Annotated in this window: 106 protein-coding genes, 4 tRNA genes and 1 pseudogene (2 of these 111 only partly in view); 51 read left to right on the top strand and 60 right to left on the bottom strand. The window is 71.7% G+C overall.

The genetic code is table 11. The features are described from left to right. From QQZ14_RS00875 to QQZ14_RS00920, 10 genes are all read left to right on the top strand, one after another. Positions 1-53: the 3' end of a flagellar basal body-associated FliL family protein gene (locus QQZ14_RS00875; RefSeq protein WP_284532265.1), read on the top strand. It extends 439 nt beyond the left edge of the window; 53 of the gene's 492 nt are visible here — the last part of the coding sequence; its start codon lies off the left edge, out of view; the stop codon is at positions 51-53. Positions 54-157: 104 nt separating this feature from the next. Further along, the gene (locus QQZ14_RS00880; RefSeq protein ID WP_284532266.1) at positions 158-1,117 is read left to right on the top strand and encodes a flagellar motor switch protein FliM; all 960 of its coding nucleotides are present in this window, start codon (positions 158-160) and stop codon (positions 1,115-1,117) included. After that, positions 1,114-1,863, top strand: a complete 750-nt coding sequence (gene fliN, locus QQZ14_RS00885; RefSeq protein WP_284532267.1) for a flagellar motor switch protein FliN — start codon at positions 1,114-1,116, stop codon at positions 1,861-1,863. The genes QQZ14_RS00880 and fliN overlap by 4 nt, the downstream gene beginning before the upstream one ends. A 1-nt stretch (position 1,864) precedes the next feature. Next, positions 1,865-2,299, top strand: a complete 435-nt coding sequence (locus QQZ14_RS00890) for a flagellar biosynthetic protein FliO (RefSeq protein WP_284532268.1) — start codon at positions 1,865-1,867, stop codon at positions 2,297-2,299. 8 nt (positions 2,300-2,307) lie between these two features. Then, entirely contained in the window at positions 2,308-3,099 is a 792-nt protein-coding gene (gene fliP / locus QQZ14_RS00895) for a flagellar type III secretion system pore protein FliP (protein WP_284532269.1), read from the top strand. 10 nt (positions 3,100-3,109) lie between these two features. Beyond that, positions 3,110-3,379 carry a flagellar biosynthesis protein FliQ gene (gene fliQ, locus QQZ14_RS00900; protein ID WP_284532270.1) on the top strand — a complete coding sequence of 90 codons (270 nt, stop codon included), beginning with the start codon at positions 3,110-3,112 and terminating at the stop codon, positions 3,377-3,379. A gap of 9 nt (positions 3,380-3,388) precedes the next feature. Beyond that, a complete protein-coding gene (locus QQZ14_RS00905; protein WP_284532271.1) occupies positions 3,389-4,150 on the top strand; it encodes a flagellar biosynthetic protein FliR in 762 nt (253 codons plus the stop codon). Between the two features lie 19 nt (positions 4,151-4,169). Further along, positions 4,170-5,315, top strand: a complete 1,146-nt coding sequence (locus QQZ14_RS00910) for an EscU/YscU/HrcU family type III secretion system export apparatus switch protein (RefSeq protein WP_284532272.1) — start codon at positions 4,170-4,172, stop codon at positions 5,313-5,315. 84 nt (positions 5,316-5,399) lie between these two features. Beyond that, positions 5,400-7,451 (top strand): flagellar biosynthesis protein FlhA, encoded by a 2,052-nt coding sequence (gene flhA, locus QQZ14_RS00915; RefSeq protein ID WP_284532273.1) that lies wholly within the window; start codon positions 5,400-5,402, stop codon positions 7,449-7,451. Beyond that, positions 7,448-7,750 carry a hypothetical protein gene (locus QQZ14_RS00920; RefSeq protein WP_284532274.1) on the top strand — a complete coding sequence of 101 codons (303 nt, stop codon included), beginning with the start codon at positions 7,448-7,450 and terminating at the stop codon, positions 7,748-7,750. The genes flhA and QQZ14_RS00920 overlap by 4 nt, the downstream gene beginning before the upstream one ends. 316 nt (positions 7,751-8,066) lie before the next feature. Here the strand turns inward: QQZ14_RS00920 and QQZ14_RS00925 are convergent, their stop codons facing one another. The 4 genes from QQZ14_RS00925 to pdxH form a co-directional block, all read right to left on the bottom strand. After that, entirely contained in the window at positions 8,067-9,926 is a 1,860-nt protein-coding gene (locus QQZ14_RS00925; protein WP_284533062.1) for an ABC transporter ATP-binding protein, read from the bottom strand. Positions 9,927-10,006: 80 nt separating this feature from the next. After that, positions 10,007-11,743 carry an ABC transporter ATP-binding protein gene (locus tag QQZ14_RS00930; protein WP_284532275.1) on the bottom strand — a complete coding sequence of 579 codons (1,737 nt, stop codon included), beginning with the start codon at positions 11,741-11,743 and terminating at the stop codon, positions 10,007-10,009. Next, positions 11,740-12,330: a TetR/AcrR family transcriptional regulator gene (locus tag QQZ14_RS00935; RefSeq protein ID WP_284532276.1), complete on the bottom strand. Its 591-nt coding sequence runs from the start codon at positions 12,328-12,330 to the stop codon at positions 11,740-11,742. Before QQZ14_RS00935 ends, QQZ14_RS00930 begins: the two co-directional genes overlap by 4 nt. Positions 12,331-12,450: 120 nt before the next feature. Beyond that, positions 12,451-13,098, bottom strand: coding sequence for a pyridoxamine 5'-phosphate oxidase (pdxH, locus tag QQZ14_RS00940; RefSeq protein WP_284532277.1), 648 nt, complete (start codon positions 13,096-13,098; stop codon positions 12,451-12,453). Positions 13,099-13,174: 76 nt separating this feature from the next. Between pdxH and QQZ14_RS00945 the strand changes: the two genes are divergently transcribed. The 3 genes from QQZ14_RS00945 to QQZ14_RS00955 are packed head-to-tail and all read left to right on the top strand — an operon-like array spanning position 13,175 to position 15,639. Further along, positions 13,175-14,281, top strand: coding sequence for a citrate synthase 2 (locus QQZ14_RS00945; protein ID WP_284532278.1), 1,107 nt, complete (start codon positions 13,175-13,177; stop codon positions 14,279-14,281). Continuing rightward, positions 14,266-15,126, top strand: a complete 861-nt coding sequence (locus QQZ14_RS00950; RefSeq protein WP_284532279.1) for an SDR family NAD(P)-dependent oxidoreductase — start codon at positions 14,266-14,268, stop codon at positions 15,124-15,126. Before QQZ14_RS00945 ends, QQZ14_RS00950 begins: the two co-directional genes overlap by 16 nt. Positions 15,127-15,132: 6 nt before the next feature. Then, a complete protein-coding gene (locus tag QQZ14_RS00955; RefSeq protein WP_284532280.1) occupies positions 15,133-15,639 on the top strand; it encodes a YciI family protein in 507 nt (168 codons plus the stop codon). An 8-nt stretch (positions 15,640-15,647) separates the two neighbouring features. Here QQZ14_RS00955 and QQZ14_RS00960 read toward each other — a convergent pair whose 3' ends face one another. After that, positions 15,648-16,205, bottom strand: coding sequence for a hypothetical protein (locus QQZ14_RS00960; protein WP_284532281.1), 558 nt, complete (start codon positions 16,203-16,205; stop codon positions 15,648-15,650). 17 nt (positions 16,206-16,222) lie between these two features. Then, positions 16,223-16,816 (bottom strand): hypothetical protein, encoded by a 594-nt coding sequence (locus QQZ14_RS00965; protein WP_284532282.1) that lies wholly within the window; start codon positions 16,814-16,816, stop codon positions 16,223-16,225. Between the two features lie 22 nt (positions 16,817-16,838). On the opposite strand from QQZ14_RS00965, the gene QQZ14_RS00970 reads away from it, so the two are divergent. Beyond that, positions 16,839-17,432: a class I SAM-dependent methyltransferase gene (locus tag QQZ14_RS00970; protein WP_284532283.1), complete on the top strand. Its 594-nt coding sequence runs from the start codon at positions 16,839-16,841 to the stop codon at positions 17,430-17,432. On the opposite strand, the gene QQZ14_RS00975 is transcribed toward QQZ14_RS00970, so the two are convergent. Continuing rightward, positions 17,429-18,106, bottom strand: a complete 678-nt coding sequence (locus QQZ14_RS00975) for a response regulator (protein WP_284532284.1) — start codon at positions 18,104-18,106, stop codon at positions 17,429-17,431. The two genes, QQZ14_RS00970 and QQZ14_RS00975, sit on opposite strands and share 4 nt — an antisense overlap. After that, complete coding sequence (locus tag QQZ14_RS00980; protein WP_284532285.1) at positions 18,103-19,215, bottom strand: sensor histidine kinase; 1,113 nt, start codon at positions 19,213-19,215, stop codon at positions 18,103-18,105. Before QQZ14_RS00980 ends, QQZ14_RS00975 begins: the two co-directional genes overlap by 4 nt. Positions 19,216-19,345: 130 nt before the next feature. On the opposite strand from QQZ14_RS00980, the gene QQZ14_RS00985 reads away from it, so the two are divergent. Both QQZ14_RS00985 and QQZ14_RS00990 read left to right on the top strand, forming a co-directional pair. Continuing rightward, positions 19,346-20,278 carry an ABC transporter ATP-binding protein gene (locus QQZ14_RS00985; RefSeq protein WP_284532286.1) on the top strand — a complete coding sequence of 311 codons (933 nt, stop codon included), beginning with the start codon at positions 19,346-19,348 and terminating at the stop codon, positions 20,276-20,278. Next, positions 20,275-21,132 carry an ABC transporter permease gene (locus QQZ14_RS00990; protein ID WP_284532287.1) on the top strand — a complete coding sequence of 286 codons (858 nt, stop codon included), beginning with the start codon at positions 20,275-20,277 and terminating at the stop codon, positions 21,130-21,132. Before QQZ14_RS00985 ends, QQZ14_RS00990 begins: the two co-directional genes overlap by 4 nt. Positions 21,133-21,142: 10 nt before the next feature. Here QQZ14_RS00990 and QQZ14_RS00995 read toward each other — a convergent pair whose 3' ends face one another. Together QQZ14_RS00995 and QQZ14_RS01000 are read right to left on the bottom strand one after the other, a co-directional pair. After that, positions 21,143-21,595: a GNAT family N-acetyltransferase gene (locus QQZ14_RS00995; protein ID WP_284532288.1), complete on the bottom strand. Its 453-nt coding sequence runs from the start codon at positions 21,593-21,595 to the stop codon at positions 21,143-21,145. 10 nt (positions 21,596-21,605) lie between these two features. Next, a complete protein-coding gene (locus QQZ14_RS01000) occupies positions 21,606-22,013 on the bottom strand; it encodes a zinc ribbon domain-containing protein (protein WP_284532289.1) in 408 nt (135 codons plus the stop codon). Between the two features lie 98 nt (positions 22,014-22,111). Between QQZ14_RS01000 and serC the strand changes: the two genes are divergently transcribed. Together serC and QQZ14_RS01010 are read left to right on the top strand one after the other, a co-directional pair. Next, a complete protein-coding gene (gene serC, locus QQZ14_RS01005; RefSeq protein ID WP_284532290.1) occupies positions 22,112-23,236 on the top strand; it encodes a phosphoserine transaminase in 1,125 nt (374 codons plus the stop codon). Between the two features lie 22 nt (positions 23,237-23,258). After that, positions 23,259-24,443, top strand: a complete 1,185-nt coding sequence (locus QQZ14_RS01010; protein ID WP_284532291.1) for a GDSL-type esterase/lipase family protein — start codon at positions 23,259-23,261, stop codon at positions 24,441-24,443. Positions 24,444-24,515: 72 nt separating this feature from the next. Here QQZ14_RS01010 and QQZ14_RS01015 read toward each other — a convergent pair whose 3' ends face one another. From QQZ14_RS01015 to QQZ14_RS01040, 6 genes are all read right to left on the bottom strand, one after another. Then, on the bottom strand, positions 24,516-25,019 hold the full coding sequence (locus QQZ14_RS01015) for an O-acetyl-ADP-ribose deacetylase (protein ID WP_284532292.1): 504 nt from the start codon (positions 25,017-25,019) through the stop codon (positions 24,516-24,518). Further along, a complete protein-coding gene (locus QQZ14_RS01020) occupies positions 25,019-26,023 on the bottom strand; it encodes a DNA topoisomerase IB (RefSeq protein WP_284532293.1) in 1,005 nt (334 codons plus the stop codon). Before QQZ14_RS01020 ends, QQZ14_RS01015 begins: the two co-directional genes overlap by 1 nt. Beyond that, entirely contained in the window at positions 26,007-26,990 is a 984-nt protein-coding gene (locus QQZ14_RS01025) for a hypothetical protein (protein ID WP_284532294.1), read from the bottom strand. The genes QQZ14_RS01020 and QQZ14_RS01025 overlap by 17 nt, the downstream gene beginning before the upstream one ends. Further along, complete coding sequence (locus QQZ14_RS01030) at positions 26,990-28,198, bottom strand: class I SAM-dependent methyltransferase (protein ID WP_284532295.1); 1,209 nt, start codon at positions 28,196-28,198, stop codon at positions 26,990-26,992. The genes QQZ14_RS01025 and QQZ14_RS01030 overlap by 1 nt, the downstream gene beginning before the upstream one ends. Positions 28,199-28,288: 90 nt before the next feature. Next, positions 28,289-31,039 carry an FAD-binding and (Fe-S)-binding domain-containing protein gene (locus QQZ14_RS01035; protein ID WP_284532296.1) on the bottom strand — a complete coding sequence of 917 codons (2,751 nt, stop codon included), beginning with the start codon at positions 31,037-31,039 and terminating at the stop codon, positions 28,289-28,291. A gap of 1 nt (position 31,040) precedes the next feature. Further along, entirely contained in the window at positions 31,041-32,297 is a 1,257-nt protein-coding gene (locus QQZ14_RS01040; RefSeq protein ID WP_284532297.1) for a hydroxyacid-oxoacid transhydrogenase, read from the bottom strand. Positions 32,298-32,356: 59 nt separating this feature from the next. Here QQZ14_RS01040 and QQZ14_RS01045 point away from each other — a divergent pair, with 59 nt between their 5' ends. The 8 genes from QQZ14_RS01045 to QQZ14_RS01080 all read left to right on the top strand — a co-directional run bounded on the left by QQZ14_RS01045 (position 32,357) and on the right by QQZ14_RS01080 (position 42,463). After that, positions 32,357-33,541, top strand: coding sequence for a glycoside hydrolase family 5 protein (locus QQZ14_RS01045; protein ID WP_284532298.1), 1,185 nt, complete (start codon positions 32,357-32,359; stop codon positions 33,539-33,541). A 231-nt stretch (positions 33,542-33,772) separates the two neighbouring features. Continuing rightward, entirely contained in the window at positions 33,773-34,060 is a 288-nt protein-coding gene (locus QQZ14_RS01050; RefSeq protein ID WP_284532299.1) for a hypothetical protein, read from the top strand. Continuing rightward, positions 34,057-36,204: a glycosyltransferase gene (locus tag QQZ14_RS01055; RefSeq protein WP_284532300.1), complete on the top strand. Its 2,148-nt coding sequence runs from the start codon at positions 34,057-34,059 to the stop codon at positions 36,202-36,204. The genes QQZ14_RS01050 and QQZ14_RS01055 overlap by 4 nt, the downstream gene beginning before the upstream one ends. Continuing rightward, entirely contained in the window at positions 36,204-37,877 is a 1,674-nt protein-coding gene (locus tag QQZ14_RS01060) for a hypothetical protein (RefSeq protein WP_284532301.1), read from the top strand. The genes QQZ14_RS01055 and QQZ14_RS01060 overlap by 1 nt, the downstream gene beginning before the upstream one ends. After that, on the top strand, positions 37,874-38,824 hold the full coding sequence (locus QQZ14_RS01065) for a hypothetical protein (RefSeq protein ID WP_284532302.1): 951 nt from the start codon (positions 37,874-37,876) through the stop codon (positions 38,822-38,824). Before QQZ14_RS01060 ends, QQZ14_RS01065 begins: the two co-directional genes overlap by 4 nt. Next, the gene (locus QQZ14_RS01070; protein ID WP_284532303.1) at positions 38,821-39,987 is read left to right on the top strand and encodes a hypothetical protein; all 1,167 of its coding nucleotides are present in this window, start codon (positions 38,821-38,823) and stop codon (positions 39,985-39,987) included. Before QQZ14_RS01065 ends, QQZ14_RS01070 begins: the two co-directional genes overlap by 4 nt. Then, a complete protein-coding gene (locus QQZ14_RS01075; protein ID WP_284532304.1) occupies positions 39,984-41,438 on the top strand; it encodes a PstS family phosphate ABC transporter substrate-binding protein in 1,455 nt (484 codons plus the stop codon). The genes QQZ14_RS01070 and QQZ14_RS01075 overlap by 4 nt, the downstream gene beginning before the upstream one ends. Then, positions 41,435-42,463, top strand: coding sequence for a hypothetical protein (locus QQZ14_RS01080; protein ID WP_284532305.1), 1,029 nt, complete (start codon positions 41,435-41,437; stop codon positions 42,461-42,463). Before QQZ14_RS01075 ends, QQZ14_RS01080 begins: the two co-directional genes overlap by 4 nt. Before the next feature lie 24 nt (positions 42,464-42,487). On the opposite strand, the gene QQZ14_RS01085 is transcribed toward QQZ14_RS01080, so the two are convergent. The 3 genes from QQZ14_RS01085 to QQZ14_RS01095 all read right to left on the bottom strand — a co-directional run bounded on the left by QQZ14_RS01085 (position 42,488) and on the right by QQZ14_RS01095 (position 45,049). After that, the gene (locus tag QQZ14_RS01085) at positions 42,488-43,363 is read right to left on the bottom strand and encodes an NUDIX hydrolase (RefSeq protein ID WP_284532306.1); all 876 of its coding nucleotides are present in this window, start codon (positions 43,361-43,363) and stop codon (positions 42,488-42,490) included. Positions 43,364-43,372: 9 nt separating this feature from the next. After that, positions 43,373-44,620, bottom strand: a complete 1,248-nt coding sequence (locus tag QQZ14_RS01090; RefSeq protein WP_284532307.1) for a geranylgeranyl reductase family protein — start codon at positions 44,618-44,620, stop codon at positions 43,373-43,375. Positions 44,621-44,686: 66 nt separating this feature from the next. Then, entirely contained in the window at positions 44,687-45,049 is a 363-nt protein-coding gene (locus QQZ14_RS01095) for a hypothetical protein (protein WP_284532308.1), read from the bottom strand. Positions 45,050-45,156: 107 nt separating this feature from the next. Between QQZ14_RS01095 and QQZ14_RS01100 the strand changes: the two genes are divergently transcribed. Continuing rightward, entirely contained in the window at positions 45,157-45,828 is a 672-nt protein-coding gene (locus QQZ14_RS01100) for a winged helix-turn-helix transcriptional regulator (protein WP_284532309.1), read from the top strand. Between the two features lie 21 nt (positions 45,829-45,849). Here the strand turns inward: QQZ14_RS01100 and QQZ14_RS01105 are convergent, their stop codons facing one another. Further along, positions 45,850-46,062 (bottom strand): hypothetical protein, encoded by a 213-nt coding sequence (locus tag QQZ14_RS01105; protein ID WP_284532310.1) that lies wholly within the window; start codon positions 46,060-46,062, stop codon positions 45,850-45,852. Then, positions 46,059-46,562 carry a DUF4232 domain-containing protein gene (locus tag QQZ14_RS01110; RefSeq protein WP_284532311.1) on the bottom strand — a complete coding sequence of 168 codons (504 nt, stop codon included), beginning with the start codon at positions 46,560-46,562 and terminating at the stop codon, positions 46,059-46,061. The genes QQZ14_RS01105 and QQZ14_RS01110 overlap by 4 nt, the downstream gene beginning before the upstream one ends. A 138-nt stretch (positions 46,563-46,700) precedes the next feature. On the opposite strand from QQZ14_RS01110, the gene QQZ14_RS01115 reads away from it, so the two are divergent. From QQZ14_RS01115 to QQZ14_RS01130, 4 genes are all read left to right on the top strand, one after another. Beyond that, a complete protein-coding gene (locus QQZ14_RS01115; protein WP_284532312.1) occupies positions 46,701-49,781 on the top strand; it encodes an ABC transporter permease in 3,081 nt (1,026 codons plus the stop codon). Positions 49,782-49,855: 74 nt separating this feature from the next. After that, entirely contained in the window at positions 49,856-52,411 is a 2,556-nt protein-coding gene (locus QQZ14_RS01120) for an FtsX-like permease family protein (RefSeq protein ID WP_284532313.1), read from the top strand. Further along, positions 52,408-53,307 (top strand): ABC transporter ATP-binding protein, encoded by a 900-nt coding sequence (locus QQZ14_RS01125; RefSeq protein ID WP_284532314.1) that lies wholly within the window; start codon positions 52,408-52,410, stop codon positions 53,305-53,307. Before QQZ14_RS01120 ends, QQZ14_RS01125 begins: the two co-directional genes overlap by 4 nt. Then, on the top strand, positions 53,304-53,990 hold the full coding sequence (locus QQZ14_RS01130) for an ABC transporter ATP-binding protein (RefSeq protein ID WP_284532315.1): 687 nt from the start codon (positions 53,304-53,306) through the stop codon (positions 53,988-53,990). The genes QQZ14_RS01125 and QQZ14_RS01130 overlap by 4 nt, the downstream gene beginning before the upstream one ends. Before the next feature lie 346 nt (positions 53,991-54,336). Here QQZ14_RS01130 and QQZ14_RS01135 read toward each other — a convergent pair whose 3' ends face one another. From QQZ14_RS01135 to QQZ14_RS01230, 20 genes are all read right to left on the bottom strand, one after another. Next, positions 54,337-58,209 (bottom strand): DNA-directed RNA polymerase subunit beta', encoded by a 3,873-nt coding sequence (locus QQZ14_RS01135; RefSeq protein ID WP_284532316.1) that lies wholly within the window; start codon positions 58,207-58,209, stop codon positions 54,337-54,339. Positions 58,210-58,338: 129 nt separating this feature from the next. Continuing rightward, complete coding sequence (gene rpoB / locus QQZ14_RS01140) at positions 58,339-61,839, bottom strand: DNA-directed RNA polymerase subunit beta (protein WP_284532317.1); 3,501 nt, start codon at positions 61,837-61,839, stop codon at positions 58,339-58,341. 205 nt (positions 61,840-62,044) lie between these two features. Then, entirely contained in the window at positions 62,045-62,833 is a 789-nt protein-coding gene (locus QQZ14_RS01145) for a J domain-containing protein (protein ID WP_284532318.1), read from the bottom strand. A gap of 11 nt (positions 62,834-62,844) precedes the next feature. Continuing rightward, on the bottom strand, positions 62,845-63,426 hold the full coding sequence (locus QQZ14_RS01150; RefSeq protein WP_284532319.1) for a hypothetical protein: 582 nt from the start codon (positions 63,424-63,426) through the stop codon (positions 62,845-62,847). Beyond that, positions 63,423-64,697 (bottom strand): MCE family protein, encoded by a 1,275-nt coding sequence (locus tag QQZ14_RS01155; RefSeq protein WP_284532320.1) that lies wholly within the window; start codon positions 64,695-64,697, stop codon positions 63,423-63,425. The genes QQZ14_RS01150 and QQZ14_RS01155 overlap by 4 nt, the downstream gene beginning before the upstream one ends. Then, on the bottom strand, positions 64,694-66,127 hold the full coding sequence (locus QQZ14_RS01160) for an MCE family protein (RefSeq protein ID WP_284532321.1): 1,434 nt from the start codon (positions 66,125-66,127) through the stop codon (positions 64,694-64,696). Before QQZ14_RS01160 ends, QQZ14_RS01155 begins: the two co-directional genes overlap by 4 nt. Next, the gene (locus QQZ14_RS01165; protein ID WP_284532322.1) at positions 66,124-67,272 is read right to left on the bottom strand and encodes an MCE family protein; all 1,149 of its coding nucleotides are present in this window, start codon (positions 67,270-67,272) and stop codon (positions 66,124-66,126) included. The genes QQZ14_RS01160 and QQZ14_RS01165 overlap by 4 nt, the downstream gene beginning before the upstream one ends. Position 67,273: 1 nt before the next feature. Next, the gene (locus QQZ14_RS01170; protein ID WP_284532323.1) at positions 67,274-68,242 is read right to left on the bottom strand and encodes an MCE family protein; all 969 of its coding nucleotides are present in this window, start codon (positions 68,240-68,242) and stop codon (positions 67,274-67,276) included. A gap of 61 nt (positions 68,243-68,303) precedes the next feature. After that, positions 68,304-69,350: an MCE family protein gene (locus tag QQZ14_RS01175; RefSeq protein WP_284532325.1), complete on the bottom strand. Its 1,047-nt coding sequence runs from the start codon at positions 69,348-69,350 to the stop codon at positions 68,304-68,306. Beyond that, positions 69,347-70,618 carry an MCE family protein gene (locus tag QQZ14_RS01180; protein ID WP_284532326.1) on the bottom strand — a complete coding sequence of 424 codons (1,272 nt, stop codon included), beginning with the start codon at positions 70,616-70,618 and terminating at the stop codon, positions 69,347-69,349. Before QQZ14_RS01180 ends, QQZ14_RS01175 begins: the two co-directional genes overlap by 4 nt. A gap of 10 nt (positions 70,619-70,628) precedes the next feature. Continuing rightward, complete coding sequence (locus tag QQZ14_RS01185; RefSeq protein WP_284532327.1) at positions 70,629-71,456, bottom strand: MlaE family ABC transporter permease; 828 nt, start codon at positions 71,454-71,456, stop codon at positions 70,629-70,631. Between the two features lie 8 nt (positions 71,457-71,464). Beyond that, positions 71,465-72,250: an MlaE family ABC transporter permease gene (locus QQZ14_RS01190; RefSeq protein WP_284532328.1), complete on the bottom strand. Its 786-nt coding sequence runs from the start codon at positions 72,248-72,250 to the stop codon at positions 71,465-71,467. Positions 72,251-72,257: 7 nt separating this feature from the next. Then, the gene (locus QQZ14_RS01195; protein WP_284532329.1) at positions 72,258-73,211 is read right to left on the bottom strand and encodes an ABC transporter ATP-binding protein; all 954 of its coding nucleotides are present in this window, start codon (positions 73,209-73,211) and stop codon (positions 72,258-72,260) included. Between the two features lie 277 nt (positions 73,212-73,488). After that, entirely contained in the window at positions 73,489-73,881 is a 393-nt protein-coding gene (gene rplL / locus QQZ14_RS01200; RefSeq protein WP_284532330.1) for a 50S ribosomal protein L7/L12, read from the bottom strand. 91 nt (positions 73,882-73,972) lie between these two features. Further along, positions 73,973-74,680 (bottom strand): 50S ribosomal protein L10, encoded by a 708-nt coding sequence (gene rplJ / locus QQZ14_RS01205; RefSeq protein ID WP_284532331.1) that lies wholly within the window; start codon positions 74,678-74,680, stop codon positions 73,973-73,975. A gap of 426 nt (positions 74,681-75,106) precedes the next feature. After that, positions 75,107-75,829, bottom strand: coding sequence for a 50S ribosomal protein L1 (gene rplA, locus QQZ14_RS01210; protein ID WP_284532332.1), 723 nt, complete (start codon positions 75,827-75,829; stop codon positions 75,107-75,109). 184 nt (positions 75,830-76,013) lie between these two features. Next, positions 76,014-76,442: a 50S ribosomal protein L11 gene (rplK, locus tag QQZ14_RS01215; RefSeq protein ID WP_284532333.1), complete on the bottom strand. Its 429-nt coding sequence runs from the start codon at positions 76,440-76,442 to the stop codon at positions 76,014-76,016. Positions 76,443-76,651: 209 nt separating this feature from the next. Next, positions 76,652-77,578 carry a transcription termination/antitermination protein NusG gene (gene nusG / locus QQZ14_RS01220; protein ID WP_284532334.1) on the bottom strand — a complete coding sequence of 309 codons (927 nt, stop codon included), beginning with the start codon at positions 77,576-77,578 and terminating at the stop codon, positions 76,652-76,654. Positions 77,579-77,619: 41 nt separating this feature from the next. After that, complete coding sequence (gene secE, locus QQZ14_RS01225) at positions 77,620-77,871, bottom strand: preprotein translocase subunit SecE (RefSeq protein WP_284532335.1); 252 nt, start codon at positions 77,869-77,871, stop codon at positions 77,620-77,622. Positions 77,872-77,913: 42 nt separating this feature from the next. Further along, positions 77,914-77,986, bottom strand: a tRNA-Trp gene (locus tag QQZ14_RS01230). 180 nt (positions 77,987-78,166) lie between these two features. On the opposite strand from QQZ14_RS01230, the gene QQZ14_RS01235 reads away from it, so the two are divergent. Continuing rightward, the gene (locus QQZ14_RS01235) at positions 78,167-79,411 is read left to right on the top strand and encodes a pyridoxal phosphate-dependent aminotransferase (RefSeq protein ID WP_284532336.1); all 1,245 of its coding nucleotides are present in this window, start codon (positions 78,167-78,169) and stop codon (positions 79,409-79,411) included. A gap of 44 nt (positions 79,412-79,455) precedes the next feature. Further along, positions 79,456-80,505, top strand: coding sequence for an adenosine deaminase (locus QQZ14_RS01240; protein ID WP_284532337.1), 1,050 nt, complete (start codon positions 79,456-79,458; stop codon positions 80,503-80,505). 6 nt (positions 80,506-80,511) lie between these two features. On the opposite strand, the gene QQZ14_RS01245 is transcribed toward QQZ14_RS01240, so the two are convergent. Beyond that, entirely contained in the window at positions 80,512-81,111 is a 600-nt protein-coding gene (locus QQZ14_RS01245) for a TetR/AcrR family transcriptional regulator (RefSeq protein WP_284532338.1), read from the bottom strand. Between the two features lie 106 nt (positions 81,112-81,217). Between QQZ14_RS01245 and QQZ14_RS01250 the strand changes: the two genes are divergently transcribed. Both QQZ14_RS01250 and QQZ14_RS01255 read left to right on the top strand, forming a co-directional pair. Beyond that, positions 81,218-82,177 (top strand): hypothetical protein, encoded by a 960-nt coding sequence (locus tag QQZ14_RS01250; protein ID WP_284532339.1) that lies wholly within the window; start codon positions 81,218-81,220, stop codon positions 82,175-82,177. Between the two features lie 4 nt (positions 82,178-82,181). Then, positions 82,182-82,625, top strand: coding sequence for a DUF4190 domain-containing protein (locus tag QQZ14_RS01255; protein WP_284532340.1), 444 nt, complete (start codon positions 82,182-82,184; stop codon positions 82,623-82,625). A 2-nt stretch (positions 82,626-82,627) separates the two neighbouring features. Here the strand turns inward: QQZ14_RS01255 and QQZ14_RS01260 are convergent, their stop codons facing one another. The 6 genes from QQZ14_RS01260 to QQZ14_RS01285 form a co-directional block, all read right to left on the bottom strand. Continuing rightward, entirely contained in the window at positions 82,628-83,653 is a 1,026-nt protein-coding gene (locus tag QQZ14_RS01260; RefSeq protein WP_284532341.1) for a UDP-N-acetylmuramate dehydrogenase, read from the bottom strand. Beyond that, positions 83,646-84,038 (bottom strand): MaoC/PaaZ C-terminal domain-containing protein, encoded by a 393-nt coding sequence (locus QQZ14_RS01265; RefSeq protein ID WP_284532342.1) that lies wholly within the window; start codon positions 84,036-84,038, stop codon positions 83,646-83,648. Before QQZ14_RS01265 ends, QQZ14_RS01260 begins: the two co-directional genes overlap by 8 nt. Next, on the bottom strand, positions 84,035-84,436 hold the full coding sequence (locus QQZ14_RS01270; RefSeq protein ID WP_284532343.1) for an FAS1-like dehydratase domain-containing protein: 402 nt from the start codon (positions 84,434-84,436) through the stop codon (positions 84,035-84,037). Before QQZ14_RS01270 ends, QQZ14_RS01265 begins: the two co-directional genes overlap by 4 nt. A gap of 89 nt (positions 84,437-84,525) precedes the next feature. Beyond that, on the bottom strand, positions 84,526-84,696 hold the full coding sequence (rpmG, locus tag QQZ14_RS01275; RefSeq protein WP_121804265.1) for a 50S ribosomal protein L33: 171 nt from the start codon (positions 84,694-84,696) through the stop codon (positions 84,526-84,528). A 76-nt stretch (positions 84,697-84,772) separates the two neighbouring features. Beyond that, a tRNA-Met gene (locus tag QQZ14_RS01280) sits at positions 84,773-84,846 on the bottom strand. A gap of 55 nt (positions 84,847-84,901) precedes the next feature. Further along, a tRNA-Thr gene (locus QQZ14_RS01285) sits at positions 84,902-84,974 on the bottom strand. A gap of 30 nt (positions 84,975-85,004) precedes the next feature. Between QQZ14_RS01285 and QQZ14_RS01290 the strand changes: the two genes are divergently transcribed. Beyond that, complete coding sequence (locus tag QQZ14_RS01290) at positions 85,005-85,844, top strand: thioesterase family protein (protein WP_284532344.1); 840 nt, start codon at positions 85,005-85,007, stop codon at positions 85,842-85,844. Here QQZ14_RS01290 and QQZ14_RS01295 read toward each other — a convergent pair. Then, on the bottom strand, positions 85,834-87,234 hold the full coding sequence (locus QQZ14_RS01295; RefSeq protein ID WP_284532345.1) for an amidase: 1,401 nt from the start codon (positions 87,232-87,234) through the stop codon (positions 85,834-85,836). The genes QQZ14_RS01290 and QQZ14_RS01295 overlap by 11 nt on opposite strands. A 24-nt stretch (positions 87,235-87,258) precedes the next feature. Beyond that, positions 87,259-88,446, bottom strand: a complete 1,188-nt coding sequence (locus tag QQZ14_RS01300) for an ROK family protein (protein WP_284532346.1) — start codon at positions 88,444-88,446, stop codon at positions 87,259-87,261. Between the two features lie 87 nt (positions 88,447-88,533). On the opposite strand from QQZ14_RS01300, the gene zwf reads away from it, so the two are divergent. From zwf to QQZ14_RS01320, 4 genes are read left to right on the top strand one after another with little or no spacing between them, the layout of a single operon-like run. Beyond that, positions 88,534-90,042, top strand: coding sequence for a glucose-6-phosphate dehydrogenase (zwf, locus tag QQZ14_RS01305; RefSeq protein ID WP_284532348.1), 1,509 nt, complete (start codon positions 88,534-88,536; stop codon positions 90,040-90,042). Next, positions 90,039-91,922 carry a phosphogluconate dehydratase gene (gene edd, locus QQZ14_RS01310; RefSeq protein WP_284532350.1) on the top strand — a complete coding sequence of 628 codons (1,884 nt, stop codon included), beginning with the start codon at positions 90,039-90,041 and terminating at the stop codon, positions 91,920-91,922. The genes zwf and edd overlap by 4 nt, the downstream gene beginning before the upstream one ends. Then, positions 91,906-92,544 (top strand): bifunctional 4-hydroxy-2-oxoglutarate aldolase/2-dehydro-3-deoxy-phosphogluconate aldolase, encoded by a 639-nt coding sequence (gene eda, locus QQZ14_RS01315; protein WP_284532351.1) that lies wholly within the window; start codon positions 91,906-91,908, stop codon positions 92,542-92,544. The genes edd and eda overlap by 17 nt, the downstream gene beginning before the upstream one ends. Positions 92,545-92,578: 34 nt before the next feature. Further along, positions 92,579-93,223, top strand: coding sequence for a class I SAM-dependent DNA methyltransferase (locus QQZ14_RS01320; RefSeq protein ID WP_284532352.1), 645 nt, complete (start codon positions 92,579-92,581; stop codon positions 93,221-93,223). A 432-nt stretch (positions 93,224-93,655) separates the two neighbouring features. On the opposite strand, the gene QQZ14_RS01325 is transcribed toward QQZ14_RS01320, so the two are convergent. Next, positions 93,656-94,231, bottom strand: coding sequence for a DNA-3-methyladenine glycosylase I (locus QQZ14_RS01325; protein ID WP_284532353.1), 576 nt, complete (start codon positions 94,229-94,231; stop codon positions 93,656-93,658). A gap of 89 nt (positions 94,232-94,320) precedes the next feature. On the opposite strand from QQZ14_RS01325, the gene QQZ14_RS01330 reads away from it, so the two are divergent. Beyond that, positions 94,321-94,761 (top strand): CHRD domain-containing protein, encoded by a 441-nt coding sequence (locus tag QQZ14_RS01330; protein WP_284532354.1) that lies wholly within the window; start codon positions 94,321-94,323, stop codon positions 94,759-94,761. A 9-nt stretch (positions 94,762-94,770) separates the two neighbouring features. Here QQZ14_RS01330 and QQZ14_RS01335 read toward each other — a convergent pair whose 3' ends face one another. Together QQZ14_RS01335 and QQZ14_RS01340 are read right to left on the bottom strand one after the other, a co-directional pair. Continuing rightward, positions 94,771-95,742: a pirin family protein gene (locus QQZ14_RS01335; protein WP_284532355.1), complete on the bottom strand. Its 972-nt coding sequence runs from the start codon at positions 95,740-95,742 to the stop codon at positions 94,771-94,773. 14 nt (positions 95,743-95,756) lie between these two features. Further along, positions 95,757-98,138, bottom strand: coding sequence for an FdhF/YdeP family oxidoreductase (locus tag QQZ14_RS01340; RefSeq protein WP_284532357.1), 2,382 nt, complete (start codon positions 98,136-98,138; stop codon positions 95,757-95,759). Between the two features lie 147 nt (positions 98,139-98,285). On the opposite strand from QQZ14_RS01340, the gene QQZ14_RS01345 reads away from it, so the two are divergent. Further along, on the top strand, positions 98,286-99,128 hold the full coding sequence (locus QQZ14_RS01345; protein ID WP_284532358.1) for a hypothetical protein: 843 nt from the start codon (positions 98,286-98,288) through the stop codon (positions 99,126-99,128). A 99-nt stretch (positions 99,129-99,227) separates the two neighbouring features. On the opposite strand, the pseudogene QQZ14_RS25385 reads toward QQZ14_RS01345, so the two are convergent. Continuing rightward, positions 99,228-99,464 (bottom strand): annotated as a pseudogene (locus tag QQZ14_RS25385) (hypothetical protein); the annotation flags it as partial. Between QQZ14_RS25385 and QQZ14_RS01350 the strand changes: the two are divergent. From QQZ14_RS01350 to QQZ14_RS01360, 3 genes are all read left to right on the top strand, one after another. Then, positions 99,463-100,527 carry a glycosyltransferase gene (locus QQZ14_RS01350; RefSeq protein WP_284533063.1) on the top strand — a complete coding sequence of 355 codons (1,065 nt, stop codon included), beginning with the start codon at positions 99,463-99,465 and terminating at the stop codon, positions 100,525-100,527. The pseudogene QQZ14_RS25385 and the gene QQZ14_RS01350 overlap by 2 nt on opposite strands. A 111-nt stretch (positions 100,528-100,638) precedes the next feature. Continuing rightward, complete coding sequence (locus tag QQZ14_RS01355) at positions 100,639-100,806, top strand: hypothetical protein (protein ID WP_284532359.1); 168 nt, start codon at positions 100,639-100,641, stop codon at positions 100,804-100,806. A 73-nt stretch (positions 100,807-100,879) separates the two neighbouring features. Then, positions 100,880-102,058, top strand: a complete 1,179-nt coding sequence (locus tag QQZ14_RS01360; RefSeq protein WP_284532360.1) for an AAA family ATPase — start codon at positions 100,880-100,882, stop codon at positions 102,056-102,058. Positions 102,059-102,079: 21 nt separating this feature from the next. Here the strand turns inward: QQZ14_RS01360 and QQZ14_RS01365 are convergent, their stop codons facing one another. Next, positions 102,080-102,946: an aldo/keto reductase gene (locus QQZ14_RS01365; protein ID WP_284532361.1), complete on the bottom strand. Its 867-nt coding sequence runs from the start codon at positions 102,944-102,946 to the stop codon at positions 102,080-102,082. 16 nt (positions 102,947-102,962) lie between these two features. Then, positions 102,963-104,216, bottom strand: coding sequence for a homogentisate 1,2-dioxygenase (locus QQZ14_RS01370; protein ID WP_284532362.1), 1,254 nt, complete (start codon positions 104,214-104,216; stop codon positions 102,963-102,965). Between the two features lie 69 nt (positions 104,217-104,285). Here QQZ14_RS01370 and QQZ14_RS01375 point away from each other — a divergent pair, with 69 nt between their 5' ends. Continuing rightward, positions 104,286-105,143: a hypothetical protein gene (locus QQZ14_RS01375; protein WP_284532363.1), complete on the top strand. Its 858-nt coding sequence runs from the start codon at positions 104,286-104,288 to the stop codon at positions 105,141-105,143. Then, complete coding sequence (fahA, locus tag QQZ14_RS01380; RefSeq protein ID WP_284532364.1) at positions 105,143-106,264, top strand: fumarylacetoacetase; 1,122 nt, start codon at positions 105,143-105,145, stop codon at positions 106,262-106,264. Before QQZ14_RS01375 ends, fahA begins: the two co-directional genes overlap by 1 nt. Here fahA and mptB read toward each other — a convergent pair. Continuing rightward, the gene (gene mptB, locus QQZ14_RS01385; protein WP_284532365.1) at positions 106,186-107,754 is read right to left on the bottom strand and encodes a polyprenol phosphomannose-dependent alpha 1,6 mannosyltransferase MptB; all 1,569 of its coding nucleotides are present in this window, start codon (positions 107,752-107,754) and stop codon (positions 106,186-106,188) included. The two genes, fahA and mptB, sit on opposite strands and share 79 nt — an antisense overlap. A 91-nt stretch (positions 107,755-107,845) precedes the next feature. Here mptB and QQZ14_RS01390 point away from each other — a divergent pair, with 91 nt between their 5' ends. Both QQZ14_RS01390 and QQZ14_RS01395 read left to right on the top strand, forming a co-directional pair. Continuing rightward, complete coding sequence (locus QQZ14_RS01390) at positions 107,846-108,322, top strand: nitroreductase family deazaflavin-dependent oxidoreductase (protein WP_284532366.1); 477 nt, start codon at positions 107,846-107,848, stop codon at positions 108,320-108,322. Between the two features lie 9 nt (positions 108,323-108,331). Then, complete coding sequence (locus QQZ14_RS01395) at positions 108,332-109,264, top strand: metallophosphoesterase (protein WP_284532368.1); 933 nt, start codon at positions 108,332-108,334, stop codon at positions 109,262-109,264. On the opposite strand, the gene QQZ14_RS01400 is transcribed toward QQZ14_RS01395, so the two are convergent. After that, positions 109,228-110,457 carry a nuclear transport factor 2 family protein gene (locus tag QQZ14_RS01400; protein ID WP_284532370.1) on the bottom strand — a complete coding sequence of 410 codons (1,230 nt, stop codon included), beginning with the start codon at positions 110,455-110,457 and terminating at the stop codon, positions 109,228-109,230. The genes QQZ14_RS01395 and QQZ14_RS01400 overlap by 37 nt on opposite strands. An 85-nt stretch (positions 110,458-110,542) precedes the next feature. Between QQZ14_RS01400 and QQZ14_RS01405 the strand changes: the two genes are divergently transcribed. Then, positions 110,543-111,430 carry a LysR family transcriptional regulator gene (locus QQZ14_RS01405; protein ID WP_284532371.1) on the top strand — a complete coding sequence of 296 codons (888 nt, stop codon included), beginning with the start codon at positions 110,543-110,545 and terminating at the stop codon, positions 111,428-111,430. A gap of 42 nt (positions 111,431-111,472) precedes the next feature. Here QQZ14_RS01405 and QQZ14_RS01410 read toward each other — a convergent pair. Continuing rightward, positions 111,473-111,554, bottom strand: a tRNA-Tyr gene (locus QQZ14_RS01410). Positions 111,555-111,672: 118 nt separating this feature from the next. Here QQZ14_RS01410 and QQZ14_RS01415 point away from each other — a divergent pair. Then, positions 111,673-112,164, top strand: coding sequence for a YajQ family cyclic di-GMP-binding protein (locus tag QQZ14_RS01415; protein WP_284532372.1), 492 nt, complete (start codon positions 111,673-111,675; stop codon positions 112,162-112,164). Position 112,165: 1 nt separating this feature from the next. Here the strand turns inward: QQZ14_RS01415 and QQZ14_RS01420 are convergent, their stop codons facing one another. Then, positions 112,166-113,238, bottom strand: the 3' portion of a protein-coding gene (locus tag QQZ14_RS01420; RefSeq protein WP_284532373.1) for a right-handed parallel beta-helix repeat-containing protein. The gene runs 541 nt beyond the window's last position; 1,073 of the gene's 1,614 nt are visible here — the last part of the coding sequence; the start codon falls outside the window, past its right edge; the stop codon is at positions 112,166-112,168.

Below are 113,238 nucleotides of genomic sequence, written 5' to 3' on the forward strand. Positions count from 1 at the left end.
ACTACGACGAGGAGGTCATGGGGGTGTACTTCACGGAGTTCGTCACGCAGTGAGCTGAGGACCTGACCCGACAACCGAATACCGAGGAGCGAGGCGCGCGTCACATCCGCTGCCGACTTCTCTCAGGAACCCCGCCGAGAGGCCGATGGAAGTCATCGTGGCCTCCTCTGACGCTCCTGTCACCCAGTCCGGCACCGCGCCTGCGGCCGACCGGCGGACCCGGCGCGCCAACGCGACCCCGCAGCTCTACGACTTCCGGCGACCCATCCAGCTCTCCCGCGAGCACTCGAGGATGCTGCAACTGGCGTTCGACGACTTCTGCCGTCAGGCGACGACGGTCTTCACGTCGTCGCTGCGCACCGTGTGCTCGGTCAGCCTGTCCTCGATCGAGCAGCGCACGTACGCCGAGTACATCGACTCCCTCGACAGCTCGACGTACCTGACCGCGTTCTCGGCCGACCCGCTCTTCGACCGCGGTGTGCTCGAGATCCCGCTGGTCGCGGTGATGACGTGCGTGGACCACATGCTCGGCGGCCCCGGCCGCGAGGAGCAGCCCGAGCGCCCCCTCACGGAGATCGAGGCCGGCGTCGCGAGCGGCATGATCACCCGCCTGCTCGGTGAGATGCGCTACTCCATGGCCTCGATCGTCGCCTTCGAGCCGGTGGTGCGGGGCGTGGAGTACAGCCCGCAGTTCATCCAGGTCGCCGGAGCCTCGGACGTGATGGTCGCCGCCAGCCTGGAGCTGCGGATCAACGAGCGCAGCTTCCGGATGACCATGTGCATGCCGTTCTCCAGCCTGCTGCCCCACCTCCTGCGGGCCGCCGCGCCGCTGCCGGTGTCCGAGCGCGAGCGCGCCCAGCGCGCCCGCGCCGCCGCCGAGCTGGCCGACCAGTTCGAGCGGGTCCCCCTCGAGGTCGCGGTCAGCCTGCGCCCGACGAAGCTCAGCCCCGACGAGCTCACGGCGCTCCGTCCCGGTGACGCCATCCGCCTCCACCACCCCGCCGCCGCGCCTCTCGAGGTCGTCGTCGACGGCACCTGTTTCGCGCACGCCACACCCGGGACCAGCGGGTTCCGGCTCGCCGCCCTGATCGTGGGCACCCCGAAGGAGAACGCATGACCACCGTTCAGACCACCGTGGACCTCGAGCGGGCCGTGCTGGCCGCGAGCGCCGCCATCGCGGTGCTGCCCGCCTCCGAGCCGGTCTCCGTCGGGGCACCGCGCTCCGGCGATCCCGCCGACCCCGCGCTGGCAGGCTTCGCCGGCGCCGTCGTCGCCGACCTGGACGGCCCGGGCTCCGCGCCGCTGGCGGTCCTGGTGGGCGCCGAGCTGGTGGCCGCCCTGGCGTCCAGCCCGCTCGGTGGGCTCGACCTCGCCGCGGCGCTCCAGCCCAGTCTCGACGCCGTCGCCCAGGCGATCGGCGCGCGCGCCGGCGCCGCCCGCCAGACCGAGGCCGCGACCGTCGGCGCCGAGATCGGCGCACCGTTCGTCGTGATCCCGCTCGACGGCGTCGCACCGGTGGCGGCCCTGCTGGTCCCGGAGGCCTACCTCGCGGGCGGCCAGCACGACGCCACCACCGCGCCCACGTCGGGCCCGGTCGGCCCGGCCACCGGCGAGCGGCGGGGGATCGAGATGCTGCACGGCGTCGACATGGAGGTCACGGTCGAGATCGGCCGGGCCCGGATGACGGTGCGCGAGCTGCTCGACCTGGCCCCGGGCGCCGTCCTCGAGCTGGACCGCGCCGCGGGCAGCCCCGCGGACCTGCTCGTCAACGGGCGCCTGATCGCCCGCGGTGAGGTCGTGGTGATCGACGAGGACTTCGGTCTCCGGATCACCGAGATCGTCACCGACGCCACGGTGGGCTGACATGCTCGAGCTGACCGTCCGGCTGCTGGTCTCCCTGTCGCTGGTCCTGGGCCTCCTCCTGCTGCTCGCGCGGTACGGCGGTCGCCGGTTCCGCGGCAACCGCGACTCCATGGTGCGGGTCCTGCACCGCCACCACCTGTCGCGCGGCTCCACGATCTCCGTCGTCGCGGTCGGCAGCCGGCTCCTCGTCCTGGGTGCCACCGAGCACCAGGTGCGTGTGCTGACCGAGCTCGACCCCGAGGACCTCGCCGAGACCGACGCCGACGTGCTGACGCTCACCGACGCATCGGTCACCCGGCCCGCCGACGCCGACGCCGTGCCGGCGCAGGCGACGGCCACGACGGTGGCCCGGACCGACGGTCCACTCGCCGGGTCGGTGCTCAGCGCCGCGACCTGGAAACAGGCTCTGGCCGCGGCGACGCGGCGGACGTCATGATCGGCCGCGTGCGGCGCAGACTGCTGCTGGCGATCCTGACACTCGGCGCCGGGGTGGGCGCCGTAGTGGGAGCACCGGCGGCGGCGTACGCCGCCCCGAACGGACCCAACGGCCCGTCCGGACCGAGCGGCGGCGACGGCGTCACCATCGACCTCGGCGGCCTCACCGACAGCCCGAGCACATCCGTCACGGTGATCATCGGCCTCACGCTGATCTCGCTGCTGCCGGCGATCCTCCTGAGCTGCACGGCCTTCACCAAGATCTTCGTGGTGCTGGGCCTGACCCGGAACGCACTCGGCCTCCAGCAGACGCCGCCCAACCAGGTGCTGGCCGGTCTTGCCCTGTTCCTGAGCCTGTTCGTGATGGGCCCGGTCCTCTCCGACATCAACGAGGTCGGCCTGCAGCCCTACCTCGACGGCGACAAGACCACGTCTGTCGCCATCCAGGACGGCATCGAGCCGCTGCGTGACTTCATGCTCGACAACACCGACGACGACGAGCTGATGCTGCTCACCAACGTCGCCGACCGCGATCTGCCCGAGGACCGCGCCGACGTGTCGACGGCGACGCTGATCCCGGCGTTCGTGCTGACCGAGCTCAAGCAGGCCTTCATCATCGGGTTCATCATCTTCATCCCGTTCCTGGTCATCGACCTGGTCGTGAGCGGGGCGCTGATGGCCCTCGGCATGATGATGATGCCGCCGGTGATGGTGTCGCTGCCGTTCAAGCTGCTGCTGTTCGTCCTCGTCGACGGATGGGCCTTGGTCATCAAGTCGCTCGTCGCGAGCTACGCGAACTAGGAGCGAGCCGATGTCCGACACCGCCATCATCGAGATCGCCTTGCACACCATGGTCGTGGCGCTCAAGCTCTCCGCCCCGATCCTGGTCACCTCCCTGGTCATCGGGTTCGCCATCTCCTTGTTCCAGTCGCTGACCCAGATCCAGGAGGCGACGCTCGCGTTCGTGCCGAAGCTCATCGGCGTCGGGATCGCGCTGCTGCTGTGCGGCAACTGGATGATGCACACGCTGGTGTCCTTCACCAACGACCTGTTCGCGGGGATCCCCGCGCTGCTCGGCTGAGCCGGACCCATGACGCTGACCGTCTCGGGTGAGCCGCTGGTCGCGTACCTGCTGGCCTCGGTGCGCATCCTCGCCTGGCTCGCGGTCGTCCCTCCGTTCTCCGGGCGCGGCATCCCGACGATGGCGAAGGTGGTGCTCGGCCTCGGCCTCGCCTTCGCCGCCGTCCCGGACGGCAGTGCGATCCCGCTCTCGACGGTGGCCCTGCTCCTCAATGCCGGCACCCAGGTGCTGATCGGCGTCGCGATGGGGTTCGTGACCCAGCTGCTGCTCGGCGCGATCGCCACGGCCGGCAGTCTGATCGACGTGTTCGGCGGGTTCTCGCTCGCCCAGGGCTTCGACCCGCTCGCGATGAACACCAACACGGTGTTCGGCAAGTTCCACCAGATGCTGGCGATGATCCTGCTGTTCGTGAGCGGGGGCCACCTGATCGTGATCGGCGGCCTGCTGCGGACCTTCCACTTCCTGCCGCTCGGGACCACGCCCGACTGGGAGGCGGCTCCGGACGTGCTGCTGACCGCGTTCGGTCTGTTCTTCACGACCGCGGTCCAGATCGCGCTCCCGATGATCGCGGTGCTGTTCATGGCCGACCTGGGACTCGCCCTACTGACCAAGGTCGCCCCCCAGCTGAACGCCTTCAACGTGATGTTCCCGGTCAAGGTCGGCATGACCCTGCTGCTCGTCGGCCTCTCGTTCCCGGTCCTCCCCGACGCCGTGGACCGGCTCGTGGACCTGAGCACGCAGGCGATGTCGACCCTCTCGGGTGCCGGATGACGCGGGAAGTGAGCATCCGATGACCGGGGAGAAGTCCGAGAAGCCGACCACCAAGCGTCGCAAGGAGAACCGCAAGGAGGGGCAGGTCCCACGGACGCCCGAGCTGGGCGCCTGGGCTGCGCTCCTGCTGATCGCGATGTTCCTGCCGGGTCTGGTCGGGCGCGAGATCGACAGCCTGCGGAAGCTGACCACGGTCGCCTTCTCGTCGACGTCGGACGCGAACCCCGACCTGGCCCTGCACCTGCTGGGCCAGGGCCTGCGCCACGTCCTGCTCACCCTCGTGCTGCTCGGCGCCGGCATCGCGGTCATCAGCGTCTCGGGTGCGCTCGGTCAGGGCGGCTTCTTCCTGGCCACCAAGTCGATCAAGCCGAAGCTGTCGAAGATCAACCCGCTCCCCGGCTTCAAGCGGATGTTCGGGCCCCAGGCGCTGTGGGAGGGCGCGAAGATGCTGATGCGCAGCACCGTCGTCGCGCTCCTCGTGTGGGGCACGGTCAAGTCCATGCTGCCGCTGATCGGCGGTCTCGTTCCCATCCCCGTGGTCCTCGACCAGTTCGGCAGCCACGCGGTCGGGATGATCCGCAACATCGCCGTCGCGGGCGTGCTGCTCGCGGGCGCCGACTACTTGGTCAAACGCCACCAGACCGGCAAGAAGACCCGGATGTCGAAGGACGAGGTCAAGCAGGAGCACAAGCAGTCCGAGGGCGACCCGCTGCTCAAGGGCGCCATCCGCTCGCGCCAGCTCGCGGCCTCGCGCAACCGGATGATGGCCGACGTACCGACCGCCGATGTCGTGCTGGTCAACCCGACCCACGTGGCCGTGGCGCTGCGCTACGACCCCGAGAGGGGCGCGCCGCGGGTGGTCGCCCGTGGGGCGGGTGTGATCGCCGCCGCTATCCGTGAGCGCGCCACCGAGGCGCGGGTGCCGCTGGTGCGCGACGTCCCTCTGGCCCGGGCGCTCTACACGTCGACCACCGTCGGCCAGGAGATCCCGACGGAGCTGTTCGCGGCCGTCGCCCAGGTGCTGGCGTTCGTGATCAGCCGCCGGACCCGCGGCCAGCACGGCGGGGAGCACCGCACCCCACGGACGGTCGCGGACCTCCCCGACGTGCTCGCCGCCGGTCGCCGGCGGCGGAACTCCTCAGGCTCGGCGCCGAACGGCCGATGAGGAACCCGACCCCAGGACGGAGTCGGCTTGTGGTGCCACGGACGGCGCCCACCTCGTCAACCCCCGTCTCCCCTGGAGGACCGCGTGTCACCACTGAAGCGGCTGAGCCAGCTCGCGGTGCCGATCGGCATCGTGATGATCGTCGTGATGCTCGTGGTGCCGCTGCCCGCGATGCTGCTCGATCTGCTCATCGCGCTCAACATCACGGTGGCGCTCCTGGTCCTGATGACCGCGATGTTCGTGCGCGGCCCCCTCGACTTCGCGGCGTTCCCGGCCGTGATCCTGGTGATGACGCTGTTCCGTCTTGCGCTGAACGTCAGCGCGACCCGCCTGGTGCTCCTCGACGGCTTCGCCGGCAAGGTCATCGACACGTTCGGCCACTTCGTCGTCGGCGGCTCGCTGATCGTCGGACTGATCGTGTTCTCGATCCTGCTGGTCATCCAGTTCGTCGTGATCACCAACGGCGCCGGCCGCGTGGCCGAGGTGGGCGCCCGGTTCACCCTCGACGCGATGCCCGGCAAGCAGATGGCGATCGACGCCGACCTGAACTCGGGGCTCATCGACGAGGACGAGGCGCGGCGCCGCCGGGCCGAGGTGCACGCCGAGGCCGACTTCTACGGCGCGATGGACGGCGCCTCGAAGTTCGTGAAGGGCGACGCGATCGCCGCGATCATCATCACGCTCGTCAACCTGATCGGCGGATTCGCGATCGGCGTCGGCCAGCTCGGGATGCCGTTCGGCGAGGCGGTCACGACGTACAGCCTGTTGTCCATCGGCGACGGCCTGGTCTCCCAGATCCCCGCCCTGCTGCTCTCCGTCGCGACCGGCCTGATCGTCACCCGGGCCACCGGCGAGAGCGACATGGGCAGCGACATCATGCGCCAGATGACCCGGAGCCGGACCCCGCTCCGGATCGCCGGCTTCGCCGCGCTGACGCTGTGCCTGATCCCGGGCCTCCCGAAGATCCCGTTCATGCTCGCCGGAGGCCTGATGCTCGTCGCCTCCTCACGGATCAAGGACGAGCCCGACGTCGACGCCGACGCTCCGGCGGCGACGACCACCTTCGCGACCGCGGACACGCCCGAGCTGCTGGCGGCCGAGATGCAGGTGGACCCACTCGGCCTGGAGCTGTCGGCCGACCTCATCGACCTCGTCGACCCCTCGACCGGGGGCGACCTCCTCGAGCGGGTCAAGTCGCTGCGCCGCAAGATCGCGACCGACCTGGGCATCGTCGCGCCGCCGGTGCGCACCCGCGACAACCCGCAGCTGCCCTCCCGGACCTACGCGATCATGCTCTTCGGCATCGAGGTCGCGCGGGGCGAGGCGCCGCCGGGCACCGTGCTCGCCATCGGCGAGTTCCTCGGCTCGCTCCCCGGCGAGGCGACCCGGGAGCCGGTCTTCGGCCTGGAGGCCCGCTGGATCCCGGCCGCCCTGCGCAGCCAGGCCGAGCTCTCCGGAGCCACGGTCGTCGACCGCGCGTCGGTGATCACCACCCACCTCGCCGAGGTCATCACCCAGAACGCCGCCCAGCTGCTGGGCCGCGAGGACGTCCGGATGCTCACCGACGTCGTCAAGCGCTCCCACCCCGTGGTGGTCGAGGAGCTCACCCCGACGGTGCTCAGCCTCGGCGAGATCCAGCGGGTGCTCCAGCAGCTGCTCGACGAGGGCGTGTCGATCCGCGACCTGGTCCGGATCTACGAGGCGCTCTCGCTGCAGGCCACCCGCACCAAGGACCTCGACCCGCTGGTCGAGGCGGCCCGCCGGGCCCTCGGCCCCGCGATCGCGGCGCCGTACATCGTCGACAAGGCACTCCACGTGATCACGTTCGAGCCGCAGCTCGAGCAGCGGATCCTGGAGTCGCTGCGGCCCTCCGAGCACGGGCACTCGATCGCGCTCGACCCCGAGTCCAGCCAGGCGCTGCTCACCAACCTCGCGCAGCTGGTCGCGACGGTCGAGAACCGCAACCTGCGGCCGGTGCTCGTGTGCGCACCCCCGCTGCGCGCGGCCGTGCACCGCCTGGTGCACCCGATCGTGCCGCGTCTCGCCGTCCTCTCCTACCAGGAGCTGCTCGGCGCCGAGCAGATCCGCTCCGAGGGCATCGTCGGCGCCGACGTGCCGCTGGCGGTGACAGCATGAGCCCCATCTCCTGGCCGGTCGTGACCGGCACCCTGCTCGTCGGGTCTCCGGCGATCTACGCGGCCCAGGTGGCCGGCACCCTCTCCGCGGACGCTGCCATGGTGCGGCTGCTGATCTGTGCGGTGGGCGTGTGGGCGGTCTGCTCGATGTTCTCCTCGCTCTCCACTCAGGCCGTCGAGGCCAACCAGGCCCAGCAGCGCGCGGCCGAGCTGGAGGCGGCCCGCGAGGTGGCGGCCAAGGAGAAGGCCGCGCAGGAGCGGGCGGCCGCCGAGGCCGCCGCCGACGAGTCCGCCGGCTGATCGGTCCAGAAACGGAGCGACCCGCAGGCGCTGGTCTCCATGGAGACCGCTCCGGTGGATGTGATGACCGGATCGCCTGCGGGTCGGGTGACTGCTTGGGATTCACCAGCAGCCTTCGGGGGCACTTCCACCCCCGATGTAGCTGGGGCTGCTAGCGGGCAGCCACCTCACGCATCCAAGAAGAACTCATTCTCCGGACCACCTCCTTTCCCGTGTCCGATCACCGTAGGTTGCCGGCCGGACGCGTTCAAGGGATTAACCGGGCCCCTGCTCCACACCGCCGACCCCGCCAGCCGACCGGTCAACGGCCCCGCCGCTAGGCGACCTCGGCGGCCTGGAACTGCGCGTTGTAGAGCCGCGCGTAGGCACCGTCCGCGGCCAGCAGGTCGACATGGGTGCCCTGCTCGACGATCGCACCGTCCTCCATCACCAGGATCAGGTCGGCGTCCCGGATGGTGCTGAGCCGGTGGGCGATGACGAACGAGGTGCGGTCGATGCGCAGCGCGGCCATGGCGTGCTGGACGAGTAGCTCCGTGCGGGTGTCCACCGAGGACGTCGCCTCGTCGAGGATCAGCAGCGCCGGGTCGGTGAGGAAGGCCCGCGCGATCGTGACGAGCTGCCGCTCTCCGGCCGACAGGTTGGAGCCTTCCTCGTCGATGACCGTGTCGTAGCCGTCCGGCAGCGAGTGCACGAAGCGGTCCACGAAGGTCGCCCGTGCGGCCTCGAGCACCTGCTCCTCGGTGGCATCGGGACGCCCGTAGGCGATGTTGTCGCGAATCGTGCCCTCGAAGAGCCAGGTGTCCTGCAGCACCATGCCGACCTGTCCACGCAGCTCGGCGCGGGGCATCGCGGCGATGTCGACACCATCGAGGGTGATCCGCCCGCCGTCGAGGTCGTAGAACCGCATCACGAGGTTGACCAGGGTGGTCTTGCCCGCCCCGGTCGGCCCGACGATCGCGACCGTCTGCCCCGGACGTGCGACCAGCGACAGGTCGGCGATCAGCGGGCGGTCCTCGTCGTAGCGGAACGACACGTGCTCGAAGGCGACCTCGCCGCGGCGCAGGGCCGGCGTACGGCGCTCGGCCGGGTCGGCCGGCTCCTCGTCCGCATCGAGCAGCTCGAAGACCCGCTCGGCGGACGCCACCCCCGACTGCAGCAGGTTGGCCATCGACGCCACCGTGGTCAGGGGCTGCGTGAACTGGCGGGTGTACTGGATGAACGCCTGCACGTCGCCGAGCGACAGCGAACCGTTGGCGACCCGGAGTCCCCCGATGACCGCGATCGCGACGTAGTTGAGGTTCCCGACGAACATCATCGACGGCATGATCAGCCCGCTCACGAACTGCGCACCGAAGCTGACCTTGTAGAGCTCGTCGTTCTCCTCGGCGAAGGTCTCCTCGATCTCCGCGCGGCGGCCGAAGACCTTGACCAGCGCGTGGCCGGAGTAGGCCTCCTCGATCTGGGCGTTCAACCGGCCGGTACGCCGCCACTGGGCCACGAACTGGCCCTGCGAGCGCTTCATGATCTGGGACGTGACGACCAACGAGATCGGCACCGACACCAGCGCGATGAGCGCCAGCAGCGGGGAGATCCAGAACATCATGCCGAGCACGGCGAGCACGGTCATCAGCGAGGTGAGCAGCTGGCTCATCGTCTGCTGGAGGGTCTGGCTGACGTTGTCGATGTCGTTGGTGACCCTGCTGAGGAGCTCGCCGCGGGGGGACCGGTCGAAGTAGCCCAGCGGCAGCCGGTTGATCTTGTCCTCGACGTCCTGGCGCATCCGGCGCACGGTGTTCTGCACGACGGTGTTGAGGATGAAGCCCTGGAGCCAGCCGAGCAGCGAGGCTCCGGCGTAGATCGCGAGCACCACGAGCAGCACGTGGCCGACGGCCGTGAAGTCGACCCCCTGTCCGGCCACGACGTCACGGCCCTGCACCGCGTCGGGGAGGGCGGAGTCCGGGGTGCCGGGCGGGAACTGGCGCCCGATGAAGCCGTCGAACACCAGGTCGGTGGCGTGCCCGAGGATCCGCGGGCCGGTCGACATCAGCGCCACGCTGACGACGCCGAGCAGCACCACGACCACGGCCTTGGCGCGGTCGGGCCGCATCCGCCCGACCAGGCGCCGCGCCGACGGCCCGAAGGTCATCGCCTTCTGGCCCACCATGCCACCCGCCATCGGGCCGCGACCGGGGCCGCCCTGGGGCGCCTCGATCCGCTCGGTCGCCTGGAAGCCCTGCGTCTTCTTGGCCTTGTCGCTCACGCCGCCTCCTCGGGGGTCAGCTGGGAGGTGACGATCTCCTGGTAGGTCTCGTTGCCGGCGAGCAGCTCGTGGTGGGTGCCGCGCCCGACGACCCGGCCGTCCTCGAGCACGAGGATCAGGTCGGCGTCGACGATCGTGGAGACCCGCTGCGCGACGATCAGCACCGTCGCGTCGGTGGTGACCGGCTTCAGCGCGGCCCTGAGGCGGGCATCGGTGGCCAGGTCGAGCGCGGAGAACGCGTCGTCGAACAGGTAGATCCCGGGCCGTCGGATCAGCGCACGCGCGATAGCGATCCGCTGCCGCTGGCCGCCCGAGAAGTTCGTCCCGCCCTGCGCGACGGGAGCGTCCAGGCCCTCGGGCATCGCCTCGACGAACTCGCGTCCCTGGGCGATCTCGAGCGCCGCCCAGATCTCCTCGTCGGTCGCGTCGGGCTTGCCATGCAGCAGGTTGCTGCGGACGGTCCCGGTGAACAGGTAGGCCCGCTGCGGCACCAGGCCGATCTGCTGCCAGAGCAGGTCGAGATCGATGCGACGTACGTCGGTGCCGCCGACGCGGACCTCGCCCGCGGTCGCGTCGAAGAGCCGCGGGACCAGGTTGACCAGCGTCGACTTCCCCGCGCCGGTCGAGCCGATGACCGCGATCGTCTGTCCGGGCCGGGCGCTGAGGGAGACGTCGCTGAGCACGGGCGACTCCGCGCCCGGGTAGGCGAACGTCACGTGCTCGAGGTCGAGGTGGCCGCGCAGCTCCGGATCCGGGGGAACCGGTTCGGACGGCAGCGGCACCGAGGTGTGGGTGTCGAGGACCTCGACGATGCGGTCGCCGCAGACCGAGGCCCGCGGGATCATCATCAGCATGAACGTCGCCATCATCACCGACATCAGGATCTGCATGAGGTAGGTGAGGAACGCCGTCAACGCCCCCACCTGCATCTGCCCGTTGTCGACCCGGTGGCCGCCGAACCAGATGACCGCGACGCTCGAGGCGTTCACGACCAACATCACCAGCGGGAACATCGTGGCCATCCAGCGCCCGGCACGCACGGCGACGTCGGTGAGCTCGTCGTTGGCGGTGCCGAAGCGCTGCGCCTCGTGGGGCTCGCGGACGAACGCCCGGACGACCCGGATGCCGGTGATCTGCTCGCGCAGCACCCGGTTGACCTCGTCGATGCGGGCCTGCATCGCCCGGAAGTTCGGCACCATCTTGCTGACCACGAAGCCCACGCTCAGGAACAGCGCGGGCACCACGACCGCCAGCACCCAGCCGAGGCCCAGGTCCTCGCGCAGCGCCATGATCACGCCGCCGACCATCATGATCGGCGAGGACACCGCGATCGTGCAGGCCATCAGCACCAGCATCTGCACCTGCTGGACGTCGTTGGTGCTGCGGGTGATCAACGACGGCGCCCCGAAGTGCTGGACCTCGCGGGCGGAGAACGTCCCCACGCGGTGGAACAGCGCGGCGCGGACGTCGCGCCCGAAGCCCATCGCCGTACGCGCCCCGAACCACACCGCGCTCACCGAGCAGACGATCTGCACGAGGGAGACGCCGAGCATGAGCGCGCCGACGCGCACGATGTAGCCCGTGTCGCCCTTGGTGACGCCCTCGTCGATGATGTCGGCGTTGAGGCTGGGCAGGTAGAGCATCGCCACGACGCCGATGAACTGGAAGACAACCACCAGCGTCAGCCAGGTGCGGTACGGCGCGAGCCGCTCGCGCAGGAGTCGGAGCATCATCGGGGGTCACTGCCTTTCAGCACGCCGTGGAGGACCACGTCGACGATCTCCTCGGGGGAGAGCGGTCGCTGGTCGGAGATGTGGGGGTGGCTCCCGGAGAACGTCAGCAGCCGGATCAGGTCGACGACGCGCTCGACGGGGAGCGTGAACCGGTGGGCGTCGGGCGTCAGCAGCATGGCCAGCCCGCCCTCGGCGAGGCGTTGGCGGACCTCGGGATCGCGGAGCTTGTCGGGGGGCTTGCGCATCCCCATCGCGGACATCAGCCCGAAGATGCCGACGAAGCGGCGCTGGAGCAGCGTCGTATAGGCGACCATGCGCTCGCGCAGCTCGAGGTCGGGGTCGATCCGCAGCACCTCCTCGAGGAACGACGACGGGTCGAACTCCGCCTCGAGCACCGCGTCGAACAGCTCCTCCTTGGACGCGAACGCCCGGAAGATCGTGCCCTCGGCGATGCCGGCCGCGTCGGCGATCAGCCGGGTCGTGGTCGCCCGGCCGTGCTCGTAGAGCAGCGGCCGGGTCGCGGCGATGATCTCGGCCCGCCGCTCCTCCGGCGACAACGGCCGCGCCCGCTCCCTCTTGGTGTCCACGAGGGTCGAGGGTAAATGAGTGAGCACTCACTCACAAATGGTTTTGCGGTAGTCCCTGACGAATGGGCCCCTCCTCGCGCGGATCCGGGGCCCGAACGTCAGGGACTACCGCCCACGGACCTAGGGCGCGAGCCGCTCCACAGCCCAGCCGTCGGTTGTACGCCGGTAGCGCAGGCGGTCGTGCATCCGGCCCGGCCGGCCCTGCCAGAACTCCACGGACTCGGGGCGTACGGCGTACCCGCCCCACTCGTCGGGCACCGGGACCGGCACGCCCTCGGGGAAGCGCGCCTCGGCGTCCGCGAACGCCGCCTCGAGCTCGGCCCGGCCGGAGACGACCGCGGACTGGTGGGACGCCCAGGCACCCAGCTGCGAGGCGCGCGGGCGGGACGAGAAGTACGCCTCGACCTCCGCGCGGGGCAAGGGAGAGGCGACGCCGTCGATGCGCACCTGCCGCTCGAGCGGGTGCCAGGGGAACAGCAGCGTGCAGCGAGGGTCGGCGGCGAGCTCGCGACCCTTCTGCGACGCGGTGTTGGTGAAGAACACGAAGCCCGCCTCGGACACGCCCTTGAGCAGCACCGTCCGGGACGCGGGGGCCAGGTCCGGGCCGACGGTGCTGAGCACCATCGCGTTCGCGTCGTGGCGGATGGCGTCGTGCGCCTCCCCCATCCAGCGGTCGAACATCGTGATCGGGTCGGGGGCCAGGTCGGATTCGTCGAGGCCCGCCCGGGCATACTCCTCACGCAGCGCGGCGAGATCGAGGTGTGACATGACTCGACCCTAGTCGCGGCCCGGGGCACAATGCGTCCGGCGCCGTACGCCGCCGCCGAACCAGCGAAGGAGTCCCATGACCGAGGTGCAGCACGGGCTGGAGGGCGTCGTCGCCTTCGAGACCGAGATCGCGGAGCCGGACAAGGAGGGCTCGGCGCTGCGGTACCGCGGCGTGGACATCGAGGACCTCGTGGGGCGCGTGCCGTTCGAGAACGTCTGGGGCCTGCTGATCGACGGCTCCTACGACCCCGGCCTGCCGCCCGCCGAGGCCTACAACATCCCGGTCCACACCGGCGACGTCCGCGTCGACGTGCAGGCGGCGATCGCGATGCTCGCACCGGCGTTCGGCTTCCGCGCGAGCTACGACATCACCGAGGAGCAGGCCCGCGCCGACCTGTCCCGGGTCGCGGTCATGGTCCTGTCGTACGCCGCGCAGTCCGCGCGCGGGCTGCACCAGCCCGTCGTGCCGCAGGCGGAGGTCGACAAGGGCGGCACGCTGGCCGAGAAGTTCCTGATCCGCTGGAAGGGCGAGGCGGACCCCAAGCAGGCGCACGCCATCGACGCCTACTGGTCCTCCGCCGCCGAGCACGGCATGAACGCCTCGACGTTCACCGCGCGGGTGATCACCTCCACGGGTGCCGATGTCGCGGCGGCGTTCTCGGGCGCGATCGGCGCGATGAGCGGCCCCCTGCACGGTGGCGCGCCGTCGCGGGTGCTCGGCATGATCGAGGAGGTCGAGAGGCGCGGCGACGCCCGCACGTACGTCAAGGAGCTCCTCGACGACGGCGAGCGGCTGATGGGCTTCGGCCACCGGGTCTACCGCGCCGAGGACCCCCGCGCGCGGGTGCTGCGGCGTACGGCGAAGGAGCTCGACGCCCCGCGCTACGAGGTCGCCGAGGCGCTGGAGCAGGCCGCGCTCGCCGAGCTCCGCGAGCGCCGGCCCGACCGCGTCCTGGAGACCAACGTGGAGTTCTGGGCCGCGATCGTCCTCGACTTCGCCGAGGTGCCGGCCCACATGTTCACCTCGATGTTCACCTGCGCCCGCACCGGCGGGTGGTCGGCGCACATCCTCGAGCAGAAGCGCACCGGTCGGCTGATCCGCCCGTCCGCCGTCTACGTCGGTCCGCCGTCGCGGCCGGCGACCGACGTCCCGGGCTGGGACCCCGCGTGGCGTCACGGCTGACGCCGGCGAGCACGTACGCCGGGCACTACCGCGGCAGATCGGCGATCATCACCGGGGCCGGCTCCGGGATCGGTGCCTGCCTGTCCCGGGCGCTGGCGGCCGCTGGCGCGGACGTCGTCTGCGCTGACCTCGACCCGGTCGCGGCCGCCGCCGTGGCCGGGCCGATCGGTGCCCGCGCGGTGGCGCTCGACGTCACCGACGCCGACGCCGTCCAGGCGCTGGTGACCGAGGTCGAGCCCGACCTGCTGTTCAACAACGCGGGCATCACGTTCGGGGGCGAGACCGAGGACCTGAGCCTGGGGCAATGGGACGCGATCATCGACGTCAACATCCGCGGCGTCGTGCACGGCGTCGCGGCGGCGTACCCGCTCATGGTGCGGCGCGGCGGCACTGGACTCTCGGGAGGCCAGATCGTCAACACCGCCTCGATGGGCGGCCTGATGGCGGCCGGGCTGATCACGTCGTACGTCATGACCAAGCACGCCGTGGTCGGCCTGTCGCTGGCGCTGCGGTCGGAGGCCGCAGCCAAGGGCGTCGGCGTGACCGTGGTCTGCCCGTCGGCGGTCGACACCCCGATCCTCGACAAGGGCTACGTCGGGAGGTTCCACGGCCGCGACTTCTACCTCAAGGGCCAGGGTGTGCGCCGCCCGCTGGACCCCGTGACCTTCGCCGACCAGGTGCTGGCGGCCGTCGCGGAGAACCGCGCGATGCTGGTCACCCCGCGCACCGCCCGGATCCAGTGGCGGCTCGGGCGGTTCTTCCCGGGCCTCGTCCAGCGCGCCTCGATCCGGTTCGTCGCCAAGCAGCGCCGCCTGCAGGAGCAGCGCGCGCTCGCGCCGCGGTAGGCCGCCATGCAGTTCTTCTGCTACCACCGCGACCGGCCGGGATCGACACCCCTGCGGAGCCGGATGGTCGAGGAGCACTGGGCCTACATGGACCGGTTCGGCGAGTCGCTGATCGCCCGCGGCCCGACGTTCGCCGACGACGAGACCCTCACCGGCAGCGTGCACGTGATCGAGCTGCCCGACCCCGCCGCCGCCCGCGCGTTCGCATTCGACGAGCCCTGCTGCCAGTCCGGCGCCTACCGCGACGTGCTCGTCCGGCGCACCCGCTGGCAAGGTCCGGGCAGCACGGCGACCGCAGGGTTCCTCGGGCTCGGGTTCGTCGACCCGGAGCCGTACGACGCGCTGCCGGCGCCGCAGCGCGACCTGATCGGCTTCGGCGCGCTCCTGTCCGACGACGGCGCCACGCTGCTCGGCGCTGCGGTGCTGGCCGCCACGGAGCCGGCCGCGCGGGACTGCCTCACCGGGTTCGGCGCCGTCGAGGTCCACCGCTGGGAGCGGGGCGGCCGGCGTTAGACCTGGCGCTAGAGCCGACCGTCGTACCAGCTGGTCAGTCCGCGTGCCCCGCGCCGGCTCAGCGAGACGTGCACGTGGTCTCGGTGCCGCAGCGTGGCCGAGCACCTGCGCCGGGTCTTGCAGCCCGACGAGAGGTACGGCTCGGGCTCGAACCCGGTCCAGGCCGGGTACATCCGGTCGTCCCAGATCAGGTACATCACGCCCATCCGGCGCGCGAGCGCGTCCTCGTTGCCGCGCCCGTCGGCCGCGAACAGCCGCTCCATCAGCCGGGCGGCCATCCGCTGGCCGCGGCGGCTCGCCGCGTCGAGGCTCCAGTCGAACGCCTGGCCGGTCTGGTGCTCCGAGGTCGGGCCGTCCTTCTTCGAGCACCTCCGGGCGTACCCGACGTACCCACTGCCGTAGTTGCGGGCGACCCAGCGGCCGAGGACCACGGTCCCGGCCCGCGGCTGCGGGTGGCAGCTGCGCGGGGCCTCGTACGACGCGTAGTCGTCGATGTCGGCGACCGCGGGGGCGGCGCCGGCGATGCCGAGCAGGAGGGCGAGGAGCAGCGAGATTCCGAGACGCACGATCGACAAGCGTAGGTCTAGACCACCGTGCGCGTGGTGCGTTCGAGATAACTCCTGCCTCGTGGAGAGATCTCGTAGCCGACCTCGAAGCTGCGGGTCAGCCCGAGGTTCTTCAGCTTGCGGACGTCGATCTTGAACGGGTCGCGCTCGCGGCCGAGCTCGGCCGCCAGGTCGGGCGCTCGGGTGCGTGGACGGCGCCGGATCACGTCGAGCGTGGTCATCGTCCAGGGTCCGTGGCTGCTCGCCCGGTCGAGCCGTTCGAGCCGGGCATCGATCTCGGCCACCTCGGCGTCGGTGAGGTCGGCCTGCTCGCGCAGCGCCACCCGCGGGTCGGGGCCGGCCCACGACAGCGTGATGCGGTACGTCGCGAGGTCGCCCTCGACCTTGTCGAGCTGCCGACGGAGGCGGGCGGCGTCGGCCCAGCCGGCGGCCTGGGCGTCGGTGTCGCTGATCGCCGCCGGGTCGACGACGGTCACGTCGTCGACCCGGACCACGCCGGCGACCGTGCGGAAGGTCGCGCCCGGCCTGACGTCCTGCGCTCGCCAGCGCCGGAACGCCAGCGTCACCGAGCCGTCGGCGACACCGTCGGCGACCTTGGGAGGCAGCAGCACGGGACCAACATAGAGTCAGGAGGTGACCTCTCGGGACCGCGAGCTGTGGGACGACCAGGCAGCGACCTTCGACGACGAGCCCGACCACGGGCTCCGTGACCCGGTCGTCCGTGACGCCTGGCGCACGCTGCTGCGCGCGGTGCTGCCGCCGGTGCCCTCCCGGGTCGCCGACCTGGGCTGTGGCACGGGCACGCTCTCGCTGCTGCTCGTCGAGGACGGTCACACGGTCGACGGCGTCGACCTCTCCCCCGAGATGGTCCGGCGCGCGCAGGCCAAGGCCGGGACGTTTCCGCGCACGAGCTTCACGGTCGGCGACGCCGCCGACCCGCCTCTGGCGGACGCGGCGTACGACGTCGTGCTGTGCCGCCACGTCCTCTGGGCGCTGCCGGCGCCAGCGGACGCCCTGGCCCAATGGGTCCGCATGCTCAGGCCCGACGGCAGGGTGGTCCTGGTGGAGGGCAGCTGGTCCACGGGCGCCGGGCTGACCGGTGCCGAGACCGTCGCGCTCGTTGAGGGCGCCGGGCTCGAGCCGGAGCACCGCTCGCTGCCCGACCCGGCGTACTGGGGCCGGACCATCGACGACGAACGCTATGTGGTGCTCGGTCGGCGCCCCTAGGAGAGCGGCTGGTCCGGAGGCCCGAGCCCGGACTCGATCGCGAACACGACCAGCTGGGCGCGGTCGCGGGCCTGGAGCTTCACCATCGCGCGACTGACGTGGGTGCGCACGGTGTCCGGGCTGACCACGAGCCGCTCGGCGATCTCGGCGTTCGACCGGCCGGTCGCGACCCAGGCGACGATCTCGCGCTCGCGCTCCGTCAGGTCCCCCAGCCTCGGGTGCGGGCGGCCTCGCGGCCCCACCCGGCCGAACTGCTCGATCACCCGCCGCGTCACCGAGGGCGCGAGCAGTGAGCCGCCGTCGGCGACGACCCGGATCGCCTCGAGCAGCCGCTCCGGGTCGGTGTCCTTGAGCAGGAACCCGCTCGCGCCGTGGCGCAGCGCCTCGAAGACGTACTCGTCGAGCTCGAAGGTCGTCAGCATGATCACCTTCACGCCCGCCAGACCCGGATCCGCCGCGACCTCGGCCAGCAGGCCGAGCCCGTCGAGCACCGGCATCCTGATGTCGCAGAGCACCACGTCCGGGTGGGCGCGGCGCAGCAGGGCGAGACCGGCGCGGCCGTCCGGAGCCTCGCCGACGAGCTCGAGCCCGGGCTCCGAGCGGACCAGGGTGGCCAGGCCCATCAGGACCAGCGGCTGGTCGTCGACGAGCACGACCCGCACGGGCGCGGTCACGGCTCCACCGGGATGCTCGCCCGGACCCGGAAGCCGGGCCCCCTCGGGTCGGGGCCGGCGACCAGCGACCCGCCGAGAGCCTCGACCCGGCTGTGCATGCCCGCGAGGCCCATCCCGCCCCCCTGGCGCCCCGAGCTCCGCGGCGGCGCGTGCACCGCACCGGCGCCGTCGTCGGCGACCGTGACCAGGAGCCGCTCCCCCGACCGCTCGAGGGTGACGGTCGCCCGCGTCGCCCGGGCATGCCGCAGCACGTTGGTCAGCGCCTCCTGCACGACGGCGTACGCCGCCTGTCCGGCTCGCTCACCGAGGTCGGTCGTGCCATCCGCGTCGCCGCGACGCTCCACCACCAGTCCCCCCGCGCGCACCCGGTCGAGCAACGCGTCCAGGTCGACCAGCCCGGGCGCCGCGCGCCGCGGGGCGGGGCCGCCCGAGAGCCGGGACAGCTCGGCGCGCAGCGCGTCGAGCGACTCCCGGCTGCTGTCGCGGATCGCCTCCAGCGCGGCCCTGGCGGCCGCCGGGTCGCGCTCCAGCACGTGCAGCGCCACGCCTGCCTGCATCGCGATCACCGCCAGCCCGTGACCGACGCCGTCGTGCAGGTCCTGGGCCATCCGCAGCTGCTCCTCGCTCACGGCGCGCTCCGCCCGCTCGACCCTCATCCCGCGCCGGTCCGCGAGCCACCAGCCACCGACCGCGGCGCCCGCGCACAGCGCGCTGGTGGTGATGCACTCCCACACGGTCTCCGGCCACGGGCGCCCGTGCGCGACGGCCCGCGCGACGAGTCCGGCGGCCGTGAACCCGACGGCCGCGACCGCCGCCGGCGCCAGCAGCCGCGGTCGCTGCCGCTGAGCGGCGACGAGCACGCCGAGCGGCAGAGCCAGGAAGATCGGTCCGTTCGCCAGGCCCAGCGCGAAGTAGCCGCCGACCGCCGCCCCACCCAGCACCAGCGCGGTCCGGCCGCGGAACCAGGCGAGCAGCATGGCCCCACCGGCGAGCGCGGCGAGGACCCCCGCCGCCGCCGACCGGGCCTCCGTGACTCCGTGGTTGACGCCCAGCGACCCCATCACGACGAGCCCGGCGGGCACCAGCCAGAGGAGTCGGGAACGGACCACGTACCGAGGCTAGGCCGCGCGCGGCCCCAGCGCGTACGACCTCCCGCGGCTTCGACGTACGCGGATCTGCGTACGGCGGAGCCGCCGACCGGCGGACGCGCGCGGAGGTGGACGCAGCGACGGTGGGGGCATGACGGAACTCATGGTGCAGACGGAAGGACTGACCAAGCGCTACGGCAGCGGCGACCGCACCCGGCTCGCCGTGGACGGGGTCAGCATGACGGTGCGGCGTGGTGAGGTGTACGGCTTCCTGGGCCCGAACGGCGCGGGCAAGACCACCACGCTGCGGATGATGCTCGGGCTGGTCCGGCCGACGGCCGGCCGCGCGACGGTCCTGGGCCGGCCCGCGGGCCGGCCGGAGGTCACCGCCCGGGTCGGCTCGCTGGTCGAGGGGCCGGGCTTCTACCCGTTCCTGAGCGGCCGCGACAACCTCCGGGTGATGGCGCACTACCGCGGGCTTCCCGAGCGCGAGGTCGAGGCGGCGCTGGACCGGGTGAGCCTGGCCGACCGCGGTGACGACCGGTTCCGGAGCTACTCGCTGGGCATGAAGCAGCGCCTCGGCGTCGCGTCGGCCCTGATGGGCGACCCCGAGCTGATCGTGCTCGACGAGCCCACCAACGGCCTCGATCCCGCCGGGATGGCCGACATGCGCGCCCTGGTCGTGAGGCTCGCCCGGGGCGGTCAGACCGTGCTGCTCTCGAGCCACCTGCTCGCCGAGGTGCAGGAGATCTGCGACCGGATCGGCGTGATCAACCAGGGTCGGCTGGTGCGCGAGTCCACGGTCGCCGACCTGCGCGGCGCTGCTCAGCTCCGGCTGCGCGCGACCCCAGCCGACCGAGCCGTCGCCATCGCGATGCGCGTCGCCGGCGACGACGCCGTGCACCTCCTCGACGACCGGATCATGCTCGACCTGCCGGCGTCCGCGGCGCCCGGGCTCGTGCGCGAGCTCGTGACGGCGGGCGTCGACGTCCACGAGGTCGGCGCCGCCGAGCGCACCCTCGAGGAGGTCTTCTTCGAGATGACCAGCACCGACCCGCACGACCTGGAGAGGACGGACCGATGAACGCCGTGATGAGGAGCACCCGCGCCGAGCTGCTGCGCCTGCGCCGGTGGCCGGCGGTCTGGGCGACGCTCGGTGCCTGGACGGCGCTGGCGCTGATGTTCGGCTACGTGTTCGGCTACCTCTCCTACAAGACTGGGGACACCAGCTTCTCCAACGAGGGCCAGACCATGGCCTCGATCCTCCACGACCTGATGCCGGTGGCGATCCCGGACGTGCTGCTGCGCGGGATGCCGATGTTCGGTGGCGCCCTGATGATGGTGCTCGGCGCGCTGGTCGCCGGCAGCGGCTACGGCTGGGGCACCTGGAAGACCGTGTTCACCCAGGGTCCGAGCCGGACGGCGTCCCTGCTCGGCTCGCTCGCCGCGATCACGATCGTCGTGCTCGGCACCGTTCTCCTCACCCTCACCGTCTACACCGGCGTGTCCGTCGCGATCGCGATCAGCGAGTCCCAGGACCTCGTCTGGCCGTCGGCCGGCTCGGTGCTGCAGTCCGTGCTCGCGGGCCTGCTGGTGCTGGAGATGTGGGCGCTCGCCGGGTTCGCGCTCGGGACGGTGTCGCGCGGTCCGGCGCTCTCGGTCGGGCTCGGTCTGGTGTGGGCGCTGGTGGTCGAGAACCTGCTGCGGGGAGTCGGCAGCCTGCTCGGCCCCGTCGAGGCGATCACGCACGTGCTGCCCGGGACGGCCGCCGGATCGCTCGTCGGAGCCCTGGTCGGCGTCGGCACCGACGGTGGCGACACGACACCCGGGGTCGTCGACTCGATCTCGGGCACCCAGGCGGCGTGGACCGTGCTGGCGTACGTCGTCGTCCTCCCCCTGCTCTCCCTGGCGCTGACCCGGCGCCGCGACGTGGTGTGAGGACGGGTCGCTAGAGCCGCCGGCCGTAGCAGCGCGAGAGCGGGGCGTCGCGGTAGTAGCCGAAGGACGCGACCGGGGTGTAGCCGCTCGACTCGTAGAGCGCGATCGCCTCGGGCTGGCGCAGACCGGTCTCGAGCACGACGGCCCGGGCACCATGCTCGTGGGCGCTCTGCTCGAGGTGGGCGAGCATCCGTCGGGCGATGCCCCGGCCGCGGGCGGCGGGCGTCACGTACATGCGCTTCACCTCGACGGTGGCGGTGGTGCCGAACGCCTCGACCCCGGAGCGGCGCCAGGCGCCGGTGGCGACCGCGGTGCCGGCGAGATAGCCGACGTAGAAGCTGCCGCCGGGCGGCTCGAACATCAACGGGTCGAGCGGGGTCTCGTCGGGCCCGCCGTAGCGCTCGACGTACTCGGCCTGGACCTCGCCGATCAGCCGCAGCGCGTCGGGGTGGCCGTAACCCACCCGCCGGATCTCAGGCGAGCGCGGAGCCGCAGGAGTCGCAGAACTTGGCGTCACCGTCATTGCGGACTCCGCACTTCGAGCAGAACGGACCGGCGCTCCGGCCGACCCCGAGCAGTCCCTCACCGTTCGAAAGGTACTCGGCCGAGTCCTTGACGACCGGCATCGTCTCGCCGGCCCCGTACCGCGCGGCAGCGCCCAGGAAGCCCCACTGCAGGAACATCAGGCCGACCCCGAAGACCAGCACGCTGCCGACGAAGCACAGCAACGCGAGCGCGCCCGGCACCTCGTCGCTGCCGAAGACCGCACTGAACCCGTAGATGCCCATGACGATGCCCGCGACGACGAGCAGGGCGCCGAGGACGCGGAACGTCGTGCGGTACTGGCCCTGGCGGGCGAACCCGGGTGCGGCGGTGGCCATCTGGACTCCTCGAGAGAGCGTGGGCGGCAGCAATGACACAATAGGCAGTGCTGACAGCGCGGTCAGGGAGCCCCACCTACCCACTCTGGAAGGTTTTCATGTCCGACGCCCTGCAGATCCCCCGCGACCTCCTCCCCGCCGACGGCCGGTTCGGCGCCGGCCCGTCGAAGATCCAGACCTCCCACCTCGACTCCCTCGCCGCGACCGGCTCCGCGCTGATGGGAACGTCGCACCGGCAGACTCCGGTGCGCGAGCTCGTCGGCCGGGTCCGATCGGGGCTGGCGGACCTGTTCTCGCTGCCCGACGGCTACGAGGTCGTGCTCGGCAACGGCGGTGCCACGGCGTTCTGGGACATCGCGACGTACGGGCTGATCCGTGAGAAGAGCCAGCACCTGACGTTCGGGGAGTTCTCCTCGAAGTTCGCCAAGGCCGCGGCCGCCGCTCCCTGGCTGGCCGAGCCGTCGGTGATCGCGTCCGAGCCCGGCTCGCGCCCGACCGCGGTCGCCGAGGACGGCGTCGACGTGTACGCCTGGGCCCACAACGAGACCTCCACCGCGGTGATGGCACCCGTCGTCCGCCCGGCCGGCACCTCGTCGGACGACGCACTCGTGCTCGTCGACGCGACCTCCGGCGCCGGCGGGCTCCCGCTCGACGTGACCGAGTCGGACGTCTACTACTTCGCGCCCCAGAAGTGCTTCGCCTCCGACGGCGGCCTCTGGCTCGCGCTGTTCTCCCCTGCCGCGCTCGACCGGGCGGCGTCGGTCGCCGCGTCGGGTCGGCACATCCCGGCGTTCTTCGACCTGCCGACCGCGATCGACAACTCCGCGAAGAACCAGACCTACAACACGCCCGCGGTCGCCACGCTGTTCCTGATGGCCGAGCAGCTCGACTGGATGAACGCCTCCGGCGGGCTCGACGGCATGGTGGCGCGGACGACGGAGTCGTCCGACCTGCTCTACACGTGGGCCGAGAAGTCGCCGTACGCCTTCCCCTACGTGCCTGACCCCGCCCACCGGTCGCTGGTCATCGGCACCATCGACTTCGACGACTCGGTCGACGCGGCGCGGATCGCCGCGGTGCTGCGCGCCAACGGCGTCGTCGACACCGAGCCCTACCGCAAGCTGGGCCGAAACCAGCTGCGGATCGCGATGTACCCCGCCGTCGACCCCGCCGACGTCGAGGCGCTCACCCACTGCATCGACTGGGTGGTCGAGAACCTCTGACGCCCTCCACCTGGACCCCGCGGTGATCAGCACCGAGATCACCCCCGCGCTCGTCCGCGGTGCGCTCGAGCTCGAGCGCACCGCGCACGGCCTGCTGCCGCACCGGCTGCCGGCGTGGGCGCGCGCCCAGAGCGCGGACCCCCAGATCGCGCTCTCGGAGAGCCAGCCCGCCGGCGTACGCCTGGTCTTCCGCACCCGCGCCACCATGGTCGAGCTCGACACGGTGCCGACCAAGCGCGTGTACGCCGGGGCGCCGCCGCGCCCGGACGGCGTCTACGACGTGCTCGTCGACGGCCGGCTCGCCCACCAAGGGACCGTGCCGGGCGGCCACACGCTGACCATCGACATGATGAGCGGGCGGTCCGAGCTCACGCCCGGGCGGCCGGGCACGCTCCGGGTCACCGGCCTCGACGACGCCGCCAAGGACATCGCGGTCTGGCTCCCCCACGACGAGACCACCGAGCTCGTCGCGCTGCGCACCGACGCCCCCGTCGAGCCGGTCGCGGACACCGGTCGCCCGGTGTGGCTCCACCACGGCAGCTCCATCAGCCACGGCTCCAACGCCGCGAGCCCCTCGACGACCTGGCCGGCGCTGGCGGCCGCCGCCGGGGGCGTCGACCTGGTCAACCTCGGCTTCGGCGGCGGCGCGCTGCTCGACCCGTTCACCGCCCGGACCATGCGGGACACGCCGGCCGACCTGCTGAGCGTCAAGATCGGGATCAACCTGGTCAACACCGACGTCATGCGGATGCGCGCCTTCGGCCCCGCCGTCCACGGCTTCCTCGACCTGGTGCGCGACGGCCACCCGGACGCGCCGCTGCTCGTGGTCTCCCCGATCCTGTGCCCGATCCACGAGACGACGCCCGGTCCCAGCGCGCCCGACCTGGCCGCGCTCGCGGAGGGGCGACTCTCGTTCACCGCGGCCGGCGACCCGGCCGGGGTCGCCGCCGGCCGGCTGACGCTCACGACGGTCCGCGACGAACTCGCCCGCATCGTCGCGCAGCGGGCCGCCGACGACCCGCACCTGCACTACCTCGACGGCCGTGAGCTGTACGGCGAGGCCGACCACGCCGAGCTGCCCCTCCCCGACCAACTGCATCCCGACGCCGCCACCCACCAGCTGATCGGCCGTCGTTTCGCCGCCCTCGCCTTCAGCCCCGCCACCCCGTTGAGTCGGGACTTCCGACCGTTGAATCGGGAGTTGTGACGGTCGAGTCGGGAGCTGTGACAGCGCGCCCGACGGTGCGCCCACCAGAAACCACGACTCAAGCGTCAGAACTCACGACTCAACGTCGAGGGCGGTCCTGATCTGCTCGTACGTCGCCGCGTCGAACGCGACCAGCCGGGCCTCGGTGACCGCGGTGTCGGCCGAGCAGAACGCCTCGAGGGCGCAGGCGATCGCGTCGTCCTTCGGCCAGCCGTAGACCCCGGCGGAGACCAGCGGGAACGCGACCGTGGCGGCGCCCAGCTCGTCGGCGACCTCCAGGGCACGGGAGTAGCAGGACAGCAGCAGCGCCCGGTCGCGCTGACCGGCGTGGTAGTTCGGGCCGACCACATGGATCACCCACCGCGCGGGCAGGTCGCCGGCGGTGGTCCAGCCGGCCTCGCCGGTCGGCAGCCCGTGCGGGAACCGGGCGATGCAGTCCTCGAGCACGGCCGGCCCACCGGCGCGGTGGATCGCACCGTCGACGCCGCCGCCCCCGCGCATGCCGTTGTTGGCGGCGTTGACGACCGCGTCGACCTCCTGGCGGGTGATGTCACCCTGCACCGCCGTGATCCGCATCAGGCCTCCTTCAGCAGCCTCAGCGTCGCACGCTCGAGCGCCGCCTGCCGCTCGTCGGGCGTGTCGTAGCTGCGCCCGGTGGCCCGCGAGATCGTGCGCCCCTCCTCGTAGGCGTCGATCACGCGCGGGTCGACGTACGACGAGCGCGCCAGCGTCGGGGTGTTCCCGAGGAACGACGCGACCTCCTTCATCGCCCCCGTGACGGCTCGCTTCCGGGACGCGCCGGAGTGCCCGGGCTCGGGGGTCTCGGCGAGCGCGGCCGCAGCCAGCACGGTCGCGTGCCAGGTGCGGAAGTCCTTGGCCGTGGCCTCGATCCCGGTCGAGGCACGGACGTACTCGTTGACGAGCTCGGGCAGCATCGACCGCCAGCCGCGGCCGTTCTTGTAGGCCAGCAGCCGCAGGTCCTGCCCGCGTCTCCGGCGCATGACCTCGATGGCCTCGACCACGACCGCGTCGTCGATCTCGATGCGGTGCTCGACGCCCGACTTGCCGACGAACGTGAACACCAGCCGGTCCTGGCGACGGCGCACGTGCCGGCGCTCGAGCGTGGTCAGCCCGAAGGAGCCGTGGGCGTCGGCGTAGACGTCGTTGCCGATCCGGAAGTAGCCGAGATCCAGCAGCCGCACGGCCGCCGCGCAGGCCCGCTCCAGCGGCATCCCCTCCAGGCCCAGGTCGCGCAGCACGAGCTCACGTGCCTTGGCCAGGGCCTTGCCGAACTCCAGCATCCGGTCGAACTTCTCCGCGTCCCGCCGGGCCCGCCAGTCGGGGTGGTAGAGGTACTGCCGGCGTCCCGCGTCGTCGGTGCCGACGGCCTGAAGGTGGCCGTTGTCGTACGGCGTGACCCACACGTCGGTCCACGCCGGCGGGATCACGAGGTCGCGCACTCGCCGCGCGTCCTCCTCGGGCAGCCGGTCGCCGTGCTCGTCGAGGTAGACGAACCCCTTCCCGGCCCGGCGCCGGGTCCAGCCCGGCTGGTCGGGCGACGTGCTACGAAGCCGCACCATGGCGCGTCAGTAGCCGTACCGCACCGGCCACAAACCCGACCGCGACGACGCCGCCGAGCATCCAGGGCCAGACCGGCGAGCCGGAGCCGTCCTGCTCGCCGTCCCCGTCCTGCTCGCTCGGCTCCGCCTGCGGAGCCGGGGAGCCGGACGGCTCCGGGGCTGGCCGCAGCGCGGCGACCACCCGCGCCGGCAGCTCCACGTCCAGCACGTCGGTGAACTGTCCCTCGGTGCACACGTGCACGGAGCCGTCGGGGGCGACCGCGATGCCCTCGCCCTGCTGCTGCGAGGGGAGCCCGAACGACGCCACCTTCTCGTGCCCGGGGAACGTGTAGACCGCCGCGGCGCCGTAGTCGCGCAGCACGTAGTGCCGCCCGTCGGGGAAGAACGCGCCGTCGGTGGCGAACGACAGCGAGTCGGCGACCGCGCGCAGCCGGTTGGGCTCCGACGCCGACAGCCGCCGGGGTGCGGCGTACACCGTGCCGCCGAAGAGGTCCTTGCTCACCACGAACAGCTGGCCGGTGCGCGGCTGCGCCATCAGGGTCTCGGCGTCGTGGGCGCCGTCGGGGTAGACCAGGGTGTACGCCGCCGGGTCGACCGTCCGGTCGCCGCGGCCGTACGGCACCCGGAGCACCTCGATCGAGTCCCGCGCCTCGCGGTTGTCCCCGATGTCGCCCACCCACACCGTGCCGCGGCCGGCCGGCGCGAGCGCCTCGACGTCCTCGGGGTCGTCGGCCCACGACGTGGTCCCCACCGTGGCGCCCGAACGGTCGACCACGAACACGCGGCCGCTGTCCCCGGAGTCGTTGACGGTGACGAACAGCCCGTCGCCCACGACCAGGCCGCTCGACTCGACGATCGCCGGGTCGTCGAACGTCAGGTCGACGGTCGCGTGGGGGTCCGCCGGGCCGGCGAGCGAGCCGATCGCGAACGAGACGGCTGACGCGAGACCGAGGACCCGGTCGAGCATCAGCGTGCGTCGAGCAGCCGGGCCAGCGCGGGGCTGATGTTCCAGGTGTCGACGAGGTCGTCGTACTCCTTGCGCACCGAGCCGCCCTTGACCGGCGAGCCGGCGCGGACCGCGCGCAGCATGGTGTTGCGCGGGGTGTGCTGGCTCTCCACGAACTGCACGACGTCGACGCGGTAGCCCTGCTGGCGCATGAGCGAGGCGCGCAGCGCGTCGGTGAGCGTGTCGGCCAGCCGCTCGCGCAGGATCCCGTGGCGGGTGATCATCGCGTACGGCGCGGGCGTCGGCGACCGGCGCAGCTGGGCGGCGATGTCGTGGTGGCAGCACGGCGCGGCCAGCACCAGCTGGGCGCCCCAGGCGACCGACTGGGCCAGCGCCTCGTCGGTGGCGGTGTCACACGCGTGCAGCGCGAGCACCACCTCGGGAGCCGGGTCGAGCTCGACACCGCCGATGGTGCCGACCACGAAGTCAGCGGACACGCCGAGCCCGGCGGCGACCGCGGCGTTGTGCTCGCGCGACTGCTCCTTGACGTCCACACCGGTGAGCCGGACCGGCAGCCCGCGGACCCCGCTGAGGTAGCGCTCGGCCGCGAACGTCAGGTAGGCGTTGCCGCAGCCGAGGTCGACGATCCGCAGCGGGTCCTCGGCGGTCGGGCGGCGCAGGTGGCCCTTGTCCAGGGCGTCGGTGATCGAGGCATCCAGGAGCCGCAGGAACTCCTCGACCTGGCGGTACTTCGCCTGCCGGCTGGGCTTGAGCCGCCCGGACTCGTCAGAGATCCCGAGCGCGACGAACACGGGGTCGTCCTCCGGCAGCAGCCGCGACTTCTCCCGGTCGTGGCCGCGCTCGATCTCGACCGGCTCGACCCTGTCGGTGGTGTGCACGACGGCCTCGAGCTTCTTCGTGACCCGCAGCTGATGGCTCTCGGTGGTGGTGTCGACGTGCCAGTTGCCGAACGGCTCGTCGAGCAGCGCGTCCACCGCGTCCCGTGCTGCGTCGCCGACGGCGTGGTTGGCGGTGTGCGCCTGGGTCTCGTCGTACGTCGTGATCTGCAGGTGCCGGCCGGCCTTGAGGTCCACGTAGCGCAGCTCGGCGCGCCGCCAGGTCGGCTGGGTGCCCTTCTGGCGCCCGGAGGCCACGGCCTTGACCAGCACGTCGGGATCGAGGATGTGGTCGCGCAGCCGGTTGAGCGCGCGCAGCAGCGGCTCGCTCATGCCGGGCTCACTTCAGCACCGCCGCGACCACGACCACCAGCAGCAGGGCCGCCAGCGCCACGGGGATGACGAGTCGGCGATGGCGGGGGTTCACGCCTCCACCTTAGAAGCGAGCAGCTCGGCGAGGTGCATCGTGGGGACGTCCGCGAGGTCGTCGAGCTGGACCCGGCACGACATGCCGTCGGCGAGCACCACCGCATCGGGGTGGGCACGCACGGCCGGCATCAGGTGGGTCTCGGCGACCGCGACGGACACCTCGTAGTGGCCTTTCTCCATGCCGAAGTTGCCGGCCAGCCCGCAGCAGCCGGCGACCTGGGTGACGGTGGCGCCGGCCTTCTCCAGCAGTCGCTTGTCGGCGGCCCAGCCGAGCACGGAGGCGTGGTGGCAGTGCGGCTGCGCCACGACCTCGACCCCGGCCAGCGAGGGCAGCGGCACGTCGAGCCGCTCGAGCAGCTCGGCGAAGGTCAGCACGTCGAGGTGCTCGCCGATCATCTCCGGCAGGTCGCTGCGCAGCGTCGCGAGGCACGACGGCTCCAGCCCGACGACCGGCACGCCGGACGCGACGTACGGCCTCAGCGTCCGCACGGTCTTGGTCATGATCGACCGGGCCTCGTCGAGCTGCCCGGTCGTCACCCAGGTCAGCCCGCAGCACGCGTCCTCGCGGATCACCCGCGCGGTCACGCCGACCGACTCCAGGAAGCGGATCGCCGCGTGCCCGTTGTCCGGGAAGAAGTGGTCGGTGAACGAGTCGGCCCAGATCCACACGTCCGGGGTGCCCTGCTCGGGCTTGTCGAGACCGCGCCGCAGCGTCCGCGGCGCGAACGCCGGGATCGAGCGCCGCTGGTCGATGCCCGCGGTGGCCTTGGCCAGCCGGGCGACCGGGCCGAGCCGCATCATCCGGTTGGCCAGCGGCGCGACCGGCGCGGCCAGCCGGGCCCACTTCGGCAGCCGGCCGAGGAGATAGTGGCTGCGCGGGCGGCGCTTCGAGCCGGGCCCGTCGTACGTCGCGTGCAGAGCCTCGGCCTTGTAGGTGGCCATGTCGACGCCGGTCGGGCAGTCGGACGCACAGCCCTTGCAGGCCAGGCAGAGGTCGAGCGCCTCGTGCACCGCGGGGTCCGCGAGGCCGTGCACGAGCTCTCCGTCGAGCGCCTCCTGCAGCACCCGCGAGCGGCCGCGGGTGGAGTCCTTCTCCTCCCGCGTCGCGAGGTAGGACGGGCACATCACGCCGTTGGTGGTCGGCGCCACGCACTTGCCGACGCCGGTGCAGCGGTGCACGGACCCGGCGAGCGGGATCGCCGGACGGGGGCGGGCCGGGCGCAGGTCCGCGTCGAGCGGGGCGGGGTCGACGATGTTGCCGGGGTTGAGCAGGTTGCCCGGGTCGCAGATCTTTTTGACGGCCGCGAACAGCCGCAGCGACTCCGCGTCGTACATCAGCGGCAGCAGCTCGGAGCGGGCCCGGCCGTCGCCGTGCTCACCCGAGAGCGAGCCGCCGTGGTCGCGCAGCTTGAGCGCACTCGCGGTGAGGAAGTCGCGGAACTGCCGGCGGCCGTCGCCCTCGCCGGCCTGGAACGGGAAGTCGATGCGCACGTGCACGCAGCCGTCGCCGAAGTGGCCGTAGGGCACCCCGTCGAGGTCGTGCTCGCGCAGCAGCTCGTCGAAGTCGCGCAGCCAGGCACCCAGCCGCTCGGGTGGTACGGCGGCGTCCTCCCAGCCGGAGTAGGCGGGGCGGGACAGGCTGCGCGCCGCGAGCCCGGCCCCGTCCTCACGGATCCGCCAGAGCGCTGCGGCCTCGGCCGGGTCGAGCACGACGCGGTGCCCGAGGGCCCCGGACTCGGCGACCACCCGGGCCGCGAGCGACTCGGCCTCGGCGCCCGTCAGCTCGACGAACAGCCAGCCGGCCCCCCGCGGCAGCTCGGGGACCGCGTTGCCGCGGGCCCGCACCAGGTCGACGATCCGGGCGTCGAGCCCCTCGCACGCGATCATCCGGCCCTCGCAGGCAGCGACCAGCGCCGGCACCGCGTCGGCGGCGTCGACCATCGTCGGGTAGCCGAGCAGCACCAGCCAGCGCTCGGCCTCGTCCTCGACGAGCCGCACGGTGGCCTCCTGGACCACGGCGAGCGTGCCCTCCGAGCCGACCAGGAAGCGGTCCAGGCTGCGGCCGTTCTCGGGCAGCAGGTGCTCGAGGGAGTAGCCGCTGACCTGCCGGGAGAAGCGTCCGAACGCGGTCCGCACGTGGCCGAGGTGCTGGTCGACGAGCGCCGCGAGGCGGGTCTCGACGTCGGTCGCGCCGGGCCCGTGGGCGACGTCCATCGCGACCACGTTGTCGACCGTGCGGCCGTAGCCGAGGGCCCGGGAGCCGCAGGCGTTGTTGCCGATCATCCCGCCGATCGTGCAGCGGGTGTGGGTGGACGGGTCGGGCCCGAAGCGCAGTCCGTACGGCGCGGCCGCGCGCTGGAGGTCGGCGTGCACGACGCCGGGCTGCACGACCGCCGTGCGCGCGTCCGCGTCGATCGAGAGCACCCGGTTGAGGTGCCGCAGCGTGTCCACCACGATCCCGGTGCCGACGGCGTTGCCGGCGATCGACGTGCCCGCACCGCGCATGGTCACCGGCGCGCCGGTGGCGTGCGCGGCGTCGATGACCGCCAGCAGCTCGTCGCGGTGCCGGGGCCGGACCACGACCTGCGGGACCACGCGGTACAGCGAGGCGTCCGAGGAGTACAGCGCCCGGGTCAGCGTCGAGTCGTCGACGTCCGAGACACCACGGCGGCGCAGCTCGCCCACGAGGTCCGGCACGGCCGGGTCCGACGGGATCGGCGGGGCCGGTGGGGACGTCTGGGACACGTCACCAGTGTTCCATCGAGCCGCGGAACACCGCGGCCAGGTCCTCCGGCGTGGGACTCTTCGGCGCCGTCGCGAGCAGTCGCTGCTGTTGGAGCGCGCCGCCGACGAGGTCGTCGACGTCGGCCTCGCCGTACCCCACGGCCGCCAGGCCGTTGGGGATGCCGATGTCGCGCATCAGCGCGGTCAGCACCGTCGGCAGCGCGTCGGGCCCCTCGGGCACCCGCGGGTCCAGCAGCCGCGCGGCGCGGAGGTGCCGGTCGGGCGCGGCCTCGAACGTGAACCGGAACGCCGCCGGCGCCGTCAGCGAGACCGCCATGCCGTGCGGGACGATCGCCGCGTCGGGGTAGCCCTCGGGCCGGTAGTCGCGGACCCGGCCGGCGATCGGATAGGCGTTGGCGTGCGGGATGTGCACCCCGGCGTTGCCGAAGCCGAGCCCCGCGAAGGTCGCCGCCATCGCCATCTGCTCGCGGGCGGCCCGGTCCGACCCGTCGCGCACGGCGGTGCGGAACGCGCCGGCCAGCAGGGACAGTGCCTTCTCCGACCAGAGGTCGGCGATCGGGTTGGCCCCGCAGTAGGGCACCCGCTGCTCGGGGCGCTTGGCGTCGAAGTCGGCGTACCACCGGGCGGTGTAGCTCTCGAGCGCGTGGCACACGATGTCCATGCCGGCCGCGGCCGTGACGGTCGCCGGCTGGCTGAGCGTCAGGTCCGGGTCGACGACCGCCAGCGTCGGTCGCAGCCGTGGGTGGCTGATCCCCGTCTTGACCTTGAGCGCGAGCACGTCGAGCACGCAGATCGTGGTGCTCTCCGCGCCGGTGCCGGTCGTCGTGGGGATCGCGACCAGCGGGAGCAGCGGCTGGGACGGCGCCAGCGCCTTGCCGACGGGCGCGTTGACGTAGTCCATGAGCTCACCGGGGTTGGTGGTGAGCAGGTTGACCGCCTTCGCGGTGTCGATCGACGATCCTCCGCCGACCGCCACGATCGCGTCGAACGGCCCGGCGTCGCGGGCGAACGCGATCGCGTCGGCCATCGAGGCGTCGGTCGGCTCGACGTGGACACGGTCGTACGTCGTGACCTCGATGCCCCGGGCGGCCACCTGCTCCGCGATGCGGCCCGGGTGCCCGGTGGCCGCGACGCCGGGGTCGGTGACCAGCAGCACCCGGCGCGCGCCGTACGACGCCAGGTCGTGCCCGACCTCGCCGGACGCCCCGGGGCCGAACTTGAGGGCGGGCGCGGCGTAGGTGAAGACGGTCTCACTCATTCGCCCAACATAACGGCCGGACCGGCCCCTACGATTGACCGGCGGAGAGGGGGGCTTCCATGCTGCTGCACGCACGACGTCAGGCACGCTGGATCGCGCTGGCGGCCGTCGTGGCGCTCCTCGCCGGCACCGGCCTCTACCTCCAGCTCCGCACGCCCACGGCCTCCGGCGTTCTCGCCGACACCGGCGCCGCCCACGCCGTGGTCGAGGGCAACCGGATCGTCGACGCCCGCAGCGGCCGCGACTTCGTGCCCCGCGGCGTCAACTGGAGCAGCTTCGAGTACGCCTGTGCCCAGGGCTGGGGCATGTCCGCTCTCGACAACGTCGTGGCGGGCAGCCCGGCGACGGCCGAGGCCGACGCGATCCGGGCATGGGGGGCGAACACCGTGCGCCTCCCGCTCAACCAGGACTGCTGGCTCGGCACCCGCGGCGCCCCGGTCAGCGACCAGTACGAGGAGCGGACCGTCGAGGGCTACCGCGCGGACGTGCACCGGTTCGTCACCGCGCTCAACCGCGCCGGCCTGGTCGTGGTGCTCGACCTGCACAGCCGCAAGCGGATCGGGCAGCCCGAGTTCGGCAACCTCGCGATGCCGGACTCGGAGTCGATCGCGTTCTGGACCTCGGTGGCCACGGCGTACCGCGACAACCCGTCGGTGATGTTCGATGCGTTCAACGAGCCCTACTCCCGCTACAGCGCCGGCGGGGACCGGTTCCTGTTCGACCTCACCTGGCAGTGCTGGCGCGACGGCGGTTGCCAGGCGCCCGTCGAGGACGACCAGAGCGCGACCCTCGGCCAGGTCACCTACCCGGTGCAGGGCTTCGCTGCCGTGGTCAGCACGATCCGCGACACCGGCGCCGCGCAGCCGATCCTGCTCGGCGGGCTCGACTACGCCAACGACCTCAGCCACTGGCTGGAGTTCGCGCCCGACGACGACCAGCTGGTCGCGGCCTTCCACTCCTACGACTTCAAGGCGTGCGGCGACCCCGACTGCTGGGACGACGTGCTCGGCCCGATCGCCGAGACGGTGCCCCTGCTCACCTCCGAGCTCGGCGCCCGGCACCCGGAGGACGGGTACGTCGGCCGCTACCTCGACTGGGCCGACGAGCACGGCGTCGGCGCACTGTTCTGGGTCTGGGCCGACCACCCGGCCGACCCGATGGCACTGGTGTCCGACGAGAGCGGCCGCCCCACGCCGTACGGACGCCAGGCGCGCAGCTGGCTGACCGACCACCTGCCGAGGTGATCCAGCCCACCCTCCCGGCGGGGATGTACACAGGCGGTCCACGTCCGGTCAACGATCCGTCCACAGTCCGTCAACGCTGGTCCAGACCGTCACCAGCGGGCGTGATCGCCAACTAGCGTGGGCATCCGAGGAGTCCACCAATCGGTGAACGGTACGCGAGGGGGCGTGCCACCATGAGTCCCGCAAGGGCTCGGGACCGGTGGTGGGGCACCTGAGCAGGGGGGAAGCATCATGTCGTTGCAGACGGGTCCGTCGCGTCCGGCAACGAAGTCGGTGGGCGCCGCGGTCGTGGGGCTGCTCCTGACCCTGGCCATCCTCGTCGTCGCCCTGCTGTCCTTCCTGATCGCGCCGCTCGTGGCGCTCGGCGTCGCCTACCTGGCGTACGCCGTCATGCGGCCGCGCAGCAACCGGCGGCCCCAGCCGGACCAGACTGCGCAACCGGGCGCCGTCGCACACGCCGAGTCGCCCGGACGGGCCTCCCATGGCACCGCCGGCTTCGGATCGGGGACCTCAGCGTGACCACGACCCAGTCCGGCCAGGCCGGCCTCGAGACCCGCCGCCTCCCCAGGCTGACCGACGGGGTCGCCCAGGACCTGCGCCACCTGATCCCGGAGGGCATCTGCCGCACCTTCCGGGTGATGCCGTACGCCTCGGTCGGGGGCGCCGTCCTCGTGGCGGCGGCCGACGCCGACGACGCGATCACCGCGCAGGTCGTCGCCGAGCGGATCGACCGACCCGTGCAGCTGGTGCGTCACACCGTCAACGAGATCGTGGCCGCGATCGACTCCGTGTACCCGCCTCAGGAGACCGAGGTCGAGTCGCCGGACGCACGCCGGGCGCGGATGCAGATGGCGCAGATGCTCACCCGCAGCGGGCTGATCACCGACGAGCAGCTGCAGCGGGCGATGCTCGAGTACTCCCGCACCGGCGACCCCCTGGGCGACATCCTCGTCTCCCACGAGGCGATCACCGAGGACGTGCTCGTGGCGGCCCTCTCGGAGATGTACCAGATGCAGCGGGTCGGGCTGACGGACTTCACCCCCGACCTCGAGGTCGCCCGCCGGCTCCCGGAGCCGCTCGCCCACGCGTTCCAGGCGATCCCGGTCGCCGCGACCGACGACCTGGTGCTGCTCGCCGTCGCCCGCCCACTCGACGCCGAGCAGTCGGCCGAGGTCGAGGAGGCACTCGGCGCGCCGTTCCGCCAGCTGCTGGCCAACCGGACCGAGCTCGACCAGCTGATCCAGCGGGTGCACGCCCGCCACTACGCCGAGGTCTCGACCCGGCTGCTCATGGAGACCCGGCCCGAGGAGTCGGCCCACGTGGTCATCTCGGGCGGACAGAAGGCCGGCCTGGTGCTGTCCGCCGTCGTCATCGTCTTCTGCGCCGTGATCTGGCCCATGAACACCGCGATCGCCCTGGTCGCAGCCTGCAGCCTGCTCTACCTGGTGGTGTCCTTCTACAAGTTCCGGCTCACCCTGCGGGCACTGGGCACCCACCTCGAGACCGACGTCACCGACGAGGAGATCGCGGCGATCGACGAGCGGCGCCTGCCGATGTACACGATCCTGGTCCCGCTCTACAAGGAGGCGGGCATCGTCCCGCGCCTGGTCCGCGACATCAACGCCCTCGACTACCCGCGCACCCGGCTCGACGTGAAGCTGCTGTGCGAGGAGGACGACGAGGAGACGGTCCAGAAGATCCGCGAGATGCAGCTGCCGCCGCACTTCCACCTGGTGGTCGTCCCCGACAGCAAGCCGAAGACCAAGCCCAAGGCCTGCAACTACGGGCTGCAGCTCGCGTTCGGCTCCTACTGCGTGATCTTCGACGCCGAGGACCGCCCGGACCCCGACCAGCTGAAGAAGGCCGTGATCGCGTTCAGCCGCGTCGCGAGCAACGTGGTGTGCGTCCAGGCCAAGCTCAACCACTTCAACCAGGACCAGAACATGCTCACGGCCTGGTTCGCCAACGAGTACTCCATGCACTTCGAGCTCGTGCTCCCTGCCATGGGCGCGGCCGAGTCGCCGATCCCGCTGGGCGGCACCTCCAACCACTTCGTGACCTCCAAGCTGCGCGAGCTCGGCGCCTGGGACCCGTTCAACGTGACCGAGGACGCCGACCTCGGCATCCGGCTGCACCGCGAGGGCTACCGGACGGCGATGATCGACTCGACCACGCTCGAGGAGGCGAACTCCCAGGTCCCCAACTGGATCCGGCAGCGCAGCCGCTGGAACAAGGGCTACATCCAGACCTGGCTGGTCCACATGCGCAACCCGCTCCGGCTCCTCTCCCAGACCGGCCTGAGCGGCTTCCTCAGCTTCAACCTCACGATGGGCAGCGCGTTCGTGCTGCTGCTCAACCCGATCTTCTGGGCGCTGACCACGTTGTACGTCTTCACCCAGGCCGGGTTCATCGAGCAGCTGTTCCCGGGCATCATCTTCTACGCCGCCAGCGCGCTGCTGTTCGTCGGCAACTTCGTGTTCGTCTACCTCAACGTGGCCGGCAGCCTGCACCGCGGCGAGTTCGGCCTCACCCGCACCGCGCTGCTCTCGCCCTTCTACTGGGGCCTGATGAGCTGGGCGGCCTGGAAGGGCTTCATCCAGCTCTTCACCAACCCGTTCTACTGGGAGAAGACCGAGCACGGCCTGGACGAGGGACACTCCTGATGAGCGCCCCGGTGAGCACGGTCTCCAACGTCCACACCAAGGACCGCCGCAGCGGCGTCGTCCAGCTCGTCGGTCGCCGGCCCAACGACGTCGAGCGCCGGTGGTGGGAGAGCGCCCTGGTGTTCGCGTTCTTCACGGTCGCCTACACCTGGTTCGGCTACTGGGTCGTGGTCGACCTGCACGTGGTCGGCTTCGAGACCCTCGACCGCCTGAACCGTGCCCTGATGGTGTGGCACAACGACCCGGCCAAGCTGTCCGCGATCGGCTTCGACTACCCGCCGCTCGCGACCCTGCTCATCGCACCGCTCGCGGTGCTCCGCGGCCTGGTGACCTCGCTCGCGGTCGTGCCGCTGGCCTCGGCGATCTTCGCCGCGTTCACCATGGTCGCGTTCAACACGATGATGCGCCGGGCGCTGATCGCCGGCCCCCTGCGCTACGCGGTCCTTCTCGCACTCGGTGCCAACCCGATGGTGCTGCTGTACGCCACCACCGGCACCCGCCACTTCGTCTGGATCGCGCTGGTCGTCACCGCACTGGGCGCCCTGTTCGCCTGGTACATCACCGCCGACGTCCGGTTCGTGATGCTCGCGGGCATCTCGTTCTCGATCGCCGCCCTCGCGGGCTACACCAGCCTCACGTTCTTCGTGCTCAGCGCGATCATGATCGGCGCCATCCTGGCCCGGCTCGGCGCCGACGGGACCGAGGTCGAGGGCACCGTGGTCGGCTTCGCCTCGCCGACCGTGTACGTCGTCGCCCTCTGGACGGTCTTCAACTTCATCCTGCTGCTCCGGCCGTTCGCCTGGATCACCCGATCGAGCGACGCCGCCGCGTCGGGCGGGCTCGAGACGTTCTCGGCGGTCGAGCTGCTCCGCGCCACCGGCGAGCTGGTGCTGTACGGCGCGCCGATCGCGATCGTCGTGCTCCCCGCGCTCGTCTTCGCCGGCGTCGCCCGCGGCAACCCGTTCGCGTTGTGGCTCGGCGTGATGCTCGGCGTCGCGATCATGCTGCCGTCGGCGGCGGTCGTGCTGCGGCTCACGGACTCACCGATGCTGATGCGCAACGCGGTGCCGATCCTGATGATCAGCATGATCGGGGCGATCTGGCTGGCCCGCTCCGCCGACGAGGGCAGCACCCTGGTCGCCGCGTTGATCGTCGTGGCACTGGTGATCAGCATCCCCTGGACGATCCAGGCGATGAAGACCTACCGCTACCAGAACCTCGAGGCACCGTTCGCGGCCGCGATCACCACCGGCGAGTCCCAGGAGGGGGCCGAGACCCTCAGCCGCGAGAAGGTCGGCATCTTCTCCGAGCAGGCGATGGCCGAGTACATCTCCAACAACGTCTCACGGGACAACTCCATCCTCACCGACAACGCCCAGACCTACGCGGTCATGATGCTGACCGGCCACCCCGAGTACTTCTTCGACCGGATCGACCAGAGCGACGGCCCGTGGAAGCTCGCCGCACGCAACCCCGCGGCGTACGACGTCGACTACCTGCTGATGTCGGCCGCCGACAACGGCGACCTGCTCACCGCGCTGTACCCGGACGCCGCCATCGGCTCCGACCCCATGCTGCAGGTCGTCTTCCGCACGCCGCGCTACGTCCTGGTCAGCGTGCCCGCCGGCTACCAGCCCGGTGGGGTGACCACGGGCCAGTTCGGGGAGTCATGATGGTCGACGACAAGCCGCGCATCGCGCCGCCCCCGTCGGTCGACGACGTGCTCTCCGCCCTGACGGACCAGTCCCGCATCGGTCAGGTCGACTTCACCGCCGCGCTGGCGACCGAGCCCGTCGAGACCCGGGCCACCCGCCTGACCGGCAAGACCGCCGGCCCGGGCGACCTCCGGACCGCACTGCGCCGGGTGCCCGAGCCGACGCCGGCACCGATCCTCGAGCCCGATGCGACCGCGACACCGGTCGAGCCCGTGACCGAGCCCGTGACCGCACCCGTGTCCCGGCCAGAGCCGGAGCCGGTCGCCGAGACCGCGCCCGAGCCCGCACCAGGACCTGCGCCCGAGCCCGAGCCCCAGCCCGCGACCGCGCCCGCGACCGCGCCGACGACCAGGGCCCGGCGGCCGCGCAGCGCGCGCAAGCCCCTGACCGTGGTCGAGGAGCTCGCCCCAGAACCCGAGCCAGAGCCGGCGACCGAGGGCGAGCCCGAGGCCGAGGCCGAGGCCGAGGCTGAGTCCTGGCCGGAGCCGGACCCGGTCGCCGAGGCCGAGCCCGTGGCCGGGCGTGAGCCCGTGGTCCCGCCGGTGGACCTCGCCCGCACCGTCGAGGAGATCGCGCAGGGCGTGATCAGCCGCATGCACGCGGCCGAGCAGGCCACGCTGCGGCATCTGGAGGCCATGGACCTCGAGGCGACCCGCCGCTACGAGCTCGTCACCGCCCAGGCCGAGCTGGACGCCGAGCTGATCCGTCTCCAGTCGCGCCGCGAGGCACACGCGATCATCACCGCCGCTCGGATGCGCGCCGGGGAGCTCGACGACCTCGACGACGACCCCGGCGACCACGGCCACCGGCTGGCGGTCCTCAGCGATGCGATCTCCAGGGTCGCCGACACCACCGAGTCCTCGCTCACGCGACCGCGGACCAGAGAGACCGGGCCCTCCCGATGACCACACGACGTCAGCACCGCACCCAATGCGGCGTCGCCGTCGTCGCGGCCGCCGCGGTCCTGCTCGCCGGCTGCGCGGGCGGGGACTCCGGCAAGGACGCGTCGGAGGACGTGGTCGTGACCGTGGACCCGACCCAGTCACCCGGTGTGGTCGTGCCCGAACACCGGTTCTTCAACGACACCTCACCCTGGAACCGGCGCATCGACACCGCCCGCGTCGACCCCGACTCCGACCGGATGATCCAGTACGCCCACGAGCGCCTGGGCGTGATCGAGGGTCCGGGCTCCACCCAGGTCCAGACCCGGGACATGGTCGACGCGGGCCTGTACATCAACACCCTGCGCTGGACGGTCCCGGTCGTCGCCGGGGGTCGGCCGACCTCGCTGGTCTGCCGCCAGCTGGTCTGCGGCGACGGCGAGAACACCACCGTCCTCAACATCCCCGACGACGTCGACCCCGATCCCCGCTACGACGGGTGGTACACCGTCTTCGACACCTCGGCGTCGGTCGCCTACGACCTGTGGCGGGCCCGCCGCGAGGCCGACGACACCATCTCCTACAACTACATGCGCAAGTGGGACCTCAACGGCCCCGGCTACAGCGAGCCCCAGACCGAGGGTGCCCGTGGCTCCGGTCTGCCGCTGTTCGCCGGGCTGATCCGGGCCGGCGAGCTGGAGTCCGGCGAGATCCAGCACGCGCTCGCGATCAGCGTGCCCGGCCCCGCCGCGGGCGTGTTCGTCCAGCCGGCGTCGTCGACCGACGGCAACGGCCGACCGCGGTCGCTGCCCGAAGGTGCCCGGATCAGGCTGAAGCGCGACGTCGTGCTCCCGCCGCCGGTCGACCCGCGGACCGGCAAGCCGATCAAGCTCAGCAAGCAGCAGCAGCGCCTGGCCGACGCGATCGTGGCCTGCCTGCGCACGTACGGCGCCATCGTGGTCGACCGCGCGGCCGTCCCGACCCTCTACGCGCAGCGCGACGTGACGGACGGGCTGATCCGCGGCAACGAGCTCCAGGGACTCACCCTCGACGACTTCGAGGTGCTGCCGTTGGGCCAGCTCTACCGCTACCCGCCGGAGGAGGACGACGGGACCGTCGTCGACCCGAGTGCCGACCCGAGCGCCTCGCCGACGAGCTCACCGACCGAAGGGGGCGCCGTCCAGTGACCCGCACCCGCTCGCTGCTGGCCCGGCCGCTGGCGGCCTCGCTGGCCGTCGCCGCGGTCTCGCTCGGCCTGCTCACCGCCTGCTCGGACCCGTCCCAGGAGGCGACCGACACGGTCAGCCAGGACCAGGCCGACGCGTTCCGCGAGAACAAGCTGCGCGAGCAGGACATCGCCAAGGCGTACGCCGCACTCCCGACGCGCCCCACGGGCGTCGTCGACGTCGACGGCTCGACCAGCGGGTCGATGACCCCGACCGAGATCGGCCGCTACGAGACCACGACCGACGCCGCGCAGATCAACGTCGCCGACAACGGCGAGGACCAGGCCTTCCAGGAGCTGTGCGCGGGGCGGATCGACCTCGTCGACTCGGCGCGTCCGATGAGCCGCGCGGAGTGGGAGGCGTGCCAGGCCGTCGGGCTGGACGTGGTGCAGTTCCAGGTCGCCGCCGAGGCGATCGTGGTCGCGATCAAGTCCGAGACCGACGTCGGGGCCGACTGCCTCACGGTCGACCAGGTGCGCGACCTCTACCGCGCCGGCTCGCCGCTGACGAACTGGAGCCAGGAGCCGCTCGGCCTCGACGACGTGCCGCTCAAGGTCGGCGGGCCCAACCCCGACAACAACGGCTTCGGGTTCTTCGGGCGTTACGTGCTCGGCGCACCCGAGCCCTCCCAGGTCGACCTCCGCTCCGACTACTACCTCGCCGAGAACGACGAGCAGGCTCGCCAGTTCGTCGTCGGCCAGCGCAACCTCGGGCTGCGGGCAGCCCGCTTCGACGACGTCAGCCGCCGGCGCGCCCAGGTCAACCAGGCCCTCCAGGACGCCCGCATGGAGATGGCGGCCGCCCGCACCGAGCTCTCGATCGCGCTGGCCGAGCGCGCCAAGGGGATCCGTGACGAGCGGCCCCTGGCCGACAAGCGGAAGGACCAGCGTCGCGTGGATGCGGCGTACACGCGCCGCTCGGCCGCCCGGGTGCGGCTCAACGCCGCCGAGCTGCGCTACCGCGAGGTCAACACGCTCTACCAGAGCACCGACCACGCCCGCCGCCTGTACGAGTCCTACCGCGGCCACGTCGCGTACTTCCGGTACAGCTACTACGAGCTGTTCGAGGACCAGCTGCGGCCCTTCGAGATCACGATGCCCGACGGGCAGCGCAACTGCATCTTCCCGAGCCAGCGCACGATCACCAGCGGCGAGTACCCGTTGGCCCGGCAGCTGCTGATCACGACGACCACCCGGTCGCTGGTCCGCAACGAGGTGCGCGACTTCCTCGGTCACTACATCGACAACGCCCAGAACGACGCCGACACGGCCCGCCTCGTGGCACTGCCCAACGAGACGGTCCGGATCCAGCAGGCGTGGCTGAACGGCGACCAGGCCCCGCTGCTCTACGTCCCGGACGACAACGCGACCTCGCCCTCCCAGCCGGTGCCGAGCGAGAAGCCGGCGAGATGACCACTTTGGCCACCCGGCTGGTCGCGTTCGCATCGCCCCTGCTGCTCCTGATCCCCGCGCTCGCCGTCGCGCCGACGTACGCCGGCGCGTCCGCCACGAGCGCTCGGCAGGTGCAGCAGACCAAGCGGATCGTGGTCAGGTGGCACGGGGACCAGAAGCGACCGGTCTACCAGAAGGCGACCAACGTGCCCGGGATCGGCCAGGTCGAGCTGGTCTGCCGGCCCAAGGCCACGATGCTCCGGATCCGGGCCAACGAGCGCAACGCCGAGACACAGATGTGGCTGGCCAAGTTCGAGACCAAGGACGGCACCGACCGGGTCGCGGTGAAGAACGTTCGCATCTACCGCTACTCGACGGCTGCGGACGACGGGACCGGCGGGACCGGCTACCAGGCGCACGAAGGCCTCAACCAGGGTGCGCACGGCATCGAGGACTTCGCGAAGGGCTCGGCGTACGGCGTGATCAGCCAGCGTCCCGGCCGCAACCGGTCCGGGGGCGGGACGCTCGCGCTGCCGGTGACCTCGTTCAAGCTGACCTGGTGGTGGGAGCGGTTCGCCTACCCCGGCAGCCAGTACTGCAGGATGACGCTCGCCCTCAGGACCGACACCGAGCAACAGTTCGGGCTCAGCTGGCACGGTGACGCCGACGCAGCCGCGCACCGGACCAGCACCGCGACGATCCCGGGGTTCGGGCAGGCCGAGCTCGTGTGCGAGACCGGCCGGGGAGGTGAGCAGAGTGTGGCGCTGCGCCCCGACGACCCCGACGCCTTCATGGACTACGAGTACATCCAGGGCGAGGGGCGGACCGACGATCCCTCCCACATCACCCACTACGACGACCTCGACCTCGACCCCACCACCGGTCTCCTGGGGCCGGTCGACCTGCCACGCAACGGCATGATGCGCATCTGGTGGTCGGTCGGTGGGGTGAAGCAGGCCTGGGTCCTCTCCTCCTATCTCGTCACCAACAACACCTCGAAGCCCGAGCTCAACGTGTGCGAGGTCGCGGCCACGCCACTGCCCTGATCGAGGGCCCGACCGACGCTCCGGTCAGCGCTCCCGGAGCGCCTCGCGGACCAGCTCGAGCACCGGCACCTCGCCGCTCAGGATCCGGTCGCGGGACACCCACGCGACCTCCGCCGAGGTCCCACCCTGCTCGGCCAGGCGAGGATCGGCGTCGGCCGCGACGTCGGCGGCGAAGACGAGCGCCACGGAGTGGAAGTCCTCGTAGCGCCCCGACGGCGCGGTGCCGCTGAAGTGGTCGTCGTGGACCGCGACGAGCTCCCCGACCTGGCACTCGACGCCGGCCTCCTCGCGGACCTCGCGGACCACGGCGGTCCGGGGCGCCTCGCCGTGGTCGACGCCACCTCCCGGCAGGGTCCAGGAGCCCGTGTGGAAGCCGCGGTCGGAGATCCGCACGAGCAGCACGGCGTCGTCGCGCAGGATCAGCGCGTAGGCACCGAGGCGCTGATGGCGGAACGGGCGGTGGTCGGCGACCGCCTCGAGCACCATCGGCGCCACCGGCACGGTCCCGTCCAGGACGTCCTCGGTCGGCTTCCAGGCGGCCTCGGCCGTGGAGCCACCCACCTCGATCACCCGGGGCTCGGGAGCGTCGATCGGCACCCACCCGTCGTAGACGATCCGCAGCGCGTGGGCATCGACCCGGCGCCCCTCGCGCCAGACCCCCGGCAGGTGGGCGGAGTAGACGCGCGCCGTCTCCCCGACGACCGCGTGCAGCCCGGTCTCCTCGTAGATCTCCCGGATCACCGCGTCGCGCGGGTCCTCACCGTGGTCGAGGCCGCCGCCGGGCAGCGTCCACAGCTCCTCGGAGGTGATGCTCCGGGAGAGCCGGCTCAGCAGGATCCGGCCTTCGCGGATGATCACCGCGTACGCCGCCACCCGCTGCCGCTTGGGGAGTCCGACCACTCCTCCCCCTCAGCCGAACGGCGGGCGGTGGTCCAGGGCGATCGAGCGGCGCCCGGCCCAGCGCCACACCCGCGCGGCCCGGTCGCGGTCCTCGTCGGTCACGAGGTTGCCCATCCACCGCAGCGCCAGCGTCATCAGCCAGTCCGAGCGCATCCCCGCCGGACCCAGCGTGGGCAGCAGGCGCGGGACGGTCACCAGGCCGGCCAGCCGGCGGGCGATCGAGAACGACTCGCCGTAGTGCTCACGCAGCAGCGCCGGCCAGACAGTCTCGAGGCCCGGCGCGTCCGCGGGCCGGTCGGCCAGCAGCTCCGCGACCAGACGACCCGTCTCGAGGCCGTAGTCGATGCCCTCGCCGTTGAGCGGGTTCACGCACGCGGCGGCGTCGCCGATCAGCGCCCAGTTGGGCCCGGCGACGTGGGACACCGCGCCGCCCATGGGCAACAGCGCCGAGGTGGGCATCCGCAGCTCCCCGGAGAGCTGGAACTCCTCACGACGCTCGTCGGCGTAGTGGGCCATGAGCGGCTTGATCGCGATGTCCGCGGGCCGCTTTGCGGTCGCCAGGGTGCCGACGCCGACGTTCACCTCACCGGTGCCGAGCGGGAAGATCCAGCCGTAGCCGGAGAGGACCTTGCCGTCCTGGCCGCGCAGCTCGAGGTGGGAGCTGATCCAGGGATCGTCGGACCGCTCGGAGGTGATGTAGGAGCGGCCGGCGACGCCGTAGACGGTCTCGCGGTGCCACTCGCGGCCGAGGACCTTGCCCAGCGGGCTCCGGACGCCGTCGGCGACGACGAGCCGGCGGCAGCCGATCTCCACCTCACCCGACGCGGTGCGGAAGACGACGCCGACGACCCGTCCTGCCGACATCCGTACGTCGACGGCGCGCGCCCCGTCGACCGCGACCGCTCCCGCCTTGATCGCCGTCGTGCGCAGGTGGTCGTCGAGCTCGGTGCGGGCCACGGCGGAGCCCCAGTCGGGCAGCGTCCCTCCGGGCCACGGCAGGTGCAGGGTCTGGCCGAAGCCGTGGGCGCGGAGCCCCTGGTTGACCGTGTGGGCGCGGAGCCAGTCCTCGAGGCCGAGCCGCTGCAGCTCACCGATCGCGCGCGGCGTGAGTCCGTCGCCGCAGGTCTTGTCACGAGGGAAGACCGCCGCGTCGGCGAGCACGACGTCGAGTCCGGCTCGCGCCGCCCACGCGGCCGCCGCCGACCCTGCGGGGCCGGCGCCCACGACGAGGACGTCGGTCTGCGCGGGTGTGCTCACGCTCCCATTGTCTCAGGCCGGGTCCCGATCCTCCCAAGCGGCGGCCCACTGCCGCGGCGGACGACCTCAGTAGCTGAAGGTCGTCGCGCCCTCGTCGCCGATCCACTCCCACATCGGCACGGTCCCTCCGCTGGTCGCACCGGGGACGAGTGGCTGCTCGGCAAGCCCCTTGGCATCGATGCAGATCGGGCAGACGAGATAGGTGCCGCCGGCTCGGGCATACCGCTCCATGAGGCTCTCGAGCGTCGGGCACCCCTGGCACGCGGTGGCGGTCGCCACGCCCTCGACCGCCAGCCGTACCGCCTCCTTGGTGAGGAACATCAGCGTCGGCCGGCCGCTCTCGGCGGCGCCGACTGCGACCAGGAACGCGACGGTGACCCGCTCCGCGTCCTCCAGCCCGGTGGTGAGTGAGATGACCGCTTTGCCCATGGTGCCCTCCCGTGTGGTGATGAGGCGTCCATGGAACCCGGCGAGGGCGACGGGTGCACTCCAGGTTCTGTAGTGCGCACCGGTGCGCCGTCGCCTAGCGTGGTCCGGTGGCCACCTACGGACAGTTCTGCCCGGTCGCGAAGACCGCGGAGTTGCTGTGCGAGCGCTGGATGCCGCTCGTCCTGCGGGAGCTGATGTGCGGCAGCAGCCGGTTCTCCGACATCCAGCGCGGGGTCCCCCTGATCTCGCCGACCCTGCTCGCCAAGCGGCTGCGCCAACTCGTCTCCGCGGGAGTAGCGGAGCGCGCGGAGGGCGGCGGCTATCGGCTCACCGCCGCCGGCTGGGAGCTCTACCCCCTGATCGAGGCCATGGGCGTCTGGGGTCAGCGCTGGGTCCGCAGCGACTACGCTCCCGACGAGCTCGACCCCACCTTCTTGATGTGGGACATGCGTCGGATGCTCCGAGCGGGCGGGTTGGCAGACACGAGGACCGTGATCGAGTTCTGGATCCGCGACGCGCCCCCACGCCGCACCACGTACTGGCTGGTGGTCGACCAGGACATCGACCTCTGCCTCGTGGACCCGGGCCAGCAGGTCGATCTCCGGGTCAACGCCGACCTGCGCGCGCTCACCGAGGTCTGGATGGGCGACCGCACCATGAGCGAGGCCCGCGCGGACGGCTCCATCGAGGTGATCGGACCCCCGGTGCTCAGCCGCCGATTCCCCGAGTGGCTCGGCCGTCACCCGGTGCTCGGCGACATCGGCCGGGCGAGAGGCTGAAGGCGGGCACCCCAGGGCCGCTCACGCGCCCTGCTCGCCCTCCGGCGGGAACCGCGGCTCGGCCTCGTCGTAGCCCTCGGAGTCGGTGAACATGCCGCGCTCCGCGTCGAAGTCACGATCGGTGTTGTCCACCTCGGCCCGGTCGGGGCGGTTCTCCGGGTCGAGCCGCTCGCGGCGCTCGGCCTCCACCTCGTCCAGGTCGACGTCCGACGACTCGTCCGGTGTTTCGCTCATGCTCGACGGTAAGCCTTGTGGCTCAGCAGGTGAACCCTCTCGTTCCGGCAGCCGGTGGTGGGGTGGGCGACGAACTGGGACGCCGTCTCGTTCGGCAGGTACACCCGGAACCCGTCCACGTGGGCCCGCCGGCACTCACGGCGCGGGTAGACGGTCGCGTCGGTCTCCGACACCGCGCTGACGACCTTCTCCCCCGGGTGGACGACGATCGAGCGCACCCTCCCCGGCACCCGGTCCGCGGCCGCCCCGATCTGGGTGCCGTCGCCTCCGCCGACGTACGACAGCCCGCCGTACCCTCCGGTGCGGCACGCGTGGTCCGAGACGTTGCGCAGCACGATCCTCCCGAACTGGTGGCTCATGCCGGCGTCGGTCGCGTGGTACGACGCGCGCAGCTCGGCATTGGTGCACGGAGCGACGGCCGCGGCCGTGGCCGCGCTCGCCGGGACGGTCAGCCCTGCGGCGAGGACGCCCAGGACGGCAGCGATGTGGTGGATTCTCATGTCGCTGGGACGCTCTCGGCCCGCCGGGAGTTGCGAGTCACCGGCAATTGACCGCCGGGCGAATGTGAGCGTTCCCATGGCCGGCGATCCGTTCTAGTCTCGGGGCTGTCACAGCGGCGAGAGATCGCGAGGGAACGCTTGCTCGTCATCCGGCGGGCCCGGGTCCACGGGCCGCTCCTCGCTGCGTTCGTCGGCACCGCGATGCTCCTGTGCGGCGTGGCGGTCGCGATCGTCGGCCGGGTCGACGCCGCCGTCGACGACGGTGCCCGGGCGGTCGCGTCCCGGCACGCTGGCGCGGATCTCGCGCTGCGCGCGTCGCTCAACCTGGCCGCGGACGCCGAGCGCCAGGACCAGCAGGTCCGGGCCGCGCTCACCCGCTCCCTGGCGGCGGCCGCCACGCCACTCGCCACGGACCGCACCGTCGCCGGGGAGGCCATGCTCGTGCCGCACCCCGGCGGAGGGGGCGAGGAGCGGGCCGTCACCGCGATGAGCGTCCCCGACCTACCGGCTCGAGCCGACCTGGTGGCCGGGTCCTGGGCCGAGGGTGACGACGACGTGATGGTCCAGGCCGACGCCGCGGACGAGCTGGGGGTGCGCCCCGGGAAGGACGTGGTCCTCGGCGGCGTGCGGCTGCACGTCGCCGGCACCTGGCGGGCGCGCGACCACCTCGACCCGCGCTGGATGGGCGACCCGCAGGTGGCGGTGGGCAGCGACGACGGCCAGTTCGGCCCGGTGGTGGTGGCCGAGACCCGATGGGCGGACGTGGCCGCCGAGCCCCGGGCGCGCTGGGTCGTCGTCCCCGACCTCCGGGACGTGACCGCGGCGGACCTCGACGCCGTCGCCACGGCCCGCGACCGCCTCGCCCTGGACTGGACCGGACGCGTGGACGACGCCGAGAGCCTGCAGGTGGACGGCGGGCTGCCGGCCGTCGCCCGCGAGGTGGCACTCCGGACCGACGGCCTGCGCTCCGCGGAGCCGGTGGTCCTGCTGCTGCTCGCCGTCGTCGGCCTCGTCACGCTCGCCGCGTTGGCCCGGCTGTTCGCCGCCACGCACGCCCAGGAGCTCTCGCTGCTCTGGGCACGGGGAGCCTCGTCGGTCTCGCTGGCCCGGTCGGCGGCGACCGAGGCCGCAGCCGCCGCAGCGGTCGGCGGGTGCGTGGGCGCGACACTCGCACTCGTCGGCGCGTCCGCGCTCGGCTCGCAGACGTCGCGACCGGCCACGACGATCGCCGCGGCCGGGCTCGCCGTCGCGGCGGTGGCCGGAGCGGTGGCCGTGCTCACCGGCGTCCAGGTCCGCCAAAGCGCCGAGTCGCACGCGTGGCGGGGACCGACCGGGCGCGCGGGCCGGTTGATCGGACCGGGCCTGGTCGCCCTGGTCGTCGCCGGAGCCGCGCTCGCGGTCTGGCAGCTCCGGTCCTACGGCTCCCCGGTCACCGTGGCCTCCGACGGCGTCCCTGCGGTCGACCCGGTCGCCGTGGCCGCGCCCCCGGCACTCCTCGTCGCCGTCGTGCTGCTCGCCCTGATGCTCTTCCCCGTCGCCGCCGGGCTCGCCGAGCACCGCGCCCGCGGCGCGGACACCGACGTCACCCGGCTGCTGGCGGCTCGCTCGCTCGCCCGCCGGCTGGTCCCGGTCACCGCACCGGTCCTCGTCGTGGCCATCGCCACCGCGGCCCTGGTGAGCGCCGCATCGTACGGCCGCACCTGGGCCGACGAGTTCGACACGACGCGACAGCTGCGTGCCGGCGCCGACGTACGGGTGTCGACCGGCGACACCGGCACCTCCGGCGCGACGCTCGACGCGATCGCCGACCTGCCGGGCGTCCGGGCGGTGGCGCCCGTCGGTGTGCAGCTCGGCGGCGACTTCGGCTCCCTGGTGGAGGTCAGCCCGGCCGCACTGGACATGCTCGGCCGAGGGTTCTCCGACGACCCCGAGAGGGGCCGGGTCGCCAAGGCCCTCACCAGCCGTACGTCGGCACCCGAGCTGCCCCCCGAGGCCACCGGCGTCCGCGTCGTGCTGGAGGCCGACGGCCTGGCCGCACCGCCGCAGGTGACGCTCTGGGTGGCCGATCCCGCCGGTGCGCTGCGAGCCGTGACGGTGGGCACCGAGGCGGACGCCGGCTCCGGCACGCTCTCCTACTCGGCGCCGCTGCCGGCCGACCGCTCGGGCCTCGACGGCCCGCGGACGATCGCCGCCCTCGACCTCGACATCGAGCCCGGAGCTCGCGCCGTCGACGACCCGGCCCGCCTCGGACTGGTCGCCATCACGGCGACCGGTACCAGTGCGGACCAACCGCTCGAGGACGAGACCTGGACGGCTCAGCTCCCCGGCGGCGAGGAGCTCGCCCTGGCGCCCGGGGAGGACGCCCCCTCCGGGGACGCGCTCGTGGACCCCTCCAACCGCAGGATCCGGCTCAGCCCGTCGTTCGCGCCCGGGACGCCCGACGGGGCACGGGTGCCCGTCGTCCTCTCACAGACAGCCGCGGACCGGCTCGACCTGGGGGTCGGCGACCCCGTCGAGCTGTCGATCGACGGCACCTACGAGCAGCTCCAGACCACGGTCGCCGCGGTCGTGCCGGCCGTGCCCGGAGCCCCGGAGGAGTCCGCGGCGCTCGTCGACCTGCGCGCGGTGAACCAGGCTCGGCTCCACGACCAGGAGGTCGTGGCACCGCCCACCGACCTCTGGGTCAAAACCGGCGATCCCGAGGGCGTGACCGCCGAGCTGCGCCGCCTGCTGCCAGCGAACAGCCGCATCGACACCGGCACCGACGCCGCGGGGCGCTCGGTGCTGGCGACCGGCGCGGTCATGTGGTGGTGGGGAGCGGCCGGCTGCAGCCTGCTGGCGCTCCTCGCGCTCGACACCGTCGCACGAGGGCAGCTGCGCTCGCGCCGCGGCGACGTCGCGGTGCTCCGGGCGCTGGGCCTCTCGGTGCGCAGCCAGCAGCGGCTCCGCGGCCGCGAGCTGGCGTGGACCGTCTCCTTCGGTCTGGTCGCCGGCCTGGTCGCCGGCGTCGCGGTGTCTCTGCTGACCGTGCCGCAGCTCGCCCGCGCCGCCGTACCCGAGCCCTATCCGACGATCGCCACCAGCCTCGGCGTGGACGTGCGCGGCCTGCTCGGCGGGGCGGCGCTCCTGGTGGGCGGCCTGGCGCTCGGCGTCGCGGCGTACGCCTGGCGCGTCGGCGTCGAGGCCCGCCGCGCCGGCGGTCCGGGGGCCGAACGATGACGCGTCGCTCGCACATCGGTGTCGCGGGGCTGCTCCGTCACCACCTCTCCACGGGGACGCGTGCCTCACTCCTGGTGGCCCTCCTCGTAGGCGCCACGGTCGTGGGCGTCGCCCTCGCGCCGCGCGCCCTCGCCCGGCTCGGGGACCGGGAGCTGCGCCACGCACTGGAGAAGACATCGGCGACCCAGCTCGACCTGGCCGGCGTCGGCCAGCCTGGGGCCAAGGCCTACGCCCAGGGCCTCGAGGGGCCCTACGCCCACGCCGCGCTGGTGATCGGCAACATCCGCCAGGCGCTCCCGCAGCCGCTGCAGTCCCTGGTGGGCGACCCGCACTGGCTGGTGCGGACGCCGGCCCAGTCCGTGACCGTGACCCGCGGCCAGGACCTCAACCTCCACGTCCGGCTCGGCATCGACCTCTCCTGGAAGGACCTGGTCCGTCCAGTGCAGGGCGAGCTGCCCGACACGTACGACGGGCGCGGGCCGATCGGCATCGCCGTGCCGCGGGCGCTGGCCGAGCGCGCCGACCTCCGCGTCGGCGACCGGCTCCCGAGCGACCCCGGAAAGCTCCGGGTGACCGCGATCGTCGACGTCGTCGACCCCGACGGCGGCTATGCCGCCCACACCGGCGACCTGGTGAGGCCCACGGTCACGGTGTCGCCTGGCTTCCCCTCCACCGTCACCGGGACGGTCCTCGTCGCACCCGACTCGGCGCGAGCGCTGGAGCCGCTCCTGGCCAGCGGCACGCTCACGGGATGGCTCCCGGTCGACGGGTCGCGGGTCTCGTACACCGAGGCCGACGCGCTCGTGCCGGAGGCCCGGAGGCTGGCGAGCAACCCGGTCGAGCTCCCCGAGGGCGGGCGGTTGGCCTTGCGCACCGGGCTCGCCGACATCGTCGAGCAGACCAGTGACCGGATTGAGTCGACGTACGCACTGTTCGCGCTCGCGTTCTCGGGCCTTGCGGGCGTGCTCGGCGCCGTCTTCGCGCTCGGGGTGCAGACGGTCGTCGCCCGGCGGCGGCCTGCACTCGCACTGGCCTCGGCCCGCGGTGCCGGCGAGGTGCAGGTCCGCGGCGTGATGGTGCTCGAAGGCCTGCTGATCACGCTCCCCGTGTCGGCGGTCGCGATCCGCGCCGTCACCTCCCTCGTGCCTGCGGCCGTCGGCCCGGTCGGCCGTCTGCTGCCCTGGGCGGTCGCGGCGCTGGTGCCCGTCCTCTTCGGGGTGCTGACCACCACGCGGGCGCTGCGCGAGCCGCGCCAGGACCTGCAGGTGCGCACCCGCAGCCGGGTCCGCTGGGTGCTCGAGGTCGGCGTGGCCGGCCTCGCCGTCCTCTCCCTGCTCGCGCTCGATCGGCGCGGCGTGGTCGAGTCGAGCCGCGCCGTGGGCATCGACCCGCTCGTCGTGGCCGCCCCGATCCTGCTGGTGACGGCGGTGTGCGCCGCCGCGCTGCGCGTGTATCCCTGGCCGCTCGCGGTGCTGCAGCGCTCGCTGCGGTCCCGCCGCGGCCCGGTCGCCGTCCTCGGGGCAGCCCGGGCAGTGCGTCAGCCGGCCCTCGGGTTCGCCGCGGCCCTGGCCCTCGTGGTCGGTCTCGCCGTGGTCACGTTCTCGGCCGTGATGGCCTCGACGATCCGGTCCGGGCTCGAGCACGCGGCGCGGGAGGCGGTCGGGGCCGACGTCCGGCTCTCGGCCTCGGCCTTCGACGAGGGGGACCTCGACGCCGTACGCCGGCTCGCCGGTGTCGACGAGGCCGTCCGGCTGTCGGTCCGCTCCGGGGTCGAGCTCGATCTCGGCCGCACCGCTCACGTCGACGTGGTCGTCACCGACACCGCCGCGCTGCACACGGTCCGGCCGGACCTGCCCGCGCTGACGGGCGAGTACCCGACCCCGATCCTCCTCGGCACCGACCGAGAGGAGAGAGCAGACAGCGTCCTCTTCGAGTCCCGGCCGGCCCACCTGGTGGACGTCGTTGCCCGCGAGCTGCTCCCGGGGCTGGACCACCGCTGGGTGCTCGTCGACGAGTCCGCCCTGCCACCGGGCGCAGCGCGGGGAGACAGCCGGCGCCAGGAGGTGCTCATCCGGGTGGCACCGGGCGCCGACGCGGCCGACGTCGCAGACCGGGCCGCGGGCGTCGCGGGGCGATCTGGCGTCGACGTCGAGGTGGTCGATGTCGAGGGCGAGCGCGCGGCTGCCGAGTCCTCCCCCCTCGTGGGTGGCCTGCAGCCGGCGCTCCTCGTCGCGGCACTGGCAGCCCTCCTGCTCACGTTGGTCACGGTCGTGCTGGCCTCACTGGCCGCGGCCCGCGCGCGACAGCAGCTGCTCGGTGTCCTGCGCATCCTGGGGATGTCCCCGCGCCAGCTGCGTGGCGTGACCGCGTGGGAGCTCGGGCCGATCGCCGTGGTCGCGGTCGCGGTCGGGACCGCCGTCGGGCTGGCGCTGCCCCGCGTGGTCACGCGAGCACTCGACCTGCGTCCGTTCGTCGGCGGCCGGACGTCGCCCACACCGGTGGTCGAGCCCGCGCTCGTGCTCGCCGGGGTGGGCGCGTTCGTCGTCGTCGTGGTGGTCGCCGGTCTCCTCGCCGTCGCGGTCGGGCGCCGAGTGGCGCCCGCCGTCACCGTCAAGATGGGGGAACGTTGAGCACACAGCCGGCACAGCCAGCACAGATCGAGTGCACCGACCTGGTGCGGATCTTCTCCGCCGAGGGCGTCGAGGTGCAGGCGCTGCAGGGTCTCACCCTGCGCGTCGAGCGGGGCGAGCTCACCGCCATCGTCGGCGCCTCCGGGTCGGGAAAGTCGACCCTGCTCACGATCCTGTCGGGCCTCGACGTCCCCAGCGCCGGGTCCGCGCGGGTCGCGGGCCACGACCTGCTCGCCATGGGCACCCGCGAGCGCACGGCGTACCGACGCCACACCGTCGGGTTCGTGTGGCAGCAGACCTCGCGCAACCTGCTCCCCTACCTGACCGGGGCGGAGAACGTCGCGATGGCGCTCGCCGTCGCGCGCTCGCCCCGGCGACAGCGGGCAGGTCGCGTCGACGAGCTCCTCGAGCTCCTCGGGGTCGCGTCCGTCCGCGACCGGCCGCCCGCGCAGATGTCGGGCGGCCAGCAGCAGCGGGTGGCGATCGCCGTCGCCCTGGCCAACGAGCCTGAGGTGCTGTTCGCCGACGAGCCGACCGGCGAGCTCGACGAGGTCAGCTCCCAGGGCGTGTTCGACGCGCTGCGCGACGTCAACGAGCGGCTCGGGGTGACCGTGCTGATCGTCACCCACGACCAGCGGGTCTCCCAGCAGGTCCGCCGGACCGTGCAGATCCGCGACGGCCGGCTCTCGACCGAGGTGCTGCGCAGCACCCGGCTCGACGAGCACGGGGTCGAGCAGCACCACGCCGAGGAGTACGCCGTGCTCGACCGGGTCGGCCGGCTCCAGCTCCCCCAGGAGTACCTCACGTCGCTGTCGCTCAAGGACCTGGTCCGGCTGGAGCTGGACACCGACCACGTCAAGGTCCACCCCACGACCGGCGAGGAGGCCCCGTCGTGAGCCAGTCGACCGCGCTGCGCTGCGAGGAGCTCACCCGCACCTACGGGTCGGGCGACACCGCCGTCCACGCCCTGCGGCAGGTCTCGCTCGCGGTGCCGGCCGGCGAGCTCCTGGTGCTGCGCGGGCCGTCGGGCTCGGGCAAGACCACGCTGCTCAACCTTCTCGGCGGCCTCGACCGCCCCACCTCGGGACGGGCGTGGCTGGGCGAGCGCGAGGTGACGTCGGCGTCCGAGGCCGAGCTGACCGAGCTGCGCCGCGACCACATCGGATACGTCTTCCAGTCCTTCGCACTGCTCCCGGTGCTCTCCGCAGCCGAGAACGTCGAGCTCCCGCTGCGCATCCGGGGTGCGTCCGTCGCCGAGCGCGACGCCCGCGTCGCGGAGCTCTTGGAGGTGGTCGGGCTGTCGGCCCATGCCAACCAGCGCCCCGCCGAGCTCTCCGGCGGCCAGCAGCAGCGGCTCGGCATCGCCCGGGCGCTCGCCAACGACCCGAGCCTGCTCATCGCCGACGAGCCGACAGGACAGCTCGACAGCGTCAATGCCGAGGCGATGATGTCGCTCATCGCCGCCCTCGTGCACCAGCGCGGCGTGGCTGCCGTGGTCTCCACCCACGACCCGCGGATGGCGGTGTACGCCGACCGGGTGATCGACCTCCACGACGGCCGGCTGGCCGCCCCTGTCTGACGCCGAGCCGGGCTCTCCTGCTGAAGGCTGGGTGGGGCGGGTGTCCTCCCCGACCTGTGGTCGCCGCGGGAGGTCATACGTTTCGTGGCCTAGGACCCCCAGATCGTATGACGTCCTGCGCGCCAGACCCGGCGGGCGCCGACCCGCCTGCCCCCACACAAACAGCACGTGCGCCGACTCCCCAGCGCGTCTGCACGACCCGGGACCCGGAGTCGGCGCTGGCTGAGTGGTCGATCACCCACCAGCGCAATGGATCTCGACGCACCAACGCCCGCCCACGCAAGCGTGGGCGGGCGTTGGCTTGCTCGATCTGGCTCCTGGTTATCAGGACTGCGCGCTTGCGCGCTCAGTTCTGATAGGACCCGAAGTCGAAGTCGTCCAGGGCGACGGCCTGGCCGGTGCCGTTGCCGAACTCGTAGTCGTAGGAGTCGTAGCCGGTGACGGAGTACGCCGCGGCCCGGGCCTCCTCGGTGGGCTCCACCCGGATGTTGCGGTACCGCTCGAGGCCGGTACCGGCCGGGATCAGCTTGCCGATGATCACGTTCTCCTTCAGGCCGCGCAGCGAGTCGCTGCGCCCGTGGATCGCCGCGTCGGTGAGCACCCGGGTGGTCTCCTGGAAGGAGGCCGCCGAGAGCCACGACTCGGTCGCCAGCGAGGCCTTGGTGATGCCCATGAGCACCGGACGACCCGAGGCCGGCTTGCCACCCTCGGAGACCACGCGCCGGTTCTCCTCCTCGAACCGCACCCGGTCGACGAGGTCGGACGGGAGCAGGTTGGTGTCACCGGACTCGATCACCGTGATCCGGCGCAGCATCTGCCGCACGATGATCTCGATGTGCTTGTCGTGGATCGACACACCCTGCGAGCGGTACACGGCTTGGACCTCGTCCACCAGGTGCTCCTGCGCCCGGCGCACACCCAGGATCCGCAGGACGTCCTGCGGGTCGGGCGTGCCGACCGTGATCATCTGGCCGACCTCGATGTGGTCGCCGTCCGCGACGAGCAGGCGGGACCGCTTCGAGACGGGGTACTCCTGGACCTCGGAGCCGTCGTCGGGAGTGATCAGGACCTTGCGGGCCTTGTCGCTCTCCTCGATCGTGACGCGGCCGGCGGCCTCGGAGATCGGCGAGCGACCCTTGGGCGAGCGGGCCTCGAAGAGCTCGACCACACGGGGCAGACCCTGCGTGATGTCGTCGGCCGAGGCCACACCACCGGTGTGGAAGGTACGCATGGTCAGCTGCGTGCCGGGCTCACCGATCGACTGGGCCGCGATGATGCCGACGGCCTCGCCGATGTCGACGAGCTTGCCGGTCGCCAGCGACCGGCCGTAGCACTTCGCGCAGGTGCCGGTCTTGGCGTCACAGGTCAGCACGGAGCGGACCTTGACCTCCTCGACACCAGCAGCGATGAGCTCACCGATCTTGACGTCACCCAGGTCCTCACCGGCGGCGACGAGCACCTCACCCGTCTCCGGGTGGGCCACGTCGACGGCGGAGGTGCGGGCGTACGCCGCGGTCTCGGCGTTCTCGGCCTTGACCACGACGCCGTCGTCACGACGGTCGCCGATCCGCTTGGGCAGACCACGCTCGGTGCCGCAGTCGTCCTCGCGGATGATCACGTCCTGCGAGACGTCCACCAGACGACGGGTCAGGTAGCCCGAGTCGGCCGTCCGCAGCGCGGTGTCGGCCAGGCCCTTGCGGGCACCGTGGGTCGCGATGAAGTACTCGAGGACGGTCAGGCCCTCGCGGAAGTTGGACTTGATCGGGCGCGGGATGATCTCGCCCTTCGGGTTCGCCACGAGACCACGCATGGCCGCGACCTGCCGGATCTGGTTCATGTTTCCGGAGGCACCCGAGTCGACCATCATGTAGATCGGGTTGGAGCGGTCGAAGTTGGCCTCCATGGCCTTCCCGACCTCGTTCGCCGCCTGGGTCCAGATCTCGATGAGCTCCTGTCGGCGCTCCTCGTCGGTGACCAGACCGCGCTCGAACTGGGTCTGCACCTTCGCGGCCTGCTTCTCGTAGCCCTGGAGGATGGTCGCCTTCGACGCCGGCGTCGTGACGTCGTCGATGGAGACCGTGACACCGGAGAACGTGGCCCACCGGAAGCCGGTGTCCTTGAGTGCGTCCAGCGACGCCGCGACCTCGACCTTGGTGTAGCGCTCGGCCAGGTCGTTGACGATCGCGCCGAGAGCCTTCTTGCCGACCTCGTAGTTCACGTACGGGTAGTCGGGCGGGAGGGTCTCGTTGAACAGGGCCCGGCCGAGGGTGGTGTCGAGCGTGAGTGCCTGACCCGCCTCCCAGTCGGCGCCGAGCTCGAGCGGCGGGACGATGTCGGTGAACCGGATCTTGACCCGGCTCTGCAGCGAGATCTCGCCCCGGTCGAACGCCATGATCGCCTCGGCCGGCGACGCGAACGCCCGGCCCTCACCCGGCTGACCGTCACGGTCGGTGGTGAGGAAGAACAGGCCGATGATCATGTCCTGGGTCGGCATGGTCACCGGACGGCCGTCCGAGGGCTTGAGGATGTTGTTGGTCGACAGCATCAGGATCCGGGCCTCGGCCTGGGCCTCGGCGGACAGCGGCAGGTGCACGGCCATCTGGTCACCGTCGAAGTCGGCGTTGAACGCCGAGCAGACCAGTGGGTGGATCTGGATGGCCTTGCCCTCGATCAGCTGCGGCTCGAAGGCCTGGATGCCGAGGCGGTGCAGCGTGGGTGCACGGTTGAGCAGCACCGGGTGCTCGGTGATGACCTCCTCGAGGACGTCCCACACGACCGGGCGCGCGCGCTCCACCATCCGCTTCGCGGACTTGATGTTCTGCGCGTGCGAGAGGTCGACCAGACGCTTCATCACGAACGGCTTGAAGAGCTCGAGCGCCATCTGCTTGGGCAGACCGCACTGGTGCAGCTTCAGCTGCGGGCCGGAGACGATGACCGAACGACCCGAGTAGTCGACGCGCTTGCCGAGCAGGTTCTGACGGAAGCGACCCTGCTTGCCCTTGAGCATGTCGGACAGCGACTTCAGCGGCCGGTTGCCCGGGCCGGTGACGGGGCGGCCGCGGCGGCCGTTGTCGAACAGCGAGTCGACGGCCTCCTGGAGCATCCGCTTCTCGTTGTTGACGATGATCTCGGGCGCGCCGAGGTCGAGGAGCCTCTTGAGCCGGTTGTTGCGGTTGATCACGCGGCGGTAGAGGTCGTTGAGGTCGGAGGTCGCGAACCGGCCACCGTCGAGCTGCACCATCGGGCGCAGGTCCGGCGGGATCACCGGGACGGCGTCCAGCACCATGCCCTGGGGCTTGTTGCCGGTCTTGCGGAACGCGTCGACGACCTTGAGGCGCTTGAGGGCACGGACCTTGCGCTGGCCCTTGCCGTTGGCGATGGTGTCGCGCAGCGACTCCACCTCGGCCTCGATGTCGAAGCTCTCGAGGCGCTTCTGGATCGCCGTGGCGCCCATGTGGCCCTCGAAGTACTTGCCGAACCAGTTCTTCATCTCGCGGTAGAGCATCTCGTCGCCCATCAGGTCCTGGACCTTGAGGGACTTGAAGGTGTTCCACACCTCGTCGAGGCGGTCGATCTCGCGCTGGGCGCGGTCGCGCAGCTGCTTCATCTCCCGCTCGGCGCCGTCCTTGACCTTGCGACGCTGGTCGGCCTTGGCGCCCTCGGCCTCGAGGGCCGCGAGGTCCTCCTCGAGCTTCTTGGCGCGGTCGTCGATGGACTGGTCGCGGCGCTTCTCGAGACGCTCACGCTCGAGGCCGACCTTGCCCTCGAGCGAGGACAGGTCGCGGTGGCGGGCGTCCTCGTCGACGGCGGTGATCATGTAGGCCGCGAAGTAGATGACCTTCTCGAGGTCCTTCGGGGCGAGGTCGAGCAGGTAGCCGAGGCGACTCGGGACACCCTTGAAGTACCAGATGTGGGTGACCGGCGCGGCCAGCTCGATGTGGCCCATGCGCTCGCGGCGCACCTTGGACCGGGTCACCTCGACGCCGCAGCGCTCGCAGATGATGCCCTTGAAGCGGACCCGCTTGTACTTGCCGCAGTAGCACTCCCAGTCCCGGGTGGGACCGAAGATCTTCTCGCAGAAGAGGCCGTCACGCTCGGGCTTGAGCGTGCGGTAGTTGATGGTCTCCGGCTTCTTGACCTCGCCGTGGCTCCAGGTGCGGATGTCGTCCGCAGTGGCCAGGCCGATCTGAAGCTGGTCGAAGAAGTTCACGTCGAGCACGATGGCTGCTGTCCTTCGTTAGTTCTGAATCAAATCTGTGGACTGAACCCCCGGCCCTGCGACCGCAACCACAGGACCGGGGTCCCCGCGAAGTTCTCGAGCGAAGCGACGAGAACTTCGTGGGGTGGTTCAGACTTCTTCGACGCTGCTGGGCTCGCGGCGGGACAGGTCGATGCCGAGCTCCTCGGCGGCGCGGAAGACGTCCTCCTCCGCGTCGCGCATCTCGATGGCCGTGCCGTCCTGGGACAGCACCTCCACGTTGAGGCAGAGCGACTGCATCTCCTTGACGAGCACCTTGAACGACTCGGGGATGCCGGAGTCGGGGATGTTCTCGCCCTTGACGATCGCCTCGTAGACCTTGACGCGACCGGGCACGTCGTCGGACTTGATCGTGAGCAGCTCCTGGAGGGCGTAGGCGGCGCCGTACGCCTCCATCGCCCAGACCTCCATCTCGCCGAACCGCTGGCCACCGAACTGGGCCTTACCGCCCAGCGGCTGCTGCGTGATCATCGAGTAGGGGCCGGTGCTGCGCGCGTGGATCTTGTCGTCCACGAGGTGGTGCAGCTTGAGGATGTACATGTAGCCGACCGAGACGGGCTCGGGGAACGGCTCGCCGGAGCGACCGTCGAACAGGCTCGCCTTGCCGGTCTCGTCGATCACCCGCTGGCCGTCGCGGTTGGGGATCGTCGCGCCGAGCAGGCCGATGATCTCGTCCTCGCGGGCGCCGTCGAAGACCGGCGTCGCCAGCTTGGTGTTCGGCTCGGCCTTGTCGGCGCCGATCTTGATCAGCCGCTTCTTCCACGCCGAGCTGTCGGGGTCGCCGGACAGGTTGAGGTCCCAGCCCTGCTTGCCCAGCCAGCCGAGGTGCAGCTCGAGGATCTGACCGATGTTCATCCGTCGCGGCACACCCAGCGGGTTGAGCACGACGTCGACCGGCGTGCCGTCCTCCATGAACGGCATGTCCTCGACCGGCAGGATCTTCGCGATGACGCCCTTGTTGCCGTGGCGTCCGGCGAGCTTGTCGCCGACGGAGATCTTGCGCTTCTGGGCGACGTAGACCCGCACCAGCTGGTTGACGCCCGGGGGCAGCTCGTCGCCGTCCTCGCGGTCGAACACGCGGACGCCGATCACCGTGCCGGACTCGCCGTGCGGCACCTTCATCGAGGTGTCGCGCACCTCGCGCGCCTTCTCACCGAAGATCGCGCGGAGCAGCCGCTCCTCGGGGGTGAGCTCGGTCTCGCCCTTGGGCGTGACCTTGCCGACCAGCACGTCGCCGGTCGTGACCTCGGCGCCGATGCGGATGATGCCGCGCTCGTCGAGGTCGGCCAGCATCTCCTCGGAGACGTTCGGGATGTCCCGGGTGATCTCCTCGGGGCCGAGCTTGGTGTCGCGGGCGTCGACCTCGTGCTCCTCGATGTGGATCGAGGTGAGGACGTCCTCCTGCACCAGGCGCTGGCTCAGGATGATGGCGTCCTCGTAGTTGTGGCCCTGCCACGGCATGAACGCCACGAGGAGGTTGGTGCCGAGCGCCATCTCCGCCTGGTCGGTGCACGGACCGTCGGCGATGGGCGTGCCGACCTCGAGCCGGTCACCCTCACTGACCAGCGGGCGCTGGTTGATGCAGGTGCCCTGGTTGGAGCGCTTGAACTTGGCCAGCTTGTACGTCGAGTACGTGCCGTCGTCGTTCATCGTCTCGATGAGGTCGGCGGACACGTCCTTGACCACACCGGCGGCGGTCGCGACGACCACGTCACCGGCGTCGACCGCCGCGCGGTACTCGATGCCGGTGCCGACGATCGGCGAGTCGCTGCGGATCAGCGGGACGGCCTGACGCTGCATGTTGGCGCCCATGAGCGCACGGTTGGCGTCGTCGTGCTCGAGGAACGGGATCAGCGCGGTCGCCACCGACACCATCTGGCGCGGCGAGACGTCCATGTAGTCCACCTCGTCGGCCAGGATCTCGGAGACCTCGCCGTCGCGCTGGCGGACCAGCACGCGCTCCTCGGAGAAGCGGCCCTTGTCGTCGAGCGCGGCGTTGGCCTGCGCGATGACGTAGCGATCCTCGTCGTCGGCGGTCAGGTAGTCGATCTGGTCGGTGACCTTGCCCTTCTCGACCTTGCGGTAGGGCGTCTCGACGAACCCGAACGGGTTGATCCGGCCGTAGGAGGCCAGCGACCCGATCAGACCGATGTTCGGGCCTTCCGGGGTCTCGATCGGGCACATGCGGCCGTAGTGCGACGGGTGGACGTCGCGGACCTCCATGCCGGCGCGGTCGCGGGACAGACCACCGGGACCGAGCGCCGAGAGGCGACGCTTGTGCGTCAGGCCGGCGATCGGGTTGGTCTGGTCCATGAACTGCGAGAGCTGGGAGGTGCCGAAGAACTCCTTCAGCGCCGCCACCACGGGACGGATGTTGATCAGGGACTGAGGGGTGATGGCCTCGACGTCCTGGGTCGTCATCCGCTCGCGGACCACCCGCTCCATGCGGGCCAGGCCGGTGCGGAGCTGGTTCTGGATCAGCTCGCCCACCGTGCGCATGCGCCGGTTGCCGAAGTGGTCGATGTCGTCGGCCGAGATGTCGAGCGCGCCCTGGGGCGACTCGAGCTGCTCGCGGCCGTCGTGCAGCGCCACGATGTAGCGGATCGCGGCGACGACGTCGTCGATCGTCAGCGTCTGCTGGTCGAACGCCTCGACGAGACCGAGCTTCTTGTTGATCTTGTAGCGGCCGACCTTGGCGAGGTCGTAGCGCTTGGGGTTGAAGTAGTAGTTGTTCAGCAGCGTCTGCGCGGCCTCCCGCGTCGGCGGCTCGCCCGGGCGCAGCTTGCGGTAGATGTCGAGCAGCGCGTCGTCCTGGCCCTGGGTGTGGTCCTTCTCCAGGGTCAGCATCATCGACTCGTACTCGCCGAACTCCTCGCGGATCTGCTCGTTGGTCCAGCCGAGGGCCTTGAGCAGCACGGTGACGTTCTGCTTGCGCTTGCGGTCGAGGCGGACGCCGACCATGTCGCGCTTGTCGATCTCGAACTCGAGCCAGGCACCGCGGGAGGGGATGAGCTTGGCGGTGTAGATGTCCTTGTCGGACGTCTTGTCGGCGGTGCGCTCGAAGTAGACGCCCGGCGAGCGGACGAGCTGCGAGACGACGACACGCTCGGTGCCGTTGATGATGAAGGTGCCCTTGTCGGTCATGAGCGGGAAGTCGCCCATGAAGACCGTCTGGCCCTTGATCTCACCGGTGTCGTTGTTGGTGAACTCCGCCGAGACGTACAGCGGAGCGGAGTAGGTGAAGTCCTTCTCCTTGCACTCGTCGACGGTGTACTTCGGGTCGTAGAAGACCGGGTTCTCGAACGACAGCGACATCGTCTCGGAGAAGTCCTCGATCGGGGAGATCTCCTCGAAGATCTCCTGGAGACCGGACTTGCTGGAGACGTCCTCGCCCTCCGCGCGGCGACGCTCGACGGCGGCGTCCCACTTGGCGTTGCCGACCAGCCAGTCGAAGCTGTCGGTCTGGAGAGAGAGGAGCTGAGGGACTTCGAGGGGTTCGGTGATCTTTGCGAAAGAGATGCGGCGGGAGTTACCGGAGGTGGTGCGCGCGGCCAAGAGGTGTCCTTCGACGATTCGCTCTTCGATCTGCATCCAGCCCACCACAGATCAGCCACCGGGCAGGCTGAAACGCATTTGAGGGCAGACGCAAGTTCTCACCCTAGCGCACGTGCGGGCGCGCGACAAACACCGCGGCAATCGCTGCGGTCGATCATGAACGCCCGCGCCGCTCAGGTCAAGCAGGTGCCCGGCGCGTCAGGCCGGGGACTGGCGGGGGGTCGGCCGGAGATCGGTGGGGTCAGGTCGCCATGTCGGAGACCAGCCAGGCCCCGTCGACCTGGTCCATGGTCAGCGTCACCCAGTTCTTGTAGACCTCGGGCTCGGTGTACTTCTTGTTGGTCCGGGTCTGGTTGACCAGCAGGAAGACCTGCGCGTGGCCCTCGTCGGCCCGCACGATGCTCGAGCGCACGAGCGTCGCCGTGACGACCGTCTGGGTGGAGGGGGCGTTCTTCTCGATCAGCCCGGCGAAGATGCGGTCGTAGTCGGTGCGCAGCTTGCCGGTGAGGTACTGCTGGGCCGCGGCCTTGGACTCGTCCAGGTGGGCGGCGTCGTAGGACAGGATCGGCACGACCGCACGCTCGGCCGCCGCCCGTGCGGCACGGGCGTCGCCCTCGACGTCGCCCGCCGACGGCTCGCGCCCCCAGAGCACCACGACCGTGATCACCAGGGCGAGCGTGAGTGCCCCGGCCACCGCGAGGAGCCAGCCGGGCACGGCGGCGACGCGCCCGGCGGGCGCCGCGGCCTCGCTGCCGGCGGGTGCGGCCGGCTCGACGGGCGCACTCGGGTCGACGGGCTCGACCGGTTCGGCCGGCTCGACCTCGGGTGCCGCGGCGGCGAGCTCGGCGTCGTACGCCGCTCGCCGCCTGGGGTCGAGGAGCACCTCGGCCGCCTGGTTGAGCACCGCGAAGCGGCGGTCGGTGGGGTCGAGGTCGGCGATCTGCGCACGCCAGGCGGTGCGGACCTCCTCGGCCGGGGCGTCGGGTGCGACGCCCAGCAGGTCGTACCAGCTCGGAGCGGGTGTGCTCATCGGTGGGGTGCTCATTCGGAGCCCTCCCCCGTCACCGGCGCGTAGTCGTCGACCAGCCACGTGCCGTCGGACTTCACGAGGTCGACCTCCCACCGCAGCACGTCCTGGTCGGCGTCGACGCGCTTGGCGTCGTCGTCGGGGTGCTTGGGGGCGGGGTAGGACCCGGTGAGGCCCGCGGCGACGATCGCGGTGGCCGAGTCGGCGTCCATCGACTCAACGCCGACGCCGAAGACCTTCGCGGACCGGCCGTAGCCCGCCTGCGCGACGGTCTGCTCGGCGATCGGGAGGCCGGACTTCTCGAAGTCGGTCGCGAACTTCGGGGTGATCACCTCGAGGACCTGGTCGCGGTACGCCGGGAGGTGGCCCTTGTCGTCGAGCTGGTCGGGGCCATAGGTGTTGAGCCGGAGCACGAACTGACGGGTCTGCGCCATCACCGCGTCCCGCTCCGCCTGCGCGTCGTCGGCCTCGCCTCGGCGATCGGTCAGCAGCCAGACCAGGACACCCGCGGAGGCGAGCAGCAGGACGACGAGCACGACCAGGAGGACGAGGCGGAAGGTGGCGGAACGCGGCGTCTCATCAGTCCTGGTCGTCACGGCACCAGGGGCTGGAGGAACAGCCACTTCCACGACTCCTCTCCGAAGGCTTGGGGGGCCAACGTACCGGTCGGCGCCAGGACGGGGTCGATCTTGGGCCCCCAGTGGAGCTTGCCGGTGTCGGGGTCGTACGACGCGACCGGTGCGCGGTAGGCGGCGCCCGCACGCGGGAGGTTCTGCGGCCCCCGCGCGTTGCTCATCGTCGCAGGCTCGGTGCACCCGGCCATGGTGTTCATCGGCCGGTTGCTGCCGTCCTGCGGCGGCCGCGTGTCGGTGCCCTCGTAGCCGTGGTGGCACACCGGGTTGTCGGTGATGATCAGCCCGAAGTGCGCGTCGTACAGGCCGGTGTCCGGGGACTTGGAGACCACGGTGAAGCCGCCCTCGACGACGTAGGGGTAGATCACCAGGATCTGCTCGACGCCGGGCAGGTGCTTGACGATGACCTCGCCGGTGATCGTCAGGTTGTTGAACAGCTCGGCGAGGTCGACCTCGTTGTCCTGGAGGAACGTGCGCAGCTGGGTCGCCGCCTCGGAGCCGTCGTCGATGACCGTGCGCAGGTCGGCGTCGGAGCCCGCGAGCGAGCCGCTGAAGAGGCTGAGCTGGCGGGCGAAGTTCTGGATCGCGCTCGCCTTGTCGACCTGGCCGTTGAGGACGGTGTTGCTGTCGCGGATCAGGGCCGTCGTCACGTCGAAGTTGTCGTTGGCCTCCTGGATGAAGGCGTTGCCGGTGTCGATGATCCGCTGCAGGTCGGCGCCCGTGCCGGCGAAGGCCTCGCCGAGCTCGGTGACCGTGGTGCTGAGCGCCTGCTTGTCGACCGACTCCACGGTGTCGGAGATGTCGGTGAGCAGCTTCTGCGTCGCGATCGGGGTGCGGGTGTCGGCGACCGCGATCTGGGAGTCGTCGTCGAGATAGGGACCGGAGTCGACCTGCGGCTGGAGCTCGACGTACTGCTCGCCGACGGCCGAGCGGTTGCCGACCACCGCGAGCGAGTCGGAGGGGATGTCGTCCCAGGAGTTGTCGATGTCGAGGTAGACGTCGACGCCGTCGTCGGTGAGCTTCAGCTTGCCCACCTCGCCGACCTGCACGCCGCGGTAGGACACCTCGCCGCCGGCGAAGATCCCGCCGGAGTCCTGGAAGTGGGCGACCACGGTGTAGTGGTCGTCGAAGAAGACCCGGTCGAGTCGGGCGTAGCGGGCACCGACGTAGCTGACGCCGAGCAGCGTGATCGCCACGAACACGAGCAGCTGCGTGCGAGTACGGCGCGTGATCATCGGGTCACCATCCCCGGGACGAGCAGGCGGACCAGGGCGGGGTCGAAGAGCTGGCTGAGCTGGCCCATCGTCGGACCCCGCGGCGAGGCCGACGGCCCGGCCCCGGCGCGGCCCAGGCCCAGCAGTCCGGTCAGGTCGGGCAGGCTCGGCAGGCTGGTCGGCAGCGCGGTCGGCAGCCCGGCGTCGGGCAGTCCGGGGATCTGGTTGACGATCCGGCAGACGACGGTGTCCTCGTTCTTCTTCTTCAGGCAGGCGTCGCGCAGCTTGGCCAGACCCTGGACGCTGCTCAGCAGCTTCTGGCAGGGCTTGCTGGTGATGTCGCCGCTGCGGATGCAGCGGGTTACCCGGTCCAGGAGCACGGTCGGGTCCAGGTCGCTCGGTAGCAGCGTCGGCAGCCCGGTCGGGACCCCGCTGATGCCACCGGAGAGATCGACGTCCAGCTCGACCGACAGGTTGGTGTAGTCGCCCATGTGCAGGTTGCGCGCCACCTGCGGGTCACGGCCGACGACCTCGTCGACGAACGGATAGGTCAGGAACACGTTGAACGACTTCACGAAGGCGTCGCCGGAGTTGGCGAGCTCGGTCAGCACGGGGTTGAGCTGGCGCAGGGACTCGATCGTCGCGTCCTTGGACGCGTTGATGACCTCGACCCCCACCCCGCCGAGCCGGTTGAGGGCGCCGAGCATCTTGACCAGGTCGTCGCGCTGCTTGTCCAGCGACGTGAGCGCGTTCGGCAGCTCGTCGAGCGCGGCGTCGATGGAGCCCTGCTGACGGCGCACCGAGATCGCCAGGTTGTTGAGCGAGTCGATCGCGTCGACGATGTCCTGCTTGTTCTCGTCGAGCTGGCCCATGAAGTCGCTGATCTGGGTGAGCACCGACCGGGCGGCGCCCTCGCGTCCGTCGAGGGCCTTGTTGAGCTCGACCGCGATCGTCTTCAGCTGCGCGACCCCACCACCGTTGAGCAGCAGGCTGAGCGCGCCGAGAACCTCCTCGACCTCGGGGTTGCGGCCGGTGTCGTCGAGGCCGATCGTGGCACCGTCGGCGAGCTCGCCGGTCGCCGGCTCGTCGGTGGGCGGACCGAGCGACACGAACTTCTCACCGAGCAGGCTCGTCTGCCGGATCTCGGCCACGGTGTTGGCGGGCAGCTCGACGTCGTTGCGCAGCGCCAGGGTGAGCTCCGCGTGGCCGTCGACGAGGTCGACGTCGGTCACCTGGCCGACGCTGATGTCGTTGACCTTGACCGTGGACATCGGGACCAGGTCGAGCACGTCGCGGAACTCGGCGGTGACCGTGATGGGGTCGTTCCCGACGTCGGTGCCGCCCGGCAGCGGCAGGCTGTAGACGTCGAAGTCGCAGCCGGTCAGCAGCAGCGCGCCGGCGACGGCGGCGACCACCGCCTTGGCCATCCCGCGCCTCCTGGTGGTCCTCATCGGGTCACCTCCACGAGGCCGGCGAGGCTGCGGTCGAACAGGTCGACCGACGAGCGGGGGGTGCCCTTGGCACCGGTCCCGGGGCGCGGCAGCGCCTGCTGCACGAGGTCGCACAGGGCGCCGGAGGTGTCGGCCTGGCTCAGGAACCCGCACAGGAACGTCGAGGGGTCGGACTCGATCTGGTTGATGACCTCGCCCATGTTCGCGTTGGTGTCGAGGGTGCCGGCCTCGGGGTTGTAGGTCAGCGCGAGGTTGTTCAGCGCCAGCGGCGCCGAGTCGAGGATGTGGTCGAGCTCGGAGCGCCGCTTCACCAGGACCTTCGAGACCCGGTTGAGCCCGGAGATGTTGCGGCCGAGGACCTCACGGTTCTCCTTCACGAACGTCGAGACCTGACCCAGGGCGGTCGCGAGGTTGCTCAGTGACGCCGAGAGCTCCTGCCGCTCGCCCGACAGCATCGAAGACACCTCGGAGAGCGACTGGTTGAACTTGCGGACCGTCGTGTCGTTCTTCGCCAGGGTCCCGATGAAGCCCTCCAGCTCCCGGGCGGACCCGAACAGCTCGTCCTTGTTGTCGTCGAGCGTCTGGCTGAGCTTGCCGAAGTCCTTGATCGTCTGGTGGAAGGTGGCGCCCTGACCGCCGAAGTTCTTCGCCGTCGTCTCGAGCAGGTCGGAGAACGCGCCGTTGCGGTTGGCGCCGGTCGGGCCGAGGGCGACCGTCAGGTCGTCGAGGCTGCTGTAGATCTGGTCGAGCTCGAGCGGGACCGCCGTACGGTCCACGTCGAGCACCGCGCCGTCGGCGAGCTTCTCGCCTCCGGTGAAGACCGGAGTGAGCTGCACGAACCGGTCGCCGACGATCGACGGGGCGACGATCACGGCCTTCGCGTCGGCGGGGACGTCGACGTCGGCGTCGTAGGACATCGTGACGGCGACGTCGGTGCCGGCGGGCGTCACCGAGTCGACCTTGCCCACCGGCACGCCGAGGACCCGCACGTCGCTGCCCTCGTAGATGGAGATCGTGCGCGGGAAGTGCGCGGTCAGCGTCTTGGTGTCGTCGCCGCGGAACATCGTGAACGCCGCGGCGACGAGCAGGAGCACCAGGACGACGGGGACGACGGCCCGCTTGAGGAGGAGGACGGTGTTCGCCATGTCAGCCACCCACCTGCGGGACCGGCGGCATGTTCTGGATGTAGGTGTCGAACCACGGGCCGTTGCCGAGGGTGCTCGCGAACACGCGGTAGAACGGCTCCATCAGCCGCAGGCTGTTGTCGAGGTTGTCCTCGTTCTTGTTGAGCACCTCGAGGACGTGGTCGAGGTGGTCCAGCGCCGGCTTGAGGTCGGCGCGGCTCTGCTCGATCAGCGCGGTCAGCTCCTTCGACAGCCGGGTGGTGGAGGTCAGGAGGTTGTGCACGGCGTCGCGGCGGGCGACCAGCGCCCGGAAGAGGACGTCGGAGTCCTTCATCAGCCCGACGATGTCCGCGTCGCGCTCGTCGAGGACACTCGAGACCCGCTTGAGGTTCTTCAGCAGGCTGTTGATCTGGTCGTCACGCGCGGCGATGTTGGACGAGAGCCGCGAGACCCCGTCGAGCGCCTGCCGGAACTCCTCGGGCGTGTTGCGGGTCAGGTCCGCGAGGGTGGTCAGCGACTCGGCCAGCCGGTCGGTGTCGATCCGCTCGGAGGTCTCGGCGAGGCCCGAGAACGCGTCGACGACGTCGTACGGCGAGCTGGTGCGCTCGACCGGGATCTCCGCGCCCTCGTCGAGCTGGCCCGACCCGGCCGGCTCGAGGGAGAGGTACATGGCGCCGAGCAGGGTCTTCACCTTGATGGCGGCGTGGGTCTCGTCGCCGAACTCCGAGGAGGTGTCGACGCGGAACGTCACCTTCACGTGGTCGCCCTCGAGCGCGACGTCCTCGACCTTGCCGACGCGCACGCCGGCGATGCGGACCTCGTCGTTCGGCTCGAGCCCACCGGACTCGGTGAACGCGGCGTAGTAGGTGTCGCCGCCGCCGATCAGCGGCAGGTCCTGGGCGCGGAAGGCGGCCAGCATCACGATCGCCAGGACGACGATGCTGACGGCCCCGACGATCACGGGGTTGCGCTCGCGGAACGGGACGCTCATCGGGGTCCCCTCGAAGTTGTTCGGAGGAGCGGAGCGGGGGAGAAGAACTTCGTGGGGTGGTTCATCCGAGATCACACCTGTCTGCGACCTTCATGCCACCCACCGGGTAGTCGACGGGCACGGACTGTCCACCGGGGAGCCGGATGCGGCCCTGGAAGTGGCACAGGTAGAAGTTGAACCACGAGCCGTACGTCGCGGTGCGGCCGATCTTGTTGAGCTTGATCGGCAGCACCTGCAGGGCCCGGTCGAGCTCGGCCTTGCCGTTGTCGAGGTTGCGGGCGACCACGCGCAGCTGCTTGATGTCGCTGACGAACGGCTCTCGGATGCCGTCGACCAGGTCGGCGGTCTGGACGGAGAGCGCCGAGATCTGGTCGAGCGAGCCGAGGATCGCGTTGCGGTCGTCCTTGAGCCCGCCCACGAACGTGCGGAACGTGGTGATCAGGCGGCTGAGCTGGACGTCGCGGTCTCCGACGTGGTCGAGCACCTCGTTGAGGTTGTCGATCAGGTCGCCGATCAGCTGGTCGCGGCCGGCGAGGGTCGAGGTGACCGACGCGGTGTGGGCGAGCAGGCCCTCGAGCGTGCCGCCCTCGCCCTGGAAGACCTGCACGATCTCGTAGGAGAGCTTGTTGATGTCGGCCGGCGAGAGCGCCTGGAACAGGGGCTTGAACCCGTTGAAGAGCACCGTGAGGTCGAGCGCCGGCGACGTCTGGCCGACGGGGATGGTGCCGCCATCGGGCAACGGGTCGCCGTTGCCGATCTCGTCGGTCAGCGCGATGTAGCGCTGGCCGACGAGGTTGCGGTAGCGGATAGCGGCGTGCGTCGCCTGGCTGATCGTCGTGGAGTCCTCGACGGTGAAGGAGACCAGCGCGCGGGTGCGGTCGACCACCTCGACCTTGTCCACGGTGCCGACCTTGACGCCGGCGATGCGGACGTCGTCGCCCTTCACGACCCCGGTCGCGTCGACGAACTCGGCCTTGAAGTCGTGGTGGCCGGCGAACGTCAGGTTGCCGATGGTCGCGACCAGCACCGAGGTGGCCAGCGAGGTCACCACGATGAAGATCAGCAGCTTGACCAGGTCTCCGGTGGTGCGCTTGTCGAGGAGCTTCATCGCAGCGACACCTCCGCTCCGCGGGCCATCGGTCCGACGAGCAGCAGGCCCAGGTCGGGAACGTCCTCGGCCGGCACGCCGAGCGCCGGGCCGAGCAGGGATCGCAGCATGTCGCTCTCGGCGGCGGTGCCGACCATCGTGCGGTAGTACTGGTTGGGCGCCACCCGGGAGGTGCCCTTGCCGGTCGGCTCGTCGACGCCGTCGTTGAAGTCGGGCTGGTGCCGCACGGGGTTCTTCTGCGACCAGGGCGGGTTGGGCAGGTGGAGGCACGCCGGTCCCCGGTCCTCCCCGAAGCGCGGCTTGTCGTTGGCGTTGTAGGGCCGCGGCTGGTGCGGCAGCGTCTCCAGCACGATGTGCAGCATGAAGCCCCGGAACGCCTCGGCCTGGAGCTTGCCGGCGTTGACGATGCCGCGGGTCAGGCAGTTGTACTCGGGGGCGTACTTCGCGAACACGCGCAGCTGCTGCTGGCTGATCTCGCTGAAGCGGATCAGGTTGTCGCCGTTGTCCTCGAGGAAGCCGCGCGCCGTGTCGGAGAAGGAGGTCACGTCGTCGAAGAGCGCCTGCAGCCGGACCTCGCGGTCCTCGAGCGTGCCGGTGGTCTTGACGGTGTCGTCGAGGATGTCCGCGATCTGCGGCATCACCTCGGCGTAGGTGTCGGACACCTGCGAGGTCAGGCGGAGGTCCTCGATCAGCTGCGGGATCTGCGGGTTGATCCGCTTGAGGTAGCTGTCGACGGTCTCGAGGTTGTCGCCGATCTGGTCGCCGCGGCCCTCGAGCGCGGTGGAGAGGGCGTTGAGCGTGAGGTTGATGTCGGCCGGCTGGACCGTGCGCAGCAGCGGGTAGAGGTCGGACAGCACCTTCTCGACCTCGATCGAGACCTCGGTGCGCTTGATGGTGTCGCCGGCCTCGATGTGGTGCGGTGAGGGGTCGGCGGGGATGTCGAGCGCGACGTACTTCTCGCCGAACAGGGTCTTGGGGACGATCGAGCCGCTGACGTTCTCGGGGATCGTGTCGATCTGGTTCGGGTAGATCCCGAGGGTGACCTTCGCTCCCTCCGGGTCGGGCTCGTAGTCGAGCACCTCGCCGACGATGACGCCGCGGATCTTCACGTCGGCGCGGTTGGGCAGCTGCATGCCGATCTTGGAGGCCTGCAGCGTGACCCTGTCGTAGTCCGCGAACTTCTTGGTGAAGACCGCGTAGGTGAGGTAGACGCCGGCCAGCAGCAGGCAGAGGAAGATCACGCCCAGCACCTTGTGTCCTGCGATCACGCGCACACGATCACCCCGCCAGCCTGACCGTCGTCGACGCGCCCCAGATCGCCATCGACAGGAACAGGTCGATCACGTTGATCGCGACGATGCTCGTGCGCACGGCGCGGCCCACCGCGACGCCCACCCCGGCGGGCCCGCCGGAGGCGGTGTAGCCGTGGTAGCAGTGGATGAGGATCACCGTGACGGCGAAGACGAGCACCTTGCCGAAGGACCACAACACGTCACCGGGTGGCAGGAACGAGTTGAAGTAGTGGTCGTAGGTCCCCGCCGACTGGCCGAAGAACTGCGTGACGGTCAGCCGGGTGGCGAAGTAGGAGGAGAGCAGGCCGACGACGTACAGCGGGACGATCGCGATCAGCCCGCCCACGATGCGGGTCGTGACCAGGAACGGGAGCGAGGGGATCGCCATCACCTCGAGGGCGTCGACCTCCTCGGAGATCCGCATCGAGCCGAGCTGTGCGGTGAACCCGCAGCCGACGGTGGCCGCGAGCGCGATGCCCGAGACCAGGGGCGCGATCTCGCGGGTGTTGAAGTAGGCCGACACGAAGCCGGCGAAGGCCGCGGTGCCGAGCTGGTCGAGGGCGGCGTAGCCGGACAGGCCCACCTGCGCGCCGGTGAAGAACGTCATCGCCATGATGACGCCGACCGTGCCGCCGATGACGGCCAGCGCGCCGCTGCCGAGGGTCACCTCCGCCAGGATGCGGAGGATCTCCTTCTTGTAGCGGTGGATCGCACGCGGGGTCCACGCGAGCGCCTTGATGAAGAACGCCAGCTCCGCGCCGAGGCTGTCCAGCGTCTTCATGGGGCGGTCGTAGACCGCTCGGATGTTCGCCATGGCTCGCCCTAGCCCGTCTTCGGTGGGACGAGCTGGATGTAGATCGCGCTCATCACGAAGTTGACGATGAACAGGAGGATGAAGGTGACGACGACCGACTCGTTGACCGCGTCGCCGACGCCCTTCGGTCCGCCGGCGGCGTTCATGCCCTTGTAGCAGGCCACGACCGCGGCGATCAGGCCGAACACGAGGGCCTTCGCCATGCCCTGCCACAGGTCGGGCAGCTGCGAGAGGGCGGTGAAGCTCGCCAGGTAGGCGCCGGGCGTTCCGTCCTGGAGGACCACGTTGAAGAAGTAGCCACCGGCGACGCCGACGACGCTGACCATGCCGTTGAGGAAGACCGCGACCAGCATGGCCGCCAGCACGCGGGGCACCACCAGGCGCTGGATCGGGTCGATGCCGAGCACCATCATCGCGTCGAGCTCTTCGCGGATCTTGCGCGCACCCAGATCGGCCGCGATCGCGGAGCCGCCGGCGCCGGCGATCAGGAGGGCGGTGCCGATCGGCGCCGCCTGCTGGACGACGGCGAGCACCGACGCGGACCCGGTGAACGACTGGGCGCCGAACTGCTTGATCAGCCCGCCGACCTGCAGTGCGATCACCGCACCGAAGGGGATCGCCACCAGGGCGGTCGGGACGATCGTCACCGAGGCGATGAACCACGCCTGCTGAATGAACTCCCGCATCTGGAACGGCCGCTTGAACAGCGCCCGCATGACGTCGAGACCGAAGGCGAAGAACTTGCCTGCGGTCCCCACGGGCGCGAGCACGCGGCTCGCGGTCAACGACGACATGGACCGCTCAGCCGCCCGTCGCCATCGACATGTTCTCGTCGAACGAGCCCGGCGGCGGGGTCACGCCGTTGGCCCGGCACCAGTCGCCCGGCGGGCGTTGGCTGCGGCGCGGGATGCCGTTGGACGGCTCCAGCTGCAGCGGGATCGGCGGCAGCGGCGGGAGCTCCTGGTCCTTCTCCGCCTCGAGCTCGTCGGCGTCCTTCTCCTCGGACATGCCGATCGGGCCGACCTTCTGGGCGTTGAGGAACTGGCGCACGACCGGCTCCTCGGAGGACAGGAGCATCTCGCGGGGGCCGAACATCGCGAGGTGACGGTGGTAGAGGAGCCCGATGTTGTCGGGCACGGTCCGGGCGGTGTTGATGTCGTGGGTGACGATCAGGAACGTCGCGTCGATCTGGGCGTTGAGGTCGACGATGAGCTGGTTGAGGAACGCCGTCCGGACCGGGTCGAGACCGGAGTCGGGCTCGTCGAAGAGGACGATCTCGGGGTCGAGCACCAGCGCGCGGGCCAGCCCGGCGCGCTTGCGCATGCCGCCGGAGATCTCGCCCGGGAGCTTGTCCTCGGCGCCGACCAGGCCGACCAGGTCCATCTTCTCCATGACGATGTCACGGATCTGGGACTCGGACTTCTTGGTGTGCTCGCGCAGCGGGAACGCGACGTTGTCGTAGAGGTTCATCGAGCCGAACATCGCGCCGTCCTGGAACAGCACCCCGAACAGCTTGCGGATCTCGTAGAGGTCCTTCTCGGAGCAGGTGGCGATGTCGGTGCCCTCGATGACGATCGAGCCCTGGTCGGGCTTGAGCAGGCCGATGAGGGTCTTGAGGAAGACCGACTTGCCGGTGCCGGACGGGCCGAGCATCACGCAGATCTCGCCCGCGGGGACCGTCAGGGAGACGTCACCCCAGATCAGCTGTTTGCCGAACGACTTGCTCAGGTGCTCGACCTGGATCTCAACGCCCATGACCGCCCTCGTCCCTCCATCGCTGCGCGCGCTCCGGATCCCGGGCCGGGCACGCCTGACACTCCCCCGCCTCCCACTGACCGGTAACAACGCCGAAGTAGCGGCGAGGTTACGCGTCGGTTTCCTTCCCCGCACCCCCCGACTTACACCTTGGACACGGCTGGAACCGGTCCACGTCTGGACCGCAGGCCGGACCCGAAATGCCACGAGGGGCGGTCCACCGCGTGGGTGGACCGCCCCTCGTGAGGGTCGTGCTGGGCCGCATGCGGCCCGGGCGTCACTTGAGGGTGACGGTGGCGCCGGCGCCCTCGAGGGCGTCCTTGGCCTTCTCGGCCGCGTCCTTGGCGACCTTCTCGAGGATCGGCTTCGGAGCCGCCTCGACGAGCTCCTTGGCCTCCTTGAGACCGAGGGAGGTCAGCGCGCGGACCTCCTTGATCACGTTGATCTTCTTCTCGCCGGCCGACTCGAGGATGACGTCGAACTCGTCCTGCTCGGCAGCGGCCTCGCCGCCGCCGGCAGCGCCGCCCGCAGCGGGAGCGGCGGCAACGGCAACCGGAGCAGCGGCGGTGACGCCGAAGGTCTCCTCGAACTGCTTCACGAACTCGCTGAGCTCGATCAGCGTCATCTCCTTGAACGCGTCGAGGAGCTCGTCAGTGCTGAGCTTCGCCATGGTGGCGTTTCCTTCCATTCGGTGGCCGCGGGCGGTGTCGCGCCGAGGCCGGGTTTCAGGTGGTGGTTACCAGGTCGGACCGGGTTGCCGGTCAGGCCTCGGTGGTGTCGCCCTCGTCGGAGGCGGTGGTCTCAGCGGCGGTCTCCTCGGCGGGAGCCTCCTCTGCGGCCGGCGCCTCGTCAGCGGGGGCCTCGGTCTCGTCCGCTGCCTCGGCAGCGGGCTCGGCCGGGGCCTCCTCGGCGGCGACCGGCGCAGTGCCGGCACCACCTGCGAGGATCGAGGGGTCCTGCTCGGCCTTCGCCTGGAGCGCACCCGCGAGGCGGGCGGCCTGGGCGAGAGGCGCGTTGAGCAGGTAGACGGCCTGGCTGAGCGACGCGAGCATCGCGCCAGCCAGCTTGCCCAGGAGCACCTCGCGGGACTCGAGATCGGCCAGCTTGGCGATCTCGCTCGCGTCGAGGGGCTTGCCGTCCAGGACGCCGCCCTTGATGACAAGGGTGGGGTTGGCCTTGGCAAAGTCACGCAGACCCTTGGCCGCCTCGACCACGTCGCCGTTGATGAAGGCGATGGCGGTCGGGCCGGTCAACAGGTCGTCGAAGCCGGAGATGCCCGCCTCATTGGCGGCGATCTTGGCCAGCGTGTTCTTGACCACGGCGTAGTTGGCGTTCTCGCCGAGGGAGCGCCGCAAGTCCTGCAGCTGCTTCACGGTGAGACCGCGGTACTCGGTCAGCACGGCACCGGCGGACTCGTTGAAGGACTCAACGATCTCCGCGACGGCTGCCTGCTTGTCTGCCCGCGCCATGGGTCTCCTTCCGATGGTCGACCACCTGAAGGGAGCCCCCGGAAATGACGAACGCCCCGAGCACAGGCTCAGGGCGTGGACCCCCGCGAGGAGGAGCTGCTCTTTCACCTGCGCAGGCCGTCCGCGTTTCCGCGGAACCTTCGGTCACTCCACGTGCGTGGCGAGACAACCGGCGGTCTTTGGTTTCGTGGAGAACAGTACGACGGTTCGGGGGGTGAGCCAAATCGTCGTCGGCCCACACCGCGGGACCGATGATCGACGGCCTCCCGGTGCTGGATTGTCCGTCCTGGCCGCCGCAGGGAACCCTTGACCCGACTGGTGAGGACGGACAATGGCGCCCCCGGGAGGACACCGACCCCGACCGGACAGCCTCACAAATGACGTCGACCCCCCCCGATCACCGGGCGGGTCGACGTACGGGTGCGATCAGGCCTGCGCGTTCTCGTCCTCGAGTGCGACGTTGCGCGTCCGGTTCGGGTCGACCTGGATGCCGGGGCCCATCGTCGTGGAGACGGTGATCTTCCGGATGTAGCGGCCCTTGGAGCTGGCCGGCTTGAGCCGGAGCACCTCCTCGAGCGCCGCGGCGTAGTTCTCGGCCAGCTGGGCCTCGTCGAACGACGCCTTGCCGATGATGAAGTGGAGGTTGGCGTGCCGGTCGACGCGGAACTCGATCTTGCCGCCCTTGATGTCGGTCACGGCCTTGGCCACGTCCGGGGTCACGGTGCCGGTCTTGGGGTTCGGCATCAGGCCACGGGGGCCGAGCACGCGGCCGAGGCGGCCGACCTTGCCCATCAGGTCCGGGGTGGCGACCACGGCGTCGAAGTCGAGCCAGCCGCCGGCGACCTTGTCGATCAGCTCGTCGCCGCCGACGACGTCGGCGCCGGCCTCACGGGCGGCCTCGGCCTTGTCACCGGTCGCGAACACGAGGACGCGGGCGGTCTTGCCGGTGCCGTGCGGGAGGTTGACGGTGCCGCGGACCATCTGGTCGGCCTTGCGGGGGTCGACACCGAGGCGCATCACGACGTCGACGGTCTCGTCGAACTTCTTCTTGCTGGTGGTCTTCGCGATCTTGATCGCGGCGAGCGGGGCGAAGATCTCGTCCTTGTCGAACGTGTCCGCCGCTGCGCGGTAGGTCTTGCTGCGCTGCATGAGCTTTCTCTTCTCTCTTCGAAAGGTGTGGTCAGCGAGCCAGCGCGGCTCTGCCACAGGTGTTGCCGGATACCTACTGGGTTTCGAGACGCATCGGGTAGCCCCTCGCTCCGCTCGGGCCTGCGCCGACGCTCCTCAACCTTCGAGCCTCGTCCTGGCCTTCGCACGCTCAGGCCAGGGGCTCTCAGTCGGTGGTGACGCCCATGGAGCGGGCGGTGCCCTCGACGATCTTCATCGCCGCGTCGATGTCGTTGGCGTTGAGGTCGGGCAGCTTGGTCTGGGCGATCTCGCGCACCTGGTCCTTGGTCAGCTTGCCGACCTTCTCCTTGTGCGGGACACCCGAGCCCTTGCTCAGGCCGGCAGCCTTCTTGATCAGCTCCGCGGCGGGCGGGGTCTTGGTGATGAACGTGAAGGACCGGTCCTCGTAGATCGTGATCTCGACCGGGATGACGTTCCCGCGCATCGACTCCGTCTGCGCGTTGTAGGCCTTGCAGAACTCCATGATGTTCACGCCGTGCGGACCGAGGGCGGTACCGACGGGCGGAGCGGGAGTCGCGGCACCGGCCTGCAGCTGCACCTTGACCAGTGCGGCGATCTTCTTCTTCGGAGGCATTGCTTCTCTTTCTCTCTCGTGGTCATGACGAGGGGTACGTCGTACGCCTCTGCCACCTGCTGTCGCCCGAGGGCAACCTGACTATTGTGCTGCGGGATCCGGGGTTATGCGAATCCGGGCTGGCCGATCCGCAGTTCTACTGGGTTTCGAGACGCGTCGCTCGTCAACCTCTTCGCCTGTCCTGCCCGGAGCAAGCTCCGGGCACGGGCTCAGACCCTCTGGATCTGGGAGAAGCTCAGTTCGACGGGCGTCTCGCGGCCGAAGATCTCGACCAGCGCCTTGACCCGCTGCGACTCGGCGTTGATCTCGGTGATCGTGGCGTGCAGCGTGGCGAACGGGCCGTCGACGACCATGACGGAGTCGGAGACGTCGAAGTCCGCGACCTCGACCGGCTTCTTGGCAGCGCCACCACTGGCCGCGGTCTGGGTGCCGGAGGCGACCGCCTCGGCCTCGGCGCGGGCGACGACGGCCGGGGCGAGCATGTTCTCGACCTCGGACATCGACAGCGGCACCGGCTGGTGGCTGTGGCCGACGAACCCGGTGACCGACGGGGTGTGCCGCACCGCGGCCCAGGACTCGTCGGTGAGGTCCATGCGCACCAGGACGTAGCCCGGGAGGACGGTGCGGCGCACCATCTTGCGCTGGCCGTTCTTGATCTCGGCCACCTCTTCGGTGGGGACCACGATCTCGTGGATGTAGTCCTCCATGTTGAGGGAGATGATCCGGTTCTCCAGGTTGGACTTCACCCGGTTCTCCATGCCGGAGTAGGTGTGGACCACGAACCAGTCACCCGGCTTGGCCCACAGCTCACGGCGGAACGCCTCGAGCGGGTCGTCGGGGTCGACGTCCGCCTCGTCGGGACCCTCGTCGCCCTCGGCCTCGGACAGCTCGAGGCTGGTCGCGCCGTCGGCCTCGGTGTCGTCGAGGCCCAGGTCGGCGTCGGTGTCCTCGTCGGTGACCTCCACGTCCAGGCGCGGGTTCTCCTCGATCACGGGACCGTCGTTCGGCTCGCCGTACTGGTCCTCGAGCGTCGGGTCGAGCTCGCCGGTCGGCTCACCAGTCTCCTGGGCCGTCTCCTGGGTCGTCTCCTCGGTCTCCACCGAGTCGTTCTCCTGCTCAGACACGTACTGCTCCATCAGGTTCGGGTACTGCTCTGGTCGTCCGGCGGGGGCCGGAGTCAGGTGTCGGAATTGCCGCCGAAGATCGCGAAGACGAGCTTGCCGAAGCCCAGGTCGAGGGCCGAGACCAGCGCCATCATGAAGAGCACGAACACCATCACCACGATGAAGTAGGTGATGAGCTGCTCCTGGGTCGGGTAGACGACCTTGCGCAGCTCGGCGATCACCTGGCGGTAGAACGTGGGAAGGCTCGGGCGCTGGTGCGTGCCGCCCCCTCCACGTGAACCGCGGACTGCCTTGCTGTCCGGCACGTCCTCCACCTCTCCTCGTCCGATCGACCTGTACGTCCCTTGCAGGGCACGAGGGACTTGAACCCCCAACCTTCGGTTTTGGAGACCGATGCTCTGCCAGTTGAGCTAGTGCCCTTCGCAGACTTCTGCGACTGGGATCCCCCGCGCCGGCACCGCCACGAGGGCAGGACTGAGCGTGTGGGAATCCACCAAAAGTGGAGTCTACGGGGTGGACCGAGGCGCCGTCCAAACCGGCCTGACCGGAGGGCGAAACCGACTGGCGGCCCGTCGCGCCGCCCACCCTACGATGGGACGCATGACCTCCGCTGCCCCCGCCGGCCCGCCGTCACCCCGCTCCCGCCGTGTGTCCCAACGCATCGGCGCCATCGCGGAGTCCGCGACGCTGAAGGTCGACGCGAAGGCCAAGGCGCTCAAGGCGGAGGGCCGTCCGGTCATCGGCTTCGGTGCCGGCGAGCCCGACTTCCCGACCCCGGGCTACATCGTCGAGGCCGCCGTCGAGGCCTGCCGCGACCCGCGCAACCACCGTTACACCCCCGCCGGCGGGCTCCCCGAGCTCAAGCAGGCGATCGTCGACAAGACCCGCCGTGACAGCGGTCTCGAGATCACCGCGAGCCAGGTGCTGGTCACCAACGGCGGCAAGCAGGCGATCTACGCCGCGTTCGCCGCGATGCTCGACGCCGGCGACGAGGTGATCGTCCCCGCGCCGTACTGGACGACCTACCCCGAGGCGATCCGGCTCGCCGGCGGCGTACCGGTCGAGGTGCTCGCCGACGAGACCCAGGACTACAAGGTGACGATCGAGCAGCTCGACGCCGCCGTCACCGAGCGCACCAAGGTGCTGCTGTTCGTGTCGCCCTCCAACCCGACCGGAGCGGTCTACACGGCCGACGAGATCCGCGCGATCGGCGCCTGGGTCGAGGAGCGCGGGCTCTGGGTGCTGACCGACGAGATCTACGAGCACCTGGTCTACGACCTGCCAGATGGTCAGCGCTGCGAGACCGGCTCGCTGCCGGTGCTGTGCCCCGAGACCGCCGACAACACGGTCGTGGTGAACGGCGTCGCCAAGACCTACGCGATGACCGGCTGGCGGGTCGGCTGGATGATCGGTCCCCCCGACCTGGTCAAGGCGGCCACCAACCTCCAGTCCCACGCCACCTCCAACGTCGCGAACGTCTCCCAACGCGCGGCGATCGCCGCCCTCACCGGCGACCTCGCGGCCGTCGCGGAGATGAAGCAGGCCTTCGACCGCCGCCGCCGCACGATCGTGTCGATGCTCAACGAGATCGACGGCGTGGTCTGCCCGATGCCGGGCGGCGCGTTCTACGCCTACCCGTCCGTCAAGGGCCTGCTCGGCAAGGAGTACGGCGGGCGCGTGATCTCCACCTCCGCGGACCTGGCCGAGTACATCCTCGACCAGGCCGAGGTGGCGGTGGTGCCGGGCGAGGCGTTCGGCTCGCCGGGCTACCTGCGGCTGTCCTACGCGCTCGGGGACGACGACCTCGCCGAGGGGATCACCCGGCTGCAGAAGCTCTTCGGCTGAGTGCGGGTTTCGAGACGGTTGCAGCGCAACCTCCTCAACCACCGATGAAGGAGCTCGCTTCGCTCGCCCCCCGGGACATCCACGATCTGCCCAAGGCGCACCTGCACCTGCACTTCACCGGGTCGATGCGGCACGCGACGCTGCTCGAGCTGGCCGAGCGGGACGGGATCGTGCTGCCCGACCAGCTCGTGGAGGACTGGCCGCCGACCCTGTCGGCCGCCGATGAGAAGGGCTGGTTCCGCTTCCAGCGGCTCTACGACGTGGCCCGGTCGGTGCTGCGCACCGAGGGCGACGTACGCCGGCTGGTGCGTGAGGCGGCCGAGGACGACATCCGCGACGGCGGCCGGTGGCTGGAAATCCAGGTCGACCCCAGCGGCTACGCCGCCCGCTTCGGCGGGATCACCGCGTTCACGGACCTGGTCCTCGACGCGGTCCGCGACGCCGAGCGCTCGACGGGGCTGGGCATCGCGGTCGTGATCGCCGCCAACCGCACCCGCCACCCGCTGGACGCCCGCACCCTGGCCCGCCTCGCCGGGCAGTACGCCGGCCGCGGCGTGGTCGGGTTCGGGCTCTCGAACGACGAGCGCCGCGGCAGCACCGCCGACTTCGCCCCCGCCTTCAAGATCGCCGAGCACGCCGGGCTCCTGCTGGCCCCGCACGGCGGCGAGCTCCGCGGGCCCGAGCACGTGCGGCTGTGCCTGGACGCGCTGCACGCCCAGCGCCTCGGCCACGGGATCCGGTCCGCCGAGGACCCGGCCCTCCTGGACCGGATCGTCGAGGCGGGGGTCGCACTCGAGGTCTGCCCGGTCTCGAACGTCGCGCTCGGGGTCTACTCCGACCTGACCTCGGTGCCACTGCCCACCCTGCTCGCCGCCGGCGCGACGGTGGCACTCGGCGCGGACGACCCGCTGCTGTTCGGGTCACGCCTGGCCGGCCAGTACGCCACGATGCGCGCCGCCCACGACCTCGATGACGCGCAGCTCGCCGAGCTGGCCCGGATGTCGGTGCGCGCCTCGCGGGCTCCCGACGACGTCCGGCGCCGGATCCTCACCGACATCGACGAGTGGCTCGCGGCCCCTCCACCGGCGGCCTGACGGACCTCAGCGCGATGGCGGCTGGCGCATCAGCTCCGCGACTCCCGAAGCGTGGCTGCGGGGGGTGACGTCGCCGAAGACGGTCCGGAAGACGATGAACCCGGGCAGCATCGCCATCAGGGCGTTCCCGACGGCGTCGACGTCCGCCTCGGGCGACAGCAGACCCCGGTCGCGCACCCTCTCGGCAAAGTCCCGCCAGGCCCGGCGCACCCGGAGCAGCTCGGTCCCGAGGATCTCGCGCACCTCCGGGTCGCGCGTGGCCTCGCTCCAGCCCTGGATCGCCAGCGCCGGGACGTCGTACCCGAGCTCGTCGGAGAGCCCGAGCAGCCGGTCGAGGACCGCCTCGAGTCCCTCGGCGGGCGGGACCGGAGGCTCCGCGTCCGCGAGAGCGTCGATCGTCGTGGCGATCCGCCCGACCGCCCGCTGGGCTATGGCGCGGACGAGCTCCTGCTTGCTGCGGAAGTAGCCGTAGACGGCGCCGGCCGAGAGGCCCGAGACGGCGACCACCTCGGCCATCGTCATCCGGTGGAAGCCCTCGGTGGCGGCGAGGCGCATCGCCGCGTCGAGGATCTGCGCGGCGCGGTGTTCGTCGGAGACCTTGGGCATGCGTTGTTTATATCAAAACGAGCGTCCGTTCGGCTTGACCTGCAATGCCGGGACCGGGCATGCTCGCCCAAACAGAATGGACGCTCGTTTTTTGATGGGAACACTCATGTCCTCGCCCTCCCCCGACGCTCCCGCCTTCCGCACCGTCCTCGCCGTCGCCGGCGGCCTGGTCGTGCTCCTGACGCTCCTCGTCTCCGCGTTCACCTGGCCGCCCAGCGAGCTCGAGCCCCGCTCGCTGCCGGTCGTCGTGGTCGGAGACCAGGCGGTCGCGGCTGAGGCCGTCGCAGGTCTGGCGGGCGCGGCCGGGGACGATGCGTTCGACGTCCGGGCGGTCGCGGGGCGGGCGGAGGCCGTGGCGGCGATCGAGGATCGCGACGCGTACGGCGCGTTCCTGCCCGCCGAGGGCGAGCTCCTCGTCGCCTCGGCGGCCGGGCCGACCGTCGCGCAGCTGCTCACTCAGCTCGCCCAGGCGCGCGAGCCGGCCACGACCGTGACCGACGTCGTGCCCACCCCGGACGACGACCCGCGGGGTGCGGTCTTTACGGCTGCCGCGCTGCCGCTGGTGCTCGGCGGGATCGTGACCGGCGTGCTCACCTCGGTCGTCCTCACGCGCACCCGTGACCGGGTCGCGGGCGCAGTGCTGGTCGCCGTCGTCGGCGGGCTGGCGCTCTGCGCGGTCGTCCAGGGCTGGCTCGGCGCCATCCGCGGCAGCTACCTCGCCAACGGTGCGGTCGTCGCACTCGGGATCGGCGCGGTCGCCCTGACGATCGTGGGACTGCGGCACGTGCTGGGGCGCCCGGGGATCGCGGTCGGGGCGCTGCTCATGCTGCTCGTCGGCAACCCGCTCTCCGGGGTCTCCTCGGCTCCCGAGCTGATCCCGCTCGGGTCCTGGGGCCAACTGCTGCCGCCCGGGGCGTTCGGGACAGCACTGAGGGGCACGGCCTTCTTCGACGGGGCCGGCGTCACTGGCCCGCTGCTCGTCCTCGGCACCTGGGTGGCGGCCGGCCTGCTGCTCGCGCTCGTTCCCGTGCGTCCCGGCCACGGAGCCCGCCCCGTGCCAGGATGAGCCCATGAGCGGCTCCGATCCCGGCCAAGACCCGCAGGCACCGCCGCCGTACGGGGCCCAGCCGCCGTACGGCCAGCCGCAGCAGCCGTACCAGACCCCGTACCAGCAGCCCTACCCGCAACCCGGGCCGGCCCAGCCGTCCTACAACTGGGCGCCCAAGCCGCCGGAGCACCCCTCGGCGACGACGGCGATGGTGCTCGGCCTGATCGGGCTGGTCGGCATCCTCGTGTGCGGCGGGCTCACGCTCGTGATCTCGCCGTTCGCGTGGGTGATCGGCGGGCGGGCCCTGCGGGAGATCGACGCGAACCCGGCGGCGTACAGCGGCCGGGAGATGGCCTCCGCAGGCCGGGTCATGGGGATCGTCGGCACCGGCCTGCTGGCCCTGGGCCTCGTGGTCGCGCTCGCGATCCTCGTGCTCATCCTGGGCGTCGCGACGACGACCCCGTAGCCCTACAGCTCGCAGCCGACCAGCACCGGCTCGTTGACCAGCCGGATCCCGAACTTCGCCTCGACGCCGTCGCGCACCTCGCGAGCCAGCGCGAGCAGGTCCTCCGTGGTGGCGCCCCCCCGGTTGGTCAGGGCCAGGGTGTGCTTGCCGGAGAGGGCCGTCGGCCCGGCGGCGTACCCCTTGCCGTACCCGGCGTGCTCGATCAGCCAGGCGGCGCTGGTCTTCACCGTCCCGTCGGGTTGGGGCCACGTCGGCGCGCCGTCGGGTACGGCGGACGCGGGGACCACCGGGTTGGTGAAGAACGAGCCCGCGCTCCAGGTGTCGTGGTCGGCGGCGTCGAGCACCATGCCCTTGCCGCGCCGCAGCTCCAGCACCGCCGCGCGCACGTCGGCCAGCGGCGCCCGCCCACCGACCTCGACGCCCAGGGTGCGGGCGAGCTCGGCGTACGCCACCGGCTGGCCGAGGCTGCCCTGACGCAGCTGGAACGTCACCGTGAGCACGACGTGCCGGCTGGGATCGGCCTTGAACCGGGAGGTCCGGTAGGCGAACCCGCAGTCCGCGTTGGCGAACGTGCGCACGCCGCGGAGCCTGCGGTCCCACACCCGGACCGAGGCGATGGTCTGGGCGACCTCCTGGCCGTAGGCCCCGACGTTCTGGATCGGCGTCGCGCCGACGGAGCCGGGGATGCCGGAGAGCGCCTCGATGCCGGACCAGTCCCGGGCGACGGCGAGCTCGACCAGGTCGTCCCAGGTCTCGCCGGCCGCGACGGTGACCATCGCCCCGCCGCAGGACGCGTCACCGGTGTCGTCGGTCTCGACGCCGCGGGTCGCGACCTCCACCACCGTGCCGGGGAAGCCCGCGTCGGCGACCACGAGGTTGCTGCCGCCGCCGAGCACGAGCACCGGCTCACCGGCGGCGTCCGCGGCACTGATGGCGTCGACGAGCTCGGCCTCGGTCGTCGCGCGCACCCAGCGCGCGGCGGGGCCGCCGAGCCGGAGCGTGGTGTGCTCGGAGAGCGGCTCAGGCACGCGCGGCCGCCTCGCGGACGACGGCACGCGGCATGCCGAGCACCTTCTGGCCGCCGCAGGTGACCGTGAGCGCCACGGCCGTCAGCCCGTCCTCGGCCTGCTTCGCCTCGCCCGCGACCTCGATGTCGACGCCGCCCTCGGCCGGCACGACGACCGGGTTGGTGAACTTGCACCCCAGGCTGACCACCTCGGCGCCCGGGAACCACTCCGAGACCGCCCGGGCGGCCAGCGCCATGGTGTACATCCCGTGGGCGATGACGCCGGGAAGCCCGACCGACCGGGCCACCTCGTCGTCCTGGTGGATCGGGTTGGGGTCGCCGCTCGCCTCGGCGTAGCGGACCAGGTCGGCGCGGGTGATCGTGAACGTGCGGGTCGGCAGGCTCATGCCTCGCCCCCTCGGTGCACGAGCGTCGCGGCGGTCGAGCAGACCAGCGCCCCGGACTCGTCGGTGATCTCGCTCGTGGTGCCGATGATGTCGTTGCCAGCGATCTGCCTCAGGGTGCTCACGGTCAGCGTCGCCGTCAGGACGTCCCCGGGGACGACGGGCCGCTCGTAGGCGAACCGCTGCTCACCGTGGACGATCCGGTGCAGCTCGATCTCCTCCGCCTCCAAGAACGCGTTCATCGCGCCGAACGCGAGCACGATCGGGTACGTCGCGGGCGCCGGCCCGCCGGCGTACTCGCCGCCCGTGGCGGTCACGAAGTCCCGCACGTCCTCCTCGGTGACGGCACGAGGCGGGGTCGGCGGGAAGACCCGCCCGACGAGCGACTGGTCGATCGGCATGACGCCCAACCTAGTCCGACCGGCGCCGTGCCCCGAAATGGCAACAACCCCGCCAGAGGAACTCTGACGGGGCGTCGCTGGGACTGCGATCAGCGGGTCTCGCGGTGCGCGGTGTGCTTGCGGCAGCGCGGGCAGAACTTCGCGAGCTCGAGCCGGTCGGGGTCGTTGCGGCGGTTCTTCTTGGTGATGTAGTTGCGCTCCTTGCAGTCCACGCACGCGAGCGTGATCTTGGGGCGAACGTCGGAGCTCTTGCTGGCCACGGGAAGTCCTTCGAGGTCGATGCTGGGTGTCGCTGTGTGGATCTGGTCGAACGCGATCTGGTCGAGTCTGTCGCAGTAGCGGGGGCGGGACTCGAACCCGCGACACCACGATTATGAGCCGTGTGCTCTAACCACCTGAGCTACCCCGCCACGAGGGCACGGCTGCGTGCTCCAGACTAACCGCAGCACGCAAGATCTTGCCCAGAGCCCCTTTACGGAATCGAACCGTAGACCTTCTCCTTACCATGGAGACGCTCTGCCGACTGAGCTAAAGGGGCAACGACGGAGAACTCTACACAGGGGTATGGGTGATCGAAAAATCGGCTCGACCGACCGGCTTCTACCGCCTCAGCAGCACCCCTCCGGACCCGGCGCACAGCACCCGCGAGACCTTCGACTCGCTGCCCTCGACGGCCGGTCCGTGGTCCCCCGACGCCCAGCACGGAGGCCCTCCGGCGGCCCTGCTCGCGCGGGCGGTCGAGCGGCTCCCGGCGTCCGCGGACGGGAGGATCGGCCGGTTCACGATGGAGCTGCTCGGGCCGGTCCCGGTCGGCCCGGTGGCGGTCGCCGCGAGCATCGTGCGCGCGGGGCGGTCGGTGCAGCTGGCGACCGCCGACCTGTACGACGTGGCACGCGACCGGGTCGCGGCGACGGCCCGGGCCTGGCTGTTCCCGCGGACGCCCGGACCCGGAGGCGCCCCCGGCCCGCTGCCGCACGGGCCCGCCGACGGCGCCGACCGGCCGCGCCCGCCGGCCTGGCACGGCGGCTACCTCGACGCCATCGAGTGGCGGTGGATCAGCGGCGGTCTCGAGATGCCCGGCTCGGGCGTGGTCTGGATGCGCCCCCCGGCGCTCGTCGAGGGCGAGCCGGTCAGCCCGGTCCAGCGGCTGCTGGCGTGCGTCGACTCGGCGTCCGGCGCGAGCGCGGCGCTCGACGTCCGCTCGTGGGGCTTCCTCAACACCGAGCTGACCGTGCACGTGCTGCGCGAGCCGGTCGGGGAGTGGGTCTGCCTGGACGCGGAGACCACGGTCGGCGACGGCTCGGTGGGCGTCGCGACGTCAGCGGTGTACGACGCGCGCGGGCTGGTCGCCCGGTCGGCGCAGGCGCTGCTCGTCGTACCGCGGCAGGCGGCGCCCGTCAGTCCGTGATGCGGCGCCAGGGAGCGGCCTCCTCGAGCTCGTAGGCGAGCTCCAGGAGGGTGGCCTCGCGGCCCGCCCCGGCCGAGAACATCATGCCCAGCGGCATGCCGGTGGTGGTGGTCGCGAGCGGCAGCGACACGGCCGGGTCGCCGGTCGCGTTCTGCCACGGCGTGAACGCCACCCACTCCAGGATCCGGTCCATGACGGTGTCGTAGTCGTTGGTCGGGTCGAGGTGGCCGACCAGCGGCGTCTCATGCGCGAGCGTGGGCGTCAGCACGACGTCGTAGCGCTGGTGGAACTGCGCGGACACCCGCGAGAGCCGGCGGAGCCGGGCGATCGCGCCGGGGAGGCGGTGGATGCGGCGACGGCAGTGCCGGTCGAGCCCGAGGGTCAGGTTGTCGAGGCGGCCGCGGTCCCACGACGGCCCGGCGACCCGGCGACCGGTACGCACGATCGTCATCGCGAGCATCGACCAGTACAGCAGGAAGTCCTCCGGCACGGTCGCCGGCGCGGGGTGCTCGACCTGCTCGACCTGGTGGCCGAGCTCCTCGAGGAGCCGCGCGGTCTTGAGGGTGAGCTCGACGACCTCGGGCGCCGCCGACCGGCCGATGCCGCCGGTGTGCACGGCGATCCGCAGGCGGGCCCGACCGGGACGGGTGATGTCGCCGATCGGCGGCAGGGACAGCGCCCGGTAGACCGACTCTGCCTCCCTCAGGAAAGCCGCGGTGTCGCGCACCGAGCGGGTGAGCACGCCGTCGGAGACGATGCGCACCGGCATCTGCCGGGTGAGCCGGTCCTGGGCGAGCCGGTCGCGGGTGGGCTTGAGCCCGACCAGGCCGTTGACCGACGCGGGGATGCGGATCGAGCCGCCGCCGTCGTTGCCGTGGGCGATCGGTACGGCGCCGGCGGCCACCAGCGCCGCCGTACCGGCCGAGGAGGCGCCGGCGGTGCGCGCGGTGTCCCAGGGTGACCGGACCGGCCCGAGGCGCGGGTGCTCCGCGGCGGGGCTGAACCCGAACTCCGAGAGCTGGGTCTTGCCGAGCGGCACCAGGCCGGTGGCGAGGAACATCCGGGCGAGGTCGCCGTCGCGGGCGACCGGCCGGCCGCGAAACGCGTCGCAGCCCTGCTGGGTGGGCATCCGGGCGACGTCCACGTTGTCCTTGAGGAACGTCGGCACGCCGGCGAAGTAGCCGCCACGGGGGTCGCGGGCCTCCGCGCGGGCGCGGTCGAAGGCCACGTAGGCGAGCGCCCCGAGCTCCGGCTGCAGCCGCTCGGTGCGAGCGATGGCGGCATCGACCACCTCGGTGATCGCGACCGTGCCGTGCTGGATCGCCTCGACGAGCCCGACCGCGTCGAGGGAGCCGAGGGCGTCGTCGCCGAAGGCGTGTACTCGGGTCACGGGCACACGCTAGTGCCCAGCAGGTCAGCCCTGGGCGGCCAACCGGCTGTCGACCGCGACCGGGCTGAGCACGTGGTCGAGGGCGAGCGCGGCGCAGCCGACGACGCCGGCGCGGGCGCCGTGGGTCGCGGGCAGGAACTTCAGGTCGCGGGTCGCGAGCGGCGCGGCCCGGCGGTAGACGCTCTCGCGCACGCCCGCGACGTAGAAGTCGAACGCCGCGCCCATGTCGCCGCCGATGACGACGGCGGCGGGGTTGAACAGGTTGATCGCCACCGCCAGCACCTGGCCGAGCTCGCGGCCGCTGTCGCGCAGCAGCCCGCGCGCCGCCGAGTCGCCCTGCAGGGCGAGCGCGACGAGCTCCCGCACGTGGCCGACCGGGTGCCCCGCCTCGGCCATCCGCGCGACCAGCGCCCAGCCGCCAGCGATCGTCTCGAGACAGCCGACGGCGCCGCAGCGGCAGGGCAGGTCGCCGGCCGCGTCGACCACGGTGTGGCCGATCTCCCCCGCGGCGCCGAGGTGGCCGCTGAGCACCCGCCCGCCGGCGATGATGCCCAGCCCCAGCCCGGTGGAGGCCTTGACCACCAGCACGTCGTCGAGCTCGCCGGCGCCACCGAGCAGCTCGGACCGGGCGAGCACGTCGGCGTCGTTGCCGACGAACAGGGGCGCGGGCGCGAGGTCGGCGAAGTACGGCGCGAGCGGGACGCCGTCCCACCCGGACATCACCGGCGAGCCGATGCTGAGACCCAGGGCCGGGTCGAGCGTGCCGGGCAGGCTCAGCCCGATGCCGAGCACGGGGGGCTCGACCCCGTCCAGCAGGACCCGGAAGCGGCCGACGATCTCGGCCATCAGCTCGTCGGGTCCGACGCCGACCTCGTGGTCGCGCGAGTCGGCGGCGAGCTCCTGGCCGTCCAGGTCGAGCACCGCGAGCTGGGTGCGGGAGCGGCCGATCGCGACGGCGAGGACCACGCCGGCGTCCTTGTTGAACACCAGTGCCCCCGGCGGGCGGCCGCCGGTGGAGGCGAGCTCCTCCCCGAGCAGCAGCAGCCCGGCGGAGGTCAGCGAGCTCACCCGCGCGGTGACCGCGGTCCGCGACAGCCCGGTCAGGGCGCGCAGCTGGGAGCGGGTGCTGGCCCGTCCGGTGCGGACGAGCTCGAGCAGCTCACCGGCCGTGGCCGGGGCGGCGGTCTCACGGTTCTCGACCAGCTGTGTCACGGGGATGAGCATAAACCGCTCTACTTAGAACCGGAAAAGACCTTAGATAGGGTTGTATCGATCCAAACTTCTCCCTACCGTGGTGCCATGGACCCGACTCCGGCACCGCACGCGCTCCCCGAGGTGTGCGACTTCACCGTCTTCGGCGGGACCGGAGACCTCGCCCTCCGCAAGCTGCTGCCCTCGCTCTACCACCGCGACCTCGAGGGCCAGCTGCCCGCCGACACCCGGATCCTCGGCGTCTCGGTGTCACCGCTCGACGACGACGGTTGGCGGGACGCGGTCCGCTCGGCGCTGACGACGCACGTGCCGCGCGGGGACCTGCACGAGGAGGTCGTCGCGCGCTTCACGGCCCGGCTCCGCCACCTACCGCTGGACGCCCAGGACCCCGACGACTGGCACCGGCTGCATGCCCTGCTCAAGGACCGGCCCCGCGCCGAGGACGCCGTCCGCGTGTTCTACCTCGCGGTCGCGCCACGACTGTTCGGCTCGATCTGCCAACGCCTCGACGAGATCGGCGTGGTCGACGACCGCGCCCGGGTGGTGCTGGAGAAGCCGATCGGGCACGACCTGGCCTCGGCCCGCGAGGTCAACGAGTCCGTCGGCCGGGTCTTCGCGGAGTCGCAGATCTTCCGCATCGACCACTACCTGGGCAAGGAGAGCGTCCAGAACCTCCTGGTGACACGCTTCGCCAACACCTTCCTCGAGCCGCTGTGGAACTCCCGGTGGGTCGACCACGTGCAGATCACCGTCTCCGAGACCGTGGGGGTCGGCGGGCGCGGCGCCTACTACGACAACGCCGGCGCGCTGCGCGACATGGTGCAGAACCACCTGCTGCAGCTGCTCTGCCTGGTCGCGATGGAGCCCCCGACGTACGTCGGACGCGAGACCGTGCGCGACGAGAAGCTCAAGGTCCTGCAGGCGCTCAAGCCGATGCGGGAGGAGGACGTCGACCGCGACACCGTGCGCGGGCGGTACGTCGCCGGGCTGGTCGACGGCGCCGCGGTGCCGTCGTACTCCGACGACCTCAAGGCCACCGGCGGCCAGGGCGGCTCGCTGACCGAGACGTTCGTGGCGCTCAAGACCGAGGTGCAGAACTGGCGCTGGGCCGGGGTGCCGTTCTACCTGCGCACCGGCAAGCGGATGGACCGGCGGATCTCCGAGATCGTCGTGGTGTTCAAGGAGCCGCCGCACTCGATGTTCCCGGGGGCGGAGGGCATCACCACGCCCAACCGGCTCCACATCCAGGTCCAGCCCGACGAGGGCATGAAGCTGCACCTGACCGCCAAGGAGCCCGGCCCGGGCGGCTACCGGCTGCGGCCGGTCTCGCTGGACCTCAGCTACGCCACCGCGTTCCAGGTGCGGCTGCCCGACGCCTACGAGCGGCTGCTGATGGACGTGATGAAGGGCAACCCCACCCTGTTCATGCGCCGCGACGAGGTCGAGGCCGCGTGGACCTGGACCGAGCCGATCCTCAACCGCTGGGCGGCCGCCGCCGAGCGGCCGAAGCGCTACCCCGCCGGCACTCCCGGACCGACCGCCGCCGCGATGCTCCTCGAGCGGGACGGCCGAACCTGGCAGGAGCTCGACCAGTGACCACTCAGATGAACGCGACGGTCCAGGCCGTCACCGACCGGATCGTCGCGCGCAGTGCCGAGAGCCGCGCCGAGTACCTACGCCGGATCCGGGCGGCCGCCGACACCGGGCCGGCCCGCGGCCGGCTCGCCTGCGCCAACGTCGCCCACGGCTTCGCGGCCGCGGACCCGGACGCCAAGCAGGCCCTGCGCGGGCACGTGAAGCCCAACCTGGCGATCGTGTCGGCGTACAACGACATGCTCTCGGCGCACCAGCCGTTCCGCGACTACCCCGAGCAGCTGAAGAAGGCCGTGATCCGGGCCGGCGGCATCGCGCAGTTCGCCGGCGGGGTGCCGGCCATGTGCGACGGCATCACCCAGGGCCGCGACGGCATGCAGCTCTCGCTGTACAGCCGCGACGTGATCGCGATGTCCACCGCGATCGCGCTCTCCCACGACATGTTCGACGGCGCGCTGATGCTCGGCGTGTGCGACAAGATCGTGCCCGGCCTGCTCATCGGGGCGCTGTCGTTCGGCCACCTGCCGACGGTGTTCGTGCCCGCGGGCCCGATGGCCTCCGGGCTGCCGAACGGAGAGAAGGCGAAGGTCCGGCAGCTGTACGCCGAGGGCAAGGTCGGCCGCGCCGAGCTGCTCGAGGCCGAGGCGGCGTCGTACCACTCGGCCGGCACCTGCACGTTCTACGGCACCGCCAACTCCAACCAGCTGCTGATGGAGGTGCTCGGCCTGCACCTGCCGGGCTCGTCGTTCGTGAACCCCGGCACGCAGATGCGTGAGGCGCTGACCCGCGCCGCCGGCCGGCGGGCGACCGAGCTGACGCGACAGGGCGGGGAGCCGACCCCGATCGGCGAGATCGTCGACGAACGGGCGATCGTCAACGCCTGCGTGGCGCTGCTGGCCAGCGGCGGCTCGACCAACCACACGATCCACCTGGTGGCGATCGCCCGGGCCGCCGGCATCACGCTGACGTGGGACGACCTGTCCGACCTGTCCGCCGTCGTACCGTCGCTGTGCCGGATCTACCCGAACGGCACCGCGGACGTGAACCACTTCCACGCCGCCGGTGGCATCGGGTTCCTGGTGCACACGCTGCTGCGCGCCGGACTCCTGCACGAGGACGTCCGGACGATCGCCGGCCACGGGCTCTCGCTCTACACCCGCGAGCCCGTGCTGCGCGGCGGCGACCTGACCTGGGAGGAGGGGCCCAAGGCGTCGCTCGACCTCTCGGTGCTGCGCCCCGCCGACGACCCGTTCGCCCCCGACGGCGGCCTGCGCGTGCTCACCGGCCCGCTCGGCCGGGCCGTGGTGAAGACGTCCGCGGTCAAGCCCGAGCAGCGACTGGTGACCGCGCCCGCGGTGGTGTTCGACGACCAGTTCGAGCTGCTCGAGGCGTTCGGAGCCGGCGAGCTCGACGGACGCGACTTCGTCGCGGTGATCCGCTACCAGGGTCCGGCCGCCAACGGCATGCCGGAGCTCCACAAGCTGACCCCTGCCCTCGGTGTCCTCCAGGACCGAGGGCAGCGGGTCGCGATCGTCACCGACGGCCGGATGTCCGGCGCCTCGGGCAAGGTGACCGCCGCCATCCACGTCACCCCGGAGGCCGCGCTCGGCGGCCCGCTCGCCCGGGTCCGCGACGGCGACCTGATCACCGTCGACCCGGACGCCGGCGTGCTCGACCTGCACGTCGACCGCGAGGAGCTCGCTGCCCGCCCGGTCACCGGCGGCGCCCCGCAGGGCGCCGACTGGGCCGGCACCGGCCGCGAGCTGTTCGCGGCCTTCCGCTCCACCGTCGGCTCGGCCGACACCGGCGCCAGCGTGTTCCCGGGCATCACCGCCCCGCCGCAGCCGCGTACCCAGGAGGTGCCCGTTGTCCAGCCCGTCTGAGCCCCTGCTCGACTCCGTCCTCGACCTCGTCCCGGTGCTGCCGGTCGTGGTCATCGACTCCCTCGAGCACGCCGTACCGGTGGCCCGGGCGCTGGTCGCCGGCGGGCTGCCCGCGATCGAGCTGACGCTGCGCACGCCGGTCGCCCTCGACGCGATCAAGGCGATCGCCACCGAGGTCCCGGAGATCCTGGTCGGCGCCGGCACGATCGTGACGCCCGCCCAGGCCCGACAGGCGGCCGACGCGGGCGCATCGTTCCTGGTCTCCCCCGGTGCCACGCCCGCGCTGCTGGCCGCCATGCGGGACACCGGCCTGCCGTTCCTCCCCGGCACCGCCACCGCCTCGGAGGTGCTCGCCGCGCTCGAGGCCGGCTGCACCGAGCTGAAGTTCTTCCCCGCGGAGGCCTCCGGCGGGGCGGCGTTCCTCCAGTCCGTCGCCTCGCCGGTCCCGGCGGCCCGCTTCTGCCCCACCGGCGGGATCACCGCCGCCTCGGCGCCGGCGTACCTCGCGCTGCCGAACGTCGGGTGCGTCGGCGGCTCCTGGATCACCCCCGCCGCCGCGCTCGCCGCCGGCGACTGGGCGCGGGTCACCGCGCTCGCTGCGGAGGCCGCGGCGCTGCGTTGATCACGGTGTCGCAGACGCCCGCTACGGTCGGCCCGTGGACGCACGGACCGAGGAGCTGCGGGCAGCCCACGACATCCTCGCGGAGGTCTACGCCGAGCGGCTGGTGGGTGCCTTGGACCGGATGCCGGTCGAGCGCGCGGTGCTGGGCCTGTTCGCCGAGCTCGTGCTCGCAGCCGGCACCGGCACCGAGATCGGGGACATCGGCTGCGGGACCGGCCGGATGGCGCCGTACCTCGCCGACCAGGGCTTCACCCCCCACGGTGTCGATCTCTCCCCAGAGATGGTGCGGGTCGCCCGGCGGGACCAGCCCGGCCACGACTTCGCCGTGGCCGACCTCCGGTCGCTGCCGTTCGCCGATGCGTCGCTCGACGGCGCCATCGCCTGGTACTCGCTGATGTACCTCACCCCGGACGACCGCGCGCTCGCCTTCGGGGAGCTCGCCCGGGTGATCAAGCCGGGCGGTCACGTCGCGACCGCCTTCAAGGCCGGCGACGACACCCGGCGCCGTGGCGGTGAGTCCCTCGGACTGGGAATCGGCTTCGACATCTACTGGCTCTCGCCGGCCGAGGTCGAGCGGCGGTTCGCGGAGGCGGGCTTCGAGGTCGTGTTCTGGGCCGGACGTCCGGCGGACCCCGACGAGGTGCAGCCGCAGGGTTACGCCGTCGCCCGTCGTCTCTGACCCGGCGGAAACACACTCGCGGTCGTCGTCCGGGCGGTGGCCCCTCAGCGGCTTATGCGGTGGCCGGGATGAAGCAGGCTGACCCGAGGCACCGCACTGTGACGTCGCGGCCCGAGACCCGGGCGGCGGCGACGACCCGAGCGCGCCCTACCCGCGTCGCTGCCGTCCACCGCAACCATGAGTGGCCCGCAGGCCGACGGCCACCAGGCCGTGGTCTCGACACCCTCACCCACCGATGATGACGGTGGTTTCGAGGCTCGTCGCTAGCGCTCCTCGCACCTCAACCACCGTGTGCCGGGAAGCGACCTCGACCCGAGCCCGCCGACCCGCCTTGCTGCCATCGCCCGCAACCGCCCACGGCCCGCAAGCCGACGTACGTCGGCCGGTGGTTTCGAGGCTCGCTTCGCTCGCACCTCAACCACCGTGCTCAGGTCAGAGGTCCCCGTGCCGGAAGCAGCCGACCAGGTGCGGGTCGAAGACACCGAGCGCCTGCATCAGGGCGTACATGGTGGTCGGGCCGACGAAGGCGAAGCCGCGCTTCTTCAGGGCCTTGGACAAGGCGACGGACTCCGGGGAGGTCGAGACCGTCTCGGAGGTGTCGTGCCAGTCGGTGGGCTCGTCGGGGGCGAAGGAGAGCACGAACTCCTCCAGGCCCTCGGCGTCACGGAGCGCGACGGTCGCGCGGGCGTTGGTGAGCGTCGCCTCGATCTTGAGCCGGTTGCGCACGATGCGCGGCTCCTGCATGAGCCGCTCGACGTCACCCTCGTCGAACGCCGCGATCGCCGCGGCGTCGAAGCCGTGGAAGACCTCGCGGAAGGCCGGGCGCTTGTTGAGGATCGTCGACCAGGACAGGCCGGACTGGAAGGCCTCGAGCGTCAGCCGCTCGAGGTACGCCGACTCCCCGTGCACCCGGTGGCCCCACTCGGTGTCGTGGTAGTCGCGCATGACGCCCGGGCCACCGGCCCAGGGGCAGCGAGGGATGCCGTCCTCACCGATCACAGGTCCCATGGCGTCATCCTGGCGGATCGCTCCGACACCCGTTGAACCGTCGCCCTCGGTGGCCCGTGTCCCCGGCAGGACCAACCACGGGAGGCACCATGTCGTTCCAGACTCCTCGGACCATCGTGACCCTCGGCGCCCTTGCCCTCGCGGCCGCCGGGACCATGAGCAGCCTGCCCAGCCAGGCCGCGCCCGCCCCGCGGGCGGCGGCCCAGCGGCTGGAGGCCACCCTCCGACCGAGCGGCGACCCGGACGGGTCGGGCGAGGGCCACTTCAGGCTGAACAAGACGCGCGGGAGGGTGTGCGCCACCGTGACCTGGCAGCACATCGCCGACCCCGACTCCGCCCACATCCACCGCGCCTCCGACGGCGGCATCGTGATCGACCTGAGCGGTGCGGTGACCGGTGGCGCGCACTGCGCGACCGGCGTGCCGGAGCGGACGATCGCCCGGATCCTGCGGCACCCGGGGCGCTTCTACTTCAACGTCCACAACGCGACGTACCCGGCCGGCGCGATCCAGGGCAGGCTGCGGCGCTGACCCACCGCGTCAGCGACGCTCCCTCAGCCGCACGTTGGGCAGCGGCGGGGCCGGGATCGGCGGGCGCCGGTCATCGACCGGGACGCCGAAGCGCCCGTCGACGAGGCCGTCGTCGGTGATCTGCGCCTGCCAGTCGGCCCGCCAGGCGACGACCTCCTCGTGCGTGCGAGCCACGATGTTCCACCACATCACGATGCTCTCGCCGAACGGCGGACCGCCGAGGAGCAGCAGCCGGACCGGCTCGTCGTACGCCGCCAGCTTGAGGGTCGCGCTCCCGGGCGGGACGTAGGCGAGGTCGTGCTGCTTGGTCTCGACGCCGGCGACCGACAGCACCCCGGTGTCGACCAGCACCCCGTGCTCGAAGGTCGCGTCCACGTCGAGGATGACCTCCGCGCCAGGCTCGAGGAGCAGCTCCGCGCCCAGCAGGGGTGTGTACGTCGGGACCGGCGAGGTCTCGCCCAGCAGCGACCCGAGGAACACCCGGGCGGCGTACCCCTCGCCGGTCACGGGCGCCGGCGCGTGGTGGGCGAAGCCGGGGTCGGTGAACCGGTCGGAGTCGGGGAGCGCCACCCACAGCTGCGCGCCGTGCAGCGTCGTGGTGGACGGCGGTGAGACCTCGGAGTGGCTGATGCCGCGGCCGGCGGTCATCAGGTTCACCTCACCGGGACGGACCATCGCGTGGTTGCCTGCGCTGTCGCGGTGCTCGACCTCGCCGGTGAACAACCAGCTCACGGTCTGCAGGCCGGTGTGCGGGTGTGGCGGCACGACCATGCCGCCGGTGTCGGCGACCCGGTCGGGTCCGTAGTGGTCGACGAAGCACCAGGCGCCGATCAGCGAGCGCTCCCGCTGCGGGAGCGTACGGCGCACCCGCATCGCCCGGGGCCCGCCGAGCGGCACGTCGCGCGGGGTCATGATCTCCACACCCGGGGTGACCGCGCAGGATGCGCTCACCTCGTCGGGCCGGTCCTCGAGGTTGCTCACCCGGCAATTGTGCGTCAGCTCAGGTGCTCGGGCTCGACGTGCCGCTTGCCCTCGTCGCCACGTCCGGGCGGGGTGATCGAACCGGCGTCGCTGCGGGCGACCACGCCCTCGGGGCCGCCGTCGGCGGGCTCCAATCGGACGACCACGGACTTGGAGGTCGGGCAGTTGCTGCCCTCGGCGGTCGAGTCCAGCGGCACGAGCGGGTTCGTCTCCGGGTAGTACGCCGCCGCGCACCCGCGCGGGGTCTCGTAGGAGACCACGCGGAACGCCGGCGCCTGGCGCTTCGAGCCGTCCTCCCACTCGCTGACCAGGTCGACAAGCTGGCCGTCCTCGAGCCCGAGCGCGGCGATGTCGTCGGGGTGCACGAACACGACCCGACGGCCACCGGAGATGCCGCGGTAGCGGTCGTCGAGCCCGTAGATCGTGGTGTTGAACTGGTCGTGGGACCGCAGCGTCTGCAGCAGCAGCCGCCCCTCCGGCACGTGCAGCACGGTGGTCGGGCTGACCGTGAAGATCGCCCTGTCCTTCTCGGTCGGAAACGTCCGGCTGTCCCGCGGCGGGTGCGGGAGCACGAAGCCGCCCGGCCGGTCGACCTTCTCGTCGTACGCCGCACAGCCGGGCACCACCCGCGAGATGCGTCGGCGGATCTCGGTGTAGTCCGAGCGGAACTCCTGCCAGGGCAGGCCGTGCCGGTCGCCGAGCACCGCCTGCGCCATCGAGCAGACGATGTCGACCTCCGAGCGCAGGTGCGGCGAGGCCGGCTCGAGCGGTCCCTGCGAGGCGTGCACCGAGCACGTGCTGTCCTCGACGGTGACCCGTTGCACCCGGCCACCGGTCAGGTCCTTCTCGCTGCGGCCGAGCGCGGGGAGGATCAGCGCCTCCTGTCCGTGGACGACGTGGGACCGGTTGAGCTTGGTGGAGACGTGCACGGTCAGCGCCGCCCGGCGGAACGCCTCCTCGGTGACCTCGGTGTCCGGGGCGGCCGAGACGAAGTTGCCGCCGAGCCCGAAGAAGACCCGGGCGTCCCCGTCGCGCAGGGCCTTGATCGCGGCCACGGTGTCGAGACCGTGCTCGCGGGGCGGCTCGAACCCGAATTCGTCGCGCAGGCTGTCGAGGAAGTGGCTCGGCGGCCGCTCCCAGATGCCCATCGTGCGGTCGCCCTGCACGTTGGAGTGGCCGCGCACCGGGAACAGGCCCGCGCCCGGCTTGCCGATGTTGCCCTGCAGGAACGCCAGGTTGGCGAACTCCTTGACGGTCGCGACCGCGTTGCGGTGCTGGGTGATCCCCATCGCCCAGCAGATCACGGTGGCCGAGGAGTCGCGGAACATCCGCGCGGCCGCCTCGATCTGCTCGCGGGTCAGGCCGGTGGAGCGGAGGACGACCTCCCAGTCGAGCGTCCGCAGGTGCTCGGCCCAGGCCTCGAAGCCCCAGGTGTGGCGGTCGACGAACTCGTGGTCGACGCAGCCCCACTCCAGCAGCAGCGCGCCGATCGCCTGGAACAGCGCGAGGTCGCCGTTGATCCGGATCGGCAGGTGCAGGTCGGCGAGCTCGGTGCCGTGGCCGATGACGCCGCGGGGCTTCTGGGGGTTCTTGAAGCGGACCAGCCCCGCCTCCTGGAGCGGGTTGATCGCGATGATCCGGGCGCCGTTGCGCTTCGCGCCCTCCAAGGCCGTGAGCATCCGCGGGTGGTTGGTGCCCGGGTTCTGGCCGGCGATCACGATCAGGTCGGCCTCGAGCACGTCGCGGATCGTCACCGACGCCTTGCCGATGCCGATCACCTCGGCGAGCGCGACCGAGGTGGACTCGTGGCACATGTTCGAGCAGTCCGGGAGGTTGTTGGTGCCGAAGGCGCGGACGAAGAGCTGGTAGGCGAACGCCGCCTCGTTGGAGGTCTTGCCGGAGGTGTAGAACACCGCCTGGTCCGGCGAGTCGAGGCCGTTCAGGTGGCGGGCGATCGTCGCGAACGCCTCGTCCCACGAGATCGGCTCGTAGTGGGTGCCGCCGGGGCGGACGGCCATCGGCTCGGTGATGCGCCCCTGCTGGCCCAGCCAGTAGTCCGACTTGTCGTGCAGCTCGGAGAGCGGGTGGGCCGCGAAGAACGCCCGGTCGAGGTGGCGCCTCGTGGCCTCCTCGGTGACCGCCTTCGCGCCGTTCTCACAGAACTCCGCATGCGCCCGGCGGCTCGGGTCGGGGTCGGGCCACGCGCAGCCCTGGCAGTCGAAGCCGCCGACCTGGTTGAGCCGCAGCAGCGTCTGCGCCGTACGCCGCACGCCCATCTGCTCGACCGCGCGCTTCATCGCGACAGCGACCGCGGGCACCCCCGCCGCGCTGTGCTTCGGGGGGTCGACGTCGAGCTCGCGCTCGTCGATGTCTCGCTGCGGAGGTCTCCGGCCCATGTCCCTCATCCTGTCTCGCGCACCACACCCCAGGAAGGGAGTACCCCGCGAACCCTCCTGCCAATAGCCCGAGTGAGCCTGTCCTGACGGGTTCCGTGAGCGCTACGTTGCGACTGTCTTCCCACCGCACCGATCCAGGAGCACCGGATGTCGACGCACGAACCCCCTCCCGACCAGGTCCCGCCTCCTCCGCCCACCGGTGGGTACGGCCAGGCGCCGCCGCCCCCGCCCCCCGGCGGGTACGGCGAGACCCCTCCTCCCCCGCCACCGCCCGCACCGTCGTACGGCGGCGGTGACAGCAGCGGCTACAGCATCGGCAACGCCCTGTCCTACGGGTGGGCGAAGTTCCAGGCCAACACGAGCCAGATCATCCTGTCCGCGGTCGTGCTCGTGGTGGCGCTCGGCGTGGTCGCGGTCCTCGGGACGATCGTGATGAACGCGCTGACCACCGACGCGTCGTGCTCGACCGAGAACGGCCGTTTCACCTGCGACAGCGGCACCGGGTTCTTCGGCCGGCTGATCCTGCAGGCGCTGCTGTCCGCGGTGCTGCTCGTGGTCGCGTGGATCATCGGCGCCGGCCTGGTGCGGGCGTCGCTGAATGTCACCGAGGGCCGGCCGTTCCTATTCTCCGACGTGATCAGGACCGACAAGCTCGGCCCGGTCGTGGTGGCCAGCGTGATCATCGCGGCCGCGACGTTCGTCGGCACCCTGCTGTGCTACCTGCCCGGGCTGGTGGTCGGGTTCGCGACGTCGTACACGCTGTACTTCATCGTCGACAAGGACATGGCGCCGGTCGACGCGATCAAGGCCAGCGTGATGTTCGTGAAGGACAACCTCGCGAACACCATCGTCTGGTACATCGTCGGCGGCCTGGTCGCGGCGGCCGGCTTCCTCGTGTGCGTCGTCGGCGCGCTCGTGAGCGTGCCGGTCGTGCTCATCGGCACCGCCTACACGTACAAGACGCTCAACCGCGAGCCCGTCGCCCCGTAAGTTCAGATCAGCTCGAGCCGCAGCCGTGCCGGGTCCCCGACCTCGAGGGACTCGGCGCGGCGGGCCGGAGCGCATCCGGATCTCGTCGGTCTCGTCCTCCGGCACCGTGACGAAGACCCACGACGTGCCCTCGGGAGCCGACGACCACTCCCAGAGCTCGGCCTCGAACTCGCACGCCCACCCGGCCCCGCCGTCGTCCACCGGGCCATCGTCCACCACGGCACCGACACCCGACATCCACCCGGGTCTCGCCGGGCGTTCACGCGGGCACGGGACGGTCGTGGACGTGCGCATCGCCCAGCTGGCCAACTTCATCGGACCCGCGTCCGGGGGCATGAAGACCGCCGTCGCCGCGCTGGGGGCGGGGTACGTCGCCGCCGGGGCCGAGCGGCTGCTCGTCGTACCCGGCCCGGTCGACGCGGTGACCGCCACCGAGCACGGCGACGTGGTCCAGGTGCGGGCACCGCGGATCGGCGGCGGCTACCGGCTGATCGTCGAGCCGTGGCGGGTCACCGACGTGCTCGAGCGGTTCGGGCCGACCTCGGTGGAGCTCAGTGACAAGCTCACGCTGCTGCCGGTGACCCGCTGGGCTCGACGCCGCGGCGTCGGGTCCGTGCTGTTCTCCCACGAGCGGCTCGACGACATGTTCGCGATGCGCAGCGGGCTGGAGACCACCTCGAAGGTCTCGATCGGGCTGCTCAACCGGGTGCTGGTGCGCAGCTTCGACACGGTCGTGGTGACCTCGCAGTACGCCCAGCGGGAGTTCCAGCAGCTCGCGGACGCCGTCGGCTGCCCGATGGTGCGGGTCCCGCTCGGGGTCGACCTGGAGACGTTCCGGCCACACCCGGCGCCGGGGTCGGACGTGTTGCGCCTGGCCCACGTGGGCCGGCTGTCGCGCGAGAAGTCGCCGCACCTGGCCGTGGCGACGGCGGTCGAGCTGCACGGTCGCGGCGTGCCGTTGCGCCTGGACGTGTACGGCGACGGGCCGCACCGCGACGAGCTGGTCGAGCTTGCGGGCGACGCCCCGGTGACGTTCCACGGGTTCGTCGACGGGCGTGCGGACCTGTGCCGCCGGATCGCCGCCGCGGACGTCGCACTGTCGGTCTGCCCGGGCGAGACGTTCGGCCTCGCCGTGCTCGAGGCGCTGGCCAGCGGGACGCCGGTCGTCACCGCCGACCGGGGTGGCGCCCGGGAGCTGGTCGACGAGCGCTCCGGTGCCTGGGCAGCGCCCGATCCGGCCGCGCTCGCCGACGCGGTCCTCGACGTGGTCGCCCGGCCCGCCGCCGTACGACGCCGGGCGGCGCGGCTGCGAGCGGAGCGCTTCCCGTGGCAGACGACCGTGGACCGGATGCTCGACGTGCACGCCGCCGTCACCGACGGGCTACTGGTGCCCGCCTGAGACGCTTCTCTGGGTTCTCAACCCAGAGAAGCGTCAAAGGCTGGTGGTTCGCTGCTGTCGTCGGCACACGAGGGAACGGGGGCGGATGCCGGCCGGGTGACGATCGGGGTCGTGCTCCAGCGCCTCCACCTGCTGGCGGCGCTCACCGTCCGCGACAACGTGCTCGCGCCCCGCGAGCAGGCACCCACGCTGGTGCTGGCCACGCACGACCGCGAGATCGTCGCCCTGGCCGACGCCGACCTCGATCTGCGGGCCGGCGCGATCGTGACGGCTGGGTGAGGGTGGACGGCCATATCAGCAACCATGACCGCGTATAACGAAATTCGATATAGACCTTGATAGTCTCTTACACGTGGATCCGGCCACCAACCCCTACCGACCCGGGGCGGGCCGACGCCCGCCGGTGCTCGCTGGACGAGAGCCCATCCTGGATGCCTTCTCGACTGTCCGCCGCAGAGCAGAGGAGCTCGGCGAGGGCGATCGGAGTTGGGTCCTCAACGGGCTCCGCGGCGTCGGCAAGACGGTGCTTCTCAACGAGCTGCTCGGTCAGGTGACACAGAGGGGCTGGATCACCGCCAAGGTAGAAGCGACGTCCTCGACTCCGCTCTCGTTGTCCCTGAGCCAGGCACTGGTCCGCGCCATGCGCACGGCGACCGGCCAGCACCCGGTGCCGAGACTGCGTCGCCTGCTGGGTGTCTTCGAGGCGTTCTACCTCAAGCTCAACACCGCCACACAGACGGTCTCACTCGGCGCGGACGTCGACCTGGTCAAGGGCATCGCGGACACCGGACGCTTCGCAGACGACCTGGCCGCCCTGTTCGAGGTGCTCGGGGAGACGGCAGTCGACCTCGGGATCGGGACGTTGATCCTCGTCGACGAGCTCCAGGAAGCCGCGCCGAGCGACCTGACTGCGGTCAACACGGCAGTCCACCAGATCGGGCAGGGGGCGACGCCGCTCCCCGTCATGTTCGTCGGAGCGGGCCTGCCGTCGCTCCCAGCACAGCTCGCCGATGCGACGAGCTACGCCGAGCGCCTCTACGACTACCGCCCCATCGGGCTCCTGTCGGCCGACGCAGCGCGGACTGCGCTGCTCGGGCCGAGCGCCGAACGCGGGGTGGGATGGGAACCCGACGCACTCGATCAGGCCTTGGCGATTGCCGGGGGCTACCCCTACTTCATCCAAGCCGTGGGCAAGCACGTGTGGGACGCCGCGGTCACCGACCCGATCACCGCCGACGACGTCTCCGTCGGCGGCGAGTCCGCTCGCCGCGAGGTTGACGAGGGCCTGTACCGATCCCGGTGGGAACGCGCGACTCCTGCCCAGCGCGACGTGCTCCGAGCTCTCGCCACCACCGGTGGCGAGGCGGCCGTCGCAATGTCGGATCTGGTGGTTGCCACGGGCAAGCGCAGAGTCTCGGACCTCTCTGTTGCCCGCAACGAACTCATCAAGAAGGGCCTGGTCTACGCACCGGAGCGCGGCGTCCTGGCGTTCACCGTCCCCGGGATGAGCGGCTTCGTCACGCGCCAGTAGGGCGCCCGGACGACGCAGCCGTCACCAGGGCATCGAGACGAACGGCGAGGAGTACTCCTCGTCGCGCGCCATCAGCGCCTCGGCCTCGTCCGGCGACACCCGGTGGCGCTCGGCCTCGAGCAGCATGCCGAGCAGGCCGACGTCGCCGGCGGTCGGGATGCCGGTGACCTCGTCGTGCGCGAGCACCCACGAGACCGCGGCGGTGATGCGGGCCTGGTCGTCGTACGGCTCGTACCAGGTCGTGTAGCGGTGGTCTGCGGCCTCGGGCCAGTTGCGGCGGGACACGGTCTTGATCGTCATCAGGCCGGCGTCCTGGCGGCGTACCTCCGCGACCAGGGCCTGGTAGTCGGCGCGGTACGACGGGTCGCGCCAGAGCACCGGGTTGAGCGGGGTCAGCACGGTCGCGAACGGGTGCCGGCGCAGCGCCTCGAGGTGGGTCGCGGGCGCCTGGTCGCCGTGGCCGGTGATGCCGACGGCCCCGACCAGGCCCTGCTCCTGTGCCTGCAGCGCGGCCTCGAGGGCGCCGCCGGCCCCGGTGGCCCGGTCGAGGTCCGCCAGGTCGCCGACGGCGTGCAGCTGGAGCAGGTCGAGGTGGTCGGTCTGCAGCCGCTCCAGGGACGCGTTGATCTCGCGCCAGGCGGACTCGCGGTCGCGCCGCCCGGTCTTGGTCGCCAGGAAGACCTGGTCGCGGATCCGCGGCATCCACGGACCGAGCCGCAGCTCGGCGTCGCCGTAGTCCGCGGCCACGTCGAGGTGGTTGATGCCACCGTCGAGGGCCTGCTGGATCGAGCGGTCCGCCACGTCCTGCGTCACGTCGCTCAGGGCGGCGCCGCCGTAGATCAGGACCGAGCTCTGGTGTTCGAGTCTGCCGAGCCTGCGCTTCTCCACAGACCCACTATGCACCTCAGGAGTTGGAGAACACCGCCGGGTTTCCGTCGTCGGGTCCACGACCCGCCCAAGACCACGCATACGCCGGGTCCTCGGCCGCGAGGCCGGCCTCGCCGAGCTCGAGCGGCGCGAACGTGTCGACCATGACCGCCGACTCCTCGAAGTACTCCACGCCCAGCGACGCCTCGATGGCCGAGGGCTGCGGCCCGTGGGCGTAGCCGCCGGGGTGCAGCGAGATCGAGCCGATGCCGATGCCGGAGCCCTTGCGGGCCTCGTAGTCGCCGCCGACGTAGAACATGACCTCGTCGCTGTCGACGTTGGAGTGGTAGTAGGGCACCGGGATCGCCAGCGGGTGGTAGTCGACCTTGCGCGGCAGGAAGTTGCAGATCACGAAGTTGTGGCCCTCGAAGACCTGGTGCACCGGCGGCGGCTGGTGCACCTTGCCGGTGATCGGCATGAAGTCCTCGATGTTGAACGTGTAGGGGTACAGGCAGCCGTCCCAGCCCACCACGTCGAACGGGTGGGTCGCGTAGGTCATCCGGGTGCCGACGATCCCCGCGCTGGTGCGGTGCTTGACCAGCACCTCGACGTCCTCACCGTCGACGAGGAACGGCTCGTCCGGGCCATGCAGGTCGCGCTCGCAGTACGGCGCGTGCTCCAGCAGCTGGCCGTAGCGGGAGAGGTAGCGCCTCGGCGGCGCCACGTGGCTGTTGGCCTCGACGGCATAGAGCCGGCTCGGCTGTGTCGACTCCTGGGCCGGCACCCAGCGGTGCGTGGTCGCCCGGGGGATCAGCACGTAGTCACCGGTGCGGTAGGGCACGACACCGAACACGGTCTCGACCACGCCTGCACCGGACTCGACGTACACGCACTCGTCGCCGATCGCGTTGCGGTAGTACGGCGACGGGTCGGCGCCGGCCACGACGTACGAGATCCGGACGTCGCTGTTGCCGAGCACCAGCCGCCGGTCGGTGACGGCATCCTGGTTTCGAGACAGGCGCTGCTCGCCTTCCTCACCCGGCGGGAACAAGGAGTGGAGCTTCAGGTGCCGCGGCTTGAGCGGGTGGTTGGGGGTGCGGGTCTGGTCGGGCAGCTCCCAGACCTCCGAGGCGACGATCGCCGACGGCACGCCGCGGTGGTAGAGCAGCGAGGAGTCGGACGAGAAGCCTTCCTCGCCCATCAGCTCCTCGTAGTAGAGCCGGCCCTCGGGGTCGCGGTGCTGGGTGTGTCGCTTCGGCGGCACCTCGCCGAGCCGTCGGTAGTGCGCCATCACGCCCTCCGTCTATCCGATAATCGAACGCATTCGTCCGCTATGCGCCTGCTGGCTAGAGTAGCCAGCGTGTCAACGCCTGCCCCCTCCTCGGCCCTGCCGCTCGCCTGGCGCGGCCTCGTCGACGACGCCGCGATCTTCCCGCCCGGCGACGCCCCGCTCGCGAAGGCGGCCGAGGCGCACGTCGCCCGCCGCTCCCAGCCGTACGGCGACCTGGTCGGCACGTTCGTCGCCAAGGACACCGACCTGCCGGCCCTCAAGGCCACGCCGCTGGCCCTCTCGGTCGTGGTGACCGGCGGCGCGGGCGGCATCGCGGGCCTCGCCTCGCTGGCGCGCAGGCTGCACATCGCCGTCGAGGGCGTCGAGATCGCGCTGCGCGACCCCGGCGACCCGGTCGGCGCGGCCCGCCGTGTCGGTGCGGCCGTCGACGCCGCCCGCGCCGAGGGACAGCTCGACGACCACGTCCCGGTGTACGTCGAGATCCCGGTCGACTGCGCCCCGGGCGCCTGGCTCGCTGCGGCCGACGAGGTCGCGGCCCGCGAGTTCCGCCTCAAGTTCCGCACCGGCGGACTCGAGGCGGCCGCCTTCCCCTCCGCGGCAGCTCTCGCCGGATGCATCGACGCCTCCCTCGACCGGGAGACACCGTTCAAGTGCACCGCCGGACTGCACCGGGCCGTACGTCACACGGGCGCCGACGACGGCTTCGAGCACCACGGGTTCCTCAACCTGCTGGTCGCGACCCGCCTGGCGTTCGACGGCGCCACCCCCGACGACGTGGCGGGGGTCCTCGAGCGCCGCGACGGCGACGCGCTCGCCGCCGAGGCCCGCGACCTCGACCTGGGCGGTGCCCGCCGCTGGTTCACCTCGTTCGGCTCCTGCTCGGTCGACGAGCCGCTCGACGACCTGGTGCGGCTGGGGCTGGTCTGATGGACGGCTTCGGTCCCGACCACCTGCCGTACGGCGTGTTCTCGGTCGCCGGCGGGCCCCGGCGGGTCGGTGTGCGCGTGGACGACGGCGCCGACTCCTGGGTCCTCGACCTGTTCGCGGCCACCGGCCGACCGGAGCTCGAGCGGCCCTCGCTGAACGCGTTCATGGCGCTCGGGCCCGAGGCCTGGCGCGAGACCCGGCAGCTGGCGGCCGAGCTGGCCGGGTCGCTGCGGCACGCCGTACCCCTCGCGGACGCGACGCTGCACCTGCCGGTCGAGGTCGCCGACTACGTGGACTTCTACGCCAGCGAGCACCACGCCACCAACGTCGGCCGGATCTTCCGGCCCGACGGCGAGGCGCTGCTGCCGAACTGGAAGCACCTGCCGGTCGGCTACCACGGCCGCGCCGGCACCGTGGTCGAGTCCGGCACTCCGGTGGTCCGGCCCACCGGCCAGCGGCGCGGCCCCGAGGCGCCGGTGTTCGGGCCCTCGACGCGCCTCGACATCGAGGCCGAACTGGGGTTCGTGGTCGGCGTGGGCTCCGAGCTCGGCTCGCGGGTGCCGTACGACGCGTTCGCCGAGCACGTGTTCGGCGTGGTCGGTCTCAACGACTGGTCGGCGCGCGACATCCAGGCGTGGGAGTACGTGCCGCTCGGCCCGTTCCTCGGCAAGTCGTTCGCCACGTCGATCTCCCACTGGGTCACGCCGATGCCGGCACTCGACGCGGCCTGGGTCGACCTGCCCGGCCAGCACCCCGAGCCACTGCCCTACCTGGGGCCGGGAGCCACGCAGGGGCTCGACATCGACGTCGAGGTCGTCGTCAACGGCGAGGTCGTCAGCCGGCCGCCGTACCGCACGATGTACTGGTCGCCCGCGCAGATGCTCGCCCACCTCACGGTGAACGGCGCGAGCCTGCGCACCGGCGACCTGTTCGCCTCCGGCACGATCAGCGGCGCCGAGCCCGACCAGCGCGGCTCGCTGCTCGAGCTCGGCTGGGGCGCCGAGGACGCGTTCCTCGACGACGGGGACGAGGTCGTGCTCCGCTACAACGCACCCGGCACGCTCGGTGGCCGGATCACGCTCGGCGAGGTCGCCGGCACCATCGCACCCGCGCGCGCCTGAACCACGCTCTCCGGCTCGATCAGCACCGGCGGGTCGGGCTGCACGGGGATCCACTCCGCGCCGACGATCCGCTCGATGCGTGTCCGCGCTCGCCGGGTGAGCAGCAGCAGCGGCACCAGCATCGCCAGGAGCATGCTGCCGAGCACGATCGCGTAGTAGGCGTCGTGCAACGAGGAGTCCATCGGCGCGACCAGCCCGAAGACCGTCGACACCGCGAGCAGCCCCGCCGCCGCGACCCGCGACAGCCGGATCGTCGCGAGGAACGGCACCACCCAGAGCAGGTACCACAGGTGCACCACAGGTCCGAGCAGCACGGTCACGCCCACCACCGCCGTCACCGCCTGGAGCGCACGGGCCCGGTCGCCGGTGCGCCAGCGCAGCGCGACCGCGACGACCACGCCGACCGTCGCGACCGTGCCGACCTGGCGGACGATCCCGAGGAACGTCGCCGGTGCCAGCCCGAGGCCCAGCAGCGACGCCAGCCAGTCGAGCAGACCGCCGAGCAGGGTCGTCGCCGACAGCGGGGTGTTGACGGTGGCGGGCACGCCGAGGGCGTGCACCCAGCCGCTGCCCAGCCCGGTGACGACGCCCAGCCCGAGCAGCACCCCCACCGAGACCGTCCCGACGGAACCGAGGCGGCGCACGCGCGCCCCCAGCGGCGCGGCGAGCGGCAGGCTCACCAGGACCACGCCCACACACACCAGTCCGCCCGGCAGCTTCACGGCCGCAGCCAGCCCTCCCAGCATCGCCCCGGCCGCCCAGCCGCGCTCGACGGCGGCAACGAGGGCGGCGGCCATCAGTCCGACCATCAGCAGGTCGTTGTGCAGGCCGCCGACGCCGTTCGCGAGCATCAGCGGCGACACCAGCACGACCGCAGAGGCGAGGGCGGGGTTGACCCCGCTCCACTCCGCGAGCCGCGGCACCGCCCAGGCCAGCAGCGCCAGTCCCACGAGCGCGACCACGCGGTGCCCGATCACCAGCACCCACGGGTTGCCGGTGATGCCGGCCCCGACCTCGCCGATCGCCAGCGGCACCGGCCCGTACGGCGTCACCGTGCTCATCCAGCGCGGGTCGACGGCCTCGGCCGCCGGCAGCCCGGAGAGGACGCCCGGCCCGTAGTCGTAGGGCGAGAGCCCTACGTGGGCGAGCATCCCCTGCGCGGCGTACGACCAGCCGTCGCGGGAGAACAGCGGGGGCGCCAGCACCAGCGGCGCGCTCCACACGACCGCCGCGTGCCGCACCAGGCCCAGGGCGTCCGCACGCTCCTCGCCCTCGGCGACCGCGACGTGCCGGCACAGCGAGAGCCACTCGGCAGCGAGGATGCCGAGGCCGAGCAGCACGACGGCCAGGCCGACCATCCGGCCGACCTCCGCGCCCCGCAGATCGATCAGGGTGTCATGGCTCATCAGCCAGGTCGACGACGGCAGCGTGGACACGACCAAGCCGCCCAGCAGGACCAGGACACTGCCCACGAACCCCCGAGTCAGCACGATCGCACCGTACGGAGCGGGCTCGACGGGCGTCCGACAGGCGGTTGAACGGCTCCGAACACCCCGGCGTACTCCGGGCTACCCTCGCGCCATGGGCCTGCTCACCCCGCTGGCGATCCGGATCGGCGCGATCCCGTGGATGCCGAGGCTGCTGCCGCAGATCGTGTGGACCGACCGGCGCCTGCAACGCGCCACGGGCGGCCGGGTCAGCATCCTCGACCTGGCCGGCCTGCCCAACATCACGCTCACGGTCGTGGGCCGCAAGAGCGGGATCCCGCGCAGCACGCCGCTGCTGTGCGTCCCGCACGACGACGGGTGGCTGATCGCCGGCTCCTACTTCGGCGGCCCCGAGATGCCGCTCTGGGTCTACAACCTCCGGGGGGCCGGCGAGGCCGAGATCACCTGGCAGCGCGAGCGCGTCCCGGTGACGGCCCGCGAGGTCGAGGGCGACGAGCGCGCCCGGTTGTGGCAGGTGATGCTGCAGACCTGGCCGAACTTCGCGACGTACGAGCAGCGCACCGACCGGGTGATCCCGGTCTTCCTGCTCACCCGCCGGGCGTCCGCGTAGATGGCCGCCGTGCAGCTCGGCCAGTATCCCGCGCCCGGCCACGTCGTGGCGCACCTCAGCGACCCGCACCTGCTGGCCCAGGGCGTGCTGCAGTACGGCGTCATCGACACCGAGGCGGGCCTGCGGCTCGCGCTGACCCGGCTCTCGCGGCTCGACTTCCCGCCGCAGGCGCTGGTGTTCACCGGCGATCTCGCCGACAAGGCGGAGCCCGCGGCGTATGCCCGGCTGCGCGAGATCGTCGAGCCGGCCGCCGCCGCGATCGGCGCCGAGGTCGTCTGGGTGATGGGCAACCACGACGAGCGGGCGGCGTACGCCCGCGGGCTGTTCGACCTCGACGACGACACGCCCCAGGACCGGGTCCACGACGTCGCCGGGCTGCGGATCGTGTCGCTCGACACCAGCGTCCCCGGCTACCACCACGGCGACCTCACCGACGACCAGCTCGGCTGGCTTGCCGACGTGCTCGCCACCCCGGCCCCACACGGCACCCTGCTCGCGCTGCACCACCCGCCGATCCCGATCCCGATGATGCCGGCCGCCGACGTCATCGAGCTGCTCGGCCAGCACCGGCTGGCCGAGGTGCTCGCCGGCACCGACGTGCGCGGCATCCTGGGCGGGCACCTGCACTACTCGACGTACTCCACGTTCGCCGGCATTCCGGTCTCGGTCGCCTCGGCGACCTGCTACACCTCCGACCCCGCGCCCGTGGACCGCTTCGTCTCGGGAGTCGACGGCCACCAGGCGGTCACGATGGTGCACGTGTACGCCGACCGCGTCGTGCACACGATCGTCCCTCTCGCCCCGGCGCCGGAGGTGAGCGGCTTCCCGGCCGAGGTGCGCGCCCAGGTCGAGGCGCTCACGCCCGAGCAGCGCCGCGACCTGCTGTCCCGCAAGGACTCCCCGCTCTACACGGGCGAGGTCGACGTGCCGGGCACGGCCTGAGCGTCCCGGCGCTCGTACACCTTGTTGGCGATCCGCCACTCGCCCTCCGGGGTGCGCACCAGCACGAACGCGTCCGTGAACGTGTCGGCACCGTGCCACAAGGTCATCCGGGCCGTGCCGACCCGACCGTGGACGTCCACGCTCTCGAGCTGCCGCCGACGCACCGGCTCGTCGTCGGCCGGCTGCCCGGCGAAGAGCGCGACGTACTCGTCGAGGCCCCAGGACGTGAAGACCCCGTCGCGGTGGCCCTCGACGTGGGCCGTCGGCAGGAACGCGTCGCGGAAGTGCGCCGGGTCGCCGGTCGCGTGCCCGCGCGCGTAGGCCAGCAGGGGCCGCAGGACCTCCGGAGCCGCGACCACGTCCGCCGCGATGTCGACCCCGGCGACCTCGAGGTCGGCCGTCGCGACGGCCGCGACGTCGTCGTCGGCACCGACCGCGCCCGTGGCCAGGAGCACGTCGAGGTCCCGGACCGCCCAAGGCGTCGACCCCGTGGCCCGGCTCAACAGCGCCAGGTCCTTCATCAGGGCGCCGGCCGTGAACTGGGCCCCTGCTGCGACGTGGCCGGGCTGCTCGAGCAGGGGCCGCTTGACCCGTACGACGGGACCCAACGCAGTGGAGGCCAGCACGTCGAGCGCGGTCGGGCGCGAGAGGTCCAGGCTGTCGGCCAGCCGGAGCGACCGACGCAGGGTCAGCAGGGTGTCCGCGAGCACACCGTTGGCCAGGAGCTTGGCGGCCGCAGCCTCGCGGGCTCCAGCCAAGGAGACCCGGCGACCCAGCCGGTCCAGGACCTCGGCGGCCGTCGGGCCGGCGTCGGGGCCGGTCAGGACCGTGAGCTCCCCGGCCAGGGCCGCGGGCACGGAGCCCACGACGGGCGCGTGGACGTAGTCGGCGCCGAGACCCGACACCAGCGCCGACAGCTCCGCCGCCTCCTCGGGACCGACGGTCGCGGTGTTGACGACCGTGGTCCCGGGTCCGAGCTCCGGTCGGCACGCCTCCAGCACCTCCCGACACGCTGCCGCGTCGTACAGGCAGAGCAGCACCACGTCCGCTCCGGCGACCACCTGCGCCGCCGTAGGGCCCTGCGCCTGCGACCTGCTCCAGGTGCGCACCGAGTGGGTCTGGGAAAGCCGCTCGGCCATCGCGCTGCCGATCCGACCGAGACCGAGGATGGCGACGTCGGTGTGCGTGTTCATGGAGACGAGCATCCCCGCCCGACACCCATACCGCCAGCGCAAGATCCGTATGCACCACATGCCGCTTCTGCATACCCTGGCGTTCGTGTCCCTGACGCAGTACCGCGCCTTCGTCGCCGCGTGCGACCTCGGGTCGCTCCGTGCGGCCGGGGCGGCGACGGGGTTCAGCCAGCCCGCCCTGTCCCGCCAGATCGCCGCCTTGGAGAGGTCGGTGGGCGTCCCGCTCCTCCACCGTCAGGCCCGGGGCGTCGCCCCGACCGAGGCCGGCGCCGCCCTCCTGCCGCACGCGCGGCTGCTGATCCACGAGGCCGCCCGGGGGCAGGAGGCGGCGCGCGCCGCCGAGGGCGAGCGCGCGCCACTGCTCATCGGCTCCGTCCCCTCCGCCACCGCCGCGCTCGTCCCCCACGCGCTTGCCCGCCTGCGCCGCTCCGCCGGCCTCGAGTGCACCGTGGTCACCGCCCTGACCCCGCGACTGACCGGGATGGTGCAGGCGCGCGACCTGCGCGCCGCCGTCGTCACCGATGTGCCGGCCGGACTCCCGGACGACCCCGACCTGCGCGCGGCCCACCTGGCCGACGACGAGATGGTCGTCATCGTCCCCGCCGACCACGCGGTCGCCCAGGACTCGACGATCGCGATCGAGCGCCTGTCCGAGGAGCTGTGGGTCGAGGACAACGCCTCGTCGGCGGCCGTCCTGCGCCGACTCGCCACCAGAGCCGGGTTCGAGCCCCGCCTCCAGCACCTCGCCGACGACCTGTCGGCCAAGACGGGACTCGTCGCTGCGGGCCTCGGGGTCGCCCTGGTCCCCGGCCTGCTGGTCCCCGCACTCCGCGCCGACGTGGCCGTCCTCCGCCTCACCGAGCCCGCCACCCGCGGGATCTACCTCCTGACCCGCCGGGACGAGCTCGGCCTCGAGAACCTCGCCGACGCCCTGGAGAGCGCGGCCACGCCCTTGCGCACGAGAAGGGCCTGACAAGCACGAGGCGCCCCGATCGCGAGGATCGAGGCGCCGGTGTGGCAGGTGAAGGATTCGAACCTTCGAAGGCAAAGCCGACGGATTTACAGTCCGCTCCCATTGGCCGCTCGGGCAACCTGCCGGGGTGCTGCGCCGCGCCGTTTGGTCCGGCGGCAACAAGGCGAAACAATAGCGCAGCCCTCGAGGCAGACGAAAACCCCCGCACCCGTCCCCTGGGTGCCGCAGACGGAGGAGTGAAGATGGCCGACTCGTCGTTCGACATCGTCAGCAAGATCGACCGCCAGGAGGTCGACAACGCGCTCGGCCAGACGGCCCGCGAGATCGCCACCCGGTTCGACTTCAAGGGCACGGGTGCCACCATCGAGTGGCAGGGCGAGCACGCCATCGAGATCTCCGCGTCCGCCGACGACCGCGCCAACGCCGTCCTCGACGTGTTCAAGGACAAGCTCATCAAGCGCCAGCAGAGCCTGAAGATCCTCGACGCCTCCGAGCCCCGCGCATCGGGCCAGCAGTCCAAGATCTCCATCACGCTCAAGGAGGGCATCACCTCCGAGGACGCCAAGAAGATCTCCAAGCTGATCCGCGACGAGGGCCCCAAGGGGGTCAAGGCGCAGATCCAGGGCGACGAGCTGCGCGTGTCCTCGAAGAAGCGCGACGACCTCCAGGCGGTGCAGGCCCTGGTCAAGCAGCAGGACTACGACTTCGCGGTGCAGTTCACCAACTACCGCTGACCTACCGCGGACCCGGGCGCTCGTCGGCACCGATGTCGATGCGGACGCCCTGCATCCGGCGCTGCCCGTCGACGTCGAGGCGCCCGACCCACCGGGGACGCACCGCGAGCCCGGCGTCGATCGCGGGCGAGCCGGCGCGCAGGTGGAGGTCGCCTCGAGCCGGGCGACGCAGCCTGGGTTCGGTGAACCGGCTGTGCTCGTCCTGGCCGGTTCCGGTGCGGTAGGCGCGCCAGCCTGTGTAGGTGACGCCGAGGACCCCGAACGACGCCCGGTCCGACCCGCCGGGCGCGAAGTAGAGGTTGCCGTCGAGGGTCGGTGCCGTGCTCTCGCCGTCGCGCCGGGCCCGCGGAACGGTCCCGACCAGCGCGTGCCCGGTCGCACGTACGACGTTGCCCTGGAAGATCGTGCGCGTGGTGCGGTACTGCACCAGGATCTCCGGGGAGCCGTCCGCGAACCGGTTGTTCGCGAAGAGCGTGTTGTGCAGGAACCGGTTGGCGAACGCCCGGCCGGTCCGCACACCGCCGCAGTCCGCGCCGCCGTCGCAGTAGCCCCCGGTCGCGATCCCGACGTACCCGCTGCGGCTGACGACGTTGTCGGCGACCACCACGTGGTCGGCGCTGCCCCGGCCGTTCTCGGCGGCCACCTCGACCCCGATGTCGTTGCCGACGACGCGGTTGCGCAGGACCCGGATGCCGGTGCCGCCGTCGATGTAGATGCCGTCGGCGCAGTCGCACCAGGCGCCGTCCTCGTAGTAGGCCGGGTTGCCCCGCGAGACGATGTCCCGGACGACGTTGTCGGCGATGAGGCCGTTGCGCGCCCGGTTGGCCCGGGTGTACCTGGCCGGTCCGCTCAGCGTCGGCTCGAAGCCGATCGCGTCGATCCCGATGTTGTTGTTGTCGTGGATCCGGTTGCGCACGATCCGCCAGTGGTCCACGTTGCCGTTGACGACCACCGACTCGCTCGCTCCCAGCACCAGGTGGTCGACCCGGTTGCCGCTGATCGTGACGTCCCGGATCGGGTGCCGGGCCCGGTCGCCGTACACGGCGATGCCGTGGGCGTTGATGTCGAAGCTGC

Origin of the sequence: Nocardioides sp. T2.26MG-1 (assembly GCF_950101795.1) — a bacterium.
In the GTDB taxonomy this organism is placed as follows: domain Bacteria; phylum Actinomycetota; class Actinomycetes; order Propionibacteriales; family Nocardioidaceae; genus Nocardioides.

Bases quoted from the DNA above. Each gene is read 5' to 3' on its own strand.
- QQZ14_RS01110 (WP_284532311.1), bottom strand. From the start codon at position 46,562: ATGAGAATCCACCACATCGCTGCCGTCCTGGGCGTCCTCGCCGCAGGG.
- QQZ14_RS00905 (WP_284532271.1), top strand. From the start codon at position 3,389: ATGACGCTGACCGTCTCGGGTGAGCCGCTGGTCGCGTACCTGCTGGCC.
- QQZ14_RS01340 (WP_284532357.1), bottom strand. From the start codon at position 98,138: ATGGGCCGGAGACCTCCGCAGCGAGACATCGACGAGCGCGAGCTCGAC.
- QQZ14_RS01095 (WP_284532308.1), bottom strand. From the start codon at position 45,049: ATGGGCAAAGCGGTCATCTCACTCACCACCGGGCTGGAGGACGCGGAG.
- QQZ14_RS01350 (WP_284533063.1), top strand. From the start codon at position 99,463: ATGAAGACCGCCGTCGCCGCGCTGGGGGCGGGGTACGTCGCCGCCGGG.
- QQZ14_RS01345 (WP_284532358.1), top strand. From the start codon at position 98,286: ATGTCGACGCACGAACCCCCTCCCGACCAGGTCCCGCCTCCTCCGCCC.
- QQZ14_RS01190 (WP_284532328.1), bottom strand. From the start codon at position 72,250: ATGTCGTCGTTGACCGCGAGCCGCGTGCTCGCGCCCGTGGGGACCGCA.
- QQZ14_RS01240 (WP_284532337.1), top strand. From the start codon at position 79,456: ATGAAGGAGCTCGCTTCGCTCGCCCCCCGGGACATCCACGATCTGCCC.
- serC (WP_284532290.1), top strand. From the start codon at position 22,112: ATGTCCGACGCCCTGCAGATCCCCCGCGACCTCCTCCCCGCCGACGGC.
- QQZ14_RS01040 (WP_284532297.1), bottom strand. From the start codon at position 32,297: ATGAGTGAGACCGTCTTCACCTACGCCGCGCCCGCCCTCAAGTTCGGC.
- QQZ14_RS01175 (WP_284532325.1), bottom strand. From the start codon at position 69,350: ATGAAGCTCCTCGACAAGCGCACCACCGGAGACCTGGTCAAGCTGCTG.
- QQZ14_RS01080 (WP_284532305.1), top strand. From the start codon at position 41,435: ATGACCACTTTGGCCACCCGGCTGGTCGCGTTCGCATCGCCCCTGCTG.
- QQZ14_RS01160 (WP_284532321.1), bottom strand. From the start codon at position 66,127: ATGAGGACCACCAGGAGGCGCGGGATGGCCAAGGCGGTGGTCGCCGCC.
- QQZ14_RS01235 (WP_284532336.1), top strand. From the start codon at position 78,167: ATGACCTCCGCTGCCCCCGCCGGCCCGCCGTCACCCCGCTCCCGCCGT.
- QQZ14_RS01415 (WP_284532372.1), top strand. From the start codon at position 111,673: ATGGCCGACTCGTCGTTCGACATCGTCAGCAAGATCGACCGCCAGGAG.
- QQZ14_RS00945 (WP_284532278.1), top strand. From the start codon at position 13,175: ATGACCGAGGTGCAGCACGGGCTGGAGGGCGTCGTCGCCTTCGAGACC.
- fliQ (WP_284532270.1), top strand. From the start codon at position 3,110: ATGTCCGACACCGCCATCATCGAGATCGCCTTGCACACCATGGTCGTG.
- QQZ14_RS01015 (WP_284532292.1), bottom strand. From the start codon at position 25,019: ATGCGGATCACGGCGGTGCAGGGTGACATCACCCGCCAGGAGGTCGAC.
- QQZ14_RS01265 (WP_284532342.1), bottom strand. From the start codon at position 84,038: ATGAGCCTGCCGACCCGCACGTTCACGATCACCCGCGCCGACCTGGTC.
- QQZ14_RS01250 (WP_284532339.1), top strand. From the start codon at position 81,218: ATGTCCTCGCCCTCCCCCGACGCTCCCGCCTTCCGCACCGTCCTCGCC.
- QQZ14_RS01195 (WP_284532329.1), bottom strand. From the start codon at position 73,211: ATGGGCGTTGAGATCCAGGTCGAGCACCTGAGCAAGTCGTTCGGCAAA.
- rplJ (WP_284532331.1), bottom strand. From the start codon at position 74,680: ATGGCGCGGGCAGACAAGCAGGCAGCCGTCGCGGAGATCGTTGAGTCC.
- fliN (WP_284532267.1), top strand. From the start codon at position 1,114: ATGACCACCGTTCAGACCACCGTGGACCTCGAGCGGGCCGTGCTGGCC.
- QQZ14_RS01145 (WP_284532318.1), bottom strand. From the start codon at position 62,833: ATGAGCACACCCGCTCCGAGCTGGTACGACCTGCTGGGCGTCGCACCC.
- rplK (WP_284532333.1), bottom strand. From the start codon at position 76,442: ATGCCTCCGAAGAAGAAGATCGCCGCACTGGTCAAGGTGCAGCTGCAG.
- QQZ14_RS00925 (WP_284533062.1), bottom strand. From the start codon at position 9,926: ATGGCGGGTGGCATGGTGGGCCAGAAGGCGATGACCTTCGGGCCGTCG.
- QQZ14_RS01070 (WP_284532303.1), top strand. From the start codon at position 38,821: ATGACCACACGACGTCAGCACCGCACCCAATGCGGCGTCGCCGTCGTC.
- QQZ14_RS01155 (WP_284532320.1), bottom strand. From the start codon at position 64,697: ATGATCACGCGCCGTACTCGCACGCAGCTGCTCGTGTTCGTGGCGATC.
- QQZ14_RS01025 (WP_284532294.1), bottom strand. From the start codon at position 26,990: ATGCTCGACCGGGTCCTCGGTCTCGCGTCAGCCGTCTCGTTCGCGATC.
- QQZ14_RS01400 (WP_284532370.1), bottom strand. From the start codon at position 110,457: ATGAACACGCACACCGACGTCGCCATCCTCGGTCTCGGTCGGATCGGC.
- QQZ14_RS01165 (WP_284532322.1), bottom strand. From the start codon at position 67,272: ATGGCGAACACCGTCCTCCTCCTCAAGCGGGCCGTCGTCCCCGTCGTC.
- QQZ14_RS01045 (WP_284532298.1), top strand. From the start codon at position 32,357: ATGCTGCTGCACGCACGACGTCAGGCACGCTGGATCGCGCTGGCGGCC.
- QQZ14_RS01050 (WP_284532299.1), top strand. From the start codon at position 33,773: ATGTCGTTGCAGACGGGTCCGTCGCGTCCGGCAACGAAGTCGGTGGGC.
- rplL (WP_284532330.1), bottom strand. From the start codon at position 73,881: ATGGCGAAGCTCAGCACTGACGAGCTCCTCGACGCGTTCAAGGAGATG.
- QQZ14_RS00920 (WP_284532274.1), top strand. From the start codon at position 7,448: ATGAGCCCCATCTCCTGGCCGGTCGTGACCGGCACCCTGCTCGTCGGG.
- QQZ14_RS01185 (WP_284532327.1), bottom strand. From the start codon at position 71,456: ATGGCGAACATCCGAGCGGTCTACGACCGCCCCATGAAGACGCTGGAC.
- QQZ14_RS01060 (WP_284532301.1), top strand. From the start codon at position 36,204: ATGAGCGCCCCGGTGAGCACGGTCTCCAACGTCCACACCAAGGACCGC.
- nusG (WP_284532334.1), bottom strand. From the start codon at position 77,578: ATGGAGCAGTACGTGTCTGAGCAGGAGAACGACTCGGTGGAGACCGAG.
- QQZ14_RS01270 (WP_284532343.1), bottom strand. From the start codon at position 84,436: ATGCCGATCGACCAGTCGCTCGTCGGGCGGGTCTTCCCGCCGACCCCG.
- QQZ14_RS00955 (WP_284532280.1), top strand. From the start codon at position 15,133: ATGCAGTTCTTCTGCTACCACCGCGACCGGCCGGGATCGACACCCCTG.
- QQZ14_RS01105 (WP_284532310.1), bottom strand. From the start codon at position 46,062: ATGAGCGAAACACCGGACGAGTCGTCGGACGTCGACCTGGACGAGGTG.
- QQZ14_RS01255 (WP_284532340.1), top strand. From the start codon at position 82,182: ATGAGCGGCTCCGATCCCGGCCAAGACCCGCAGGCACCGCCGCCGTAC.
- QQZ14_RS01390 (WP_284532366.1), top strand. From the start codon at position 107,846: ATGGGCCTGCTCACCCCGCTGGCGATCCGGATCGGCGCGATCCCGTGG.
- QQZ14_RS01170 (WP_284532323.1), bottom strand. From the start codon at position 68,242: ATGAGCGTCCCGTTCCGCGAGCGCAACCCCGTGATCGTCGGGGCCGTC.
- QQZ14_RS01245 (WP_284532338.1), bottom strand. From the start codon at position 81,111: ATGCCCAAGGTCTCCGACGAACACCGCGCCGCGCAGATCCTCGACGCG.
- QQZ14_RS00930 (WP_284532275.1), bottom strand. From the start codon at position 11,743: ATGATGCTCCGACTCCTGCGCGAGCGGCTCGCGCCGTACCGCACCTGG.
- QQZ14_RS01065 (WP_284532302.1), top strand. From the start codon at position 37,874: ATGATGGTCGACGACAAGCCGCGCATCGCGCCGCCCCCGTCGGTCGAC.
- QQZ14_RS00985 (WP_284532286.1), top strand. From the start codon at position 19,346: ATGACGGAACTCATGGTGCAGACGGAAGGACTGACCAAGCGCTACGGC.
- QQZ14_RS00910 (WP_284532272.1), top strand. From the start codon at position 4,170: ATGACCGGGGAGAAGTCCGAGAAGCCGACCACCAAGCGTCGCAAGGAG.
- rpoB (WP_284532317.1), bottom strand. From the start codon at position 61,839: ATGCAGATCGAAGAGCGAATCGTCGAAGGACACCTCTTGGCCGCGCGC.
- QQZ14_RS01000 (WP_284532289.1), bottom strand. From the start codon at position 22,013: ATGGCCACCGCCGCACCCGGGTTCGCCCGCCAGGGCCAGTACCGCACG.
- zwf (WP_284532348.1), top strand. From the start codon at position 88,534: ATGGACCCGACTCCGGCACCGCACGCGCTCCCCGAGGTGTGCGACTTC.
- pdxH (WP_284532277.1), bottom strand. From the start codon at position 13,098: ATGTCACACCTCGATCTCGCCGCGCTGCGTGAGGAGTATGCCCGGGCG.
- rplA (WP_284532332.1), bottom strand. From the start codon at position 75,829: ATGCAGCGCAGCAAGACCTACCGCGCAGCGGCGGACACGTTCGACAAG.
- QQZ14_RS01330 (WP_284532354.1), top strand. From the start codon at position 94,321: ATGTCGTTCCAGACTCCTCGGACCATCGTGACCCTCGGCGCCCTTGCC.
- QQZ14_RS00990 (WP_284532287.1), top strand. From the start codon at position 20,275: ATGAACGCCGTGATGAGGAGCACCCGCGCCGAGCTGCTGCGCCTGCGC.
- QQZ14_RS01030 (WP_284532295.1), bottom strand. From the start codon at position 28,198: ATGAGCGAGCCGCTGCTGCGCGCGCTCAACCGGCTGCGCGACCACATC.
- QQZ14_RS00890 (WP_284532268.1), top strand. From the start codon at position 1,865: ATGCTCGAGCTGACCGTCCGGCTGCTGGTCTCCCTGTCGCTGGTCCTG.
- fahA (WP_284532364.1), top strand. From the start codon at position 105,143: ATGGACGGCTTCGGTCCCGACCACCTGCCGTACGGCGTGTTCTCGGTC.
- QQZ14_RS01370 (WP_284532362.1), bottom strand. From the start codon at position 104,216: ATGGCGCACTACCGACGGCTCGGCGAGGTGCCGCCGAAGCGACACACC.
- QQZ14_RS01325 (WP_284532353.1), bottom strand. From the start codon at position 94,231: ATGGGACCTGTGATCGGTGAGGACGGCATCCCTCGCTGCCCCTGGGCC.
- QQZ14_RS01020 (WP_284532293.1), bottom strand. From the start codon at position 26,023: ATGGTGCGGCTTCGTAGCACGTCGCCCGACCAGCCGGGCTGGACCCGG.